The organism is Roseateles sp. GW821-FHT09G03, assembly GCF_059416045.1.
The window spans coordinates 1-113,871 of sequence record NZ_JBWKOK010000008.1 but is presented as its reverse complement, the minus strand read 5'-3'; the positions used below and the strand labels follow the sequence as shown (position 1 = coordinate 113,871).

Sequence of the window (113,871 nt, the reverse complement as noted above, 5' to 3'; positions counted from 1 at the left end):
CGGATCACGGCCTCGTAGCTGCGACCGAGGTCCTTCGGGTCGATCGGCAGGTATGGAATCTCCCAGACGTCACCTTCCTTGCGGGCGGCGAAGGCCTTCTTGATCGCGTCCTGGTGCGAGCCGGAGAACGAGGTGTAGACCAGTTCGCCGACGTACGGATGGCGCGGGTGCACCGGCAACTGGTTGCAGTGCTCGACACAGCGGCGGATCTCGTCGATGTCGGAGAAGTCCAGCTCCGGATGCACACCCTGCGTGTACAGGTTGAGCGCGACGTTCACCAGATCGAGGTTGCCGGTGCGCTCGCCGTTGCCGAAGAGGCAGCCTTCGAGGCGGTCGGCACCGGCCATGATCGACAGTTCTGCCGCCGCCGTCCCGGTACCGCGGTCGTTGTGCGGGTGGACCGACAGCACGATGCAGTCGCGGCGCTCGACGTTGCGCCCCATCCACTCGATCATGTCGGCGAACAGGTTCGGCGTGGAATGCTCCACCGTCGACGGCAGGTTGATGATGATCTTGCGTTCCGGGGTCGCCCCCCAGGCTTCAGTCACCGCATCGACGACGCGCTTGGAAAAGCTCAATTCAGCGCTGGAGAACATCTCCGGCGAGTACTCGAAGCGGAAGTCCGTCTCCGGCTGCTTCGCCGCGAACTCGCGGATCATCCGCGTGTGGGTGACGGCCAGATCGACGATCTCGTCCTCGCTCATGCCCAGCACGACGCGTCGCATCACCGGCGCAACGGCGTTGTAAAGGTGCACGACCGCCCGCTTGGCGCCAACCAGCGATTCGAACGTGCGCTCGATCAGTGGCTGACGCGCCTGCGTCAAGACCTGGATCGTCACGTCGTCGGGGATGTGGCCCTGCTCGATCAGCAGCCGCACGAAGTCGAAGTCGGTCTGCGACGCGGACGGGAACCCGACCTCGATCTCCTTGAATCCGATCTTCACGAGCATCTGGAACATGCGCAGCTTGCGTTCCGGATCCATCGGCTCGATCAGCGCCTGGTTGCCGTCGCGCAGGTCGGTGCTCAGCCACAGCGGCGCCTTCGTGATCTGCACGTCGGGCCAGCGGCGGTCCGGAAGGGCGATGGGGGCGAAGGCGCGGTACTTGGTCTGCGGTTGCTTGAGCATGAGAGCGTTCCTGTGGGTTCAGGGGCGCAACTCGCAGACTCTCCAGAAACAGGAACGGCCCGTTGCGAGTTGCATTCGGGCCGTTGATCTGGGAAGAGCGTCTGGATGGACGGACGTGCGCGATCTAGCGAACCCGAAGGTCACCTAGTAGTAGCAGCGCAATTCGGGCCGGGGACGTCATAGCTGTTGAATATAGGGGCGCGGCGCGTGCAGCGTCAATGTCAGTGGGCGAATGGCCGCGCCGCGAGCGTTCGCTATCGGTGAAGGCCCGCTTCATCGGGCTCGTCGGTCGACATCGCGATCACGCTCGCCGGCTTGCCCTTGGCACGCCGGACCGCGTAGACGATGTAGCCCGAAATGCCATACGCGCAGAAGACACCGAACAGCACCCGCGGCGGATCGATATTGATTGCCGCGATCGCCAGCATGATCACCACCAGCACGATGAACGGCACCGAGCGCTTGAAGGTGATGTCCTTGAAGCTGTAGAACGGCGCGTTGGTCACCATCGTCAGGCCGGCGTAGAGCGTGAAGCCGAAGGCCAGCCACGCCAGCGCCGGATCGCGGTGGATGTCCTTGTAGCCCGCACTGTCGAGCGCCCAGATCAGGCTCATCACCAGCGCCGCGGCGGCCGGGCTGGGCACTCCCTGGAAGAAGCGACGGTCCACGACCGCGATGTTGGTGTTGAAGCGCGCCAGGCGCAACGCAGCGCCCGCGATATAGACAAACGCTGCGAACCAGCCCCACTTGCCCAAGCCCTGCAGCGCCCAGGAATACATGATCAGTGCCGGCGCGGCGCCGAAGGACACCATGTCGGACAGCGAATCCATCTGCTCACCGAAGGTGCTCTGCGTGTTGGTCATGCGCGCGACGCGACCGTCCAGGCTGTCGAGCACCATCGCCGCGAAGATGCCGTAGACGGACTGCTCGAAACGGCCGCCGATGCCCATCACGATCGCATAGAAGCCGCTGAACAGCGCCGCCAGCGTGAAGAGGTTGGGCAGCAGGTAGATGCCCTTGTGGCGCGGGCGCTGCGGGGCGTCGAGGGCATCGGCCTCGTCCTCGTCCAGCAGGTCCACGCTCTTGTTTTCAGTCGGATTCATGGGGGCGGAGGATAACCCAGCGCATCAACGGAAAAGGCCGCGCGGTGCGACCCGCGCGGCCTTCTGGACTGATCTGACGCGATCTGCGTGGATCAGTTCTTCGACTTGTCGACCAGCTTGTTGGCCTTGATCCACGGCATCATCGCGCGCAGCTGCTCGCCGACCTGCTCGATCGGGTGCTCGGCGGTCAGGCGGCGGCGGCTGATCAGCGTCGGGGCGCCGGCCTTGTTTTCCAGGATGAAGGACTTGGCGTACTCGCCGGTCTGGATGTCCTTCAGGCACTGGCGCATCGCGTCCTTGGTCGCGGCGGTCACCACACGCGGGCCGGTCACGTACTCGCCGTACTCCGCGTTGTTGGAGATCGAGTAGTTCATGTTGGCGATGCCGCCTTCATAGATCAGGTCGACGATCAGCTTCAGCTCGTGCAGGCACTCGAAGTAGGCCATCTCGGGCGCGTAACCGGCTTCGGTCAGCGTCTCGAAGCCCGCCTTGATCAGCTCGACGGCGCCGCCGCACAGCACGGCCTGTTCGCCGAACAGGTCGGTCTCGGTCTCTTCGCGGAAGGAGGTCTGGATGATGCCGGCCTTGCCGCCACCGTTCGCGGCCGCATAGCTCAGCGCCAGGTCACGCGCCTTGCCGGTCTTGTCGGCGTAGACAGCGATCAGGTGCGGCACGCCGCCGCCCTGCTTGTAGGTGTTGCGCACCGTGTGGCCCGGGGCCTTCGGGGCGACCATCCAGACGTCCAGATCCTCGCGCGGCTGCACTTGGCCGTAGTGGACGTTGAAGCCGTGGGCGAAAGCCAACGACGCGCCCTGCTTGATGTTGGGCTCGACTTCCTTCTTGTAGACGTCGGCGATCTGCTCGTCGGGCAGCAGGATCATGACCACGTCGGCGACCTTCACCGCGTCGGCGATCTCGGCGACCTTCAGGCCGGCACCTTCGGCCTTGGCCCAGGACGCGCCGCCGCGGCGCAGGCCCACGGTGACCTTCACGCCGCTCTCGTTCAGGTTCTGGGCATGGGCGTGGCCTTGTGAGCCGTAGCCGATGATGGTGACGTTCTTGCCCTTGATCAGGCTGAGGTCGGCGTCCTTGTCGTAATACACGTTCATGGTGGTCTCTCCGGGGAAAACAGGTCGGGGGTTGTTCAGTGAAGGATGTTCAGGGGTCGCGGCGTTCAGACGCGCAGGATGCGTTCGCCGCGGCCGATGCCGCTGGTGCCGGTGCGCACCGTCTCGAGGATCGCGCTGCGGTCGATCGCGTCGATGAAGGCGTCGAGCTTGCCGGCGTCGCCGGTCAGCTCGATCGTGTAGGTCTTCTCGGTAACGTCGATGACGTGGCCGCGGAAGATGTCGGAGGTGCGCTTGAGCTCCTCGCGCTCCTTGCCGACGGCGCGCACCTTGATCAGCATGAGCTCGCGCTCGATGTAGCGCCCCTCGGTCAGGTCGACGACCTTGACGACCTCGATCAGCCGGTTCAGGTGCTTGGTGATCTGCTCGATCACGTCGTCGCTGCCGCTGGTGACGATGGTCATCCGGGACAGCGACGGATCTTCCGTCGGCGCCACGGTCAGGCTCTCGATGTTGTAGCCCCGGGCGGAGAACAGCGCGACGACGCGCGACAGCGCCCCCGGCTCGTTCTCGATGAGCAAAGCAATGATGTGTTTCATGGAATCTCGTCCTTCGCGCTCTTCAGACCGCCGGCGGTAACCGGTCGGCCCTTGGCCACGCTCTTCGATCTAGGAATCAGGCCGGATCGCCCTGAGCGCTTCGGGCCGTCCGCCGCCGGTCGCGAGGCGCGCGGTAACGCGCGTCACGCCGGACGGCTTCAGGCCGTCAACGGTCTCAAAGGTCCTCGGACCCCAGCAGCATCTCGGAGATGCCCTTGCCCGCCTGCACCATCGGCCAGACGTTCTCGGTCGGATCGGTGCGCACATCGATGAAGACGGTGCGGTCCTTCAAGCGCATCGCCTCCCGCAGCGCGGGCTCGACGTCCGAGGGCTTCTCCACCAGCAGGCCGACGTGCCCGTAGGCCTCGGCCAGCTTGACGAAGTCCGGCAGCGCATCCATGTAGCTGTGCGAGTAGCGCTTGCCGTAGTCCAGTTCCTGCCACTGCCGCACCATGCCCAGGTAGCGGTTGTTCAGCGAGACCACCTTCACAGGGGTCTTGTACTGCTGGCAGGTGGACAGCTCCTGGATGTTCATCTGGATGCTGCCTTCGCCGGTGATGCAGAACACATCCGACTCGGGCTTCGCCAGCTTGATGCCCATCGCGTACGGCAGGCCCACGCCCATCGTGCCCAGGCCGCCGGAGTTGATCCAGCGACGCGGCTCGTTGAAGCGCAGGAACTGGGCCGCCCACATCTGGTGCTGGCCGACGTCCGACGTGAAGTAGGCGTCGCGGTCGCGGGTCAGGTTCCACAGCGTCTCGAGGACGTACTGCGGCTTGATGACCTCGTTGGACTGCTTGTAGGCCAGGCAGTCACGCTTGCGCCAGTCGTTGATCTGGCTCCACCAGGCGTTGATCGCGTCGGCGTCAGGTCTTGCCTGCGCTTCCTTGATCTGCGCGATCAGTTCCTGCAGCACGTCCTTGACGTCGCCGACGATCGGGATGTCCACGCGCACGCGCTTGGAGATTGACGACGGGTCGATGTCGACGTGGATGATCTTGCGATCGACCGACGAGAAGTGCTTCGGGTTGCCGATCACGCGGTCGTCGAAGCGCGCACCGACGGCCAGCAGCACATCGCAGTGCTGCATCGTCATGTTGGCTTCGTAGGTCCCGTGCATGCCCAGCATGCCCAGGAAACGCGGATCGCTGCCAGGCATCGCGCCCAGACCCATCAGCGTGTTCGTGCAGGGATAGCCCAGCAGCTCGACCAACTGGCGCAGTTCCGCCGTGGCTTCGCCCAGGATCACGCCGCCACCGGTGTAGATGTAGGGCCGCTTGGCGCCCATCAACAGCTGGACCGCCTTGCGGATCTGGCCGCTGTGGCCCTTCTTCACAGGGTTGTAGGAGCGCATCTCGACGCGCTCCGGGTAGTGGAACGCGGTGCGATTGAGCGAGACGTCCTTCGGGATGTCCACCACGACCGGGCCGGGGCGGCCGGTGCGCGCGATGTGGAACGCCTTCTTCAGCGTCGTCGCGAGGTCGCGCACGTCCTTGACCAGGAAGTTGTGCTTGACGATCGGGCGTGTGATGCCGACGGTGTCGCATTCCTGGAAGGCATCGAGGCCGATGGCGGGCGTCGGGACCTGACCGGTGATGATCACCATCGGGATCGAGTCCATGTACGCCGTCGCGATGCCGGTGACCGCGTTCGTGACGCCGGGACCCGAGGTCACCAGCGCGACGCCGACCTCGCCGGTCGCCCGGGCGTAGCCGTCGGCGGCATGGACGGCGGCCTGCTCATGACGTACCAGCACGTGCTGGATGGCGTCCTGCTTGTAGAGCGCGTCGTAGATGTAGAGGACGGCACCGCCTGGATAGCCCCAGAGGAACTTCACGCCTTCGGCCTGAAGACTCTGAACCAGGATTTCGGAGCCATTCAGTTCCTGACCGGAACTGACGGAATGGGGGTGCGGTTGTGAGCGAGCTTCCGTGATCGCTGCACGTTTGATGTCCGCGGCAGACATGTCCATATGTCGAACCTCTGAGTTTTTTCTCTGACGAAAAACCATCGGTGCTTCTCCTCGCGCTCTTGTGAAGCGGACTTGAAACGTCGCGTCAAAAACAGGGGCGCCCCGGTTGGGCGGCCTACTTGAGACAGAAAATGCGGTGTGCGAGTCATCGATTATGCACGCAAACCCGCAGGCGTCCGGAATCGATAGCGGTTTGTAGCGCTGATGAGATAATCCGCGCCGTTTTGCCCGCTAGACCTGCCTTCGACCCTCCCTCGACCCGACCTCGACGATTCGCCCACTGACGGCGCCAGCCCTTGGCCACAGACAAAGAACTCAACGACTTTCTCAAGACCGCCGATCGCCGCGCCTTCAAGCGCACGGTCTACATGGTTCGAGACGAGGACGCCGCACTGGACATCGTCCAGGACGCCATGATCCGGTTGGCCGAGAAATACTTCGACCGGCCGGCGGCGGAGCTGCCGCTGCTGTTCCAGCGCATCCTGTCCAACGCGACGATGGACTGGTTCCGACGCCAGAAGGTGCGCAACGCGCTGTTCAGCAACCTGTCGGATTTCGAGGGCGCCGATCCCGGCGACGACTTCGACCTGCTGGAATCGCTGGAGACGCGGGAAGGATCGATGGGCGCGCTGTCCGCCGCGGACGAGGTGTCGCGCGTTCAGGTGCTGGCCGCGATCGAACAGGAAGTTGCAGCTTTGCCGGCACGTCAACGGGAAGCCTTCCTGCTGCGTTACTGGGAGGAACTCGACGTCGCCGAAACGGCAGCAGTCATGGGTTGCTCGGAGGGCAGCGTGAAGACACACTGCTCCCGCGCCGTGCATGCACTGGCCAAAACGCTGAAAGCCAAGGGAATCTCGCTATGAAGAAGAACACGCCAGGAACGCCGCTGCCGCTCGAGGCGGACGCGCGCGTGGCCCGTTTCGGCCTTCGGGTGGCCGCCGGTCTGACCGAGCAGAGCGAGACCCTGTCCGGCGACATCCAGGAACGGCTGCGCTTCGCGCGTGAGCAGGCGCTCGCCAAGGCGATGGCCGCTCGCGCCGCGGCGCCCGCGCAGACCGCCTCCGACGCCCGCCATGTGGGCGGCGGCACGCTCGCGCTGGGTGGCGGCGACAAGACCCCGCGCTGGAGAAAGGCCGCGACCCTGCTGCCGCTGGCGCTGCTGCTGGGCGGCCTGCTGCTGATCCAGCACAGCCAGTGGTATGAGCAGATCCGCAGCGCGGCCGAACTCGACACGGAGATGCTCTCCAGGCCGCTGCCCCCGGCGGCGTACAGCGACCCTGGCTTCCGCGAGTACCTGAACGAGGATCAGACGGATCCCAACAACCCGAACGGCGCCGCCGACGGCGAGAAGTCGGACGAAGCCAAATCGTCGCAGTGAGGCGGTGCGTGGTCAGTTCCTTCCGTCTTCTTCCGTTCGCAAGGGGTGATCTGAGCGTTTTCCCTGATCCTTCCGCACCGCGCCGCTGGACGCGCCGCCTGAGCTCGGCGATCGCCTGCGGCGTGCTGGCGTTCGGCGCCTCAGCAGCCTCAGCCCAGGACAGCGCTGCTTCCGCACCGGGCGACGGCAACCCCGCGATCGCCTCGCCCGCTGCCCGCGCCTCGTCGCCCGCAAGACCCATCTCGCCGACAGTCACGCCCGGCGCGCTGACCAGCAGCCAGAACTGGGCCTCGCTGAGCACCTCGCAGAAGGAGGCACTGGCCCCGCTGTCCAAGGAGTGGGATCAGCTCGACGGCGCCCGCAAGGGCAAGTGGCTGGAAATCGCCGCCCGTTATCCGACCCTGCCTGTCGAGCACCAGCAACGACTGCGCGAGCGCATGGTCGAGTGGACACGGATGTCGCCAGTGGAACGCCAGCGCGCCCGCATCGGCTACCAGCACGCGAACGAACTCCGCGCGCCGGAACAGGAAACCAGACTGCGCGAGAAATGGGACGCCTATCAGGCATTGCCGCCGGAGAAGCGCCAGCGTCTGGTGGAACGCGCCGCGGAGAAAGCCTCGGCCGCCGGCCGCGACGCCCCTCCAGCCCCCACGAGAGCGAAGGCTCCCATCCAGCGCACGCCGCTGACCGCCGCGACGGGCCCGACCATCGTCCAGGCCCTGCCCGGCGCCACCACGGTGCTGATGACGCAGCGCGCCGAACCGCCGCTGCCGGGTGCCAGCGCCGCGCCCGGCCGGCCGATCCGCTCGCCCCGCGAGGCGAAGCTCGACCCGGACACGCTGCTCCCCCGACGCGACGCGCCCAGCCGCTAAACTGGCCGGATGACCTCCGCACCCATTGCCGGCGACGTCCAACCGCCAGGCTTGATGCGCCGCCTCGCCGCCTTCATTTATGAAGGCGTCGTCTTGTTCGGCGTCGTGTTCATCGCCGGCTGGCTGTATTCGACACTCACCCAGCAGCGCAACGCCCTGGTCGGACAGCATGGCCTGCAGGCGTTCCTCTTCCTGGTACTGGGCATCTACTTCATCTGGTTCTGGTCGCGCGGCGGCCAGACCGTGGCCATGCGGGCCTGGCACCTGCGCGTCGTCGACGCGAAAGGCCGTCCGATCACGCAGGCCCGCGCGACCGCGCGCTACCTCGCCGCCTGGCTCTGGTTCCTGCCCGCGCTGGCCAGCGTGCATCTGCTGGGTCTGGACCGGAGCACAGGGGCCATCTTCGGCGCCATGTTCGCCGGCATCGCCGGTTATCTGCTGCTGGCCCGCCTGCATCCGCAACGGCAGTTCCTGCACGACGTGATCTGCGGCACCCGCCTGATCACGCAATTGCCACCGCCCCGCCCGAAGAAGTCTGCCGCGCTGCCGGCCGACTCCTGACCCTCTCGATCTACCCCTCCCCGACGATGAGCAACCCCCACAAGGGCCGTACCGGCCTGGATCGCATCCTGCACGCCGCCGGTTATTCCTGGGCCGGCCTGCGCGCCGCTTACCGCGGCGAGAGCGCCTTCCGCCAGGAGACCTGGTTGACGATCATCGGCGTGCCGCTCGCGTTCTGGGTCGGGCGGGACTGGGTACAGGTGGCGCTGCTCGCCGGTTCGCTGATCCTCGTGCTGATCGTCGAGCTGCTGAACTCGGCGGTGGAAGCAGTCGTCGACCGCGTGTCGTTCGAGCTGCACGACCTCAGCAAGCGCGCCAAGGACATCGCCAGCGCCGCCGTGCTGCTGTCGCTGGTCCTGGCCGGCGGTATCTGGGCCGCGGCCATCTGGCAGCACCTTCGCTGAGACCGCCGACAGCCAGAAGGCCTCGGAGCGCGCTGAGCGCATGAAAGACAAAGGGCGGACGCCAACCGGCGTCCGCCCTTTCCTGTTTCTGACGGACCCATCGGGCCCCAGCGGTCAGACCGCGGCTTCGTCCTGTTCGCCGGTGCGGATGCGGATGACCTGCTCCACGGCAGTGACGAAGATCTTGCCGTCGCCGATCTTGCCGGTCTTGGCGGCCTTCAGGATGGCGTCGATCGAGCGCTCGACCTCGTCGTCCTTCACGACGACCTCGACCTTGACCTTGGGCAGGAAGTCGACGACGTACTCGGCGCCGCGATACAGCTCGGTGTGTCCCTTCTGGCGGCCGAAGCCCTTCACTTCCGTGACCGTCAGGCCGGATGCGCCGACCTCGGCAAGCGCTTCGCGCACTTCGTCGAGCTTGAACGGTTTGATGATGGCGGTGATCTGTTTCATCACGGGGCTCCGAAAGGGGGATTGGCGGGCAAGACTGACACTGATTTAAGCACGGATCGTTTCGGGCGGACGCCTTCCATTGGAGAAGGGAGTCATCGCGGTCGCCCGTCCTGTCAATCCGGAATGCGGTCGAGTTCGGCGAGCCACGCCGTGGGCTCGGAATCGCTCGGTGCGCGCCAGTCGCCGCGCGGCGAGAGCGACCCGCCGCTGCCCACCTTGGGCCCGTTCGGCACGCAGCTGCGCTTGAACTGGCTGCCCCGGAAGAAGCGGCTCACGAAGATCCGCAGCACGCGCTTGATCTCGGCGAGCGGGTACTCGTTGCGCTGGACGTGCTCGCCGTCGGGCCAGTCGCCGCGCGCCTTGTCGCCCCAGGCGTGGCGCGCCAGGAACGCGATCTTGGCCGGCGAGTAGCCATGGCGGATCGTGTAGAACAGGTTGAAGTCCTGCAGCTCGTAGCGGCCGATCTTGTCCTCGGTGCTCTGGAGCCCGGAGCCTTCCACGCGCGCATCCTGCGGCACCAGCTCGGGACTGATCTCCGTGTTCAGGATGTCGAGCAGCACCTCCTGTCCCGAAGACCCGAGCTGCTTCGTTTCCGCGACCCAGCGCACCAGGTACTGGATCAGCGTCTTGGGCACCGACGCGTTCACGTTGTAGTGCGACATGTGGTCGCCGACGCCGTAGGTGCACCAGCCCAGCGCGAGTTCGCTCAGATCGCCCGTACCGAGCACCAGCGCCCCGGTGTGATTGGCCAGTCGGAACAGGTGACTGGTGCGTTCGCCGGCCTGGACGTTCTCGAAGGTCACGTCATAGACCGGCTCGCCCGCCGCGTACGGATGTCCGAGATCCTTGAGCATCTGCTCGCAGCTCGGTCGGATGTCGATCTCACGCGCCTCGCAGCCGATCTCGCGCATCAGGCGCAAGGCCTGGTCGCGGGTGCGCGTGCCCGTGGCGAAGCCCGGCATCGTCACGCCCAGGATGTTCGTCCGCGGCCACCCCATCTGGTCCATCGCCCGCGCGGCCACCAGCAACGCATGGGTCGAGTCCAGCCCGCCCGAGATGCCCAGCACCAGCTTGTGGATGCCACTGGACACCAGCCGCTGCACGAGCGCCTGGACCTGGATCTGGAAGACCTCGTTGCAGCGCTCGTCGCGGCGCTGGCGGTCTGACGGCACGTAGGGGAAGCGCTCGATGCGGCGTCGCAGCGGCATCGGCTGCGCGCGATCGACGCCCAGCTCGAACTCCACCGTACGGAAGGTCTTCAGCAGCGGCGCGTGATGCCGCACCGAGTCACCGAAGCTCGTCTGCCGCATCCGCTCGCGCGACAGCCGCTCGAGATCGACATCGGCCGACACGAGCTGCGAGCGGCGCTGGAAGCGCTCGCTCTCGACAAGGAACCTGCCGTTCTCATAGACCAGCGCCTGCCCGTCCCAGGCGAGGTCGGTGCTGGACTCGCCGGCACCGGCCGAGGTGTAGACATAGGCGGCCAGGCATCGCGCCGACTGCTGGCCGACCAGCTGATGACGGTAGCCCGACTTGCCGACCGTGATGTTGGAGGCCGACAGGTTCACGAGCACCGTCGCGCCAGCGAGCGCGGCATACGACGACGGGGGAATGGGCGTCCAGACGTCCTCGCAGATCTCGACGTGGATGCGCAGCAGCGGCTGGTCGGTCGCCGCGACGACGAGCCTTGTCCCGAAGGCCACACGCTGGCCGAGCAGCGTGATCTCCTCGGAGATCGCCTCGTCGGCGGCATTGAACTGGCGGGCCTCGTAGAACTCGCCGTAGTTCGGCAGGTACGTCTTGGGAAGGACGGCGAGCAACCGGCCGCGCTGGAACACGACGGCGCAGTTGAACAGCCGATGCTCGATGCGCAGCGGCAGGCCGACGATCGCGACTGTGGGCAGGTCGCGGGACACCGCCAGCAGATGCGCCAGCGCCGCCTCGCAGCCGTCGAGCAGCGGACGCTGATGGAAGAGGTCGTCGCTCGTGTACGCGGCCAGGCCGAGCTCGGGGAAGGCCGCGACCGCGGCGCCGTCCGCAGCGGCCTCGCGCAGCAGTTGCGCCGTCTGCTCGCCGTTGAAGACCGGATCGGCGACACGGCACAACGGGATGCCGACACCGATGCGGGCGAAGTCGTGGGCGTAGAGGTTGTCGAAGGACTGCGCGGCGGGAGCGGATGTCGTCGCGCCGGTCTGGGAGGAAGTCGTCGTCGCTTGCATGGGAAGCATCCTGCCATCAAAGCGAAGGGTTTGAGCTTGCGCCTAAGATTTGCCGCGCATGACTGCCCCGCCCTCGCCTGCCCCCACCGCCGACGCGCCTGAACGCGACGTCGCCCAACCACTGATCCGCGTCGACGACGACCCCGCTTCGCTGCCCCGTGATCAATGGAACGCGCTGCTGGCCGCATCGCCGCTGCCGTCGCCGTTCATGAAGCTCGAGTACCTGATCGCGATGCACGCGTCCGGCTCCGCGGTGCCGAAGAAGGGCTGGCAGGCGCAGTTCCTCAGCGTGTGGGAGGGTGACGAACTGATCGCCGCCTGCCCGGCGTATCTGAAGGGCCACTCCTACGGCGAGTACGTGTTCGACTGGGCCTGGGCCGATGCCTATGAGCGGCACGGGCTCGCCTACTACCCCAAGCTGCTGGTCGCGGTGCCGTTCACGCCGGTGCCGGGCAGCCGGTTGCTCGCCAAAGACGACGCCGCGCGCGAATGGCTCGTGAAAGCGCTGCGCGCGCTGACGGCGCGTTCGGAACTCTCTTCGGTGCACGTGCTGTTCGGCGACGACCAGGACCAGCGTGCGCTCACCGGTGACGATTGGCTCGCGCGGCAGCAGGTCCAGTTCCACTGGACTGGCGACGGCGTGCCGCGACCGTTCGTCGAGTACCTCGCGACGCTGCAACGCGAGAAGCGCAAGAAGATCCAGCAGGAGCAGCGCAAGGTCGCGGACGCGGGCATCCGTTTCGAAGCCTTGCGCGGGGCGGCGATCACGGCCGAGGACTGGGACTTCTTCTACGAGTGCTACACGCTGACCTACCTCGCGCATCGCAACAAGCCTTACCTGACGCGCGACTTCTTCGCGCGGATGGCGACTGAGATGCCCGGGCACTGGCTGATGTTCGTTGCGAGGGACGCCGAAGGCGAGCGCGTCGCCGCGTCGCTGGTGGCCATCGACGAATCGCAGCGCGCGGCCTATGGGCGTTACTGGGGCTCGACGCGTTACATCCCCAACCTGCACTTCGACGCGTGCTACTACCAGCCGCTGGCGTGGTGCCTGGAGAACGGCTGGCGCCGCTTTGAAGGCGGCGCTCAGGGGGAACACAAGATGGCGCGAGGCCTGATGCCGGTGGCGACCTACTCGGCGCATTGGCTGGCGCATCCCCAATTCCGCGAGGCGGTCGCGGATTTCCTGACCCAGGAAGGTCAGGCGATGAACGAATACATCGACGAACTGGAACGGCATCAACCGTTCAAGGCCGCGGCGCCGGACGACGCTGCCTGACACACCGCCCGAGGCCGGCAGCAATGGCCGAACGCGGCCGGCAGCGATCAGGAAAGGCCGGGAACGGCCAGGCCGATCAGCCCGTCGTCGTCGACGTCACCAGGCGCGGCTGCGTACGCACGGTTTCGCCCGCATGTTCGCGGAAGAGCTTGGCCAGCTTCGTCGCCGCGTCGTCGATGTCGTGTCGCGCGAGCACGCGCACGCGCGCCGCTTCGCCCATGCGCTGGAGTTCGGCATCGTCGAGCTGCAGGCAATCGATCATGGCCTGCGCCAGCGGCTGCGGGTCACCGGCCGGCACCAGCCAGCCGTTCTCCGGCCGGACCAGTTCCGGGATCGCCGCGATCGCGGTGCTGATCACCGGGCGGCTCAGCGCCATCGACTCCATCACGACAACCGGCAGACCTTCCGCGAAGCTCGACACGACAAGCGCCCGCGACGCGAGCATCTCCTCGCGCACCTGGTCGCTGCTGATCCAGCCGGTGATGCGCACGCGGTCGCGCAGACGCAGCGCGTCGATGCGCGCCTCGACCGGCTCGCGCAGTTCGCCGTCGCCAGCCAGCACCAGTTCGAAATCGATGCCCTTCGCGGCCACCAGCGCGGCTGCCTCCAGCATCAACAGGTGACCCTTCTGCTCGCACAGCCGGCCGACGGCCAGCAGGCGGCGACCGCTCGCGGGCGCGGCCGGCGCCTCATGGAACGCGGGCTCGACACCGCAAGGCACGATCGGCACCTTCGACCAGTGCGAGTGATCCACCCAGCGGTAGATCTGGCTGCGGCAGAACGACGAAATCGCCACGACGAATCGCGAGCGGCGGATCTTCTCGCCGAGATGCAGCATCTCGGGCCGGTCGAACTCCTCGGAGCCGTGGCAAGTGAAGCTGTACCCGGGACCGCCCAGCGCCTCGATCAGCGCGGCGACTTCGGTGGCGTTCGTCCCGAAGTGCGCGTGCACATGGTTCACACCCTCGGCGCGCAGCAGCGGCACGGCCAGGCAGGCTTCCGCCAGATAGATGAAGTGCACCGGCAGCGGCCGATCGGCGCGCCGGCCCAGCTTGAACGTCAAGGCCAGCGCGGAGAGGAACTTCGCCGGCGAGGTCAGCGCCTGGCGCGCCATCGCCTTCAGCAGCGGTGCGACGCCGTCGCGCAGCAGGTAGTGGGTGCGGGACTTCTCGTCCTGATCGGTCGGATCGGGGGCCGCGTCGTCCCAGCCACGGACCGCCAGCCGCATCACGGGGACGCCTTGCGCCTCCAGCGCCAGGATCTCCCGGCGGATGAAGGTGTGGCTGACCTTGGGATAGTGATTGAGCAGGTAGGCGACTTTCACGTGACGAGACTTCCGTGTGGTGAGGTCGCCCATTTTGGTGCCGCACGCACCACCACACAACGTCAATCCCCAAAGCGGGGACATCTCAGTTGTAACGCACCGTCATGGCATCGTGTTTGCCACTCGGACATTCTTGCGGTCAGAAAAGAAAAAGCGCCCACATGGGGCGCTTGTCGTACCGCGAAGAGCCTGACAACAGGCCTTTGCCAGGCCGATGTGTCGGCCCGTGCCGGGGGCCGGAGATCAGGCCTGCTGGGCCTTCGCGTAGTTGGCCATGCCGTCGGTGATTTCCTTCTTGGCGGCTTCCGGGCCCTCCCAGCCCTTGACCTTCACCCACTTGCCGGCTTCGAGGTCCTTGTAGTGCTCGAAGAAATGCTGGATCGCCTTCAGGCGCATCTGGTTGATGTCCTCGGGCTTGGTCCAGTGCTCGTAGATCGGCAGGATCTTGGTGGTCGGCACGGCCAGCAGCTTGGCGTCGCCGCCGGCTTCGTCGTCCATCTGCAGCACGCCGATGGCGCGGCAGGTCACCACCACGCCCGGGGTCAGCGGGAAGGGCGTGATCACCAGCACGTCGACCGGATCGCCGTCGTCGGCCAGCGTCTGCGGCACGTAGCCGTAGTTGCACGGGTAATGCATCGCCGTCGTCATGAAGCGGTCGACGAACAGCGCGCCGCTTTCCTTGTCGACCTCGTACTTGATCGGGTCGGCGTTCATCGGGATCTCGATGACGACGTTGAACTGCTCGGGCGCCTTCGCGCCGGGGGTGACTTTGTGCAGGCTCATGGTGGTGGACAGCGGTGAAAGCGGGGGAATCCGGAGGCATCCGGAAAAGCCGCAATTCTAGAGGGTCGCCTGAACCGGCCCTGACGCCCTCCCCCGTCGCGGGGATTCGTCATCCCGCCGCCATCCTTCATCCCACCAGTCTCTCGCCGCCACCCGTCGTCGGGGTCAGGTCGTGAGGCTGTGCGCGGGCCGTTCGCCGGCCAGCGCCTGGGCCAGGCTCTCCAGCACCATGCGCCCCATCGCGGCGCGCGTTTCCTCGGTCGCGCTGGCGCGATGCGCCTGCAGCACGACGTTGTCCAGGTCCAGCAGGGCCGGGGGCACGTTGGGTTCGTCGGCGAAGACGTCCAGGCCCGCGCCGGCGATGCGCTTCTCCTGCAGCGCCTTCACGAGATCGAACTCCTTCACCAGCCGGCCGCGGGCGACGTTGATCAGGAACCCGCGCGGCCCGATCGCGTCGAGCACCGTCGCGTCGATCAGGTCGCGGGCCTTGTCCGCCGCAGCGCACACGATCAGCGCGTCGCTGTCGCGGGCAAGCTGCACCAGGTCCGCCTCGAACGCCCATGGCGCGCCCGCGATCTCCTTCAGGTCGGTGTAACGCACCGGACAGCCGAAGGCGCCGACGCGCTCCGCCACCGCGCGGCCGACACGCCCCAGACCCACGATGCCCACGCGCATCCCGCTCACGCGGCGTGCCAGCGGGATCGCATTCGGTTGAGGGAACTTCGGCCACAGGCCGCCGCGCACGAAGCGGTCCACAGACGCCACGTTGCGGGCGGTCGCCAGCAGCAGCGCCAGCGCCATGTCGGCGACGTCCTCGGTCAACGCGCCGAAGGTGCCGGTCACCGGCAGCTGGCGCGAGCGGGCGTACTCGATGTCCACGGCGTCCGTGCCGACGCCGTTCACCGCCACGACCTCCAGCGCCGGCAGCCGCTCCATCATCGATCGCGAGATGCCGGTGTGCCCGCCGGTGATGACGCCGCGCATCGCCGCGCCGTGCGTGGCGAGATAGGCCTCCGGATCCGCCTGCTCGAACAGCCGGTGCATCGTGTACAGCGCGTCCAGCTCCGCATTGATCGCGGGCACGAGGATGGGATTGAGTTGCAGGATGTTCGGCTTCATGGCGTTCTCTACGTCGGGAGGATCGGAAGGAATCATTCAGGCTGGATGCCGGCCGTCTTGATGACGGCGCCCCAGCGCTTGTATTCGGCGGCCTGGAAGGCGGCCAGTTCTGCCGGCGTCGATGTGAACGGCTCCATGCCGTTCTGCTCGACGAAGCGCTTCACCGGCTCCGCGGTCATGGCCTTCTGCATCAGCGCGTTGATGCGCTCCACGACCGGCGTGGGCGTGCCCGCGGGCGCATAGACGGCGTTCCAGTAGCTGATCTCGTAGCCAGGCAGGCCGGCTTCGGCGATCGTCGGCAGGTCCGGCACCAGCGGTGAGCGCCTGGGACTGCTGACGCCCAGCGCCTTGAGCTTGCCGGCCTTCACCTGCGGCAGACTGGTGGTCAGGTCCACGATCATCAGATCGACCTGACCACCGACCAGATCGACCATCGCCTGCGGATTGGCCTTGTAGGGGACATAGGTCAGCTGCGTCTGCGTCATCTGCTGGAACAGCTCCGCCGCCACGCGCGCCGACGAACTGCCCGCGCCGAAGGTGAGCTGCTGCTTCTTCGCGATCGCGCTGAGCTCGGTGACGTTGCGCGCCGGGATGCGCGGATTCGTCACCAGCAGCAGGTAGCCCTTGACCAGCGCGCCAACCGGGGCGAAGTCCTTCACCGGGTCGTACGCGAGCTTGCGGAACAGGTGCGGATTGGCGGCCTGCGTCGTGTTGGTCGTGATGAACAGCGTGTAGCCGTCTGCGGCCGAGCGGGCCACCGCCTGCGCGGCGATGCCGCCGCTGGCGCCGGCCTTGTTCTCGACGATCACCGGCACCTTGGTGGCGGCGGTGATTTCCGCGCCGAGGGCGCGGGCGAGGCCATCGGTCGTGCTGCCGGGGCTGGAGCCGACCACGATCGTGATCGCCCGGGACGGGAAGGCCTCACCCTGCGCGACAGCGCTGAAGGAGGCGAGACAGGCGGCCCCGGCGAGGATGAGCGCCGCCCGGCGTCGGGCAGGCTGGAGGGGATGGATGCGGTTCATGCGGTTGTCTCCAATGAAGGGCATGAGGGTCGGCATCGCGGAGGCTTCTGGTGGGCCCCCGTCGATGTCGCGTGAACTCATGCTGGCAGCGACGTTTTGTCGGGTCAATATTGATCATCAAGATCAATCTGAAGCACTCTTGCCGATGCCATCGGAGGTGGAGCCCAGGCTTTTGAGCTCTGGACGCGCATCATGTTGACGAATACATTGATCCACTCTTCGACCCGAGATGACGACCCCGATGGCCGCCTGGATGACCCTGGACGAAGCACGCGACGCGCTCGGCGTCCGTGCGCAGACGATCTATGCCTACGTGAGCCGCGGGCGCATCGGCGTCGAGCCCGACCCACAGGACTCGCGGCGCAGCCTCTATCGCACCGACGACGTGAAGGCGCTGGTGCGGCGCAAGGAAACGGGACGCACGCGCGAAACGCTGGCGGCGACCACGCTGTTCGGCGCTGAACCCAGCATCCCGACGGCGATCTCGACGTTCTCGGGCGGACGCCCCTTCTACCGCGGCGTCGACGTCGTCGATCTGGCCGCGACAGCGACGCTCGAAGAAGCGGCGCGATTGCTGTGGAACGTCGACACGCCGCCGGTGTTCCCGCGCCCCGCAGTCCAGCCCGGCTCACCGTCGCGCGCGGCACTCGAGGTCGTCGCCGCGTTGCCGACCGGTCGTGCCCGCGCGTTCGCCGAACTGGCGGCGCTCACCGCCACCGGCCACTCGACGCGCGGTCGCGTCGCCCGCGTGCTGATCGAGGAAGCGGCCGCGCTGGTCGGCCGGCTGGCCGTCGCCTTCGGCGCGTCGGACGACGAGTCGCTGCCGCTGCATGAGCGCCTCGCGCGGGGCTGGGGCCAACCGCGCGCGGTGGCGGCGCTGTTGCGCAAGACGCTGGTGCTCGCGGCCGATCACGAGATCACCAGCTCCGCGTTCTCCGCGCGCATCACCGCGTCCACCGGCGCGTCGCTGCCGGCCTGTCTGCTGGCAGGGCTGACGACCTTCTCCGGTCCCTTGCACGGTGACGCCTCGGGACGCGTGCGCACGCTGTTCGACGAGGTCGAACGCGACGGCGCCGATGCCGTGGTCGACCGCTATCTGGCCTCGGCGATGCCGCTGCCCGGCTTCGGCCATCACATCTATCCCGACGGCGATCCGCGTGCGGCATCGCTGATGGCGGACTTCAAGCCGCCCGCCGCGATCGCCCGCCTCATCGAGCGCGTCGTCGCGCTGACCGGCCTGCCGCCGTCGATGGACGTGGCGCTGGCCACGCTCGTCGCGCGTTACAAGCTGCCGCCTGACGCCGGGTTCGCGATCTTCGCGATCGCGCGCAGCGTCGGACTCCTGGCCCACAGCATGGAACAGCTCGCCATCGATTCGGTGATCCGTCCTCGCGGCCGCTACATCGGCCCGAGCGCCGCCCGGACACCTGATCCGCGAAAGGCCCATCGCAAGCGCGTGTAAAGGCTACGTGACGAGGCACATGACATGCCCGGGGCCAGTTGTTGCCCCGCGCCTGTCGCTCGCCCCTGCAAAGCCTGACACCCGCCTTGCAAAGCCCGTGAATCCGCTGGTAAACGCTCATGCCATGCACTATTCACGGCCTTAGCATCGATCGACGGACTGTTGCTGTTGCGTGCGCGCAGGCCCGGCGCCCGCTGGATGGAACCGTCTCACGGATCAAAGAATCAGCGAGAGGAGACAACCTTATGTCGACGAGTTTGGCGCTGTACTTCGCGCTGGCCTGCGGGCTGGCGGCGGTGCTTTACGGCTTTATCCAACGCAGCTGGATCCTGAGCCAGGACCCCGGCAACCCCCGCATGCAGGAGATCGCGGGCGCGATCCAGCAAGGCGCCGCGGCCTACCTGGCCCGGCAGTACCGCACCATCGCGATCGTCGGCGTCGTGCTCGGCATCCTGATCGGCGTCGCGCTCGACTGGAAGACGGCCATCGGCTTCTTCATCGGCGCGTTGCTGTCCGGCGCCTGCGGCTTCATCGGCATGAACGTCTCGGTGCGCGCCAACGTGCGCACCGCGCAGGCGGCGACGCACGGCATCGGACCGGCGCTCAACGTCGCGTTCAAGGGCGGCGCGATCACCGGCATGCTGGTGGTGGGTCTGGGCCTGCTCGGCGTGGGCCTGTTCTTCATGTGGGTCAGCGACAGCGGCACCCGCGCGGACAGCCAGACGCTCAAGCCGCTGCTGGGACTGGCCTTCGGCTCGTCGCTGATCTCGATCTTCGCGCGGCTGGGCGGCGGCATCTTCACCAAGGGCGCCGACGTCGGCGCCGACCTCGTCGGCAAGGTCGAGGCCGGCATCCCCGAGGATGACCCGCGCAACCCGGCGGTGATCGCGGACAACGTCGGCGACAACGTCGGCGACTGCGCCGGCATGGCGGCGGACCTCTTCGAGACCTACGCCGTCACGCTGATCGCCACGATGGCGCTGGCGGCGCTGACCTTCGGCGGCATGTCGATCGCGGCGATCGTGTACCCGCTGGTGCTGGGCGGGGCGTCGATCATCGCGTCCATCATCGGCTGCAGCTTCGTGAAGGCCAGCCCGGGCATGAAGAACGTGATGCCGGCGCTCTACAAGGGCCTGATCGTCGCGGGCGTGCTGTCGGCGATCGCCTTCTGGTTCATCACCCGCGCGCTGTTCCCGCAAGACCTGACGCTGCCCGGCGGACAGACGATAGGCGCCAACGCCCTCTTCCTCTCCTGCCTGGTCGGCCTGCTGCTGACTGCGGCGATGGTGTGGATCACCGAGTACTACACCGGCACCAACTACAAGCCGGTGCAGCACGTGGCGCAGGCGTCGACCACCGGCCACGGCACCAACATCATCGCGGGGCTGGGCGTCTCGATGCGATCGACGGCCTGGCCGGTGCTGTTCGTTTGCATCGCGATCCTGGTGGCGTTCAAGCTTGCGGGGCTCTACGGCATCGCGATCGCGGCGACGGCGATGCTCAGCATGGCGGGCATCGTCGTGGCGCTCGACGCCTACGGACCGATCACCGACAACGCCGGCGGCATCGCCGAGATGGCCGACCTGCCCGCCAGCGTGCGCGACGTCACCGATCCGCTGGATGCCGTCGGCAACACCACCAAGGCCGTGACCAAGGGTTACGCGATCGGTTCCGCGGGCCTGGCGGCGCTGGTGCTCTTCGCCGACTACACCCACGCGCTCGAGCAGCAGGGGCTGACGGTCAGCTTCGATCTGAGCAACCACATGGTCATCGTCGGCCTGTTCATCGGCGGGCTGATCCCCTACCTCTTCGGCGCGATGGCCATGGAGGCGGTGGGACGCGCGGCGGGCTCGGTCGTCGAGGAAGTCCGGCGCCAGTTCCGCGAGATCAAGGGGATCATGGAAGGCACCGCGAAGCCCGAGTACGGCCGTGCCGTGGACATGCTCACCGCCGCGGCGATCAAGGAAATGATCGTGCCGTCGCTGCTGCCGGTGATCGTGCCGATCGTCGTGGGCCTCGTGCTCGGACCGGCCGCGCTGGGCGGGCTTCTGATGGGCACCATCGTCACCGGCCTGTTCGTCGCCATCTCGATGTGCACGGGCGGCGGCGCCTGGGACAACGCCAAGAAGTACATCGAGGACGGCCACCACGGCGGCAAGGGCTCCGAGGCGCACAAAGCCGCGGTCACCGGCGACACCGTCGGCGATCCCTACAAGGACACGGCAGGTCCGGCGGTCAATCCGCTGATCAAGATCATCAACATCGTCGCGCTGCTGATCGTGCCGCTGCTGCCTGCTGTCGGGGTCAGCGGCCCTGCGGCGGGCGCGCATACGCCCCCCGCCTTGACTGCGCCAGCCCCCGAAGCCTCCGCGCCAGCGGGCGTGCCGGATGCGGTGGCCAGCGGGCCGATGGAGGCGGCCAGCGCGGCCTCCACGCCCTGACCCTCCCCCAGCGGATCGTCCGACTGGGCGAGGCTCGCCCGGGCCTCGGTGAAAACGCTGAGAAAAACAGCCCCGCCAGGGGCTGTTTGCGCTTTGAAGGGTCATGCGCTCACGGCAGAATCGACAGCACTATCAAAACGTCCAGGGACTCCGCTCAACATGCTCAGCCAGGCCATCACGCCGCGCGAATTCGAACGCCGCCGCGAGCAGTTGGCCGAGCTCCAGCGCTACCTGGCGTCGCAGGAAACCGAGTACGCGGAATGCCGTCAGCGCATGCAGCGTTTCGTCGACCGCTACGTCGCCGCGCTGGGTCCGCTGTACATGGAGCTGGACGCGCTCGAATCGCAGCTCTACTGCGCGATGCGCTACCTGCACGAGGCGCTGGCCCGCAACGGGCTCGATGCCCGCGCGCTCGATTCGCCCCGCGCCACGGCGATGCCTCAACTGCCGGTGCTGCCGGCCGGCGCGCCGCTCCCCGCCGAGCCGGAAGGCGGCCTGGTGCAGGTCGGCCCGCCGCCGTTGAAGACCCTCTACCGCCGCGCCGCGAAGCGCCTGCATCCGGACCTCGCGCCGGATGATGCCGAGCGCGTGCACCGCGAACGCAAGATGGCCGAGGTCAACGAAGCCTACGAGGCCTGCGACCGGGACCGCCTGGAAGCGCTGCTGCTGGCCGCGGGCGAGAGCCTCGTGAAGGTCCGCGGCGGCGATGCGGACGCCGTCATGGAATGGCTGCGCAGTGCCGAGCGTTCGGTGCAGGGGCGATTGCGCGTCGTCCAGGCTCACCTGGCGCTGCTGAAGAGCCACACGATGCATGAGCTTGGCGAGTCGATCGAGCGCGCCGAGAAGCGCGGCCTGGATCCGCTCGGAATCATGGCCAACCGTCTGCGCGCCCAGATCACGGAGCGCCGTCAGGAGCTCTACATCGGGCAGCGCCTACAGCCCGCCTCGAGCATGGCCGAGGCCTTCCTGCGCCAGCGCCAGCAGCGCATGGGTGGCGGGATCGCGGCGTCGCACTGAGCGCGCCGGACTGAGGCATGCCTCAGCCTTCCACCTTCAAAGTCCTCGGTAGCAAAACCGCAGAAGTACGGTGACGGTCGGGGACGGCTGTGCTTGGGGTTTCGGAGCTCGACTCCGGGGCCCCAAGCACAGGCGGCCAACGCGCCGCCGGATGAAGGTGGGCAGACCGCCGATCAGCGCCGGACGCGCGCCTGAGGCACTCGGGGCGACAAGGTCGCCGCCCAGGCCGCGATCTCCGGCCCGAGCGCATCGACCGCCGCTGCCGTCGCCTTGACGGCGCCTTCGGCGCTCGCGCCCGACGGCTCGGTGCGATCGAACGCGCGCTGCGTACCGTCCTCGGCGGTCGCCATCACCCGCACCTGTACCTCGCTGCGCGAGGCGCTGGAAAAGTTCTGCAGGCTCTCCTCGAGCTCCAGCGTCACGCTGATGATCACCTGGGGATCGGCGCCCGCGGCAACGGGTGCCCGGGCGATCTGCTGTCGCATCCGCGAAGCGACGAGCACCGGCAACGGCGCGGCCCAGCGCGAGTCGCGGTACACGCGCCGCGCATACGGGTCAGAGTCGGCGAGCCGGTAGGTGATCCCCGTGCCCTGCAGCGTCTCCGGCGCGGTGACCGCCTGGAGTTCGACGCGCTTGGGCAGCGCGGCCTGTTGGGGCCACGCAGGCGCGGGACCGAGGTCCATCTGCGTCGGCGCGGGCGGCCGGCTGCCGCAGGCACTCAGCGTCGCTGCAAACGCCAGCCCGCCGAGCAGCAGCGCGCGGCGCACGCCGCCGATCCGTGGAAGTTCGATGGGGTCGTTCATTTCTTCGCTCCCGCCTCGAAGCCCGTTTCACCGGGTCCGGGCGCGCCGGGCGTCGGGCCGAGGATCAGGCTCTGCGGTTGATCGCCGATGCTCTGCGCGGCGCGTTCCAGCGCACGCGCGGCCTGGGACAGGTCTTCCAGCACCGCGCGCTGGCGCGGCTTGTCCGCCGACCCCACCAGCGCCAGCTCCACCCGACGCAGCGTGCGCTGCAGCTGCGCCGCCGCATCGCCCAGTTGGTCGATCGCCGCGGCCTTGCCCTTGTATTCGTCGGCGAGTTCGCCGCCCTGCTTCGCGAGCGTGTCGACGTTGCCCAGCGTGTGCTTCCCCGCGACCACGAGTCCGTCGGTGTTCTTCACCAGGCCCGGCAGCGCCTGCGCCGTCGGCCGCAGCTCCTTGACCAGTTGATTGAGCCCCGCCGAAGCCTCGTTCAATTGCGCCAGCGTCTGGCTCACTTGCTGCTGGTTGCTGTCGCTGAGCACCTTCTGGATGCGGTCCATCGTCGCGAGCGCGCTGGCCGCGAGCTTGGGACCTGCATCCTGCAACTGGTCGAGGAAACCCGGCGCCAGCGGAATCCGCCGCGTCTCCAGCACGCTCTGCTTCGGGTCCGCCGGTTCCTGTCCGTCGTACAGGTCGATGAACGACAGCCCGGTGATGCCTTGGTATCCGAGCTTGGCCTGCGTGCCCGCCGCGATCGGCGCGTCGGAGTCGACCTCGATGTCGACGAGGATCTGCCGCGGCTGCGCCGGATCGAAGCGGATGGTGTCGACCTTGCCGACCTGCACGCCGCGCAGCTTCACCGGCGCCTTCACGTTCAGCCCCGGCACGCCGGAGGCGGTCACCACGGTGAAGGTCTGCGTGTCGCCGCGGTCATCGCGGAACCACAGGATGACCGCCACCAGCGCCGCCCCGAGCAGCAGCACGAAGAGGCCCGTGGCCAATGCATGTGCCTTGTTTTCCATGTGCTCGTCCGAGTCCTTGTGGTTGGTCGTTGTTCGTTGTTGCCGGAACGGTGCGCCGATCCTTCGCCGCGCTCAGGCGGGCATCTCGTCACGGTGCTGCAGCGCGTCCCGGTAGGTGCGCAGGTTGTCCCCGGCGCAGCGCTCCGCATGGCCGAGGAAGAAGTTGCGGATGAACGGATGCTTCTGCTTGACCACCAGCTCCAAGGGCCCGTGCGCGATCAGGTGCTGGTCCGCGAGCACCGCCACGCGATCGGCGATCGCGAACAGCGTGTCGACGTCGTGCGTGACCATCACCACTGTCAGCGCCATTTCGCGCCGGAGGCTTTCGATGAGCTGCACGAAATTCTTCGAGCTCGCCGGATCCAGGCCCGCCGTCGGCTCATCGAGGAACAGCAGTTGCGGATCCATGATCAGCGAACGCGCCAGCGACACCCGCTTGATCATGCCGCCCGAGAGTTCCGCCGGCATCTTGATGCCGTCTTCCGGCTTGAGGCCGACCTGCTGCAGCTTGGTCATGACCAGCTCGGCGATCAGGTCCTTGGGCAGGCTCTTGAGTTCACGCAGCGGCAGTGCGACGTTGTCGAACACGGACAGCGCGGAGAACAGCGCGCCCTGCTGGAACAGCACGCCCCAGCGATGCCGCACCTGCGCAAGATCCGTCGCCTCGCACTTGCCGAGCTTGTGGCCGAAGACCAGCACCTCGCCCTCGCTGGGGCGCTCCAGGCCCAGCATCAGCCGCAGCAGCGTCGTCTTGCCGCTGCCCGAGCCGCCGATGAGGCCCAGCACCTCGCCGGCCGTGACCTCCAGGCTCAGGTCCTTGTGGATGCGCACGCCGCCGAGCACGGTGCCGACGTGACGCACCTCGATCACCGGATCGCCCGGCTGGACGTTCAGTTCCTCGACGGCTTCGGCCGAGGTCGGTTCGATACATCCGTTCATGCTTTCAACCCCACGTCGGAGAACATCACCGCGAAGATCGCATCCACGATGATGACCACGGTGATCGCGCTCACCACCGAGTCGGTGGTGCCGGTCCCGAGGCTTTCGCTGTTCGGCTTGATCCGCAGCCCGAAATGGCAGGCCACGAACGCGATCATGAGCCCGAACACCGCCGATTTGGCCAGTCCCAGCCACAGGTTGGCCACCGGCACCGCCGCCGGCAGGCCTTGCAGGAACTGCACGTAGTCCAGGCCCAGCGTCGCCCGCGCGGCGATCATGCCGCCGAGCAGCACCATGCTGCTGGTCCAGGTCATGACCAGGGGCAACGACAGTGCCAGGGCCACCATCTTGGGCACCACCAGCCGGATCGTGTGCGAGATGCCCATCACCGACAGCGCGTCCAGCTCCTGCGTCACCCGCATCACGCCCAGCTGTGCCGTCATCGCCGAGCCGCTGCGTCCCGCCACCAGGATCGCGGCGAGCAGCGGTCCGAGCTCGCGCCAGACGCTGATGCCGAGAATGTTGATGACGTAGATGTCGGCGCCGTAACTCTGCAGTTGCTTGGCGGTCAGGTAGGACAGCGTGATGCCGACCAGCACGCCCACCAGCGCCGTGATGCCCAGCGCCTGCGCACCGCTGCGGTAGATGTGCGCGGAGATGTCCTTCCACGCGATCAGGTTGGGATGACGGGCCAGCGTTCCGAGGTCGCGCGTGACCTGGCCCAGCAGCGCGGTCGCGTCGAGCAGATGGCTGGCGAGGTTGAGCAGCCCCTGGCCGAACTGGCGCACGTTCTGCGCGCGTGGCGGCCTCGTCGGCTTGCCCTGCTTGCTGCCCAGACGGGCGAACAAGGCCTTGAACATGTCCGCCATCGGGTCCGGCGGCCAGCGCAGATCCTCCGGTTGGCGGCGGCTCCAGGCCTGCCACAGCAGCAGCGCGCCCGTCGGGTCGAGCCGGCGCACCGCGCTCAGGTCCCAGGACACGTTGGCGGTGGGCACCTCGCCGAGTTCGCCGCGCAGCGCCTCGACGCGCTCGCGCAGCGCCAGCAGCGTCCAGTCGCCCTCCAGGCGCGCCCGAAGGCGCCCGCCCTCGCCGGACTCGCGCAGCAGGCGCGGTGACGGATCGGCGACGTCGTGGGTTTCCAGAGGGGCGTCCATTGGGGTCAGAGCATAGCCGCGTGAAGGCCCTCCGGTGAACCCGGCGGACAGGAGTTCGCCCAGTCAGACAAGACGCTGCCGCAGGCGCTCCAGATAGGTGCGGCTGCAAGGCACGCGGCTGCCGTCGCGCAGGCGCAGATGGGCATCGCCGGCCTCGGTCGGCTCGATGGCCTCGATCAGGCTCAGTCGCACCAGGTAGCCGCGGTGCACGCGCACGAACGCGGTCGGGTCCAGGCGTTGCTCGAAGGCCCCCAGGCTGCTGCGCAACGGATAGTCGTGCTGCTGGCGGCGCAGGTTGACGTAGTTGCCGCAGGCCTGCACCCACTCGATCTCGTCCATCGGCAACAGGAACTCCTTGCCGAGCTTCTTCACCAGCAGTCGCTCGGGCAACACCGGCGCCACGGGCACTGACGCCGGCGGGGCCTCGGGTGGCGGTTCGGACGAGGGCTCGGAAGGAGTCTGCACCGCCGGAGGGGGCACGGGAACCGGCGCCGGCGGTTCGGCCAGCAGACTCGCCTCGCCCTGCCAGCGCCACACGAACAGCCGGTACGCCCCGACGACGACCAGGACGAAGGCGTAGCTGCGGACGTCCTTCAACGCTTCATAGAACAGCTCGAGCGGCCAGTTGCCGAAGTCGTAGACGACGTCCTGCGTCCTGTACGCCAGCTTGCGCAGCGCCACCATGCCCAGCACATGCGCGAGGCTGGTCGCCAGCGCAAAGAGGACGTGCCACGGCAGATGCCGCCGCAGTTGACCCCAGCGCAAGGGCTTGGTGTCGGCCGCGCGGACGATCCACGGGATCAGCACCATCCAGACGAGGGCGCTGGAGAACTCCCAGACCGCAGGCTCCCAGGACTCGAACGGAAGACCCGCGCGACGGATGTCGAGGTTGGTGGTGATCGCGTTCGCGACTGCCGAGCCGAGCAGCAGCGCGCTCCAGGTCGCGCGTTCGACCCAGCGACGCCGCTTCAGATAGATCCCCAGCCACTTGTCCTCGGTCATGGCGGCGCAGTGTAGGGGCGACCGGCGCCACGGAGTCATTCGGGCCGCCCCTGGGACGGGGCGGGTCGTCACCGCGCGGGGGCGGCTCGTCACATTCCGTCCGTGAACGCGCCCGCCGCGACGAAGCTGCGCTTCCATGAACACCACCATCGCTTCCACGCACGGCACGGCCTCGGCGTCCCGATTGACGGAGCTCGACTGGCTCCGCGTCATCGCCTTCGGCCTGCTGATCCTCTACCACTCGGGCATGTTCTACGTGAGCTGGGACTGGCACGTAAAGTCGCCACGGCTCATCCCCGCGCTCGAGTCCTGGATGCTGTGGCTGAACCCCTGGCGCATGTCGCTGCTGTTCCTGATCTCCGGCGCGGCGACGGCGTTGATGACGGGACGGGCCGAGGGCGGCGCGGGTCTGATCGCCACCCGCAGCAAGCGGTTGCTGCTGCCGCTGCTGTTCGGCATGACGGTGATCGTGCCGCCGCAGGCCTATCTGGAGGTCGTCGAGAAGCTCCATTACGCCGGCAGCTACGGCGACTTCCTGACGCTCTACTTCCAGGCCTATCACGGCTTCTGCCGCGGCGACGACTGCCTGAAGCTGCCGACGTGGAATCACCTGTGGTTCCTGCCCTATCTCTGGGCCTACACCGTGATCGTCCTGCTGGCGTTGCGCCTGCGTGCCGTGCGCGCCTTCCTTGCGCATCCGGGCTGGCGGCAGATCGTTGCCGGAGGCCGCTTGCTGTGGGTGCCGTGGCTGGCGTTCGCGCTGCTGCGTCAGCACCTGCTGGAACGCTTCCCCAGCACGCACGACCTCGTCCATGACTGGTACCAGCACGGGGTCTACTTCGCGGTGTTCCTGCTGGGCTTCGCGCTCTACGGCAGCCGCGACGACAGCCATGGCGCCTGGGAAGCCGCCCGGCGGCTGCGCTGGGTCGCGCTGATCGGCTTCGTCGCGGCGCAGTTGCTCTCGCAGACGCTCACGGATGGATGGCGCCTCGACCATGGCGATGACTTCCCGGAGTGGCTGCTGATGGCGCTGCGCGCGCTGAACGCCGGCAAGCAATGGCTGCCGATCGTGGCGGTGCTCGGATTCGGCAGACAGTGGCTGGCCGATCGCGATTCGCCGCGACTGCGTTGGCTGACACTGGCCGTGTTCCCGTTCTATCTCGTTCACCAGACGGTGACGGTGATCGCGGGGCATCTGCTGGCGCCGCTGCAGTGGCCCCTCGCGATGGAGGCCGTCGCCCTTGTCGCGATCACCGCGGTGGGTTGCCTGCTCGCCGCCTCGCTGGCGATGCGCGTCAACGCGCTGCGCCGTTGGATGGGGCTGACTCCGGAAAGCAAAAAGCCCGGCATCTTGCGATACCGGGCTTCCTGATTCTTCTTATAAATGGTCGGGGCGGCGGGATTCGAACTCGCGACCCCTTGCACCCCATGCAAGTGCGCTACCAGGCTGCGCTACGCCCCGACTAAGCCTTAGATTCTATACGTATTCGAGAGGCTCATGCAAGCAAACTCTCTCGAATCGCCAGCAACTCGTCCCTGACCTGCTCCAGCGTGAGTTTCTCGAGCGACACGGTCGTGTGCGCCGCACTGTCCGCGACGTCCGCCGCCAGCGCGCGCGAGGCTTCGCGATGGTCGCCGTGATGGCCGTGCTGACGATAAGCATCGAGCTGCGCGGCCGCCAAGGCTTCGGCACGGAACTCCTGCGCACTGACCCCGTTGTGGCTGACGTCGATCAACTGATTGCGTGCGCCGCTGATCGTGAAGCCCTGGTCATAGAGCAGATCGCGGATGCGGCGGATCAGCAGCACTTCATGGTGCTGGTAATAGCGCCGGTTGCCCCGCCGCTTCATCGGCTTGAGCTGCGTGAACTCCTGTTCCCAATAGCGGAGCACGTAGGGCTTCACGCCGCACAGCTCGCTCACCTCACCGATGGTGAAGTAGCGCTTGGCAGGAATGGCGGGAAGCTGGACGTCCATGGGAATCAGCGGCTCCGGCAGCGGCGGGAAGGGTCAGACTCTACTCGAAGTCACCACCCGAAGGCGTGTTGCCTTGGACAGCTTCTTTCAATTTGTGACTCGCATGAAACGTCACGACGTTGCGGGCCTTGATCGGGATCGCTTCGCCGGTGCGCGGGTTGCGGCCGGGTCTCGGCGCCTTGCGCCGGATGTTGAAGTTGCCGAAGCCCGAGAGCTTCACTTCGCGGCCGCTGGAGAGGCTCTGATGAATGATGTCGAAGAAGGCCTCGACCATGTCCTTGGACTCGCGCTTGTTCAGGCCGAGCTTGTCGAACAGCAGTTCCGCCAGCTCGGCCTTGGTCAGCGTGGGCGTCTCCAGGCTGCCGAGCAGCACGCGCGCCTGATCCTTCAGATCGTCATCACTCATGGGTGTCCTCCCCTCCCTCAGCCTCGCAGGCGCGCACCGAGGCGTTCGCCCAGTTGCGCCACCACCTTCGCCACCGCCTGCTCGATGCGCTCGTCGGTCAGCGTGTTCTCGTCATCGAGCAGCTCCAGGCGCACGGCCAGGCTGCGTTCGTTCGCCTTCAGCTCCGCCGTCGGTTGGGCGGGCTTGAAGACGTCGAACAAACGCGCAGAGCGTACCAGGGCTTCGCCGCTGGCTTCGATCGCCCGGATGAGGGAGGCATAGGTCACTTGCTCATTGACGATCAGCGCCAGATCGCGTTGCACCGCCTGCAGACGGGGCACGCCCTGACCCTGCGGCAGCGTGCGCGCCAGCACCGCGTCCAGCGACAGCTCGAACAGGACCGGCGCGCTCGGCAGCTCGTAGCCCTGGCGCCACTTCGGGTGCAGTTCGCCGACGACGCCGATCTCCTGGCCCTCCAGCAGCACGCGGGCGCTGCGGCCCGGATGCAGCGCCGGATGCTCGGCGGCTTCGAAGCTCAGCACGCGCGGCGCGAACAGGGCCTCGAGGTCACCCTTGACGTCGAAGAAGTCGACGGCACGGTCCTTCTGCGCCCACTGCTGCTGGTCCGCGGGACCCCACGCCAGGCCGGACAGCCGCATCGGCTGCGCGACGCCGGCGATGGTCGTGTCGCTTTCCTGCACCGACGCGTCGCGCAGGAACACGCGCCCGATCTCGAAGACGCGCACGCGCGGCGACTTGCGCGCCAGGTTGTTGCGCAGCGCCTGGACCAGCGAGCCCATCAGCGAGGTGCGCATCACCGCCAGCGGCGCGGCGATCGGGTTCAGCAACTGGATCGGATTCGCGTTGCCGGCGAGTTCCTGCTCCCAGCGCGCTTCGACAAAGCTGAAGTTGATCGTCTCGAAGTAGCCCAGGCCCGCCATCGCGTGACGCAGCGCGTGCGTCGCGCGGCGCGATTCCGAGCGCACCTTGCCGACCACCGGCGCCAGCGGCGGCGTCGACGGCAGCCGGGCGTAGCCCAGCACGCGGATGACTTCCTCGATGAGGTCTTCCTCGATCTGGAGGTCGAAGCGGAACGACGGCGGCGTCACCGTGATCACGCCGGGCGCCGCGCTGAACTCAAGGCCCAGGCGCTTGAACACGCCTTCGCACTCCGCCTGTGTCACCGGCATGCCGATGACCTTGGCGGCGCGATCGACGCGCAGCGCCACCGGCTTGCGCTCGGGCAATTGCGTCGTCTGGTCGTCCATCGGGCCGGCCACGCCGCCGCAGATCGACTGGATCAGCTGCGTGATGCGCTCGATGTGCTCGACGGTGCCGGCCGGATCGACACCACGCTCGAAGCGGTGGCCGGCATCGGTCGAGAAGTTGAAGCGCCGCGAGCGTCCCATGACCGCCTTGGGCCACCAGAACGCGGCCTCGACGTAGATGTTCTTCGTATCGTCGGACACGGCGGTGGCGTCGCCACCCATGATGCCGGCGAGGGACTCGACCTGCTCGCGATCGGCGATCACGCCGACGGTCGCGTCGACCTCGATCGTGTTGCCGTTCAGGAGCTTGAGCTGTTCACCCGGCTTGCCCCAGCGGACGATGAGTTCGCCGTGGATCTTGTCGAGGTCGAAGATGTGCGACGGACGGCCCAGTTCGAACATCACGTAATTCGAGATGTCCACGAGCGGCGACACGGAACGCTGGCCGCAACGGGCCAGGCGGTCGACCATCCATTGCGGCGTCTTTGCGGTCGTGTCCACGTTGCGGATCACGCGGCCGGAGAAACGACCGCACAGGTCGGCGGCCTCGACGCGCACCGGCAGCGTCGCATCGGTGGCGACGGTGGCGGGCTTGATCTCGGGCGCGAGCAGCGGCGCGCCGGTCAGCGCGGCGACTTCGCGCGCGACGCCATAGACGCTCAGCGCGTGCGCCAGGTTCGGGGTCAGCTTCAGCGTGAACAGCGTGTCGTCGAGGTTCAGGTGCTTGCGGATGTCCTCGCCGATAGGCGCGTCCGCGGCCAGCTCCAGCAGACCGCCGTGGTCTTCCGCCAGCTTCAGCTCACGGGCCGAGCACAGCATGCCGAAGCTCTCGACGCCGCGCAGCTTGCCCTTGCCGATCTTGAACGGCTTGCCGTCCTCGCCCGGCGGCAGTTCGGCCCCGATGGTCGCCAGCGGCACACGGATGCCGACGCGCGCGTTCGGCGCGCCGCAGACGATCTGCAGCAGCTCCGGACCTCCGGCATTGACCTTGCAGACACGCAGACGGTCGGCGTCCGGATGTTGGACGGCCTCGACGATCTCGGCCACGACGATGCCGTGGAACGGCGGCGCCACCGGGCGCAGCTCTTCCACTTCGAGGCCGGACATCGTCAGCAGCTCGGCCAGTTCTTTCGTGTTCAGCGCGGGGTTGCAGAAGGCCCGCAGCCAGGACTCAGGGAATTGCATGAAGTTCTCTCTTGCTCTCTAGGCGACCGGGGGCACGAATTACTTGAACTGCGACAGGAAGCGCAGGTCGCCGTCGAAGAACAGGCGCAGGTCGCCGACGCCGTAGCGCAGCATGGCCAGGCGGTCGATGCCCGAGCCGAAGGCGAAGCCGATGTAGCGCTCGGGATCGAGGCCCATGTTGCGGATCACCTGCGGATGCACCTGGCCCGAGCCGGAGACCTCCAGCCACCGGCCCTTCAGCGGACCGGAGCCGAACATCATGTCGATCTCGGCGCTGGGCTCGGTGAACGGGAAGTAGCTCGGACGGAAACGGATGTCCATGTCCGTCGTCTCGAAGAACTGCTGCATGAAGTTCACGTAGACGGACTTCAGGTCCTTGAAGCTGATGTTCTCGCCCACCCACAGGCCTTCGACCTGGTGGAACATCGGCGAATGCGTCGCATCGCTGTCCACGCGGTAGGTGCGGCCCGGCGCGATCACGCGGATCTCGGGCATCGGCTGGCCGGCATCGATCAGCGCGCGGTGCTTCTTGACGTGCTGCACCGCGTAGCGGATCTGCATCGGGCTGGTGTGCGTGCGCAAGACATGACCCCCTTCGATGTAGAAGGTGTCCTGCATCGAGCGCGCCGGATGGTCCTTCGGCGTGTTCAGCGCGGAGAAGTTGAACCAGTCGTTCTCGATCTCCGGACCGTCGGCGACGTCGAAGCCCATCGAGCCGAAGATCGCCTCGATGCGCTCCATCGCGCGCGTGATCGGGTGCAGACCGCCGGTGCCGCGCTGGCGGCCGGGCAGCGTCACATCGAGCGCCTCAGCCTTGAGCTGCTTGTCGAGCTCCGCGTCCGCCAGCGCCTGGCGGCGCGCGGTCAGCGCCGCCTCGATGCCCTGCTTGAGCTGGTTGATCTGCGCGCCGCGGGTCTTCTTCTCCTCGACGGGCAGGCTGGCCATGCCCTTCATCAGCTCGGTGACCTGGCCGGTCTTGCCCAGGAAACGCGCCTTGGCGTTCTCCAGGTCGGCGGGAGTCGTGGCGGCGGCGAATTCGCCGGTCGCCTGGTGCAGCAATTGATCGAGGTCGTTCATCGCGGGGCGTCGACGGGGCGTCGGCGGCGTTGGCGGAAGTCGGATGGCACGGTGGTGGAATGGCGAACATCGCACCATCACGCACCATCGGGCCGGAATGAAAAAAGGCCGAACACCACGGTGTCGGCCTTTGAAAAAGGCAGCCCCGGCGGGACCGGAGCGGCCAGTCCGCCCGCCGGCGAGCACCGGCGGGTGGACCATGGCTATCAAGCCAGAGCGGCCTTCACCTTGGCGAAGATGCTGGCGAAACCAGCAGGGTCGTTGACGGCGAGGTCGGCCAGGACCTTGCGGTCGATGTCGATCTCAGCCTTCTTCAGACCGGCCACGAACTTGCTGTAGCTCAGACCCAGGCCACGGCTCGCCGCGTTGATACGGGCAATCCACAGCTGGCGGAACACGCGCTTCTTGGCACGGCGGTCACGGTAGGCGTACTGGCCCGCCTTCATCACCGCCTGCTTGGCGATGCGGAAGACGTTCTTGCGACGACCACGGAAGCCCTTGGCCAGAGCCAGGACCTTCTTGTGACGAGCACGTGCGGTTACACCACGTTTGACGCGAGGCATGTTGTATCTCCTTGTCTACTGCTGGATTACAGACCAGCGAAGGGCAGCATCGAAGCGATGTGGCCCATGTTGGTCTCATGCACGGTCGTCACGCCACGCAGGTGGCGCTTGTTCTTCGTGGTCTTCTTGGTCAGGATGTGGCGCTTGAACGCTTGACCGCGCTTGACGGTGCCACCCGGACGAACGCGAAAACGCTTTTTCGCGCTGCTCTTGGTCTTCATCTTGGGCATGACTGCTCCTTCTATGTGCGTCCCTCCAGGCGACCGCGGGTGACCGCGGTACTTGACCGGCCTGCAGGAGACTAATAAGCCCGCCGACGACCAGATCGGCGGGCTGAAACTGAGACGGGGCCTCATCGGCCCCGCCGGGATTCTCTCAGATGCTCAGCGCTTCTTCGGCGCCAGCACCATGATCATCTGGCGGCCTTCGAGCTTGGGCATGTGCTCGACCACGGCCACGTCGGACAGCTCGTCGCGGATGCGTTCCAGCATGCGCATGCCGATGTCCTGGTGGGTGATCTCGCGGCCGCGGTAGCGCAGCGTGACCTTGCCCTTGTCGCCGTCCTCCGCGATGAAGCGGCGCAGGTTGCGCATCTTGATCTGGTAGTCGCCTTCGTCCGTGCCCGGACGGAACTTGACTTCCTTGACCTCGATGACCTTCTGCTTGGACTTGGCTTCCGCAGCGCGCTTCTGCTCCTGGTACTTGAACTTGCCGTAGTCCATCAACCGGCAGACCGGCGGGACTGCAGTGGCGGCAATTTCGACCAGATCGACGTCCAGGTCACCGGCCATCCGGAGCGCTTCCTGGATCGAGACGATGCCGATCGGCTCGTTCTCGGGGCCATTGAGACGGACTTCAGAAGCGATGATTTCGCGATTCAGGCGGTGCTTGCGCTCCGGAATCGCACGACGGTCAGCAAAAGTAGCGATGGTGGTTACCTTTAGGCGGGCCTTGGCAAGGGTCCGTTAATGATCAGTACAACGCAAAAAGCGCCCGACTCAGGCCTTGTCCGCGATGGCGGTCGAGAGCTTCGAAACGAAGTCCTCCAGCGACATCACGCCCAGATCCTGGTTGCCTCGGGCGCGCACTGCGACTGCGCCGTTCGCCTTTTCCTTGTCGCCGACGACGAGGATGAACGGCACCTTTTGCAGTGAATGCTCGCGGATTTTATACGTGATTTTCTCGTTGCGCAAATCTGCCTGAACCCTAACCCCTTGTTTTTGCAGCGTTTTCACAATGCTGGAAACGTAGTCCGATTGGGCGTCGGTGATATTGGCGACAACCACCTGCTTCGGGGCCAGCCAGACCGGCAGCGCGCCGGCGTGCTGCTCGATCAGGATGCCGATGAAACGCTCCAGGCTGCCGACGATCGCGCGGTGCAGCATCACGGGCGTGTGGCGCTCGCCGTCCTCGCCGACATACTCGGCGCCCAGGCGCGCGGGCATCGAGAAGTCGACCTGCATCGTGCCGCACTGCCACTGGCGGCCGATCGCGTCCTTGAGGGTGTATTCGATCTTCGGACCGTAGAAGGCGCCGTCGCCCGGGGCGATGATGAATTCGACGCCCGAGGCGCGCAACGACTCCATCAGCGCGAACTCGGCCTTGTCCCACACCTCGTCGGAGCCGATCCGCGCTTCAGGGCGCGTCGCGACCTTGTAGATGATGTTGTCGAAGCCGAAGTCCTTGTAGACCTTCTGCAACAGGGCCGTGTAGGCCACGCACTCGGCCAGGATCTGGTCTTCCGTGCAGAAGATGTGGCCGTCGTCCTGCGTGAAGCCGCGCACGCGCATGATCCCGTGCAGACCGCCGGTCGGCTCGTTGCGATGGCACTGGCCGAACTCGCCGAAACGCAGCGGCAGGTCGCGGTAGCTCTTGATGCCGTGCTTGAAGATCAGGATGTGGCCGGGACAGTTCATCGGCTTGAGCGCGTAGTCGCGCTTCTCCGATTCCGTCGTGAACATGTTGTCGCGGTACTTGTCCCAGTGGCCGGTCGCCTCCCACAGCGTCTTGTCCAGCAGCTGCGGGCCCTTCACTTCCTGGTAGCCGTTGTCGCGGTACACGCGGCGCATGTACTGCTCGACCTCCTGCCAGATCGTCCAGCCCTTGGGATGCCAGAACACGACGCCGGGCGCGTGCTCGTCGATGTGGAACAGCTCCAGGTCCTTGCCCAGCTTGCGGTGGTCGCGCTTCTCCGCTTCCTCCAGCATGCGCAGGTAGTTCGCCAGGTCGTCCTTGGTCGCCCAGGCCGTGCCGTAGATGCGCTGCAGCTGCTCGTTGCGGTGGTCGCCGCGCCAGTAGGCGCCAGCCACCTTCATCAGCTTGAAGAACTTCAGCTTGCCCGTCGACGGCACGTGCGGGCCGCGGCACAGGTCGGTGAAGCCGCCCTCGGCGTACAGCGAGACGTCCTGGTCGGCCGGGATGCTGGCGATGATCTCGGCCTTGTAGGCCTCGCCGATGCCCTTGAAGTACTCGACGGCCTCATCGCGCGGCAGCACCGAGCGCGTGACCTTCTCGTCCTTCTTCGCGAGCTCGCCCATCTTGGCCTCGATCGCCGCCAGGTCCTCCGGCGTGAACGGGCGCTTGTACGAGAAGTCGTAATAGAAGCCGTTCTCGATGACCGGGCCGATCGTGACCTGCGCGTCGGGGAACAGCTCCTTGACGGCGTAGGCCAGCAAGTGGGCCGTCGAATGCCGGATCACGTCCAGCCCGTCCGGATCCTTGTCCGTGACGATGGCCAGCTGCGTGTCCTTGTCGATGAGGAAGCTGGTGTCGACGACCTTGGCGGCGTCGCCCGAGCCGACGCGGCCGGCGAGCGCCGCCTTCGCCAGGCCCGTGCCGATGGAGGCCGCGACTTCGGCAACCGTCACCGGCTGCGAGAACTCGCGCTTGGAGCCGTCGGGCAGTTGGATGGAGATGTTGGACATGAGGGGGAACTCCAGAAAACAAAAAAGCGCGACCACGTGCCGCGCTTTTTCTGGGGTGCTGACTTTTTCCGGACAGCTGATGAAAGACGTGACGAGCCGCGGTCGCTCAAACCTTCGCAGTGGAGGTGGTAGTCCGCGGTGTCATAACCATGTCGCCTTTCCCGGTCCTTGTTGGAAAAAGAAAAAAGGAGGCGCCCAGTGTAGCTCAGAGCGCCCGGATGTCGAGGGTCGGACGGGCGCAGGCCTCGCGGAACTCGTCCCGGAGCCGCTCGCCTTCGCGCACGGCCCGCAGCCAGTCGCGGGCGCGGCCGGGGACGTCGTTCAGGTAGCGCTGGAAATCGTTGCGATCGGGCAGCTTGCCGTTGGGCAGCGTCTTCACCCACTCGGGGTTGGGCGTCAGCAGCACGACGTTGTCCAGGAAGGCGCTGGTCCGGTGCCGGTGCTTCAGCGCCTTGTCGAGCCAGCCCGGCACGACGCTGGCCTGGAAGTGCGGATACAGCGCGATGCCGTCGCCCACCATCGCCGCGTAATTCAGGTGCAGGTGGTAGTCGGTGATGCCGCCGTCCCAGTAGGCGCCGGCGGGGGCGCCTTCGATATCGTGGACGGCCTGCAGCCAGAACGGGATGGAGCAGCTCGCCAGGATGCTGGGCTTGAGGTTGCCCGCGTCGAGCGCCACCTGCCGGCTGCGGTAGTCGGCCAGTGGCATCGGCAGCGGCGAGCGCTTGTCCGAGAACACCACCCGCTCGAGCCAGGCGCCCATCGCGCGCCGCGACATCGCATTGGCCGCGAACGCGCCCAGGTACCCGAGCGGCGTGCGCAGCCGCCCTTCCCGCCCGAGCACATGCCGACCGCGCGAGGTGAAGACATGCAGCCGGAACTGCGGATGCGACAGCACCTCGGCCTCGCGGCCGCCGAAGATCTCGCCGAGCTTCTCCGAGAACGCCCGCGACACCGTCGCGGCGGTCGGCCGCTTGCCGGGCGCGGACTCGTAGTCCTGATGGGCATAGTCGTGGGCGAGCCGCTCGAACTCCGCATTCGCCTGCGCGGCGTCGCGGGTCAGACAGGCGGTGGCCATGCGCCAGGCGCCGATGGAGGCACCGAGCAGATGGACCTCCTGGCCGCCCGACGGCAGGAACTCGCCGAAGAGATGCGCATCGAGCGCGCTGAGCACCAGCCCCTTCGGGCCGCCGGCGGCGCCGGGCACGACGCGCACGTCGGCAGCGCGCAGTCCATGATCGCGCAGCCGTTGGCGCGCACGGGGTCCGGCGAGGATCTGCAAGGCCTGCATCGGGCGGATCGTCCTTTCAAAAACGGAGACGCCCGACGCGGCCGATCAGTCGATTCCCTCTGGAGGGATCAGAGCTTCATTTCCAGATTCAGCTGGAACCACGGCTTCAGGCCGCGACCCGTAGCGTAGAACTGATCGCCGGGCAGTTGGGTCTCGGCCCGGGCGTCGAGCGGGAACAGATTATTGGCCGAGAAGCGGACCGAGGTCTTCGGACTGATCATCCACTGGGCGAAAACGTCCAGCCCGCGATTGCGCGAGTACTCGACGCTCTGGCGATCGGTCTGACGCACCGTGTAGACCGGCGTGTAGTTCAAGTTGGCGCCGGTGGTGACCGGCACGCTGCTGAAGCGGTAATCGAAGCCGAGGTTGGCGGTCCAGGGCTGCTGCTGATCGAGCCGGTTGTCCGGCCCGTCCACGGCCTTGACCCGCGAGCGGTACACGCTCACCGAGCTGCGCAGGTTCAACGGCAGCTTCGGATCGAACAGCGACGGGAACAGCTCGCCGGCGCGGCCCTTCAGCTCCATCTCGATGCCGCTGGTGGTGGCGCTGGAGAAGTTCATCGGCCGGATCACGTAGCGCGGGAACGGCACCAGCGCGGTCGGCGCGTCCAGCGTGACGACGTTGCGGATCAACTGGCTGATGTTGCGGTGGAACACGCCGAGGCTGAAGAGGCTGCCGCCGGTGAGGTACTTCTCGTAGGAGACATCCAGCCCCGTGGCCAGCTCCGGCTTCAGCGACGGATTGCCGACGCGGTCCGGGTTGAACTCATCGTTGGTGCCATCCGGCCGCTGGAACTTGCTGTTGAGCGTGTAGCGACCCAGCATCTGGGTCAGCTCCGGCGCCTTGTAGCTGCGGGTGATGCTGGCGCGGATCATGTCGCGCCCCTTCGGATCCAGCTTGTAGGTCAGGTGCCACAGCGGCGACAGCACGCTGGAGCTGTTGCGCGCGTCGGTGCCGACACCGCGGCTCGTCGTCACGATCTGCTCATGGCGCAGGCCGAAGTAGGTCGACCACTGCGGGTTGATCTCCCATTCGTCCTGGATGAAGAAGGCCTGACGGCGGATGCGCGCACCGAAGTTCTCGCCGTTCAATCCGGGGAGCTGCTCCTCGCCGCCGACCAGGGTGTTGCGGACCTCGTCGCGCTTGCGGAACTCGAAATCCCAGCCGACCGTCACCGTGTGCTCCTCGCCGAGGATGTGGCTGTACTTGCCGGCCTGCGTCAGGCTCCGGTCGCGGCTGTCGAGCAACGCATCCACCGGATCCTCGACCGGACGCGTGCGGTTCTCGATGTGGTTTTTCGCGTCCTGCACGCCGGCCTTCAGCTCCCACTTCTGGGTCTCGCTGAACCGGTTGTTCCACGTCAGATTGGCGCGCAACATCTGCCAGGTGCCCTGGTTGTCGGCGTTGTCGTCCAGGCGCGTGCTCTCGCTGTAGGCCGCGTCCGGTGTCAGCCGCACCGAGTTGTTCCAGAAGCCCTTCTGCGCGAAGCCGATCAGCGAGACGCTCTCGTCGTCGCTGATCTTCCAGGTGGCGCGCGGCGCCGAATTGAAGCCGTGGCCCCAGTTGCGCATCTTCCCGTGCTGCGACGCGATCACCGGCTGGCCGTCGAGGTCGGTGCCGTTGCGCTCGGTCGTGGACTTCAACTCCTGCAACCACTGGAACGCCGACAGCGGCACCGACACGGACACCGGCCCGAAGCGCTCGCCGTAGGTGAAGGTGGCCGACGGCACCGGGTGGTTGATGTTGTAGCCGGCCCCGACGCGCAGGTCTCGCTGCGACAGCTTCGGCGCTTCCTTGAGGATGATGTTGATCGCGCCGGCGACGGCCTGCGCGCTCTGGTCAGCGCTGGGGCCCTTGGTGAGTTCGATGCGCTCGACCTGGGCGGGATCCAGTTGGTCCAGCTTGAAGCCCGGAGGCGCCGGATCGCCGTTGATCAGGATCAGCGTGTAGCCCGAACCCAAGCCGCGCATGCGCGGCGCGCCGTCGGACACGTTGACGCCCGGCAGACGTTTGAGCACGTCGGCGACGCTCGTGTCGCCGTACTTGTCGAGCTCATCCCGGCCATAGATCTGCTTGGCCACCGGCGCACGGCGGCGCAGCTCCGAATCGGTGTTCCGGCCGGTGATCTCCACCCGGTCCAGGCGCTTGCCCGACGTCGGCTCGTTGCCCAGTCCCGGAGGCGCGTCCTGCGCAAGGACGGCAGTCGCCGGCGCAAGCGCGGACAGGCAGACAAGGGCACAGGCCCTGGCGATGGCGTGGGTCTTCAAGGGGACTCCCGAGGATTTGGTGTCGACACGGTGTGTGCCGTGTCGACTTTTGTCTTTGACGGTGAACGGCGCGCAGCGTAGCCGTACAGCGCGCGCTTCGACACCTCAGGTGCGACCGACCGCGAAAAATGTGGGACCAAACGCGATCGGGCGTCGTGGACGGCGGCTACTGCTTCGACCGAGCACGATCGGGACGACCGCAGCCCCTTTTCTCCATGTCCCCCTTCGTTACCCTTCCGGGTAACGAATTCCTCCTAATACTTCCGAAAAGGGGCAGCGGTCGCCCCGATCCGAAGTACCGAGGCGCTCGCCGATTCAGCGCTTGAGCTTGGCGAAAGCCGCGGCCATCGCGTTGCCGCCGGTCGGCTGGGCGTCACGCGCGCCAGACGGGCGAGCACCGCCCGAACGCTCATTGCGACCGGCAGGACGGAAGCTGTTGTCCGGCTTCGAGCCACCGCGCGGCGCCTGCGCATCGAGCTTCATCGTCAACGAAATGCGCTTGCGGGCCAGGTCGACCTCCAGCACCTTCACCTTGACGATGTCGCCGGTCTTGACCACCTCACGCGCATCGTTGACAAACTTGTTGGCCAGTTGGCTGACGTGGATCAGGCCGTCCTGATGCACGCCCAGGTCGACGAAGGCGCCGAACTGCGCGACGTTGGACACCGTGCCTTCCAGCACCATGCCTTCCTTCAAGTCCTTGAGGTCCTCGACACCCTCGTTGAAGCGCGCGACCTTGAAGTCCGGACGTGGATCGCGGCCCGGCTTCTCCAGCTCGACCAGGATGTCCTTGACCGTGATCGCGCCGAAGCGCTCATCGGCGAACGCCTCGGGCTTCAGCGTGCGGATCACGTCGGACTTGCCCATCACATCGGCGATCGGACGATCGACCTTCGCCAGGATGCGCTCGATGACCGGATAGGTTTCCGGGTGCACGCCGCTCACGTCGAGTGGGTTGTCGCCGTCGCGGATGCGCAGGAAACCGGCCGCCTGCTCGAAGGTCTTCGGACCGAGGCCGGTGACGTCCAGCAACTGCTGGCGATTGCGGAAGGCGCCATTGGCGTCGCGCCAGCGCACGATCGAATTGGCGACGCTGGCCGACAGGCCCGACACGCGCGACAGCAGCGGCGCGGACGCGGTGTTCAGGTCGACACCGACCGAGTTCACGCAGTCCTCGACGACCGTGTCCAGCGTGCGCGCGAGTTCGCTCTGATTGACGTCGTGCTGGTACTGGCCGACGCCGATCGACTTGGGATCGATCTTCACCAGCTCCGCCAACGGATCCTGCAGGCGACGCGCGATGGACACGGCGCCGCGCAGCGACACGTCCAGATCGGGCAGTTCCTTCGAGGCGAATTCCGAGGCCGAGTACACCGACGCGCCGGCTTCGCTGACGACGACCTTCTCGATGACGGTCTCAGGCGCCATCGATTGAATGCGCTTGATGAGGTCGGCGGCGAGCTTGTCGGTCTCGCGCGAGGCGGTGCCGTTGCCGATCGCGATGAGGTTGACGCCGTGCGTCGCGCACAAGCGGCCCAAGGTGTGGATCGAGCCTTCCCAGTCGCGCTTGGGCTCATGCGGGTAGACGGTCGACGTGTCCAGCACGCGCCCGGTGTCGCTGACGACCGCGACCTTCACGCCGGTGCGGATGCCCGGGTCCAGGCCCATGACGACGCGCTTGCCGGCCGGTGCGGCCAGCAGCAGGTCGCGCAGGTTCTCGGCGAAGACCTTGGTGGCGACCTTCTCGGCCTCTTCGCGCAGCCGTGCGAAGAGGTCGCGCTCCAGGCTCAGCGAGAGCTTGACCTTCCAGGTCCACGCGACGGTCTTGCGGATCAGTTCGTCGCCGGCGCGCTTGCCATGGCTCCAGCCGAGGTGCCGGGCGATGCGGCCTTCGGCGAGCGAGGGCTGACCGAGGACCACTTCCTCGTCGAGCGCCAGCTTGGCGTCGAGGAACTCCTGCGTGCGACCGCGGAAGACGGCCAGCGCGCGGTGCGACGGCACGGTGCGGATCGGTTCGGCGTAGTCGAAGTAGTCGCGGAACTTCGAGATGTCGGGGTGGTTCTCGTCCTTGCCGTCCATCAGCTTGGACTTGAAGAGGCCCTCCTCCCACAGCCACTCGCGCAGCTTGCCGATCAGCAGGGCGTCCTCGGCCCAGCGCTCGGACAGCAGGTCGCGCACGCCGTCCAGCACCGCGAAGGCATCGGCGAAGCCGGCGTCGGGGTTGAGGAAGGCGCCGGCCTCCGTCATCGGATCGAGCGACGGATCGGCGAACAGCTTGTCGGCGAGCGGCTCCAGGCCGGCCTCGCGGGCGATCAGGCCCTTGGTGCGGCGCTTCTGCTTGTACGGCAGGTAGAGGTCTTCCAGCTCCTGCTTGGTCGGCGCGGCGGCGATGGCGGCGGCGAGTTCGGGCGTGAGCTTGCCCTGCTCCTCGATGCTCTTGAGCACGGCCTCGCGGCGGTCCTCGAGCTCGCGCAGGTAGCCCAGGCGGGCCTCGAGTTCGCGCAGCTGGATGTCATCGAGGCCGTCGGTGGCCTCCTTGCGGTAGCGGGCGATGAACGGGACGGTGGCCCCGCCGTCGAGCAGTTCCACGGCCGCGTTGACTTGCGCCGGCCGGACTTTCAGTTCGGCGGCAATCTGAAGCAGGATCTTGTCCAAAACAGCGACGGGCCAGCGGCCCAGAGAGCAACGAAAGCGGACGAGTTTAGGTCACGCCGGGAAGGCTCTCCGCAACAACGCGTCGACGTCAACGGTACGCGTATCGAGCACCCCGGCGACCGCGCCCCATTGCGGATCGAGACGGCTGGCGATGAACGCGTCGGCGACGAAGCCGGGGGAGTGCCGGCGCAGCAGCGCCGCCTGTGCCAGCAGCACCAGCCGCGTGGCGAAGCGGCGGCCCAGTGCTTCCAGTTGCTCCGGCGGCGTCGCCAGCAAGCTGCGCAGCGCATCGAGTTCGGCGCGCAGCGCGCGGTCGTCGCCAAGGTCTTCCTCGAAGTCCTCCAGCAGCGCCAGGAAGGCCTGCGGATCGCGCGCGACGGCGCGCATCACGTCCAGGCACATCACGTTGCCGGAGCCTTCCCAGATCGAGTTGACGGGCGCCTCGCGGTAGAGCCGGCCCATGATGCCGTCGTCGATGTAGCCGTTGCCGCCGAGCACTTCCATCGCCTCGCCGGTGAGTTCGACCGCGCGCTTGCAGACCCAGAACTTCGCCGCCGGCGTGACCAGGCGCATCCAGGTGCGTTCGCGCGGATCGTCCTGGTGCTCGAAGGCATGCGCCAGACGCAGGCTCAGCTGCATCGCGGCCTCGCTCTCGAGCGCGAGGTCCGCGAGCACCGCGCGCATCAGCGGCTGCTCCGCGAGCCGCTTGCCGAAGGCGCTGCGGTGCCGCGTGTAGTGCAGCGCCTGCACCAGCGCCTGCCGCAGCATCGCCGCACTGCCGACGACGCAGTTCAGCCGTGTGTAGGTGGCCATCTCGATGATGGTCGGGATGCCGCGGCCCTCCTCGCCCATCAGCACGCCGTAGGCGTCCTGGAACTCGACTTCCGAGCTGCTGTTGCTGCGGTTGCCGACCTTGTCCTTCAGACGTTGCAGGTTGACCGCGTTCTTCGTCCCGTCGGGCCGCCAGCGCGGCACGAAGAAGCAGCCCGGCGCGCCGTCCGGCGTCTTGGCGACGACCAGGTGCGCGTCGCACATCGGCGCGGAGAAGAACCACTTGTGCCCCGTGAGGCGGTACTCGCCGCCGCGGCCACCCGGCCCCACAGGCTCGGCGCGCGTCGTGTTGGCGCGCACGTCGGACCCACCCTGCTTCTCCGTCATGCCCATGCCCAGCCAGATCGAGCGCTTCTGAGTGAGGGGCAGGTCTTGCCCGTCGTATTCGGTACTGAAGAGCTGGTCGCGCAGCGCGTCCCACAACGGCGGCTCGCGGCGCAGCACCGGGATGCTGGCCTGCGTCATCGTCGCGGGACAGAGCGTGCCGGCCTCGACCTGCCCGTGCAGGTAGAAGCCCGCGGCCCACGCGGCCCAGCGGCCGGGGCGCTCGTCGCGGAATGGCATCGCGACCAGATCCGCCCGGCGGTACATCGCCAGCAGTTCGTGCCAGCCGGCGTCGAACTCGACACGGTCGATGCGGCGGCCGCGCTTGTCGAAGTTGTCGAGCGTCGGCGTGACGCGGTTGATGCGCTCGGCGATCGCAAAGGTCCCGGCGCGGCCCAGCTCGGTCGCGTACGCACTCAAGCCTGGCACGAAGGCCTCGGCGCCGGCGCGCGTGAGCGCCTCCTTCAGCGCCGGATCGGTGGCGAGCAGCGAGTAGTCGTTGAGCTCGTCGACCTGGTTGGTGATCTCGTGGGTGCGCCATCCGGAGGCCGAATGGGCGTCGTCGACATCGGCATTCATGGGGTTTCCTCCATGGTCGTCATGGTGTGCGGCTCCTGATGCGTCCCTCGTTTCCAGCATGTCCTCTGGATCGGGGTCGCGGCAATCCGGATCCTCGCCTATCGCGCGCACGCCAGCCACGGACGTGCCCGAAAACTTCGTTGCAAGGGTTACACCGGCTGTAAGGCCTGACAGTCCGACGCGGCCTGCGAAGCCCCTACATTCGCCCAGTCGTCCGGACCACACAAGACCTGACCTCGGGACCTCCGGGGCACCCGGCGACACCTCGGGACGCGGCGCCAGCCGTACCTCCAAGAACATCTGACACGGCCCCACCACGGGTCGCGAACAGAGGGGGCCGTCCCGTTCCTACCTGAGCGCGCACGGCCATTTCTTCGGGAGATCTGATCGATCCATCACGAAAGAAAGAGGCTTATGTCTAACGTTTCCACACAGGCATTCATCCGGCGCGCCATTCGCGCCAGCATCCTCGCCGCCGCGGCCACCGCCGCCTGCCAGGCGATCGCCGCGGACCGCGTCCTGCTCGACGACTCCTCCCCCGTGAACACGCAGATGCGCGCCTCGAGCGCCGCGCCGCAGTCCGCCGCCACGGCGCTGGGACTCGGCGCCAGCGACCTGCAGGCCGTGCGCAGCCAGACCTACGCCGGCGGCAAGGTCGTCACGCGTCACCAGCAGTACTACCAGGGCGTCCCGGTGTGGGGCGAAGGGGTGGTCGAGAGCAGCGAGGCCGGCGCCTCGCGCTTCTCCGGCAGCATGCTGTCCAACATCCAGCAGGATCTGCCCTCCACGCAGGCCAGCCTGACCGCGCAAGGCGCGCTGGCGCAGGCCAAGGGATCCATCAACGCCGCGATCACCGAGAACGAGCAGGTCAAGCTGTACGTCCGGCTGAACCAGAACAACAAGGCGCAGCTGTTCTACCTGGTGTCCTTCGTGCGCCACGACGCGAAGCAGCCGAGCCGCCCGCACTTCATGATCGACGCCACCACCGGCGCGGTGCTGGAGCGCTGGGAAGGCCTGGCCCACAAGGACGCGACCGGGCCCGGCGGCAACGCCAAGACCGGCCGCTATGAATACGGTACCGACTACCCGCCGCTGAAGGTGACCGACACCTGCCAGATGAACTCCGGCAACGTCGTCACCGTCAACCTCAACGGCAGCACCGGCGCCAGCAACACGCCCTTCCAGTTCACCTGCTCGCGCAACGAGTACAAGCAGATCAACGGCGCCTACTCGCCGCTGAACGACGCGCACTACTTCGGCGAAATCATCTTCAAGATGTACGGGGACTGGTTCAACATCCGTCCGCTGACCGGCACGCTGTACATGCGCGTCCACTACGGCAGCAACTACGAGAACGCCTTCTGGGACGGCACGGCGATGAGCTTCGGCGACGGCCGCACCACCTTCTATCCGCTGGTGTCGCTGGACGTCTCCGCGCACGAGGTGAGCCACGGCTTCACCGAGCAGAACTCGGGCCTGACCTACTCCGGCCAGTCGGGCGGCATGAACGAAGCCTTCTCCGACATGGCCGGCGAAGCCGCCGAGTACTACCGCAACAACGGCAGCAACGACTGGCTGGTCGGCGCGCAGATCTTCAAGGGCTCGGGCGCGCTGCGCTACTTCGACGATCCGACCCGCGACGGCAGCTCCATCGGCAATGCGGCCGACTACCGCAGCGGCATGGACGTGCACTACTCGAGCGGCGTCTACAACAAGGCCTTCTACCTGCTCGCGACCAAGCCGGGCTGGAACACGCGCAAGGCCTTCGAAGTGATGGTCGACGCCAACCGCCTCTACTGGACCGCCAACAGCACCTTCAACCAGGGCGCCTGCGGCGTGGAGACGGCGGCGACCAACCGCGGCTACGCCAAGGCCGATGTGACCGCCGCCTTCGCCAGCGTCGGTGTGAGCTGCTCGGGCACCACGCCGCCGCCGACCGCGACCCCGCTGACCTCGGGCGTGCCGGTGAGCGGCATCTCACTGGCCACGGGTGCGACCAAGCTGTACAGCATCACCGTCCCGGCGGGCCGCTCCACGCTGACGATCAAGCTGTCCGGCGGCACGGGCGACGGCGACGTCTACGTCAAGCGCGGCTCCGCGGCGACGACCACGAGCTACGACAAGCGCTCGATCGGCTCGACAAACGCCGAGACGATCACCTTCTCCGCGCCGACGGCCGGCGTGTACTACGTGCTGGTCAGCGCGTACGCGAAGGTGACCAGCGCGACCCTGGTCGGGACGTACTGATCCGCGGCTGACCCCCGCCTGATCGAGCGATCGATCCCGACGCGTCGCCTTGCGCGACGCCTCGGACTCCGGCGCGCCGCCCCGCGCGGCGCGCCGGCTTCGCCATTCCTGGAACGACTCCGGAGAGAACACCCATGCGTTCATTCCTCACCATCACCGCGGTGTGCGTCGGCCTGGCCGCGCTCACGCCCGCGTATGCGGGCGACAAGGTCTGGATCAGCCTCGGCGACGCCGCGCTGGCCCAGTTGCAGAAGCACCGTCCGGCCGCGCGCGCCGTGGCCAGCGTCAAGGCCGATGCCGCGCAGGATGCGTCGGCGCTGTCCTTCGCCGCCAAGCCCGAGAGCATCCATCTGGTCGAGGTGGACGAGGACGCGCTCGCGTCGCTCAGCCACTCGATCCACGAAGAGCTGCGCCGCTGCGGCGGCTACATGTACCACGCCACCCAGGAGGCCGGCCTGGCCTCGCTGAAGCGCCACAGCACGCCCGCCGCCTCGCAACAGCTGGCGGCCGCGCTGCTCGCGACGCGGCCGAGCTACACGATCGACCAGCAGGCCGTCGTGACGCCCATCCTGTCGCAGATGCAGGCCAGCAACATCGGCCAGACCATCGTCGACCTGTCGGCCAACATCAACCGCTACTACACGAGCAGCAGCGGCGTGGCGGCGTCCAACTGGCTCAAGCAGAAGTGGACGACGCTGGGCGCCGGCCGCGGCGACATCACGGTCGAGCAGTTCACCCATTCAGGCTGGGCGCAGAAGTCGGTGATCGCCACGATCCAGGGCAGCGACAACGGCAGCGAAGTGATCGTGATGGGCGCGCACCTGGACTCGATCAACCAGTCCGGCGGCTCGGGCGAGACGATGCGCGCGCCGGGCGCCGATGACGACGCCTCCGGCGTCGCCAGCCTGACCGAGGTGCTGCGCGCGCTGGTGCAGGCGAACTACAAGCCGCGCCGCACCATCAAGCTGATGGCCTACGCGGCGGAGGAAGTCGGCCTGCGCGGCTCGCAGGAGATCGCCAACAGCTTCGCCGCGGCCAACACGAACGTGGTCGGGGTGCTGCAGCTCGACATGACCAACTACAAGGGCGCGGCCAACGACATCTACATCTTCACCGACTACACGGACAGCGCGCAGAACACCTTCCTCACGAACGTGATCGCGACCTACCTGCCGACGCTGCGCGTGGGCACGGACCGCTGCGGCTACGCGTGCTCGGACCATGCGTCGTGGAACGCCAAGGGCTTCTTCGCGAGCATGCCCTTCGAGTCGAGCTTCAGCGCGGACAACCCGTACATCCACACGGCCAACGACACCTACGCCAACATGGGCAGTCAGGCCGACCACGCGCTCAAGTTCGCGCGCATGGCCGCGGCGTATGCGGTGGAACTGGGCAGCGACGGCCCCGGCACGCCGCCACCGACGGACAAGACCGAGAACTTCAGCGGCAGCCTGGCGCGCGGCGCCAGCAAGAGCTTCGGTCCGTTCAAGGTCGCCAACGGCGGCAGCCTCGCGGCGAGCACGACGGGCACCGGCGACATGGACCTCTACGTGCGCAAGAGCGCGGTGCCGACGACGAGCACCTACACCTGCAAGTCGGACGGTTCCACGGCGACCGAAGGCTGCAGCGTCAACATGACGGCCAACGGCGACGTGTACGTGCTGGTCTACGGGTACTCGGCGGGGAACTACCAGCTGAAGGTCACGTACCGGCCGCAGTGAAGCGGTCCCTCAGCCACTTCCCGGCCGCGTCGTTCTGCGCTCGCGGATGCCACGCCATCGCGAGCCGGAACGGCGCCAGCTCGAACGGGAGTTCGAGCAGGTCGACGAAGGACTCGTAGCGCTGCAGCAGCTGTCGCGGCAGCGTCGTGACGAGGTCCGTCTGCGAGAGCACCAGCGCGACCTGGTTGTAGCTCGGCACCGCCGCCGTCACGCGGCGGTGCCGGCCCAGCTTGGCCAGGGCGTCGTCGACCGACGACGAGAACTCGCCCTTCGATGACACGATGACGTGGCCGAGATCGCAGTATTCATCGAGCTTCGGCGGCTTGGTTCCGCGCGGATGGCTGCGGCGCTGCGCCAGCGCGAAGTCGGCGCTCAACAGGAAGCGCGCCTTCAGTGCTTCCGGCACCTTGTCGATGTCGCCGAGGAACAGGTCGACCTCGCCGCGCGCCATGCGCTCGACCAGCCCGGTGTCGTAGGCCGGCACGACGGCCATCCGCAGCGCGGGATTGCCGTGGCTCATCACCTCGGCCAACACGTCCAGCGCCAGGATGGTGAACACGCTGTCGTTGGCCGCGACGGTGAAGGTCCGCGCCGACGTCGCCGGATCGAAGTCGTGCGGCTGCGCGACCGCCTCGCGCAACTGAGAGAGCGCCTGCGCCAGCGCCGGCCGCAGCGCCAGCGCGCGCTCCGTGGCCACCATGCCGCGCCCCGTCTCCGACGGCACCAGCAACGGGTCCTGGAACAGCTCGCGGAGCTTGGCCAGATGTCCCGACAGCGTGGGCTGGCTGATGTGCATCCGCTGCGCGGCGCGCGTGACGTTGAGTTCGTCGAGCAGCGTGTCCAGCGAGATCAGCAGGTGCAGATCCGAACGTCTCATATCCACGATTCCGATACCTCCCATCGAATCTGACGACTCACGCTCCCGGCCGGGTCCGGCCTACGCTTCGCACCGTCCCTCTGGAATGGGCCTCAAGCCCGCGAAAACCGTCGAGATGGTATCGCCTCAATCGATGACCACACTGACCCATCACCCGGCTCGCTTCGAGCCTCCGACTTCAACAGGACCATGATGAATCGCTCCTTCCTCACCCTGACCCTCGCACTCGCCGCGGCCTTCGCGACCGTGGCGCCCGCCGTCCATGCGGAGGACGCCGCAGCACCCAAGCTCAGCCACATCCAGGCCGGCTACCAGCACTTCAAGATCGGCGCGTTCGAGGTGATCGCGCTGTCGGACGGGACCCTGCCCATTCCCGCGCAGCAGGTGCTGAAGGGCATCAGCGCCGAGGAGGTCGCGACGCGCCTCGCGCGGACCTACCAAGGCATCGACGTGGAGGCCTCGATCAACGCCTTCCTGATCAAGGCCGGCGACCGCCTGGTGATGATCGACGCCGGCACCGGCGAGCTCTACGGCCCCAAGCTCAACAAGATCGGCGCGAGCCTCAAGGCCGCCGGCTACGCGCCGGAGCAGATCACCGACATCCTCATCACCCACATCCACACGGACCACACCGGCGGCCTGATGGATGGCACGCGCCTGGTCTTCCCGAACGCGACCTTGCACCTCGAACGCAAGGAGCTCGACTACTGGCTGAATGCGGCGCAGCGTGCCCGCGCCCCGGAGGCGCTGAAGGTCTACTTCGACCAGGCCTCGGCCAAGGTCCAGCCTTACGTCGACGCGGGCCGCGTGAAGCCCTTCAGCGGCGAGACCGCGCTCTTCCCCGGCATCCGCTCGCTGCCCGCGCCGGGGCACACGCCGGGCCACAGCTTCTACGTGCTGGAGAGCCAGGGCGAGAAGCTGGTGTTCTGGGGCGACCTGCTCCACGTGGCCGACGTGCAGTTGCCCAGGCCCGACGTGACCGTCGCCTTCGACGTCGACCCCAAGGCCGCGGCGGCAACGCGCAAGGCCGCCTTCGCCGACGCGCTCAAGGGCCGCTACTGGGTCGCCGGCGACCACGTCAGCTTCCCCGGCGTCGGTCACCTGCAGGCGGACGGCAAGGGCTATCGCTGGATCCCGATGCCCTACATCAACGACCACTTCGACCATCGCGAGATGAAGTGAATGCAAGGGACCACCGGTGGCCCATCCGTGCTACATTAGCTGGATAGATTCGCACAAGACCTTTCTAACGAGGTCTTCTTCTGCAGCCGCCGCCGGCCCTCCCCGGGCCCTTCGTGTGAGTGGACTGCTTCAGCAACACCCCCCCGCTGCAAGTTCTTGAGTGTTTCTGTCCCGGCCCGCATGGCGCGCCGGGTATCTCTGTTCATTCATTCCAAAAGGAAACACCATGACGACCAAGAAGACCGGCACTGTGAAGTGGTTCAGCGACGACAAGGGCTTCGGCTTCATCACCCCGGACGACGGCTCCAAGGACCTGTTCGCTCACCACAGCGAAATCCAGAGCACCGGCGGCTTCCGCACGCTGGCCGAAGGCGCCAAGGTCGAGTTCGAGACCAAGGACGGCCCGAAGGGTCCGCAAGCTTCCGGCATCCGTACCATCTAAGTACGAGCCGAGCGGGCGTCAGGCCCAGCCTCTACCGAGGCGCGCCTGCCCCGCTCACAGCTTCCACCCGTCGCTTTGCAGCGACGGGTCGAGCTCTCTCCTGATCGCCTGCGCAGCCGCCTCGCGATCATCGGCGACGCCCTCCACGTGGAGCACCCTCCGCGTCGGCAGCCCCGGCCGCTGATAGATCACCGCCCCGACGTCCGTCGCGGGTGCCGTGACAAACACCAGATCAAACGAATCGATCCGCAGGCCGATGATGTTGGCCAGCCGTGTCCGGATCAGCACGACCGCCCCCTCGCGGCGCTCACACGAGCTCCTGCCAGTAGATGCTCTCGCCGTCCGCGGTGAGACACAGGGCCCCGCCCCGCCATTCGAGCCATCGCTGGCTCACGAGCCGGTCGATCAGCAGTTCGGGGATCTCGCTCGCGCGACGTCGATGAAGCGCGTCCACGCACGTGCGCAACGAGGCCCGGAGGGTCTCCAGGTCTTGCGGTGAAGCCATTGCCCTACTCCTCGCGTTTCGCGCCGCGACATGCGGCCCGAACAGAAGCGCCAAGCGATCAAGGCGAGGACTTGCGGTGCGTTCGAGACCTTCGAACGAAGCAAGGACTTCGGGATGACAACCTCACGGTCTATGGGCCGATAGTAGCTCAGCGGCCTTCCGACCCTGCCGGCGCATCCGGGGGGCCGGCGGGGAGCTCGAACCGGAACTCGGTGCCCGCTTCGCCGGTCTCGACGCTGATGCGTCCACCGTGCGCCTCCACGATCGTGCGGCACACGAAGAGCCCCAGGCCCATGTTGCTGGCCGCCGGCGCGTCCGCGGCCCGATGGACCATTGGCTCGAAGAGCCTGCCCCGCACCTCGTCCGGGATCGGCCTGCCTTCATTGCGCACCGACAACTGCCGGAGGCCCGCGTCGCCGCCGGTCCGCACGACGATCGGCCGGCCCACGGCCCCGTGCTCCACGGCGTTGCGCAGGAGGTTGGCGATGACCCGCGACAGCCGGTCGCCGTCCCACACGCCGTCGTCCGGCGACTCCTGCACCAGGTCGATGACGAGACCGGGGTTGGCCCCGCGGACCTCGTCGATCGCCGCGGACGCCAGCGCGCCCAGCCGCTGCGGCGCGCGCCGCAGGATCAGGTCGGCGCCGAGCCGGCTGCGGGCGTAGTCCTGGATGTCGTCGAGCATGTGCGTCATGCGCCGCGACGCCGCCGTGATGCGGGACGCCATCTTCTGCGTCAGGTCGGCCGAGGGCGGCGCCTTCGCCAGCAACTGGCTGCTCATCGAGATCGTGTCCAGCGGATTGCGCAGATCGTGTCCGAGGATCGCCAGGAACAGGTCGCGCGCACGCTCCTCGTCGAGGCGCTTCTGGTCGAGTTCGTCGGAGAGCGACCGCAGCACGTCGCGTCGCCGCAGCAGCGCATGCAGGTTGGCGATCAGCACGTCCTCGTCGACCGGCCGCGTGAGATAGGCGTCAGCCCCGCTTTCGAGGCCATGGACCAGGTCCCGGTCCGCGACGTGGATGCCGGAGACATGGATGATCGGGACCGACGAGGCCGACTTCGACGCGCGCAACTGGCGGCAGACTTCGAAGCCGCTGATGTCGGGCAGCATGACGTCGAGGATGATCGCATCGACGCCGACACCGGCCACGGCCTGCCGCAGCGCCTCCGCGCCGTCCTGGGCCTCGATGACCGCGAAGCCGGCGAGTTCAAGCCGGCGCCGGAGCGCGTAACGATGCACCGCCTCGTCGTCGACGAGCAGGATCGTGCGCCTCCCGCGCGCCTGATGTGCTGCATCCATCCCTGTTTTCCTTGACCGATTCCATGACACCGCCACCGGAGGCGGATGCCCGATTCCGAGCGCAGAGGGTAGCGCAACCTCGTGAACCGCGCGGCCCGGATTTACTCGTGCCCGCTGATCACGTGCGGCACGTAGGGCGCCTCCAGCGCGGCGATCTCGCCGGCATCGAGCGCGAGCTCCAGCGCGCCCACGGCGTCCTCCAACTGCGCGATCTTCGACGCGCCGATGATCGGCGCCGTCACCTGCGGCTTCGCGAGCACCCACGCCAGAGCGATCTGCGCCATCTTCGCGCCGCGTTTGGCCGCGAGGTCCTGCACCGCCTGGATGACGGGACGGTCCTGATCCCCCGTCTTGTCGTAGAGCCGCTTGCCGACGTCGTCGGTCTGCAGGCGCGGGGTGGCCTCGTCGGCGGGCCGGGTCAGGCGGCCGCGTGCCATCGGGCTCCACGGGATCAGGCCGACGCCTTGATCGGCGCACAGCGGGATCATCTCCCGCTCCTCTTCGCGATACAGCAGGTTGACGTGGTTCTGCATGCTCACGAACGGCGTCCAGCCGTTGCGGCGGGCCGCCTCCTGCGCCTTCGCGAACTGCCACGCGTACATCGAGGACGCGCCGAGGTAACGCGCCCGGCCCGAGCGCACCACGTCATGCAGCGCGCACATCGTCTCCTCGATCGGCGTGTCGTGGTCCCAGCGGTGGATCTGCAGCAGGTCGACGTAGTCGGTGCCCAGGCGCGCCAGGCTCGCGTCGATCTCGGCGAGCACCTGCTTGCGCGACAGCCCGCGGCGATGCTTGACGCCCTCGGGCGTCTCGTACGGGAAATACATCTTGGTCGCGAGCACGACTTCCTCGCGGCGCGTCATCTCCTTGAGCAGCACACCGACCATCTGCTCGGACGTCCCGCCGGAGTAGCTGTTGGCGGTGTCGAAGAAGGTGATGCCGCTGTCGACCGCCTTGCGGAAGATCGGGCGGGAGGCGTCGAGGTCCAGCGTCCAGCTGTGATTGCCGACGTCGGCGGCCCCGAAGGTCATGCATCCCAGGCACAGCCGCGAGACGTCCAGTCCCGTGTTGCCCAGCTTCGTGTACTTCATGCTTGCAGCTCCTGGTTGAAATCAGGTCAATGCCGCGTGGAGAAAGCGTAGATGCGATCCCTCGCGGCCGGAAATGCCGGCGCAGGATAGTCGAGCATCGTGAATGGGAGACACTCGCCGTCTTGATGTCCCTCCCTGGATTCGGAGCATTCATGAGCACAGCGCGCTTCTATCCCATCGGCACTCCCGGCGTCCCGTGGGGCGACGCGGAACGCACCGCCTGGCGCGAGCGCCAGGTCGTGTCCCGGCGCCATCAGGACGACGTGGTCACGCGCGTCGAGGCCTTGGCCGACCGCTTCGAGATCGTGCGCTACGGGCAGCTGACCTACGGCGCCGACACCTACCCGCTGCTGGCGTTGAAGAGCCGCACGTGGGACCCGGCGCGTCCCGTGGCGCTGGTCACCGGCGGTGTGCACGGCTACGAGACCAGCGGTGTGCTGGGCGCGCTGCGTTTCGCGGAGGAACACGCGCAGGCGTTCAGCGATCGCGTGAATGTCCTCGTCGTGCCGTGCGTCAGCCCGTGGGCCTACGAGCGGGTGTGCCGCTGGAACTACCACGCGGTCGATCCCAACCGGAACTTCGGCGCGCGCCGCGAGGCCGCGGAGTCCTCCGCGCTGATCGAACTGCTGGCGCCTTACGCCGGCCAATTCCTGCTGCACATCGACCTGCACGAGACGACAGACACCGACATCACCGAGTTCCGTCTGGCCCTGGCGGCCCGCGACGGCAAGCCGCTCGAAGCCGAGGAAGTGCCCGACGGCTTCTACCTCGTCGGCGACAGCGAGACGACCCGCCTCGACTTCCAGCAGGCGATCATCGAGGCGGTGGAGCAGGTCACCCACATCGCGCCACCCGATGCGGACGGCCACATCATCGGCGCCCCGTTGAGCGCGCGAGGCGTCATCGAGTTCCCCGTCCGCAACTCGGGGCTGTGCGCGTGCGTGACGCGGGCCCCGTTCACGACGACCACCGAGGTGTATCCGGACAGTCCGCGGACCAACCCCGAGGAATGCGTCGAGGCCCAGGTGGCGGCGGTGCGTTCCGCGCTTGATTTCGCCATCGCGCACCGACCCTGAAAGCGGCGCCCCCCGCGTCGCGAGGTGGCGCGGGGACTGCTGCCAGAACTGGGCGGCCTCGCGCGGACACTGGCCCGGTCGACCACCCGACCCGAGGCCCCCATGCACACGCCCTCCTCCCCAGTCGCCGATGACTTCGACTTCGAATTCGGCGCCTGGACCGTCCAGCACCGCCGGTTGAATCGACGCCTGAGCGGCTGCGACGACTGGACCTCCTTCGAGGGCCGCTGCACGACGCGGCCCATCCTGGGCGGCCTCGGCAACCTCGAGGACAACGAGCTGGATCTTCCCGAGGGCCGCTATCGCGCGGTGGCGCTCCGGTCCTTCGATGCGGCGAGCGGCCAGTGGGCGATCTGGTGGCTGGACGGCCGCGCGCCGCATGCGCTGGACGTGCCGGTCAAGGGCCGCTTCGACGGCCCGATCGGCTTGTTCTACGCCGACGACGTGCTCGACGGCCGCGACATCAAGGTCCGTTTCACCTGGGACAAGCGCGACCTCGACGAGCCCCGGTGGGAACAGGCGTTCTCCGCCGATGGCGGGACCACCTGGGAAACCAACTGGGTGATGCGGTTCACGCGGGTGGGCTAACCCCACACCGTCACCGGGCAGTCCACCTTCCCATCGCCGTAGCGCACGCCGGGCACGACGTCCTGCACCAGGATCGTCGGCCCGTCGAGGTCGACGATGTCACACAGCTGGCCGACCAGCATCGCCGGCGCCATCGCCAGGCTGGTGCCGCCCATGTTGCCGACCATCACGCCGAGCTTGAGCACCCGCGCGCGATGCGCCATCAGCAGCCCTTCGGTCAGCCCGCCGCATTTATCGAGCTTGATGTTGAGCACGTCGAAGCGCCCGGGCAGCGACTCGAGTTCGTCGAGATTCAGGCAACTCTCGTCCGCCGCCGTCGGCATCGGGAAATCGACGAGCGCCATGTCGGCCTCTCGGCCGCGCGCGAACGGCTGCTCGACCAGGCTGACATCGCACGCGACCAGCACCGGCAGCAGCGCCTCGATCGTCGTGGGCGTGAAGCCCTGGTTGGCGTCGACGCTGAGCCACACGTCCGGCCGCGCGCCACGCACCGCGCGCACCCGCGCGATGTCGGCGTCCGTGTCACCGGTGAGCTTGAGCTTCAGCGCCCGCATGTCGCGCAGCGCCAGCGCCCTCGTCGCCATCGCGCCGGGTTCATCGGCGCCCAGCGTGATCGTCGTCGTCAGCGGCCGCGGCTCGGTGAGTCCCGCCAGCTGCCAGACGGACCGGTCCGACCGGCGGGCCTCGAGCTCCCACAGCGCGCAGTCGACCGCGTTGCGCGCGCCGCCCGGCGGCAGCAGGCGCCGCAGCGCCTGGCGGCCGATGCCGCCCTCGATGGCCTCGCGCACCGCCTCCAGTTGCGCCGGCATGTCCGCCGGACGGTCGTTCAGGTAGTAGACGCCGGCCGCTTCGCCCCGCCCCTCGTACGGGCCGTCCCGCAAGGTGACGCGCATCGCGGGCATCTCGGTGAAGCGATAGCCGGAGATGACGAAGGGCTCGCGCAGCACGAGCTGCTCGACGTGGCTGGACAGATGAAGGCGGGTCATGACATCAGGACTGGACGTGGAGGGCCGGCGTCGACACCAGGCCAGAGATCCTGGACGTCGATGCTTGAAGCGAACATGGACGTGAACGGAGGCGTCAGGTGGCGATGGCGATGGCGATGGCGATGGCGATGGCGATGGCGATGAAGGGTCAGGCGTTGCGGAAGCGCTGAGGAGAGAGCTCTCGGGCGTGGACGCCCGCGGCGGCGATGTCCGCGGGCAGGTCATGACCGAGCGCGAGCGCCGCGGCCGCGCGGCTCAATGCCGGCGCGGTCTGGATGCCGTAGCCGCCCTGCCCCGCGCACCAGAAGAAGCCGGGTGCCGTCGGATCGAAACCCACCACCGGCGTGCGGTCGGGACTGAACACGCGCAGGCCCGCCCAGCGATGGCGCACGCGCGCCACGCGCTGCCCGCTCAAGGTCTCGAAGCGATCCACCGCGATCGCCACGTCCAGTTCCTCGGGCTGCGCATCGCAGGGCGGGCTGGGCGTTTCGTCCGCCGGGGAGATCAGCAGCAGGCCGGCGTCGGGCTTGAAGTAGTGGCTCTCGTCGATGGCGATGACCGCCGGCCAGTCGGCCGCCTCGGCGGCGGCGACGCCCGCCGGCACGTCGATCAACGCGGCCGTCCGCCGCAGCGGCTGCAGCGACAAGGGCGCGACGCCGGCCAACTGGGCCACCGCATCCGCCCACGCGCCTGCGGCGTTGATCACCAGCGGCGCGCGCACGCTGAAGCTGTCGGTGCGGGCGAGCCAACCCTTCTTCTCGCGCACCAGCTCGCGCAGCGGTGCCCCCAGATGCAGGCGGACGCCACCGGCGCGCGCCTGGCGCAAGAAGCCTTGGTGCAGCGCGTCGACATCGATGTCCGCCGACGTGTCGTCGAGCAGGGCACCCTCGATGCGGTCGCGCTGGAGGATCGCGAGGCGCCGGATCACCTCCTCCGCATCCAGGCGGCGCGTCTGCGTGCGCACGTCCTCGTCGGCGGCAAAGCGATCCGCGATCGCCTGCTGCCCGGTGCCGATCAGGTAGAGGGTGTCCCGCACCCGCAACAGCGGGACCTCGGCGAAGCCCGCCGTCGGTCGATCGAAGAACGGCCGGCTGGCCCGCGTCAGCGCCCGGACCGGCGCGTTGCCGTAGAGCGCCGAGTAGAGCGCCGCGGAGCGCCCGGTCGTGTGGTACCCGGCGTGCGCTTCCGCTTCGAGCACGGCCACCGTCATGTGCGGCGCGAGGTGCGCCGCGACCGACGCCCCGGCGATGCCGGCCCCGATCACCAGGCAATCCACGCTGCGGGCGGTCGTCTCACTCATGGTTTTTAGCTACTTTCCAAATTGGAAAATAACTCTACCATCCGGACAACTCGATGCACAACCTTGTTTGTCACGGGAAGACCCGCAGAGATTTCCCCGGAGGCCCCGCGACGATGAGCGCCACCATGACCCCTCCCAGCACTGTTCCCGACGCCGTGACCACGAGCTCGCGCGCCACCTGGTTCGGCCAGCCGCGCGGGCTCACCGTGCTGTTCCTGACCGAGATGTGGGAGCGCTTCTCCTTCTACGGGATGAGCGCGCTGCTGGTCTATTACATGACCAAGCAGCTGCACTTCACGCAGGCCGACGCCTCGCTGATCTACGGGCTGTACACCGGCGGCGTGTTCCTGACGCCGATCGCCGGCGGCTACCTCGCCGACCGCTGGCTGGGCCGGCGCTTCGCGATCGTGATGGGCGGCAGCCTGATGGCGGTCGGACACTTCGCGCTCAGTTGGGAGGCGATGTTCTATCCGAGCCTCGTGCTGATCGCGCTAGGCAACGGCCTGTTCCTGCCCAACCTGCCGAGCCAGGTCGGGGACCTGTACGCGGAGGACGACCCGCGCCGCGGCGGCGCCTACAACGTCTACTACGTCGGCGTGAACCTCGGCGGCCTGCTCGCGCCGCTGGCCTGCGGCACGCTGGGCGAGGTGTACGGCTGGCATTGGGGTTTCGGCGCCGCGGGCGTCGGCATGTGCGTGGGCCTCGCGATCTACCTGCTCGGCGGACGGCATCTGCCGCAGGATCGGCCGCGCGACACGTCGGCCCGGGCGGCCAACGCCACGAGCCCCGATGCGGCCGGGTCCGCTGGATCGTCGGGATCCGCGGACGCCGCGGGTTCCGGGGACGGGACTGTGAGGCGCAAGCCCGGCGCCGCCGCGATCGTCGTGCCGCTGCTGCTGGTGGCCCTGTCGGTGATGGTCTTCCGCAGCGCCTATGCGCACAGCGGCAACACGCTGGCGTTGTGGGCGGACACCAGCGTCGACCTGCATGCATTCGGCATCGCGATCCCGGTGACCTGGGTGCAGTCGCTCAATCCGTTGTTCGTCTTCCTGTTCACGCCGCTGCTGATCCGCGCCTGGCGGCGTGCCGCCGTGAAGGGGCGCGAACCGGCGCCGGTCAGGAAAATGGCGATCGGCGCGGCCGGTGTCGCCGCGGCCTACCTGCTGCTGGCGGCGATGGCCGCGATGTCCGATGGCAAGCCGGTGAGCGGGCTATGGCTGCTGGTGTTCTTCGCGGTCTACACGATCGGGGAGCTGTACATCCTGCCCGTCGGATTGGGGCTGTTCGCGCGGCTCGCGCCCTCAGGCATGGGCGCGACGGTCATCGCCGCGTGGTTCCTCGCGGCCTTCGCGGGCAACCTGCTGTCGGGCGTCGTCGGACGCGCGTGGGAATGGCTCGGGCCGGCCGGATTCTTCGTGCTGCTCGCAGCGCTCGCCGCCACGGCCTCGCTGGCGCTGCTCGCGCTGGGACCCATGTTGAGGCGGTTGGAGGGGCCGCTGGCCCTCGCCCCTCCCCTCTCCCGCAAGCGGGAGAGGGAGTAAGAAAGCTTCAGCGCTTCGAACCGCGCGACTTTGCAGCCGTGGCTTTCGCGCCCTTGCCCGAGGGTGCTAGCGCGGGCGCCGGCTCCTGCAGACGTTTCGAGACATCGATGAAATGCTGGCTGAAGCCGTCCGGCGTGCCGCTGCGCGGCGCGCAGGTCGCCAGCACGCGGCAGCGTTCGTCGGACGCCTTCAGGTAGGCGTGCCCCATCTCGCTGTCGAAGTAGATCGAGTCGCCCGCCTTCAGCACCACCGGCGCATACAGCTCGCAGTGGAAGGCGATCTCGCCCTCGAGCACGTACGCGAACTCTTCTCCGGGATGCCGGATGAGGTCGCCGAACTCCGCCTTGAACTCGTCCAGCGTGCGCGCGTTGACCTCGGCGATCAGCGGCGTGACGCGCTTGTTGAGCAGCTCCGTCGCCAGGTAGAGCTGCTGGTAGCTCTCGGTCACGACCTGCTGCCCTTCCCCCGCGCGCTCCACGATGCGACGACCGCCGCCACCCGGCGCGGCACGCGCGCCCGGCGCGTCGGCGAGCAGTTCCGCCATGTCCACCCCCAGCCCCTTGCTCAGCAGCATCAGCTTGTCGTAGGACAGGGACATGTTGCCCTTTTCCAGTTTGGAAAGCGTCGACACCGCCAGGCCGGTCCGCCCGCTCACGTCGCTGAGCGTGAGGCCGAGCCGTCGGCGCACGCTGCGGATGTGGTCACCAGGAAGGTTCGAATCGATGGCCATGGTCGGGAGAAGCAAACAGTGCGGCGATCTTAGCAAGGCCGCCTCCACGGACTACCGCGAACACCCTGGGTTGAAGCTTCGTTCAATAGCAGCTAAGGTTTCCACCAATGTGAAAGCTTTTTCCAAATTGGAAACTTGCGGCTCAACTTCGCCCGCCTCGCCAGGAGTCCACCGAATGAACGCCTCCCCCCGTTCCCGCCGACCAGCGCCTTCCGCAGGGACCACGCGGCCCACGCGGCCCACGCGGCATTTCGCCTTCGCTCCCCTGCTGCTGCCCTGCCTCGCCGCGATGCAGGCCCTGCCCGCCTGGAGCCAGGCCGCCGCGCCGGCCTCGTCCGCCGCGTCCGCTCCCGCAGAGAAGGACGGCGACCGCGCCGCGGTCAAGGCGGAGAAGCTGGAGGTCGTGACCGTCACCGCGACGCGCCGCCGCGAGCCCCTGCGCGACGTGCCGCTGCGCGTCGAGACGATCAGCACCGAAGGCCTGGAGCGCTCCGGCGCCGGCTCGCTGGTCGACTACGTCGGCAACCTGCCCGGCGTGGACGTGAGCAGCGACGGCGGTCCCGGCCGCGGCCAGGTCAGCATCCGCGGCATCAACGTGGGCAGCGCGGGCACGGCGACGGTCGGCACCTATGTCGACGAGGTGGCCTACGGCTCCAGCACCGCCTTCGGCGGCGCGGCGGTGGCCGCGCTCGACATGTCGCTGCTGGACCTGCATCACATCGAGCTGCTGCGCGGCCCGCAGGGCACGCTCTACGGCGCGGGCGCGATGGGCGGCCTGCTCAAGTACGTCACCAACGAACCCGACACCGGGGAGTTCTCCGGCAAGGTCGGCTTCGGCCTGCGCGGCATCAAGGGCGGTGCGCTCGGCCACACGGAGAACGCGGTGGTGAACGTGCCGCTGAGCGCTGGCGTCGCCGCCCTGCGCGTGGCCGCCTTCAACGACCATGACGGCGGCTACATCAAGGCCTCCGGCCTGGCCCCGGGCAAGCATGTCAACGACGGCGACACGCGCGGCGGACGGGTCGCGCTGCTGCTGGAGCCGATGTCGAAGATGAAGGTCCGTCTCTCCGCGGTCGACCAGAAGATCGAACGCGACGGCACCGGCGTGGTTCAGTACGACGTCGCGACCGGCAAGCCGCTGCACGGCGACCTGACGCACGACCTGTCGATCTCCGAGCCCTACAGCATCCGCACGCGCCTGCTCTCGGCGGACGTCGACTACGACTTCGGCTGGGCGCGCCTGAACGCCATCGTGTCGAGCCAGCGCTTCAACGGCGACACGCTGCTGGACGCCACCGAGATCCTCGGCGGCGGCGCCTTCGACTTCGTGCAGCTGGACAACCGCACGAAGCTGCGCAAGGAAACGCAGGAGCTGCGCCTGACGTCGGCGCGGGGCACCGTCGAATGGCTGATCGGCCTGTATCACAACAAGGAACGCAACAACTACAACCAGCGCCTGTGGGGCCGGCCCACCGGCGCCGACGCGGACATGGAGCTCGTGCGCGTGGGCCAGCCCGCGAGCTACGAGGAGAACGCCGTCTACGGCGACGTGACCTGGAATCCGAGCTCGGCGCTGTCCTTCACGCTGGGGGCCCGCGTGGCGCGCAACAAGCAGGCGTACGAGACGCTCACCAACGACGTCCCGGACTTCCCGGAGCCGGCCACGTCCAAGGACCGGTCGAACACCTACCTCGCGACGGCGCGTTACTCGCTCGACAAGCAGAGCAGCGTGTACGTCCGCGCCGCCAGCGGCTACCGCCCGGGCGGTCCCAACCCGCAGGCCATCGACGAGAACGGCCAGGTCATCCCCGGCGCGCCGACCTCGTTCGAGGCCGACACGCTCTGGAGCTACGAGGCCGGCTACAAGGCCGACCTGCTGGACCGGCGCCTGTCGCTGGAAGTCGCGCTCTTCGACATCCGCTGGAGCAAGCTGCAGCAGCCGCTCGCCTTCGGCGCGACGACGGTGATGGGCAACGCCGGCAAGGCCGAGGTCAAGGGCCTGGAACTGGCGTCGCGGTATGCGATCAACGACGACTGGCGCCTGGAAGGCAGCCTGGCCTGGACCGACGGCAAGCTGAAGGAAGACGCGCCGGCCCTCGGCCCCTCGGGCGCGAGGCTGCCGAACTCGGCGAAGCTGTCCGTGTCGCTGGGCGCGCGCTACAACTTCGCGCTGGCCGGCAAGCCGTCCTACGCCAGCCTGCAGGTGCGCCACGTCGGCAAGCGCAACGCGGGCTACGACAGCGACACCACCTCCATCCCCAACTTCGTGATGCCGGCCTACACGCTGGTCGACGCGCAGTGGGGCATGGACTTCGGCGCGTGGCAGCTGTCGGCCTTCGTCCGCAACCTGACCGACAAGCGCGCCATCCTCGGCGCCGACACGGCGCTCACCGCCTTCGGCGGCCCGCTGCGCGCGACGCCGGCGCAGCCGCGCACGATCGGCGCCTCGGTCACCTACAACTTCTGAACGACGCCTCATGAAGCCACTGACCTTGCGCCTCTGCGCCCTGATGCTGGCCGCCTGCGCGACGCTGCCGACGGCATCGGCACAGACGCCGACGACCACGCCCAAGTCGGCGCCGATCGCGCCGATCACCGCGGCCGCGCCGGCTTCGGCAGCGTCCTCCGCAACATCGGCCGCGACATCGGCCGCCCCCGCGAAGGCCGCCGCCCAGCCGATGACGCTGGCCGACACGCAGGCCTGGCTCGACGGCCTGATGCCCGCCGCGCTGAAGATGGCGCAGGTGCCGGGCGCCGTCGTCGTCGTCGTGAAGGACGGCCAGCCGCTGGTCCAGAAGGGCTACGGCTACGCCGACTGGGACCGGCGCGTGCCCGTCGACGCGGAGCGCACGCTGTTCCGTCCCGGCTCCGTGTCCAAGCTGTTCACGTGGACGGCGGTGATGCAGCAGGTCGAGCAGGGCAAGCTCGACCTCGACGCCGACCTCAACCAGTACCTCGACTTCAAGATCCCGGCCTTCAACGGCAAGCCGATGACGCTGCGCCACGTGCTCACGCACACGACCGGGTTCGAGGAGACGGCGCGCGACCTGATCACCTACTCGGGCAAGTCGCCCGACCTGGCGAAGGTGCTGAAGGACTACATCCCGCCCGCCCTCTATGAGCCGGGCGCGCGGCCGGGTTACTCGAACTACGCGACGGCGCTGGCCGGCTACATCGTGCAGCGCGTCAGCGGCCTGCCCTTCGACGACTACGTCGAGCAGAAGATCTTCACGCCGCTGGGCATGCGGCATGCGAGCTTCCGCCAGCCGCTGCCGCCGGCGCTGGCACCGCTGATGTCGCAGGGCTACGAGAAACAGGGCGAACCCGGCAAGGGCTTCGAGATCGTCAGCCTGGCGCCCGCCGGCAGCCTCTCGGCGACGGGCGCGGACATGGGGCGCTTCATGCAGGCCTTCCTGCAGCAGGGGCAGCTCGGCGAGTCGCGCCTCCTCAAGCCCGAGACGGTGAAGCAGATGCACGGCCAGCTGACGAAGCCGATGCCGGACCTGCTCGGCATCGGGCTGGGCTTCTACCAGCACGACATCAACGGTCACCGCGTTGTCGGCCACGGCGGCGACACCATCCTCTTCCACACCGACCTGCTGCTGTTCGTCGACGACGGCATCGGGCTGTACATCTCGGTCAACTCGCCGGGCAAGGACGGCCAGGGCAAGTGGCTGCGGGACACGGTGCTGGAGTCCTTCGCGGATCGCTACCTGCCGGACGCGCGCGCCGCGACGCCCCGTCAGGTCGACGACGCCACCGCGAAGCAGCATGCGCAGCAGCTCGCCGGTTCGTACCAGAGCACGCGTCGCGAAGACTCGACCTTCTTCTCGCTGCTGCCGCTGCTCAGCCCGCTGAAGGTGCAGGCGCTGGATGACGGCCGCGTCGCGCTGGAGCTGGCCGGCTCGCGCAGCGTGTTCCGCGAAGTGAAGCCCTACCTGTGGGAAGAGGAGCACGGCAAGCGCCGACTGCAAGCCATCGTCGAGAACGGCCGCGTCGTTCGATGGGGCCTGGAGCCCTACGTCTTCGCCTTCGTGTTCGAGCCGGTGCCGGCCTTGTCGGGCGGACTGGCCCTGCTGCTGGTCGGCCTGTCGCTGGTGACGATGCTGCTCACGGCACTGCTGTGGCCGGTGGCTGCGGTGCTGCGTCGCAAGCATGGTGTCGCGGCGCCGGGCCGGCCGCTGCTGGCGGTGCGGGTCGCCAGCGTCCTGGTGCTGCTCACGGTCGCGATGTGGACGCTGGTGTTCACGCGGCTGGAAGGCGACGGCGACCTGAGCGTCGTCCTGCCCCTCGCGCAAGGACTGACCCTGCTGGCCTTCATCGGCGGGCTGCTCGTGTCCCTGTGGCACGCGCGGCTGGCGCTCAAGAGCAGCAGCAAGGCGGCGAAGGCGCTCGCCGTGGTCTGGGTGCTGGCCTTCGCGGTCCTGATCGTGATCGGTGGCGCCCACCACCTGATGAGCTTCAACCAGAACTTCTGAACCCGAGGCTCCCGGGATGGAGTCGGGGCGCGCCCACAAGGCGCGCCTGTTTCGCTTGAAGGATGCTCGATGAATCCGATGAAGATCACCGCGATGCGGGCCGCCATGCGGGCCTCGACACGGGTCGCCAGGCAGATCGGTCTGGCCGGCGCCCTGGCGCTGGCGTTCGCCACCACGACGACCTCCGCGCAGCCGACCGGGCAGCCGGCCGCCGTGCCGCCCGAGAAGCCGCTCGCACCCAAGGTCGCCGCCACGCCGGAGCCGCCAGCACCATCCGCATCAGCGGCTCGCTCCGCCGTCGCGCTGACCGCGACCGACCTCGAAGCCTGGCTGGACGGCCGCGTCGCCTATTCGCTCGAGGCCGGGGACATCGCCGGCGCCGTGGTGTCCGTGGTGAAGGACGGCAAGGTCCTGTTCCAGAAGGGCTACGGCTACGCCGACGTCAAGGCCAAGGTGCCGATGAGCGCCGAGACCTCGATGGTGCGGCCCGGCTCGACGTCCAAGCTGTTCACGTGGACGGCGGTGATGCAGCAGGTCCAGGCGGGCAAACTCAATCTCGATCAGGACGTCAACGACTACCTCGATTTCAAGATCCCGCAGACCTTCGGCAAGCCGGTCACGCTGCGGCATCTGATGAACCACACGGCCGGTTTCGAGGAGGGGCTGAAGGACCTGCTCGCCTACGACCCGAAGCTCGCGCCGTCCAACGAGGACTACCTGAAGCAGCATCCGCGGCCGATGCTGTTCGCTCCGGGTCAGGCGCCGGGTTACTCCAACTACGGCGTCGCGCTGGCGGGCTACATCGTGCAGCGCGTGTCGGGCGAGCCCTTCGACACCTACGTCGACCGCCACATCTTCCAGCCGCTGGGCATGCTGCACTCGACGACGGCGCAGCCGCTGCCCGCGAAGTTCGAGCCCTTCATCGCGAAGGGCTACCGGCAGGCCAGCGACCCGGCCCCCTCCCCGTTCGAGCTCGTCGTCACGGCGCCCGCGGGCAGCGGCAGCGCGACGGCGGCGGACATGGCGCGTTTCATGCTCGCGCATCTGCAGCAAGGCAAGCTCGACGGCGCCGAGATCCTGAGCCCCGCCACCACCGCGCTGATGCACAGCCCGTCCGCGCCGGCGCGGCCCGGCTTCAACGTGATGGCGCATGGCTTCTTCCGCGAGTTCCGCAACGGCCGCACGCTGCTCGGCCACGGCGGCGACACCATCGTGTTCCATTCCGACCTGAGCCTGCTGCCGGACGAAGGCGTCGGGATCTTCGTGTCCTTCAACAGCCGCGGAAAGGACTCGGCGGTCTACCTCGCGCGCAAGGCGCTGATGGAGGGATTCCTCGACCGCTACTTCCCGGGCAAGCCGGTCGTCGATGCGCCGGCGCTGGCGTCCGCGCCCAAGGACGCGCAGCTGATCGCGGGCCGTTACCAGACCTCGCGCCGTGTCGAGCACGGTTTCCTCAGCGCGCTCTACCTGATGAACCAGACGGTGATCGCGGCGAATCCGGACGGAACGATCCTGGCCCCCTCCGGTCCGACCGGCGAGATGGCCACCTTCCGCGAGATCGCGCCGCAGTTGTGGCGCAAGCAGGGAGGCATGGAGGAACTCGTGCTCGTCGACGTCGACGGCGTGAAGACCGTGATCGACAGCGAGAACCCCGTCTCCGTGCTGCAGGAAGCGCCCTTCCTGCGCTCCGCGCCGTTGACGCTGAGCATCCTCGGGCTGTCGCTGCTGGTGCTGGTCAGCGCGCTCGTGGCGTGGCCGCTGGGCGCGCTGCTGCGCCGCGCGGACCGCGGCACCAGCGGCGCCTCGCCCGCGCTGCATCGGCTGCGCCGCTGGCAGCGCATCGCGGTCGTCGTGGACCTCGTCTACCTGGGCGCCTGGATCGTCCTGATCATGCCGGTGCTCAGCACCGACCTGGCGATCTACAACGGCGGCAACGACTGGCTCTTCGGCCTGATGCAGCTGAGCGGCGTGTTCGCGCTCGCGGCGGCGATCGTCGGCGTGTGGGTCGCGTGGCGGTTGTTCCGCGTCGAGTCGACTCGCCTGACGCGCGTGTGGGGCGTGCTGGTCGCGCTCGCGCTGGCGGGCATCGTCTGGATCGGTGTGGTCGGCCAGCTGATGAGCCTCAACCTCAACTACTGAGCCCCATGAAGTTCTTCATCGCGCACCTCGCCACCGAGACCAACACCTTCGCGCCCGCGCCGACGGGCCTCGGCGGCTTCGAGGAATACGGGATCTTCCATGGCGACGCGAGCCGGCGGGACCCCGAGGGCACTGGCGCTTTCCTGCGTTTCCTGCGCGACCTGATCGAGGCGGACGGCCATGAGGTCGTCGAAAGCCTGAATGCGATCGCCCAACCGTCGGGCCGCACGGTGCGGCATGTCTACGAGGCGCTGCGCGACGAGATCCTCGCCGACCTGCGCGCGGCGATGCCGGTCGACGCGGTGCAGTTGCTGCTGCACGGCGCGATGGCGGCCGAGGGCTACGACGACTGCGAGGGCGACCTCGCGGCGCACATCCGCAAGGTGGTCGGTCCGGACGTCCCGGTCGGACTGGAGCTCGACCTCCATTGCCATCTCACGGCGTTGATGCAACGTTCGGCGACGGCGATCGTCGCGTTCAAGGAGTACCCGCACGTCGACGCGGAACCACGCGGGCGCGAGCTCTACCGGATCCTCGTCGACACGGCCTCGGGCCGCGTTCGACCGGTCACGGCGACCTTCGACTGCAAGATGGTCGGGCTCTGGCACACGACGCGGGAGCCGATGCAATCCTTCGTCGCGCGCATGCAGGCGCTGGAACGCGAGCCCGGCGTCCTGTCGATCTCGCTCGGACACGGCTTCCCATGGGGCGACGTGCCCGAAGCGGGCGCGAAGCTCTGGGTCGTGACCGACAACGAGCCGGCGCTCGCCCGCTCGCTCGCGGAGCAACTGGGCCGCGAGTTCTGGGATCTGCGCGACGAGATCGGCCCCGAGCTGATCGACATCGACGGCGCGCTCGATCGCGCGCTGGCGCTGGGCGAAGGTCCGGTCGTGCTGGCCGACATCGCCGACAACCCCGGCGGCGGCGCGCCCTGCGACAGCACCTTCATCCTGCGCCGCATCGTCCAGCGCGGCATCGGCAACGCGATCGTCGGCGCGCTGTGGGACCTGGGCGCCGTACACATCTGCCGCGACGCGGGCGTGGGCGCGGAGCTCGACCTGCGGATCGGCGGCAAGTGCGGACCGGCCTCGGGCGACCCGCTGGACCTGCGGGTGGTGGTGCGCGCGGTGGTCGAGGACCACACGCAGACCGCGCTCGGCACGCGCGAGCGGCTCGGCACCTGCGTGCGGGTCGAGGCGGCGAACGGCGTGCACATCGTGCTCTGCTCGATCCGCACGCAGACCTACGGCACGGACGCCTTCACCGGCCTGGGCCTGACGCTCGAGAACACGGCGCTGATCGTGGTGAAGTCGACGCAGCACTTCCACGCGGAATTCGCGCCGATCGCCAAGGCGGTGCTCTACGTCACCTCGCCCGGGGCGATGAACTGCGACTTCGCGAGCACGCCGTACCGGCTGAGGTCGCTGGACTACTGGCCGAGGGTGGCGGATCCGCACGGTTTCGGTTGACGCATCAGCACGTCCTCGAAGAACGCGCCCACGGGCCGGATCCGGTCGCGGACCTGGATCTCCAGCACCCAGAGTCCCTCCCCCGGCGCGAAGCCGGCCTGCGCCAGCTTGTGCCGGCCGTAGAGCGCATGGGGGAAGTCGGACACGCGATGCCCCGCCATTTCGCGGACCAGCGCACATCCCCGGCGCTGCGCCGCCGCCTCGGCCAGGTCATAGAGCGCCACGCCGCTCGCGCCTTCCAGCCACGCCGCGCGGGCCTCCGCGAACACCGCGCGGGCCGCTTCCGCGCAACGCCTGTGCGTCTCGTCGGCGCCGAAGACGAAGGTGTCGCCGTAGTCGCCCTCGTAGCCGTCCCAGACCGGTCCGATGTCGATGAAGACGATGTCGTCCGGACGCAGGCGTCGCGAGGGATCTCCCGGCTCGCGCGAGGTACAGGTCGTGTCTTCGCCGAAGCGGACGATCGTCGGATGCCAGTTGCGCTGAGATCCCATCGCGCGCAGGCGCTCATCGGCCAGGGCACGAGCCTCGGCGCCTGACATCCCTGGGCGCAGCAGCGTCGCGATGTCCTTGACGGCGGCGATCGAACGCTCCCGCGCCGCCACGATGCCGGCCAGGTCGAAGTGCGGCCCGCTGCGTTCCCAGTCGTGCGCCGCGTCTTCGCGCCCGCTGGCGACGAACGCATCGGCATGCCAATGCGTGGCGGGCAGGCCGGCGGCCTGCAGCGCCAGGCGTGCGTCGCGCAGCATCGCCGGATGGCCGCAGGCGTGCACGCGGACCGCCGACCAATCGTGTCCGTCCGCCAGCGCATGGTCCTGCACATGGCCTTGCAGGGCGCCGTCCTGTCCGGCATGTCCCTTGGTCGCCTGCGGCGACACCGCATGCCAGCGCAGGCGGCCGTCGGCTGCCGCCCACGCATCCAGCTCCGCGCGGGCGTAGTGGTCGGTCTCATGGCGTCCGGCCCAGTACAGGGTGACGCCGGGCAAGGCCGGATCGGCCAGCATGGCCTGGAGCAAGGCCCGCACGCCGGCGTAGCCCGTGCCGGTGGCCAGCAGGACCAGCGGCATGTCCGATGCAGGCGTGGCGGGGGCACCGAACGGCGCCTCGACATCCAGCGCGTCGCCGGGCCTCAGCTCACCCAGCAGCGCATCGGAGAAGCGGCCGCCCGGCACGCGCCGGATCTGCAACTCGATGGGATCGCGATCGTCCTCGCGGCGGTTGGCGATGGAGAAGCAGCGGTGGTCGCCATCGGGCAGCTGCACACGGACGTGCTGGCCGGCCCGTGTCGCCAGGCCGCGACCAGGATCGAGGACGAGTCCGACAACATCCGGACCCAGCGGACGGCGCGCCAGCACGCGCATGGTGAACTGCTGCGGCGGTGCCTGAGGCACCCAGTCCGGCACCCGCAGGACGAGTTCGCCACGAGCGCGCACCTGGCACATGAGCACACGCCCCGGACCCGGGTCGATCGGGTTCGCCACGGCTGCCGCGGCGGCTTCGACCTCACCTGCGGCACAGTCCGCGGCGCAGGAACCGCAGGCGCCGCGCTGGCAGGAGAACGGCACCGAGAGGCCGGCGGCCAACGCGGCATCGAGCACGCTCGAATGTCCGGCCATGGGCACGCGCACACCATGAGGCATGAGGGTGAACGCATTGCCGGATGAGTCGTCGGGCTGAACGCCTGGAGGCGCGTCGGCGGAGGTGTGGTGGACTTGCATGGGCAGTGATCCTGCCTACACTGTGGCCTCCTCGGAACAGCCACTTTTATCCTTTTGAGCAAGCCACTTTCGACTCGCGGACCGGCGGCCGACGCTGGTGCCGGCGGCGCGCCCTTCGACCTTCCCGCGTTGCCCCTCGTTGACGGCGAGACGCGTCAGGCGTGGGTCTATCGGTTGTTGCGCGAGGCCATCCTGCAGGGGACGCTCAAGGCGGGCATGCGCGTGCCGTCGTCGCGCGCGCTGGCGCAACGGCTGTCCGTGGCGCGATCGACGGTCGAAGTCGCCTTCGACCAGTTGCGTGCGGAAGGGTATGTGGCCGGCGTGGTCGGCTCGGGGACCTACGTGAGCGCCGCGCTGCCCGACCGTTTCCTGAGACCGGAGCGCCCGGCGCGAACGACGAAGGCGATGCGGGCTCCGGTGTCGACGCCGCCGCCAGCGCCGCCTGTCTTACCCCGCACCGCCACCGCCCGCCCCTCCCGCCACGATGCGACCTTCGTCGCGCGGGTGGCCGATGCCGCGCTGTTCCCGCTCGCCGAATGGCGCGGTCATCTTCAGGCCGCGGCGCGCGGAACGCGGCTGCAGGCCTCTGTCGAGGACGACGCCTTCGGCGCCTGGGAATTGCGGACGGAGGTGGCCCGGTACCTGGGCGCGGCGCGAGGGATCTCCTGCGATCCGGCGCAGGTCATCGTCGTCGCGGGCATCCGTCAAGGCCTGAACCTGGCGGCGCGCGTGCTGCTGCGCGCGACGGACAAGGTGCTGATCGAGGACCCAGGTTATGCGCTGGCCGCGGATATCTTCGCGCCCTTCGCGCGCCGCCTGGCGCCCGTGGCCATCGACGAGGCGGGCTTCTCCGTCGCCCGCGCACGCCGCCACGCGGGCGTGCGGCTGGTCCATGTGACGCCGGCGCACCAGTCGCCCACCGGCGTGACGATGCCGGTCGCCCGTCGCCTCGAATTGCTGGCGTGGGCGCGGGAGCAGTCGGTGTGGCTGCTGGAGGACGACTACGACAGCGAGTTCAACTACCGCAGCGCCCCGCTGCCCGCGCTCAAGAGCCTGGACCAGGACGACCGCGTCATCCACTGCGGGAGCTTCAACAAGACGATGTTCGCCGACCTGCGCGTCGGCTACGCCGTGGTGCCGCAGGCGCTCACCTCGGCGTTCGCCGCGGCCTGCCGCGCGATGGGGCCTTCGGTCGGATTGATCGAGCAACGTGCGCTCGCGGCGTTCATCGCCGACGGCGGGCTGGCGCGTCACATCCGGCGCACGCGCGCCGTGTACGCGCGGCGGCGGGAACGCGTGCTCGAGACCTTGCGTCGGGCGGTCGCGCCGGCGCGGCTGCGGACCGGCGGCGAGCACGGCGGGTTCCACTTCACCTGGTGGCTGCCCGACGATCTGCCGGCGGATGCCCTGGTGAAGCAGGCGGCCGAGCGTGGATTGCGCCTCGAGCTCGTGGCCGACTTCTGCCAGCGCGTGCAGGTCGCGCCGGGCGTGCTGCTGGGTGACAGCGCACTGGGTGAGCAGTCCCTCGACGACGCCCTGCCGCAGCTCGAGGCCGCCATCGCGGCGGCGCGGCAGTCGAGTCGCCGGACAAGGCCGAAGCGGCCTTGAACCCGGCGCCGTCCCGCATCAGGGCCGGTCGAACGTGAAGGTGACTTCCAGCGATCGCAGCTCCATGGCGCATCGCCAATCGGACATGGCGGCCATGACGTTGTTCTTCACGGCGCGCTGCACCTGCCTCGACAGGTCGGCGGGTTGTTCAAGCAGGCGGTGTCCAGCTCATTCACCCGACCGCCCTGCACACCGGCCTTCACGCCGACGACCAGACGCCCGTGCCAATCGGGCGCGTCAGGCGCTTCGGGCGCGGGCAGCCTGGCGCAGTCGGGCATGGTCTTGAAGTCGACACGCGCCGGCACGCCCGGAGCGGCGAACGCAGGCGAAGGGAGCTGGACGGCGAGCAGCGTCACCGCGACGGCTGACAGGAGACGGAGGTTCATGGGCGCCACTCTACAGGCTCCTCGCGGGCCGCCGGCACGCCTCGCCTCCTGCGGCGAGAATGCCGTCCCATGGCACAAGGCAAACGCATCTCCGTGGACATCGACGACGGCGCACTCGAGGCGATCAAGGCGCTGGGCGCCGCGGCGAAGGCCGCGCGCATGGCGGCCGGCGAGAGTCAGGGCGCGGCAGGCGCCCGGCTGGGCGTCCACGTCCAGACCATCGCACGCATCGAGTCCGGCGAACCCGGCGTCGCGATCGGGCATGTGTTCGGGATGCTGGCGTTGTATGGGATCAGGCCGGGGTTGCCCGGAGGGCCATCGCCATCCTGATGCTGCTCGGATTCCCCATCGGCACCCTCATCGGCGCCTACCTGCTGTTCAACAGTCGCGACTGGCCGAAGCCGGATGAGCCGCTGTCGCGGGAAGCGAAACTGGACTTCTGATCCCACGCTTGCGCTACTGTTGTTCGTCAGCCGCGGCGAGCGCCCGCTTGAGAAGGGGAAGCACCGCGTGGAAGTTCAGGGTCAGGTCTTGCTCGGACTTCACCGGATGTGGAAAGCGAACCTGGTACACGCCCCGACGTCCTGGAGATGCCCCAAGGATTCTTACGATGTCGGGGCCCCCGCTTTCCCAAGCGATGCCCACCTGCCCGCCACTGGGATCCTGGATGAACAGGTCCCCATTCCGTTTGGGCCACGGGCCCGGCCAGGGCGCGCCGACGTATCCGAGACGCCACCCATCGATCTCGGCCCCTGCAATCAGCCCGCCTTCGTCGTAAACCGCCTCGTGTGTCATGCCAATGAGCGTAGCCGACTCCTGGTCTCGGCTTGTCACAGGGCTCTTTGCACCCGACTCGCCAAGCGCCGCGGCGATGAGTGCCATCCCTGCCAGCACTCACCGGATCACGATCTCATCCCCCCGCTCCTCGACCTTGAGCCCGAACCCGGCCCGCAGAAGGCGCGCGAAGCCGTCCACGTTGTTCACGTCGAAGGTGCCGTCGATGCGGGTCTGCGCCGCGCGCTCGTTCTCGATGCGCAGTGAGCGCCTGTTGTAGCGGTTGAATTCCGCCGCGGCCTGCGCGAGCGTCATGCCATCCAGCTGCAGCTGGCCCTGCATCCACGCCAGCCCGCCCGCGATCGCCTGCGGCGATTCATGCGCGAGCTTGAGCGAGGCGCGTGTCGCCTCGCCGGTGTCGGCCGCTGCCAGGACCGCCGACGCACCGGACTGTCCGTCCACCTGCACGCGCCCCTCGACCACACGCACGCGGAGCCGGTCACCGTCCCGACGCAGCGAGAACTTCGTGCCGATCACCGTCACGCGCTGCGTGCCCGCATGGATCACGAACGGCCGCTTCGCATCGTGGGCGATGTCGAAGTAGGCCTCGCCGCTGTCCAGCCAGACGCGGCGCTCGCGTGCATCGACTTCCGTGCGCAGGCTCGTGGCCGTGTTCAGCGTCAACGACGAGCCGTCGGTCAGCGCCACCACCGCGCGCTCTCCGACGGCAGTGACGTGCGATTCGCCGGCCCGCCACGGCCACACGCCGCCGGGCTCGCTCAGGCCGATGCTCAGCGCGAGGCCCAGCGCCGCCGCGGCACCCGCGCCCCAACGTGTCACACGGTGCGTCCAGAATGCCGGTCGCGCGAACCTGCGGGACGGTGCCGGGACGTCGGGTTCATGTGGCACGCCGTGCGAGCTTTGCGAACCCTGCAAGGCCTGCAGTCGATCTGCACGCGTCCACGCGGCCTCCAGGCGCAGGAAAGCGACCAGGTGCGTCGTCGACTGGGCCAGCCAGTCGTCGAGCGCGCGTTGGCGGTCCGGGCTCCATCCCTCGCCGTCGCGCGCCGCAAGCCAGTCCGCCGCCATCGCGTCCACTGCCCTGGCTCCGGTGGCGGCGTTCGTTTCGCCCTCCGCAGGGGTCCTGTGATTGCTGTTCATCGTCAATGCTTCCGCGTCGGCAGGTCCTGGCCCTGCGCCGCCTCGTGATCGTCCTGCGCGCGCCGGTCGCGCGTCTGCGTCCTTGCACCGCGGTCGTCGCGCCCCAGCGCCTGCGCCAGCGCCCGGATGCCCTTGGACACCTGCCGCTCCACCGTGTCCTCGGTGATGCCGAGCCGCTCGGCCACCTCCCGCTGCGAGAGGCCTTCCACCTTGCGCAGGCGCACGACCTCGCCGCAGCGCGCGGGCAGCGCCGCCAGCGCCGCTTCGAGCTGCCGCAGCTCGCTCCTGCCGGCGAGATGCCGCTCCGGGCTGAGTTCGTCCGCCGTCGGCATCACGGCCTCCATATCCGCGTAGGCCTCGATGGACACCACCTGCGTCCGGCGCGCCCGGTCGATCAGCAGGTGCCGCGCCACCGACAGCACGAAGGCCGGCGCGGAATCGGGCCGGCGCTGCGCCGCGGCATCGAACACGCGTGCATAGACCTCCTGCCGGAGATCATCGATCTCATCGACGTCGCGCCAGTTCCTGCGCAGGAAGCGCATCAGCTGCGGCTCGTGGGGAAGCACTTCCTCCACGAACCACCGTTTCAGCTCATCGAGCGACACGCCGGCTCCCCGCGTTCGACATCGCCGCACAGCGCAGCGTTCATCGTGCTTGTCATCATTCCGTCATTCATCCATCCCCGTCATCTACTAGGACGAACGGGCAACGCAAATCCGGTACGCCGGCAGCAGAAAAATAGTCCGGAAAATGAATGCCGGATCCCTGGCGCTGGCGCGTCTAAGGAAGGGAGAGCCCTCCCTCCCCTTCCGTCAAGGATTTCCGTCATGTTCAGCCCCATCCCCTTCCGCCCTGCCGTGCTGGCCGTCGCGGTGCTGTGCGCCGGCGGCGCGCAGGCCCAGACTCGCGCGTTCGACTTCGACATCCCGGCCGGCGATCTCAAGCCCGCCATCGATCGATTCGCCCGCGAGACCGGTGCGCAGATCTTCTACAAGGCAGATGACGTGACGGGGGTCGCGACGAAAGGGGTGCGCGGTCGCCGGGCGGAAGACGAGGCGCTGCGCGAGCTGCTCGACGGATCGCCGCTGACCTTCAAGCGCGATGGCACGCGGGCCCTGGTCATCTTTCGCCCCGCGTCCGACACCGGCACCGCCGCGGCCGTCACCGGCATCGGCACCGGCGCCACCGACGACACGGTCAGCGCCCTCGACACCGTGACCGTCACCGCGCAGCGCCGGCCCGAGGCCGCGCAGAGCGTGCCCATCGCGTTGACCAGCTTCTCCGGCGCGACCCTGGACACCTACCGCGTCTCCAGCCTGCAGGACGTGTCGCGTTTGACGCCCGGGCTGCTCGTGTCCGCGTTCAGCGTGTCCAACCCGACGATCGCGATCCGCGGCGCCAACAACACCTTCTCGCAGATGGGCGTGAGCAAGCCGGTGGCGGTCGTCGTCGACGACGTCTTCGTCCCCCGCAACGGCGCCGCCAGTTTCGAGCTCTTCGATCTGGACAGCCTCACCGTGCTCAAGGGCCCGCAGGGCACGCTGTTCGGCCGCAACGTCACCGGCGGCGCGATCGTGATGAACACGCGCAAGCCGGTGTTCAACGAACGCAGCGCGGAGACGCAGCTGACGCTCGGCAACTTCGGCGCGGTCAACGTGGACGCGCTGGCCAACCTGCCGGTGGGCGAGGACCAGGCGATCAAGCTGTCCGTCGCCACGCGCGACCGCGACGGCACCGGACGCGACCGGCTCACCAGGCGGGACCAGGATGACCTGCAGAGCCGCAACGTCCGCGGGCAATGGCGCGCTGCCCTCGGTGCCGACGTCGACGCGCTCGTCAGCGTGGACTACGGCGAGGACAGCAGCGGCGGCCGGACGCTCTCGTCCGTGACGCTCGGCGACGACGGCGATCGCCGGACGTCCGAGGTCGGTGTCCCGCAGGGCTTCGACCGCACGCTGTGGGGCGCGTCCGCCAAGTTCGAATGGATGCGACCCTGGGGCGAGATCACCTCCATCACCGCCTTCCGTCATTCGAGGTCGCGCGAGGACTACTCGGGCGTTGGCGCCAACTACGCGCTGCTGACCACGGGCGCGCAAGCCTTGACGAACGATTCGGAACGCGTGGGCACCTGGTCGCAGGAGTTGCGCTACGCCAGCCCGCGCTGGACCTCCGGCCATCTGCAGGCCGGCGTGTTCTTCCTCGACGAGGACGGCTCGCGCCGGCTCGGTCTGCAGTCGCTGGCCGCGAAGACCGGCGCGCTCACCGCGTCGACCTTGGCCGACCAGCAGGTGCGCACGCGCAGCGCCTCGGTCTTCGCCGACGGCACCTGGCACTGGACGTCGACCGTGGATCTCACGGCCGGCGCGCGCTACACCTACGACCGCAAGACGGCCTCGCTGGACCGCGCGGACCTCGTGCGTCCGGCGGCCAGCTTCTCCGCGCAGGGCCTGCGCGCCTCGTGGAGCGAATGGACGCCGCGCATCGCGCTGAACTGGCAGCCGTCGCAGCAGATGCTGCTCTACGCCAGCGTCACCCGCGGCTTCACCGCTGGCGGCTTCAACACGGACGCGAGCTCGCTGGCCGCGTTGTCGACGCCCTTCAATCCGGAGACGGTCACCAACCGCGAGGTCGGGCTCAAGTCCCAATGGCTGGACAACCGGCTCCGCGTGAACGTCTCCGTGTTCGACATGGCGTATCGCGACAAGCAGGAGTTCGTGAACAACACGGTGACCGGCATCCTGAGCATCATCAACGCGAGCCGGGCCACCGTGCGCGGCGCAGAGGTGGAGGTGGCGTGGAAGCCCGCGAAGTGGCTGGGCCTGACAGCGACCTACGGCTACCTCGACGGCAGCTACGACCGCTTCGAGATCGGGAACATCAACTACACGGGCAACCCGCTGGCCTCGTCGCCGAAGAACAAGGCCTCGCTGGCGGCGGACTGGCGCATCCCCGCACGCGGCGGCTTCGCCGTCGGCGCGGTCAACTACGGCTGGCAGTCCGACTACAACACCGGCGCCGCCAACGATCCGAACCTTCAGATCCCCGGATACGGCCTGCTGAACCTGAACGCCGGCTTCGAGGCCTCGGATCGGCGCTGGCGCGTCGTGGCCTGGGTCAAGAACGCGACCAACCGGGCCTACATCCTGACGCGCTCCACGCAGGTGGTGCGGGCGGAGTACCTCGGTGACCCGCGCACCGTCGGCGTCACGGCGGCGCTCCGCTTCTGAGACGGAGTCCGTCATGAACTTCAGCGACAAGCGCCGGCGCCTGGTGGGCGCCATGGGACTGCTCGGGCTCTCCGGATCGACCCTGTCGGGTTGCGCCACCGGCGGCACGCCGCGGTCATCCGCTTCGGCAGGCCCCGACACCTCCGCTACCTCCACAGCGAGCGCGGCGGACGGCCGCCCACTCGATCCCTGGCAACCGGGCCAGCTCGACATCCATCACCTCGCGATCGGACGCGGCAGCGCCACGCTGGTGATCCTGCCCGACGGCACCAGCCTGCTGATCGACGCGGGTGCCTCGGCCAACGCCACCGACGTCAGCGTAGCGACGCGCCCCGGCCCGCAACGCCGCGCCGGCGAATGGATCGCGCGCTACGCGCAGCGGCACCTGGCGCCGACCGGCGGACGCGGGTTGGACTATCTGCTCGTCAGCCATCTGCATCCCGATCACCTCGGCGATGTCGCTCCGGGGCTGCCCCAGTCGCGGCGCGGCGACTACCGTCTGACCGGCGTGATGGACGTCGCCGAGCAGCTCGAGATCGGCACGCTCGTCGATCGCGGTTTTCCGGACTACCGGTATCCGGGCGCCGGCATCGAGCAGGCGCCGTTCGCGGCGAACTACCGCGCGTACGTGGCCGCGCGGCAGGCCGGCGGCAGCGCGGTGCAACGCTTCGAGGCGGGCTCCGATCGGCAGTTCCTGCCGCGAGCGCATCGCTCCTCGGAGGGGCGCTTCGCCGTGCGCAACATCGCGGTCAACGGCGAGGTCTGGACCGGACGCGGCGACGAACGACGTTCGACCTTCCCCGATCCCGCCACGCTGCCCGATCGCGACCGTCCCAGCGAGAACATGTGCTGCGCCGCGATCCGCATCGAATCGGGGCCGTTCCGCTACTTCACCGGCGCGGACCTGACCAGCGACACCTTCAACGGCGACCTGCCCTGGCGGGACATCCTCGGCGCCGCCGCGCGGGCGGCGGGACCGGTGGACGTCGCCACGGCGGACCATCACGGCTTGTACGACGGTGTCAGCGCCGACGTGGCGCGCACCCTGCGTCCGCGTGCCTGGGTCATCCCGACCTGGCACATCTCGCACCCGAGCCTGCAGCAGCTCGAGCACATGTTCAACGATCGCCTCTACGCGGGGCCGCGCGAAGTCTTCGCCACCGAGGTGATGCACGAGAACGCGTTGATGCACCGTCGCCTGATGCAGAAGCTGCGCAGCACGCGCGGCCACGTGATCGTGCGCGTCGAGGCCGGCGGCGAGCGATTCAGGATGCTGGTGACGGACAACGCCGACGAAGCGGATCGGGTGATCTACGAGTCGGCGCCGATGCGCAGCGGAGCAATCAGGCCAGCTTGAAGGTCGCCACGACCTTGACGAGCTGCTCGGCCTGGGACTTCAGGCCGCTGGCGGCGGCGGCCATCTGCTCGACCAGCGCGGCGTTCTGCTGCGTCGCCTGGTCGATGTGGGTGACGGCCTCGCCGACCTGGGCGACACCGCTGGACTGCTCGCTGCTGGCCGAGCTGATCTCGCCGATGATGTCGTTGACGCGGCGGATGCTGCCGACGACTTCGGTCATCGTCTCGCCGGCGCGGTCCACCATCTTCGTGCCCTGCTCCACCCGCTCGACGCTGGCGGTGATCAGGCGCTTGATCTCCTTGGCCGCCTCGGCGGAACGGCCCGCCAGCGAGCGCACTTCAGAGGCCACGACCGCGAAGCCGCGGCCCTGCTCGCCCGCGCGGGCCGCTTCCACGGCGGCGTTCAGCGCCAGGATGTTGGTCTGGAAGGCGATGCCGTCGATGACGCCGATGATGTCGCCGATCTGACGCGACGAGTCGTTGATGCCCTTCATGGTCTCGACCACGCGGCCGACCACCTCGCCGCCCTGCACCGCCACGTCCGACGCGTTCTGCGCCAGCTGGTTGGCCTGGTGGGCGCTGTCGGCGTTGTGCCGCACGGCGGCGCTCAGCTGTTCCATCGAGGACGCCGTTTCCTCCAGCGAGCTGGCCTGCTGCTCGGTGCGCGCGCTCAGGTCCATGTTCCCCACGGCCATCTCGTCGCTGGCGGTCTGGATGCCCTCCGACGCCTGGCGCACCTGGCGCACGAGGTCGGTGAGGCCGCTGCTCATCTTGCCGAGCGAGCCGACCAGGTAGGCGATCTCGTCACGGCCTTCGACTTGCAGGCGCCGCGACAGGTCGCCCTGGGCGACCGCGTCGACGAGTTCGATGGCCTTCGCCATCGGCCGCGTGATCGAGCGGGTCAAGGTGATCGCCAGCACGATGCCGAGCGTGATCGCGATCACGCCCAGCACCTCCAGCTGGAACTGGGCGCGCGCGGTGTCGGCGGCGATCGTCTGGTTCAGGTCGTCGATGACCTGGCGCTGGTAGTCCAACACGGCCGTCAGGGCGGCCACGTAGGCGGGCGCGACGACGCTGAACTCGCTGTCGTAGATGCGGTTGGCCTCGTCGGCCTTGTCGGCGCGCTTGGCCGCCATCATGCGGTCCCGCGCGTCGAGGTAGGCCTTGCGGGCGCCGTTGAACTTCTCCAGCAACGGCTTCTCGCGCTCGTCCGTCGGCAGGTCCGCGAGGGCCTTGACGATCTCGTTGCCGCGCGCGGTCGAGGCCTTGGCCTCGTCGCGGAAGAGCGCCTCCAGGCCGCCGTCCGCGTTCTTCGCGATCGCCTTGCCGCGGGTCACGCCAGCCACGACGTTGCGCAGCTGCTCCTCCAGCAGACGCTCCTTGGCCAGCGGCGAGGCCATCATGGCCTGGACGGCGACCGACGCGCTGTTCAGGCGCAGCACGCTGACGACCAGCATCAGCGCGAGCAGCAGCAGGATGAGGGCAAAGCCGGCACCAAGCCGGGTACCGACACGCATGTTGTTCAGAGTCATGAGGACCTCATCCAGGACAGTGGGGGTTGCAGCGGCCGGCGGGTGCAGGGGAGCGCTCCCGCCGGGTTGGGCGCGAGCCTATGCGTTTGTTTCATCGACGAACAGACCCGCCCCGGGCGCGCGCCCGGCAGCGCCGTGAACAGCTTGACGAAAGCCGCGTCGTTACGCGGGGATCGACCGGACGCGGCATGACGGATCGATGACGGATCGATCCGCGGACGACGCTCGTCGGCCCGGATGGCAGTTCGTCACGGCTCGTCGGCAGCGCGTCATCTCGCGGTCGCCTAGCCCGGGGCGGACATCGAGACTCCGGGCTCCGATGATGGACCTGCGAGGACAAGAATGAAATCACTTGCCGTGCTGCCGCTCTGCGCGCTACTGGCTGCGACACCCGCTCCTGCAACAGCGCTGACAGCCCCGGCGGAAGGAACGGCCGCGCCCGCCCCGGTCACGACGAGTTGCCTGGTCGGCGCCTATCGCATGGAAAACGGCCAGACGCTGGACATCGCGCCAGCCAGGGGCAACACCCTGCGCTGGATCGCCTTCAGCGGCGAGACGGGCCTGCTGCGGCCGCAGCCCGACGGCGCATGGACCAGCACCGCCGGATGGACCGGCAGGCCGACGGCGGACACGCTGTCATCGGCCGATTGCAACCAGGGGGAGATCACGTTCGGCGGACAACGCGGCCAGCGCATCGACTTCGATGTGACGGAGACCACCTTCGATGCGGGCGGTGTCCCGCTGGCCGGACGTCTCGTCATGCCCAGGGGCGAGGGCCCCGTGCCGGTGGTGGTGCTTCTCCATGGATCCGAATCAGACTCCGCACGCGAAGGCGATGCACTTCAACGCCTGCTCCCCGCGGAGGGCATCGGCGCGTTCGTCTACGACAAACGGGGCACCGGCGCCTCCGCGGGCGCCTACACGCAGGACCTCAGCCTGCTGGCCGACGATGCGGTGCGGGCCATGAAGGAGGCCCGCCGTCTCGCGGGACCGCGTGCCGGCCGCATCGGCTACCAGGGCGGCAGCCAGGGAGGATGGGTCGCGCCGCTGGCGGCGGAGCGCGCGCCGGTGGACTTCGCCATCGTGAGCTTCGGCTTGACGGTGTCCATGCTGGAGCAGGATCTGCAGAGCGTCGCGCTCGAGATGCGCGCCCACCGGCATTCCGCGCGGGACACCGAAGACGCGCTGGCGCTGACGCGCGCCGCGCAGAAGGTCATCGAGACGCGCGGCAAGGAGGGCTACGAGGCGTTCGACGCCTTGCGCGAGCAATTCAGGTCGCGGGCCTGGTTCAAGGACGTGCGCGGCAACTTCCTGCATCTGGTGCTGCCGCTCGACAAGAGGCAGATCGTCGAGGGACTGAACACGACCTACAAGTTCGACGTGTCCTTCCGCTACGACCCGATGCCGACGCTGCGGGCCTCGCGCACGCCGCAGCTGTGGGTCCTCGGCGCCGACGACCGCGTCGCGCCGAGCGCCGGTACCGAGGCGGACCTCCGTTCCCTGATCGCGGCGGGCAAGCGCTACACGCTGGCCGTGTACCCGGGTGCCGACCACGGCATGACCGAATTCGAGCTCACGCCGGACGGCAAGCGGATCTCCACGCGCTACGCCGAGGGCTACTTCGCGCTGATGCGGGATTTCATCCGGGACGGCCGGATCGGCGCGGTCGACGACCGGTACGGGAAGGCCCTCATCACCCGCCCCTTGCCGGTGAAGTGACCCCGGCTCGCGGCAGTAGTAGAGTGCCGCCATCCCGACCCTGAACCACCAGAAGGAAATCGAGCCATGCCAAAAGGCGAGCAACGCAACGACAAGGCCAACAAGAAGCCCAAGAAGGACACCAGCACGCCCAAGGAGTCGTCCTCCGTCTCCACGCGGCCGGTCGCGCCGATGACGGCCGTGATGCCCAAGGGCAAGCTGAAGAACAAGCCGGGCTGAGCGCCGGCCCGCCCGGATCGCTCGATCCGGGCCGTGCAAGGAGGAACGCCGGCGGGACTCGCGTCCCGCCGGCGTTTTTCATTGGCGCAGGGGCCTCAGCGCATCACGGCATCAGTGCTTGCCGGCGTCCTTTGCCGCTTCCTTCACGTCGCCGTAGGCCTTCTGGGCCTTGCCGTCGACCTGCTTGGCCAGGCCCTTGGCCTGTTGTTCGGTGCTGCCGACCACTTCACCGGTCTTCTGCTGCACCTTGCCAGCGATGTCCTTGGCGGCGCCCTTCACTTGGTCCTTGTTCATCATCAACTCCGGAAGTTACTGCGAATCCCGCAGGGTGCGATGGCACTGGAGTCATCCTAGGCGGCCCCGCTCGCGCCGCGTGACGGCGGGCAACGCTTCCTCCCGTCGGAGCGGTCCTACAGGTTTGCGAACAAGCGCTACAGCCCGTCGCACACCCGGGAGAACGGGTTGCGCCGGGGCATGTTGGCGATCTCCTGCAGCGTCCACAGTTCGGCGGGTGTCATGTGGACGAGTTGCCCCAGCGCAGGCAGCCGGTCCGTGGGGATCGTGCGGCCGCCGGTGCGGGCCTCGCTGACGTGCTGCCGAGGGACTTTCAGATGACGCGCGAGCGCGGCCTGGCTGCCGCACAGGCCCACGGCGCGGTCGACGGCGCCCTGCCAGGTCGATGTCGAAGCCGGCATCGACACGCCGACATCGCGGGCGCCCGCGAAGGCGCCCGGAAAGAGGGATCCAAGAGTTTCCATGACGAGAGATCCTGCTGCCGCGAGGGCGGACAGCCGAGGGCGCCGCATTCGCCCGGAGGCTTGGCGGCGTGACCGCATCGGACGAGCGCTTTGACCGCGCCTTGGGCGATGCGAAACGGCGGAGCGCGCGACGTCCGCGCCCGGGGGGCGTGGCCGTGTCCGCGCGCCATCATGGCCGTTCAGCGGCGGGGCGGTCGCTCCAGGGGCGTGTTGCCGATGCTCCGCCAGGTCGGCGGTTCGGCACGCGGCCAATGGCCATTGGCGCTTGCGGGCGCGGGCACGCGCGGCACGACGACATTCGCCATGGGCAGGACATAGCCGCCCAGCGCCGCCGCGTCGCTCAAGGACGGCCCGTCATGGTCGTCCAGCACGACGGTGGGATCGTCGGCGAGGTGATGGTGGCGCTCGAACAGCCCATGGGCATGGACATGCGCGGGCTTCCCGCCACGCTGGAGTTCGATCTGCTGCTGCCGCGCCCTCGCGGTGTCGAGGACCTGCGAGGCCTCCTTGCCCGCCAGCGCCTGCAGGCCCCGATGAACCAGGTCGCGCCATGTCTGCGCGAACGATGGCGAGTCGTGATCGTGATCGACGACCGGGGCGGCGCGATGGTGATGCGCCGGGCCGAGCGTGGTCAGCCTCGCGCCCGCGGCGCCATACAGCGGGACCGCGGCGCACAGCAGCAACAGCAGCACGGCCCGCGTCTGGCGGAGCCAGCCGGCGAGCGTGCGGGCGAAGGATCCGGTCGCTGGGCGCATCGCGACGCAGCGTCGCCGAGCTTCATGTCAGGCGCATGACCGGAGGTCCGGGGCACCCGGGGCGTCCCGGATTCCCGGGTCGCCCCCCCGGGACCGGAGGCCGGGCCCGCATTGTTGGCGCCCGTTGGCATGTCATGGCGGCCAGGGCCCCTTTTTCGACAGGCGCCGATTCCGAAGAATCAAGCCCGTCATCACTTCATTTCAACGAGGCCACCATGCCCTTCGCCAACATCAAACTCCCCGAAGGCGTCGCCGACGCCGCCCGCAAGGAGGAAATCATCCACCGCGTCACGGCGATGTTCGTCGAGTACTTCGGCGAGCGCGCACGCCCCTACACGATGGTCCTGGTCGACGAGGTCGCCGACGGCGGCTGGGGCCGCGCGGACGAGACGCTGACGCTCGAGAAGATGGGGATCAAACCGAAGCAGCCGTAGGCTCGCCCTGCCCTCCTGTTCCCGCCAACCGCGGGCGCTACGCGATGCCGTGCGTCCAGCCGGGCATGTCGACGTAGTAGCGCACCGCCTTGCCCACGCCGTGCGCGCGCAGTTGACCGGCCGCGGTCATGTCCGACAGGTCACGGGTCGCCGTCGCCTTCGACACGCCGGTCATCTTCATGTACTTCTCGGCGTTGAGCCCGCCGAGGAACCCGCCGTCGCCGTCGTCCAGCAGGCGCTGCAGCACCTTGCGCTGGCGCTCCGCAAGATCGCCGGCGGCGTGCGTGTCCCAGAAGCGGCGCTTCTGGACGGCGGTGTCCATGACGTGGTTGGCGGCATCGCAGGCGCCGGTGTACTGGCGCACGAACCACTGGACCCACGTGGTCAGGTCCGCGCCGCCCCGTTGCGTCAGACTGAGTGCGTCGTAGTACTCGGCACGCGCGGCCAGCATCTGCTTGGACATGCTGTGCAAGCGCATGGGCGGCCTGAGATGCTGGGCAATCGCCATGTCGATGATGGCCCGGCCGACACGGCCGTTGCCGTCCTCGAACGGGTGGATGCTCTCGAACCAGAAATGCGCGATCGCCGCGCGCGCAAGACCGTCCAGCCTCGGGCCGTCCAGCGCCTGCGGTACGCCCTTGCGCGGCGTGGTGGCGGCGAACCAGGCAATGAAACGCGCCATCTCCGCCGGCACGTCGCGCGACGCGGGAGCCTGGTAGTGCACGACCTCCCGACCCGGACGTCCGCTGACGATCTGCATCGGGTCCGCGTGGTCGCGATAGCGACCCACGGCGATGCGCTGAAGTCCGGAGAGTCCGTTCGGGAACAGCGCCGCCTGCCAACGGCAGAGACGGTCCTCGTCCAACGGCTGATCGATGTGGCTCGTCGCATCCGCGATCATCGCGACGAGTCCGTCGACGTGACGGTCGACCGGTCCCTCCTCGCTCAGGCCCATCCGCCGGAGCACCGACGAGCGCACGGCATCGGCCGACAGCCGTTCCCCTTCGATCGCCGCCGTCGCGATGACCTCGTCAGCGAAAACGTCCAGCACGACGGGACTCGTGACGCCGAGCCCGATGGCCATCGCCTTGCCCTCGACATTGCCGTGCATGACGTAGGCCTCGAACAGATCGGGCGCCACCGCCTGGGCGTCGTAGTGGAAGGCCGGCCAGTCGGCGCGCTGCCAGATCCAGGTGGGCGGAGCGGTCTTGCGGGTCATGAGCCGCATTCTGGCATTTTCGGCTCATATTTTGAGCCGTATTTCGTCAAATGCGGCTCACGCTCCGGTTTCAGCCCAAGTACGCGGCGGCACCTTCCCCGGCGACCAGGCCGCTGGCCATCGAGGCCGTCAGCAGATAACCGCCCGTCGGCGCCTCCCAGTCCAGCATCTCACCGGCGACGAACACGCCGGGGCGGGTCTTCAGCATCAGCCGCTCGTCGAGCGACTCGATCGTCACGCCGCCCGCGGTGCTGATGGCTTCCGCGACGGGGCGCGCGGCGCGCAGGCGCAGCGGCAGCGCCTTCAGCGTGCGGGCCAGCGTCGCCGTGTCGGCGTACTCGTCCTTCGTGAGCACCTCGTGCAGCAGGCCGGCCTTCAGGCCCTCGATGTTCAGGCGGCTCTTCAGGTGCGAGGACACGGAGCGCGAGCCGCGCGGATGCGCGACCTGCTCCAGCACCCACGCTGCATCACGACCGGGCAGCAGGTCCAGGTGCACGAGCGCCTCGCCGTCGCGCTCGAGCTTCTCGCGCAGCAGCGCGGAAGCGGCGTAGACCAATGAGCCTTCGATGCCGGTCGCGGTCACGACGAACTCGCCCTGGCGGGAGAAGCTCCGTCCATCAATGCCTTCGGCGGTCAACGCCACAGGCTTGAGCGGCTGGCCCGCGAATTTTTCGGCGAAGAACGGCGACCAGCCCGGCGCCACGCCATCGCGCAACACACCGAGATCGAAACCGCAGTTGGCGGCGCGCAGCGGCGACACGGTCGCGCCGACCTCGGCGAGCAGCGGCACCCACGCCCCGTCCGAGCCCAGTTGCGGCCACGAGGCGCCGCCCAGCGCGAGCACGACGGCATCCGCGGTCACGGCCGTTTCGCCTTCAGGCGTGCTGAACCGCAGCGCGCCGTCCGCGTCCCAGCCGAGCCAGCGATGCCGCATGTGGAAGCGCACGCCCTGCGCGCGCAGGCGCGACAGCCACGCGCGCAGCATCGGCGCGGCCTTGAGGTCCTTGGGAAAGACACGCCCGGAGGTGCCGACGAAGGTCTCGACGCCCAGCCCTTGCGCCCAGGCGCGCAGTGCGCCGCCATCGAAGCGGTCGAGCCAAGGGGTGACCTGGGCTTGGCGCTCGAAGAAGCGCGAGTCGAAGTCGGGACGGGGCTCCGAGTGCGTCAGGTTCAGACCGCCCTTGCCCGCCAGCAGGAACTTGCGGCCGACCGAGGCCATGGCGTCGTGGAGGTCGACGGAGAGACCGGCTTGAGCCAGGCGCTCGGCGGCCATGAGGCCGGCGGGGCCGCCGCCGATGACGACGGCGCGGCGGGGGGATTCGGAGGTAGGCATGGGATGGAGGGTACTGCGCAAGGCCGCGCAGTGTGCCAGACGGTCGCGATCTCTCGGATCCGGAGGACCGGGCATCCCGGCGCGCAGGCCGTTTCGTGGCCGGACCACCCGGAAGAGGTAGGGCGAACCGCCGCGTTTACCGTTGATTGCAGCTCTTGCGCCTACCCGTTGGAACCGCTTTCAGCTCGCGGAAAAAATGAATCGATTCGCGTCGCACCGCTGTCGGTCGCGCCGGTTCCCTCATCACGCAAAGAGAGCAGCGCATGCAGCAGCCCCACCGTCCGAGCTTCGGCAAGCTCCCGGCCGCGTCGACCACGATCGCCCTGGCCTTCAGCGTGCTGCTGAGCGCCTGCGGCGGCGGGGACGCGGCAGGCCCGTCGAAGGATCCCACCGATACGCAGGGGGCCGCGCCCGCACCGGCTCCCGCGCCGGGACCCGCGCCTGCCCCCAGCCCGGCGCCGGAACCCGCGCCATCGCCAGCCCCCTCTCCGGCGCCCTCGCCCGCACCAGCGCCATCTCCGGCGCCTTCACCGGCCCCTTCACCGGCCCCTTCCCCTGCGCCGAGCCCGGCGCCCGCTTCGGGCCCTGCGCCTGCACCGTCGCCGGCACCGCCTCCGACGCTCACCCTCCCGATCGAAGTACTGGGCGCCGGGGCCCCCGACGCGCCGACGGTCGTCGGCGCGGAGCTGTCGCTCGATGCCGCCTCCCTCGCCACCGCCACGCAGCTGGTCGTGCGCTGCCATCGCTGCGGCTTCTACAACTCACCGGAGTTCGAAGCGCTCAGCAAGCCCCTGACGGCCATCGCCGGCAGCCTGCGCGTGGTCGGCGCCGCCACCGCCAACAACACCAGCGCGGCGGCGTGGATCCCGATCAGCGACACCGGCGTCCAGCTCGACGACATCGAACGCGCGCACGGCGGCGTGAACGGCGGGCTGCTGACCATCCGCTTCCGCGTGCCGCTGGACAGCACCGCGCGGGCGCGTCTGGTCGCGAGTCCCGCGACCAACCGCATCGAGTTCCGCTTCAACGGCACCGACGGCAACTCCAACGGCTTCCGCATCCTCGACCTGCAGCTGCAGGACGCGAGCGGACGCAACCTCGCGACCAACCCGCGCCGCTGGGCCGACATCGCCGTCGAGAAGCAGGCCGGCCGCACCTGGACCGCCGATGCGGACGCCGGCAAGGCGCTGTGGAACGCCTCCGGCCTGCTGCTCAAGTCCTCGGTGGTCAACACCAAGATGCGCGCCGCCTGCGCGTCCTGCCATGCCGCGACGGGCCGTGACCTGCAGTACTTCAACTACTCCGACAACTCGATCGTCCAGCGCGCCCGCTTCCATGGCCTGAGCGAGACGCAGGGCCGGCAGATCTCCGCCTACCTGCGCGCGGCGCTGACCCAGGTCCCGCACGTGCCGCAGGCCACGCCGTGGAATCCGCCGTACCAGCCCGGCCCCGGACTGGACAGCCGGCCCGCCGTCGAATGGGCGGCCGGCGCCGGCATCGACGCGGTGCTGCCGGACGCGAAGTCCTTCGTCAACGTCTTCGCCGGCAAGGCGGCCAACAGCACGGCCGCGGTGACGCAGGCCGAGCTCGACGCCGCGATGGACCCGAGCCCGGGCAAGGTGTTGAACACGCGCGAGATGCCCATCCCGCTGCAACTGCCCGACTGGAACGCCTGGCTGCCGATCACGCATCCGCTGGACATCTGGACGCCGGACGCGGGCCAGGGTCAGGGCTTGTTCGAGACCCAGGGCGACACCGGCTCCAACCCGGTCAAGGTGGTCAAGCGCATCGCCGACTGGCTGGCGGCCAACAAGAATCCGAACGGCGTGTATGGCGACTGGAGCCACCTGACGGCTGATCAGCGCGAGCGCGCGATGTACTGGCTCGGCGATCCAGGCGCAAAGACGCTGGACTTCGTGGGCGGTGGTCGAGGCAGCCGTGTGTCTCCTAATCCCTCGCAGCCTTACGGCGCGGAGATCGGCGGCCGCAAGCTGCAGGCCCTGCTGTCGCCGTCGACGCAGTCGTCGGCGATCGCGCTCTATCCGAACGCGAAGGCCGGCTACAGCAAGGAAGCCTTCATCGAGCGCGCCATGTTCGGCATGCTCCACTGGATGGGCGTCAAGCAATGGGAGCTGGCGCACGAGTACGGGCTGGAGAGCTCGACCTCCTCCTTCCGCGGCAGGAAGGACGCGAGCGGCAAGTGGGTCGGCGAAGGCGAGAAGCGCGGCTGGCCGTTCAGCTGGCCCAGCGTGTTCTACATGGCCCCGCACATGCTCTACGCCGACGAGCAGACGCCGCAGGGCAAGCGCGAGTTCTACTTCTCGTGGGAGCCGCGGCTGACCTCCTACTACCGCACCAACCAGTGGTACCAGCTGCAGATGACGGTGAACCCGGGCTGGACCGGCGCGTCGGAAGGGCCGATGGACTGGCCGTACCACATGGGCTTCACGACCGCGGTGGTGGACGACCTGATGACGGCGAAGGCACCGTCGCAAGTCTCCGCTTCTCACCTGGCGCGCTACTTCCAGGTGCGGACCAAGCTCGCGCAACTGGCCAACACCAACCTCTCCTTCAACAAGCCGGATCCCGCCGCGCCGACGGACCTGTTCCGCAACGAGGGGCACCGCAGCCGGGCCTCGCTGGCGATCCACAAGCTGGGCGTGGGCGAGGTGGTCGACCGCGGTCCTGAGAGTTGGGAGAAGTCGCGATTCCGGCTGCTGGACGACGTGACGCCGGGGCTGCACGTGATGTTCATCAACAGCTCGATCTCGCTCTACAACGCGATGTACGCGACCACGACCTACGAGCAGTGGCGGCGCTGCGACCCGAACGCGCTGTTCGGCAGCGAGCCGGAGATCAAGTCCGGCTTCCGCTTCTGCCTCGACGCGAAGCGCACGCCGCTCCCGCTGAACAGCAAGGGCCAGCCGCACCTCGTGGGCGGATGGGTCGACTGGACGAGCGAGCAGTACATCACCTGGAGCGTGATCTCCGCGCGCAACCATGGCGCCGAGGCGCAGCGCCTGAAGACCTTCTCCGACTGGAGCGGGCGGATGTGGCGCGAGTGAGGCGCGAGTGAGGCGAGCGGGACGGATGCGGCGGGACTGACGACGCCTACGCCGCCGCCGGCACGGCCGGCAACTCGAGCGTGAAGCGCGAGCCCTGCCCGCTTTCGCTGTCGACGAGGATGCGGCCGCCCATGCGCTCCATGAGCTGCTTGCAGATCACCAGGCCGATGCCGTGCCCGGGCTGCTCCACGCGCCCGAGCCGGTTGAACGGCTGGAACAGCTGGGAACGCTGCTCGGGGCTCAGGCCGATGCCGTTGTCGGCCACCTCGATGCGGAAGCCGCGCGGCTCCGCGCAGGCCCGCACCTTCACCCAGCCGCCGCGCCGGTTGTACTTGATGGCGTTGGAGATGAGGTTGTGCAGCACCTGCTCCAGCCGGATGGGATCGGCCTGGACAAGCGGGAGCGTGCTGTCCTCCTCGGGCGTCATGCCGACCTGCAGGTCGACGCCGGCCTCCGCCGCCGCCGGCTGCGCGAGCTCCACCACGCGGCGCAGCAGCGGCCCCGCCTGCAGCGGCAGCGACTGCACGGTCAGCGTGTTCGCCTCGACGCGCGAGAGCGTCATCATGTCCTCGATCAGCACCAGCAGGTGCTTGGCCGCCTCGTCGATGTGACGGAGCCGCGAGTGCTGCACATCGTCCAGCGGACGCTTCGGATCGTGGGCCAGCAGCTGGCTGAAGCCCAGCACCGCGTTCAGCGGCGTGCGCAGTTCGTGACTGGCCTGTGACAGGAACTCGCTCTTGGTCTTGCTCGTGACCTCGGCCAGCTCGCGCGCCCGGTCCACGTCCTGCAGGCGCATGCGCTCGCCGAGCTCGCGCTGCAGCAGCTCGCCGCGCAGCCGCACCTGGCGCTGCAAGGCGCGGTTCCAGAGCAGCGTCACGCCGAGCCCGGCGACGACCAGCGCCAGCGCGATGCCCACGCCCCACAACGCGCGGCGCTGCCAGCGCATCGCCGCCGTGTCCTGCGTGATCCAGCGGTCGGCGATGGCCTGGCGCTCGCTCTCGCCGATGCGCGTGAGCGCCTTGTCCAGGATGCGGCCCAGCATCGGCCAGTCGCGCCGGTAGCCGATGCCCAGGCCGTAGGCGTAGCCGAGGTCGTCCACCACCCGCAGGTTGCCGATGCCGTCGCGCCGCATCAGGTAGGTCGCGCCGGCCAGGTCCATCACCGCCGCGCCGACCTCGCCGCCGGCCAGCCGGCGCAGCACGGTGCGGTCGTCGACCTCCACCTGCAGCGGGTTCGTGGCATAGCGGTCGCGCAGGAACTCCGCCACCGCGTAGCCGCGCGCCACCGCCACCGCCTCGCCCGGCCGCAGCGGGTCGTCGCCCGCGCCGGCGCGGCGCAGCAGCACCGCGGGCACCGTGATGTAGGGCCGGGTGAAGCCGAAGCGCTGCGCGCGCTCGGGCGTCTCGCGCATCGACATCTGCACGTCGAGCGCACCGACGGCCAGCGCGTCCAGGTTGTCAGCGAAGGGTCGGGGCGGCTGGAACTCGAAGCGCAGTCCGGTGAGTTCCATCAAGCGCCGCGCATAGTCCACCGACAGGCCGGTGAGCCGGCCTTCCTCGTCGATGTAGGTGAACGGGCCGTAGCTGGCCGAGCCGCCGACGCGCAGCACGGGATGCTGCGCCACCCAGGCGCGCTCCTCGGCCGTCAGCCAGTCGCGCGGATCGGCGTGCCCCTGCCCCGCCAATGCCAGCCACGCCAGCACGGCGGCCGCCAGGATCGGCAGCAGACGCGGCAGCACGCGCAGAAGTCGGGGGAGTGCGAACAGGACCACGTGACGATTGTGAGCCCGCCTATCCCCGGCAAGAGCAAGGGCTCTCCCGCATCCAGGGGAGGTCCCTGTCAGAAGTGTCAGGTGTCTCCGACACCTGCCGTGCGCCGTCCGCCCGGCGTCAGCCGCGCAGCGACGCCTTCAACTTCTGGCCGATCTCCGGCTTGTCCTCGAACGGATCGGTCGGGTTGCGCAGCTGCATCACGTCCTCCAGCCGCGTCTGCACGCCCTTGAGCGCCTGCGGGTGGCTGAAGATGTAGAAGCGCTCCTCGTCCATCGCCTCGAACACCATGCGGGCGACGTCCGCCGCCGTCAGCTTGCCGGAGCTGACCGCCTTGTCGGTCATCGCCTGCGAGATGAGCTGGCTCTTCGTCGGCTTGTCCGCGCCCAGTTCGCCCGGCCGGTTGCGATGGCTCTGCGTGATGCCGGTCGGCACGAAGAACGGGCACAGCACCGACGCGCGCACCTGGTCCGTCACCAGCGCGAGGTCCTGGTACAGCGTCTCGCTGAGCGACACCACCGCGTGCTTGGACACGTTGTAGACGCCCATGTTGGGCGGGTTCAGCATGCCGGCCATCGAGGCGGTGTTGACGATGTGGCCCTGCCACGCGGGGTCCTTGCCGGCGGCCTCCAGCATCATCGGCGTGAACAGCCGGACGCCGTGCACCACGCCCATCAGGTTGACGCCCAGGACCCAGTCCCAGTCGGAGAGCGCGTTCTCCCAGATCAGTCCGCCGGAGCCGACCCCGGCGTTGTTGAACACGAAGTTGGGCGCGCCGAAACGCTCCTTCACCGCGGCGGCCAGCGCTTCCATCTGGTCGGCCTTGGACACGTCCACGCGGCGCGCCAGCACCGGGTGCGCCGCGAATTCCGACGCGGCCTTGTCGAGCGCGTCCTGCTGCACGTCGCACAGCACGAGGTTCATGCCGCGCGAGGTGGCGATGCGCGCCACCTCGAGTCCGAAGCCCGAGCCCGCGCCGGTGATCACCGCGGTCTTGCCTTGATAGTCCTTCATGCGCTTGTCTCCTTGATGCGGTGCTTATGCCTGCTTCAGCGTGTAGCGGATGCGCGGGAAGTGCACGTGCACGCGGCCGGCGCGGTCGTCCTCGCGCGCCAGCGTCACCGTGCGGCAGCTCAGGCCCACGAGCGTGCCGGCGACGGCGTCGCGGGCGTAGTCGTACGGCGTGACCGTGACGGCGTCGCCGGCGGCGAAGCCGAGGCCGTCCTCGACGAGCGCCGGACGCGGCGTCGACGCCTTCGCCAGCGCGATCGCCGCGGCACCGTCGAGCTTGCCGGCACGCTCGCCATGACCGATCGCGGCGACCCGGCCCATCCAGGCCCGCAGCGCCTCATGCGGCTGGAAGATCTCGGCCAGCGGCCCGGTCCGGGTCACGAACCACAGCGGGTGATAGACGCTGAGGTCGGCGATGCTGGTCTCCCCGCCGAGCAGCCACGGCCGGCCATCGGCCAGCATGGCCGAGAGCCACTCGAGGTACTGCGTCAGCGCCGCGCCGGCGTCGACGCCGCGCACCTGCGGCATGCCCTCGCTCATCGCCTTGCGGTCGGCGACGAAGATCTTCAGCATGTCCGGCGGCGCTCCGGCGAACAGCGCGGTCGCGCCCGCCGGTTGCATCGCGTAGGGCAGCGCGGTCCAGAACAGGTCCGTGTCGGCCCATTGCGCCAGCGTGCGCGCGTGACCGGCGACGGCCGCGGGGAACAGGCTGGGCGTCGGCCGGCGTGCTTCCAGCACCTCGGCGATCAGCGCGGTGTCGCAGTAAATGTCGGCGCCGAGTTGCAGGAAGGGCGTGCGGCGGTAGCCGCCGGTCAGCGCGACGACGTCGGGCTTGGGCAGCACCATCGGCACCGTCACCGAGTGCCAGGCCAGGCCCTTGAGGCCCAGCATCAGCCGCGCCTTCTCCGCGAACGGCGAGCTGCTGTAGTGATGCAGGACGAGGTCGTCGGCGGAAGGCAGGCCGGAGGAATGGGGGGACTCGCTCATGGCGTCGCCTCCTTGCGCATGTCGATGTGGGGGATGCCGTCCTCGTCGTAGACCTCCGAGATCGGCGTGAAGCCGAAGCTGCCGTAGAACTCGCGCAGGTGGGCCTGCGCGCCGAGTTCGATCGGCTGGCCCGGCCAGAGCTTCTGGCATTCGCGCAGCGCCTGGCTCATCAGCGCGCGGCCGAGTCCGCCGCCGCGGGCCGTCGACGCCGTGATCACGCGGCCGATGCGGGCCGCGCCGTCGCCGATCGAGGGCGGCAGCAGACGCGCGTAGGCGAAGAGTTCCTCGCGGCCATCGACGCCCTGCCCCATCCCCTGCAGATGCCACGCGTGCTCGTCGAGCCCGTCCGGATCGAGGTAGATGCAGCGCTGCTCGATGACGAAGACCTCGGCGCGCAGGCGCAGCGCGCGGTACAGGCCGCGCACGCCGAGCTCGTCGAAGGGCTGGCTGATCCAGCGCGGGCCGGCCATCAGACCAGCTTCACCAGCTGCTTGCCGAAGTTGCGGCCCTTGAGCAGCCCGAGGAAAGCCTCCGGCGCGTTCTCCAGGCCCTGCGCGACGCTCTCGCGGAACTTCAGCTTGCCGGTCGCGACCAGCGTGCCCAGTTCCTTCAGCGCCTCGGGCCAGACCTCCATGTGCTCGGAGACGATGAAGCCCTCGACCTTCATGCGGTTCGTGAGGATCAGCTGCGGGAAGCTCAGCGGGATCGGCTCGCCGTTGTAGCCGGCGATCATGCCGCACATGGCCACGCGGCTGAACGCGTTCGCGCGCAGCAGCACGGCGTCGAGGATCATGCCGCCGACGTTCTCGAAGTGGCCGTCGATGCCGTCCGGGCATTCGGCCTTCAGCGCGGCGGACAGCGACTTCAGGTCGGTGTGCTGCTTGTAGTCGATGCAGGCGTCGAAGCCGAGTTCCTCGACCACGTAGCGGCACTTGTCCGCGCCGCCGGCGATGCCCACCGCGCGCGCGCCGCGCACCTTGGCCAGTTGGCCGACCGCGCCGCCCACCGCGCCGCTGGCGGCGCTGACGACCACCGTCTGGCCCGGCTTCGGGTCGATGATCTTCACCAGGCCGTACCACGCCGTCACGCCGGGCATGCCCACCGCGCCGAGGTAGGCGGACAGCGGCACGTGCGTCGTGTCGACCTTCTGCAGCACGCCGCGCTGGTTCGCGTCGACGAGCTGGTACTCCTGCCAGCCGCCCATGCCGACGACCTTGTCGCCGACGGCGAAGTGCGGGTTCTTCGACGCGACCACCTCGCCCACGGTGCCGCCGATCATGACCGCGTTCAGCGGCTGCGGCGCGGCGTAGCTCTTGCTCTCGTTCATGCGGCCGCGCATGTAGGGATCGAGGCTCAGGTAATGGTTGCGGACCAGGACCTGGCCGTCCGCGAGTTCGGGAATCGCTTGTTCGACCAGCTTGAAGTTGTCAGTGCCGGGCTCACCGGTCGGGCGGGAGGCCAGATGGATCTGGCGGTTCACTTGGCTCATCGGAGACTCCTCGGTCGTTGTCTATCCATGCCAGCGCATGGCTCATGGGAGGGATTCGCGAGCGGCCACCCGCTCGCGATCCGTGACGGAATGCCGACGATTGAACCACGGCCTCCTCCCCCTTCACGTCCCTCGGGTGACAGAAAAGAACGAGCGTGCTTTTCCAGGAAGGCGCTGCAGATTCGTGTCAAGAACCGCGGCCGGCGGGTGTCGACTGACTTCATCACCACAGCCCTCCGCCACTTCACCATGTCGCAGATCTTCCGTCGTTCGAATCTCCCCACCTGGCTCGGCGGCAATGCCGGTCCGGCACAAGCGCCGCACGATCCGGAAGTGCGGAAGTGGATGAGCCAGGGGACGTCCGCGAAGGAAGCCCTTCCTGCCGCCCGCCAGATCGAGAAGGCGCTGGCCCGCAAGCCGGAGGTCCTGGACCTGTCGTCGACGCCGCCTCACCTCCTGAGGCAATTGCCGGTCAACCTGCTGCGGCGTTTGAGCGCGGCGACGCAGACGCTGGTGCTGCCGCCGGATTGCCCCGTGGACGTCGCGATGCGACTGATGCACGAGATCGACGTGCGTCGACTCGAGCCCAAGTCGGTGATGGCGGCGGTCGAGAACGCGCTGTCGCCGCGGCCCATGAGGCCGGTCCGGCGACGGCCGCAGACGCCGCCGCAGACGCCGCCGACGCCGCCGACGGCCACCATGCCGGCGAAGGGCAACGCCGACGAGCCGGTCTACGACGCGCCTCCCCAGCGGGCCGGCGGCGACTACGACATTCCTCCGCGCCGGGCGGGCGGCGACTACGACGTTCCTCCCCGTCGCGGCATCGAAGGCTACGAGCGTCCGGAGTCCCTTTTCGTCTCGTCGGACGCGGGATCCCCGCAACGCCGCGATGACAGCGGTCCTGTCGCGGACACGGACTACGTCGAGGGATCGGACTACGTGTTCATCGAGGTTCGCCGCGCCCCTGTCGACCCGGCCGATCCGATCTATGTCAACCGGACGGCGGTCAATCAGGCGAGGGCCATTCAGGCGACGAACTTGAAGGCCCTCCGTCGTCAGGGCGTGCTGCTCGACAAGGTGACACTGCCACCGCCGCAATCGCGGCTCGGCGTGACGGTGCAGGACATCCGTGAGGCTGAGATGGCCATGCGCGCACCCAGGGCCTGGCATCAGACGCATGCTCTCGACGAGGGCCGGTATCCGCGCTGCGCCTTGCCTTCACGGGATGCGGGCGCCATCGCCCGCGCACTGCTCGGTGTGCCGATGCACCATCTCCCGTCGCGGGAGCGCGCATCGATGGTCGAGGCGAGGAAGGTGCTCGCCTCGCAACAGCCCTACACGATGCTGCAGCTCGACCCCGATGCCGTCGGTCATCTGGGTGACGCGCTGGACGCTGTGACGCGCCTGGTCATGCACACGGAACACGCGCCGCCGGAACTCCCGGGACGCCAGCCCTCGTCCGCGCGCCTGCTGTCGGCCCCGCGCGCGACGGAGGGATGAGCGCAGGCGGCGGGTTCAGTCTCCGGTGCGCTGCAGCGCCTTGAGGCTGCGGCCCTTCCCGGGCAGCGCCTTCAGGTACTTGAAGGTGCCGGTCGAATGGGCGCAGAGCTTGCCGTCCTCGCCGTAGACCGCGCCGTCGCAGAAGGCCATCGTCGTCGAGCGGTGCAACAGCCGGCCGACCGCGCGCAGCGCGCCCTCGCCGGGGCGCATGAAGCTGGTCTTCATCTCCACCGTCACCACGCCGGGGCCGAAGCCCGGCTGGTCGCGGTGCACGCTGCGCGCCGCGTGCGCCATCGCCACGTCCAGCAGCGTCATCAGCACGCCGCCGTGCGCCACTTCCCAGGAGTTCAGGTGCAGCTCGCGGATGTCGACCCGCAGCTCGGCCTCGCCTTCGTCGATGCGGACCAGCTCGAAGCCCAGTTGCTGGACGAAGGGGATGTGGACGGGGAACTTCAACGGCTCGGACATGGGACGGGGAGTTGGTGCGGCGGGATCAGCTGCCGTGAACTGCGGACACGCCGCCGTCGACCGCGAGGATCTGTCCGGTGATGTGTTTCCCGGCGCGGCTCGCGAACAGCAGGGCGGCGCCCTTGAGGTCCTCATCATCGCCGATGCGCTTGAGCGGGGCGTGCTCGGCGAGCTTCTCCTCGCCGATCGCCGCCATCAGGCCCTTGGTCATCTTGCTGGGGAAGAAGCCCGGCGCCAGCGCGTTGACGGTGATGCCGTGGACGCCCCATTCGCCCGCCAGCGCGCGGGTGAAGTTCACCGCCGCGCCCTTGCTGGTGTTGTAGGCGATGGTCTTCATCATGCCGCTGTTGCCGCCCAGGCCGGCGATCGACGCCACGTTGATGATGCGGCCCGACTTGCGCGGGATCATGCTGCGCTTCGCGACTTCCTGGCTCATCACGAACAGGCTGCGGATGTTGAGGTCCATCACCTTGTCCCAGGCCTCGACCGGATGGTCCTCGGCGGGCGCGCCCCAGGTCGCGCCGGCGTTGTTGACGAGGATGTCGATCTGGCCGAGCTTCGCGATCGTCTGCTCGACGATGCCGCGCGCCTGCGCCTCGTCGGACGCGTCCGCGGCGATGAACTGCGCCGCGATGCCGCGCGCCTTCAGGTGCGCGACAGCCTCCTCCAGGTCAGCCGCCTTGCGCGAGCTCAGCATCAGCGTCGCGCCGGCCTCGCCGAGCGCCTCCGCGATCTGCAGCCCCAGGCCGCGCGATCCGCCGGTCACCAGCGCCACCTGGCCGGTCAGGTCGAAGAGGTCTTGTACCTTGCTGCTCATCGTCGTCTCCTTCAGTGTCTTGTCTCGGTGACTTCGCCTTCATCAAGCGGAGCCCATGGAACCGGCTCTGCCGGGCCATCGGGGTCGCCCCCTTGAGGGGGCCGGCGAAGCCGGTAGGGGGTGGGTCGATTCAGAACCACTCGTCCCGCATCTCGCGGGTGAGCGCCTCGCGCCGCGCGACCACGCCCAGCCAGGCGTGGATCTTGGGCAGCTCGTAGGCGAAGAAGTAGCGCTGCGCGGCGCGCTTGCCGCGAGCGAAGTCGTCGTCCCGGCCGTCGAGCGCGAGCGCCACGTCCAGCCAGATCCACGCCAGCACCGTGTGCCCGAAGGCCTGCAGATACGGTGTCGCATTGGCGAGCGCCGCTTCCGGCTCGCCGGTGGACCAGGCCTTCTTCGTGGCGCCACCGACCGCGACCAGCGCAGCGCCGAGTTCGTTCGCCGCCTCGGCAAGACCTGGCACCTGGCCGGCGCGCTGGGCGGTGTCGCTGATGCGCGCGGCCAGCGCCATCAGCGCCTGTCCGCCGTCCATCACGACCTTGCGCCCCAGCAGGTCCAGCGCCTGGATGCCGTGCGTGCCCTCGTGGATCATGTTCAGGCGGTTGTCGCGCCAGTACTGCTCGACCGGGAAATCGCGCGTGTAGCCGTAGCCGCCCAGCACCTGGATCGCGAGCGAGTTCGCCTCCAGGCACCACTCGCTGGGCCAGCTCTTGGCGATCGGGATCAGGACTTCCAGCAGCCGCTTCGCCGCGGCCACCTCGTCCTCCGAGCCCGTGTGCTGCTCGTCGACCAGCCGCGCGCAGAACAGCTCGAGCGCGAGCCCGCCCTCCACGAAACTCTTCTGCGCCAGCAGCATGCGCTTCACGTCGGCGTGCTCGATGATGAGGGCCTGCGGCCGCGCCGCGTCCTTGACGCCGGAGGTCGTGACCGGCCGGCCTTGCGGACGTTGCCGCGCATACTCGAGGCTCGCTTCGTAGCCCGCGTATCCGAGCATCACCGCGCCGAGGCCGACGCCGATGCGGGCCTCGTTCATCATGTGGAACATCTGCCGCAGCCCCTCACCGGGCTTGCCGACGAGGTAGCCGATCGCGCCCTTCTTCCCGCGCGGCGTCTGGCGCCCTTCGCCGAAGTTGAGCAGGCAGTTGGTCGTGCCGCGATAACCGAGCTTGTGGTTCAGACCCGCGAGCGCCACGTCGTTGCGCTCGCCGGTGAGCTGCCCGTCCGTGTCGACCAGGTGCTTGGGCACGATGAACAGCGAGATGCCCTTCGTGCCCGGCAGCGGCTTGCCATCCGGGCCGGGGATCTTCGCCAGCACGAGGTGGACGATGTTCTCGGTGATCTCGTGCTCGCCGCCCGAGATCCACATCTTGTTCCCGGTGAGCCGGTAGCGCGGGCCGAGCGGATCGGCCTCGAAGTCGGCGCCGTCGGCCTCGGCGCGCGTGGCCACATCGGACAGCGACGAACCCGCCTGCGGCTCCGACAGGCACATCGTCCCGAACCAGCGCCCGGACAGCTCGTTCATCGCGAAGACCTCGCGCTGCGTGTCCGTGCCGTGCGCCATCAGCAGGTTGGCGTTGCCATTGGTCAGCATCGCGTAGCCGCCCAGGGACACGCTGGCCTTGCTGAAGAAGCAGTTGGCGGCCATCTCGACCACGCAGGGCAGCTGCATGCCGCCGTGTTCGTAGTCCTGCGCTGCGGCCAGCATGCCGGAGCCGACATAGGCGGCGAGCGCCTCGTGCGTCGCCTTGGGCAGGTGCACGCGCTCGCCGTCGAAGCGCGGCTCCTCGGTGTCGGCCAGGCGGTTGAACGGCGCGAACTTCTCGCGGGCGATCTTCTCGCAGGTGTCGAGCACCGCGTCGAAGGTCTCCCGCGAGTGCTCCGAGAAGCGCTCGCGCCGGCCGAGGTCCTGCACCTTCAGCCAGTCGTAGAGCAGGAAGTCGAGGGTCTGGCGCATCGCGCCCTCCTGGTTGGCGTCAGGCCGGGCGCGCGGCGCGCTCAGCCGTGGATGTTGAACGCGAACTCGCGCTGGAAGCGCCACGTCGCCGGCACGCTCGCCGGCTTCGTGAACCGACGAAGCGCGCGGTGGCTGGTCTCCTGGAGCGCGCTGCGCAGCGTCTGCTGGACGCGGCCGCTGTCCCGGTCGCGCACGTCGTCGCCGCTCATCGCGCCCGTCATGGTGCCCAGGCGCAGGTCCAGTTCCTCCCACTCGACGGTGGCCGTCGCGGGATTGAAGTCCATCCGGTAGCGGCCGTAGACCGCGTAGGCGGCGCCGACGCTGGGGTACTCGATCTCGCCGGAGATCGCGTTCGCGACCCCCACCACGTACACGCAGGCATCGAGGCGTCCCGCGGGCCAGCGGCGCAGTTGCGCCACGTAGGCCTCGGGTTCGTGGCGCAGGTCGCGGCCGGCCAAGCACTCCTCGGGCAAGCCCGACGGATCCTCGAGCGCCCAGTACATCGCCGCCGCGCGGTCCCGGCCGCCTTCGGCCAGACCCGCGATCATGCGATGCCGGCCTTGCGGCTCGCCCGCGTCGTTGGCCTGCTCGAACAGGCGCGCGGCGCGGTCCCAGTCCTGCTTCAGGCAGAGGCCCTGCTCGTACAGGGTCCCGGCCAGCAGGTAGACCGAGGGGTACTTGCGCTTGAGCCCGTCATTGAGCCGGCTGGCCACCAGCGCGCAGTCGCTGGCGCGGAGCGCGTCGTGGATGCCGGCGACGGCCTGCTCCTCGACCTTGCCTGGTGGCTCCTTGCGCCCCGCGGCACCGGCGGGCGCCGCCAGCAGCGCCAGCAGCACGCCCATCGCGGCAGCCGCCGCGGACGCCCTGGATGCCGCAGGCGCCGTCCATGCATCAGTCGCCGCACACGAGGCGGCGACCTTCGACAAGCGCTGGCTCACAGGACCTCGAACACGCCGGCGGCGCCCATGCCGCCGCCGATGCACATCGTCACGCAGACGCGCTTGGCGCCGCGGCGCTTGCCTTCGATCAGCGCGTGGCCGGTCAGGCGCTGGCCCGACACGCCGTACGGGTGACCGATCGCGATCGCGCCGCCGTTGACGTTCAACCTGTCCATCGGGATGCCCAGCGTGTCCGCGCAGTACAGCACCTGCACCGCGAAGGCCTCGTTCAGTTCCCACAGGTCGATGTCCGACACCTTCAGGCCCAGGCGCTTGAGCACCTTGGGCACGGCGAAGACCGGGCCGATGCCCATCTCGTCGGGCTCGCAGCCGGCCACGGCGAAGCCGAGGAAGCGGCCCAGCGGCTTCAGGCCCTTCTTCTCGGCATAGGCCTCGCTCACGATCGCGCAGGCGCCGGCGCCGTCGCTGAACTGGCTGGCATTGCCGGCGGTGACCACGCCGCCGGGGACGGCCGTGCGGATGTCCTTGATGCTCTCGTAGGTGGTGCCCACGCGCAGGCCTTCGTCGACGCTGACGGTGACCTCCTTCGTCATCATGCCGCGCACCTTGTCGGCGATGCCGGCCATCACGGTGATGGGCACGATCTCGGCGTTGAACAGGCCTTCGGCCTGCGCGGCGCAGGCGCGCTGCTGGCTGGCCGCGCCGTAGCGGTCCATGCGCTCTTTCGGGATCTTGTAGCGCTGGGCCACGTTCTCGGCCGTCTGCAGCATGGACCAGTAGATCTCGGGCTTGTGCGCGGACAGCCAGCTCTCGTGGCCCATGTGGCGGTTGGCCTCGTTCTGGACGCAGGAGATGCTCTCCACGCCGCCCGCGACGAAGACGTCCGCCTCGCCCGCGATGATGCGCTGCGCCGCGGTCGCGATGGTCTGCAGGCCGCTGGAGCAGAACCGGTTGACGGTCTGTCCGGAGACGCTCACCGGCAGGCCGGCGCGCAGCGCGATCTGGCGCGCGATGTTGCCGCCGGTGGCGCCCTCGGGCGTGGCGCAGCCCATGAGGACGTCCTCGACCTCGCCGCCCTCGATGCCGGCGCGCTCCAGCGCCGCGCGCACCACGTGGCCGCCCAGCGTCGCGCCGTGGGTCATGTTGAACGAACCCTTCCAGCTCTTCGCGAGCGGGGTGCGGGCCGTGGAAACGATCAATGCCTTGCTCATTCTTTTCTCCTGATGCGGTCCGCGGGGGTCAGTCGTTGAAGCCCTTGCCCTGGTCGGCCAGGCGCTGCAGCAGCGGCGCGGGCTCCCAGAACTTCCCGTCGTCCAGCGGGTTCTTGGCGAAGCGCTTCATCGCCTGCACCACGTTGTAGAGGCCGACCGTGTCGGCGTAGCACATCGGGCCGCCGCGGTGCAGCGGGAAGCCGTAGCCGGTCAGGTAGACCATGTCGATGTCGGAGGCGCGCAGGGCGATGCCCTCCTCCAGGATCTTGGCGCCCTCGTTGACCAGGGCGAAGACCAGGCGCTGCACGATCTCCTCGTCGCTGATCTTGCGCGGCGTGATGCCCAGCGCCGAGCGGTGCATGTCGATCATCTCCAGCACCGTCTTCGACGGGATCGCGTCGCGCTTGCCGGGCAGGTAGTCGTACCAGCCGGCGCCGGTCTTCTGGCCGAAGCGGCCCATCTCGCACAGCAGGTCGGCGGTCTTGGAGTAGCGCAGGTCCGGCTTCTCCAGGTAGCGGCGCTTGCGGATGTACCAGCCCACGTCGTTGCCGGCCAGGTCGCCCATGCGGAACGGGCCCATCGCGAAGCCGAAGCGCTCGACCGCCTTGTCCACCTGCTGCGGCGTGCAGCCCTCTTCCAGCAGGAAGCCGGCCTGGCGGCTGTACTGCTCGATCATGCGGTTGCCGATGAAGCCGTCGCACACACCGGAGACGACGCAGGTCTTGCGGATCTTCTTGCCCAGCGCCATCACCGTGGCGAGCACGTCCTTGGCGGTGGCCGCGCCGCGCACCACCTCCAGCAGCTTCATCACGTTGGCCGGGCTGAAGAAGTGGGTGCCGATGACGTCCTGCGGGCGCTTGGTGAAGGCGGCGATCTTGTCGACATCCAGCGTCGAGGTGTTGCTGGCCAGGATCGCGCCGGGCTTCATCACCGCGTCGAGCTGCTTGAAGACCTGCTCCTTGACGCCGATGTCCTCGAACACGGCCTCGATGACCAGGTCCGCGTTGCCGATCTCGGCGTAGCTCAGCGTGGTGCCCAGCAGGCTCATGCGCTGGGCGTAGCGGTCTTCCTTGAGCTTGCCCTTCTTGACCTGCGCCTCGTAGTTCTTACGGATGGTGGCGACGCCGCGGTCCAGCGCCTCCTGCTTCATCTCGAGGAGGGTCACCGGGATGCCGGCGTTCAGGAAGTTCATCGCGATGCCGCCGCCCATCGTGCCGGCGCCGATGATGGCGACCTGCTCGACCTTGCGCAGCGGCGTGTCCTCGGGCACGTCGGGGATCTTGGAGGCGGCGCGCTCGGCGAAGAACGCATGGCGCAGCGCCTTCGACTCGGGCGTGAACATCAGCTGCTGGAAGGCGTCGCGCTCGGCGCGCATGCCGTCCTCGAACTTCAGGGCCACCGAGTTGGCGACCGTCTCCACGCACTGCAGCGGCGCGGGGAAGTTCTTGGCCATCGCGCCGACGGTGTTGCGCGCGAACTGGAAGTAGGCCTGCGCCTCGGGATGCTGGGCCTTGATGTCGCGCACGCGCGGCAGCGGGCGCTTGTCGGCGATGCTCATCGCGAACTGGACGGCGCTGTCGATCAGGTCGCCGTCGACGACCTTCTGGAACAGCACCTGGCCGGGGACCTGCGCGAGCTGCTCGCTGAGGACCGGCTCGCCGCTGACGATCATGTTGAGCGCGGGCTCGACGCCCAGCGCGCGCGGCAGGCGCTGCGTGCCGCCGGCGCCGGGCAGCAGACCCAGCTTCACTTCCGGCAGCGCGATCTTGGCGCCGGGCGCGGTGACGCGGTAGTGGCAGCCCAGCGCCAGTTCCAGGCCGCCGCCCATGGCGACGCTGTGGATCGCGGCGACGACCGGCTTGGTGCAGGACTCGACGCGGTTGATCAGCGAGCCCAGGTTGGGCTCGGCCAGCGCCTTGGGCGAGCCGAACTCGCGGATGTCGGCGCCGCCGGAAAACGCCTTGCCGGCGCCGGTGATCACGATGGCCTTGATGGCGGGATCGTTCTCCGCCTTCTCGACGCCCTCGGCGACGGCCAGCCGCGTGGCGTGGCCCAGGCCGTTGACCGGCGGATTGTTGAGCGTGATCACCGCGACCTGACCGCGGACTTCGTAGCTGGCACCCATGCTTGTTCCTTCCGATGCTGAAGAGTCGACTCGCCGCGGCCGAGTGTCCCCCGAAGGCCGCCGGCGAAAAGAACGATCGTTCGATTCTAGGCAGCGCCGAGGCGTGGCGCTTGTCTCTGCTGTGACAGGGCGCTACGGGGGGAAGTGCGGAGGCTGCGTCGCGCGGGCGACGCGCGGGTCGGAAGGTCAGCGATGGAGGTCGTCGATGGGGTCATCGACGGCGGTGGCGTCGGCCCTCCCGGGCCGTGCCGTCAGGGCGATCGACTCAGAACGGCTTGTCCAGCTGCGTCGGCATGAAGCCGCGCGAGTTGGGGCCGTCCTCGTCCTGGATCTCGGTGCGGGCGAAGCCGCCCTCGGCGGTGCGCTCACGGGCGCGGTCATGGCGCTCCAGCGCGGCGTCGACGCTGGCGACCGTGGGCGCCGGCGCGCGAGGCTTCTCGATCGGACGGAAGGCCGGCAGCGGCGTGGGCGCGCTGATCGGCGACACGGAGTCCAGCGGCAGGATGGACTCGGGCCCGTCGACCGCTTCATGCGGCGCGGCGGCGATCGCCGCCTTGCGGCGCAGCCGCTCGACGATGAGACGGAGCTCGCCGAGCTCCATCTGCTGGCGTTCGATCTGACGGCGCGCCTGCGTGGTCTGCTCGTTGAGCAGCAGCCGCGACGACTCGATCCGGTCGATCAGCCGGCGCGCGCGCTTGAGCTTGGGCCACCACCAGCCGCTCACGGCGGCGGCGCCGACTGCCAGTCCGGCCAACGTCCCGACGGCCACCATCCATGGCTGCACCGAATTCATGGGGGGCTCCCTGTTCTTGTTGCCTGCCGGCCAATGTAGTCCGGCGTCCGCCTCAAGTGGCGCCGCGAGCCACCCCGATCAGGGGACGGCACAACGGGGTCGGGGGACCATGAACGTGGGGGGTGGGGATGTCGGGAGGCGCACGGAAGGTGCCACGGGGCGCGCGCTTCCGGGTCGGTCAATGAACCGGGATCGCATCCAACCAACTCAAGGACCCTCGATCCAGTCAGAAGCCCCATGCCTTTGTCTCCCCTCTTTTCGATGTGCTGTCCTTTTTCGGCCAGCGAGCTGCGTCGCTCAACCTGTTCCGAGACGGCGCTTGTCTCCCCTGCGACCGGGGATCCAGACCTCCCCTTCGATGCATCGACGGCCGATGCCACGGCCTGGGCCAGCAGCCGTGAATGGCTCCAGGCGATCCGACACGCGATGACGCGTCACCATGGCATCTTCACGAGCCCGCGGAACGGACTGGACACGGAACTGGCGCGGGATATGGCCCGGGCACTGGCCCGGCTGCCGACGGACCTGCTGCTTCCCGACGAGATCGCGACGCGCGATCTCGCACTGTTGCTGCTGCGGACCGCACCGGGCTGGCAGTGGCGCTGGCGGCTCACGGACGGGCAGGACCGGGTGCTGAAGGACGCTGTCCGTCTCGGCGAAGCCTGCATGTCCGTCGGCCCGGCAACGCAACGGCGACCGCGCTCCAGCGCTGAACTGGCAGCGTTGCGCGGCCTGGTCCGTTGGGCCCGGGGCGGCGGTGACTCCAGACAGCGAGCGGCCTTCGTCACGGCATGTCGTGCCCCCGAGTGGCGCGACGGCCTTCCCATCGTGCGTTGGCACGAACCGGTGGTCGACGAGGCGCAGCTTGGCCCGCTGGAGTTGCCACCGCGTCACCTGTTGGCGGCGCTGACCAGGCAGGATCCGGCCAGCCTCCGTTGGCGGACACATTCCTTCCGGATCGACGATCCGCAGGGCTTCGCGGAGTCGATCGCCGCCTTCGATGACATCACCCTGGAGCCCATGCGGATCCCCTCCCCAGAGTCTTCCATGCGTCTGCCTCGCGGCATCACGGAGCTCGACATCAGGCAACTGCCGCACCCGATCTACCGGTCGGCGCTCCTGCCGCTGATCCGCGACCTGCCTGATCTGCAATACGCCACACACATGGCGGGACAGTTTCGAGAGACTGCGCCTGCCACGATCGAGGCCCTCAAGACACTGCTGCTTGACCAGATCGACGGCGCGAGCCGCGACAACAGGGATCGGTTGCAACGGGAACACGCCCAGCGCCTGGAACGTGTCATCGTCGCCGCGCGCGAACGCCCCGAGCTGTCCGATGGCATCCGGGCCGTCCTGCAACGCGAGACCGGCCACTGCTTCGATGCGAACGTGATGCGGCTCGACGAGATCGAAGCCCTCGTGGACGCTGGCGCCGTCACGCCCCAACCTGCGGACCGTGCCTTGTTCTACTTCCGCCAAGCCCTCGGGTTCCGCGCGCGCCAGAGTGCCGCCCATCGCGAACAGGAGGACGACGAGAACCTCGAGATCGCCCACGGGCTGGCCTGGGCGGTGGATCAGCGGCTGGCCCACCTGCTCGGCCTGCGCCCCGCCGCGAGCGAACCTCTCTACCGCCAGCATGCGCGGCTGCCCGGCGCGGTCGACGAGGGAGCGCCGGTCAACGACGTGCACGCCGCCGACGCCGTGATTGCCGCGGAGATAGCCGAAGGATTCCCGACGCTCGCCTTCTTCGCGTCCGGCGCCCATGCGTTCAGCGAAGGGCTGGCCGATGCACTGAAAGAAGACGAGGTCTTCCAGGCGATGAGTTCGACGATCGAGAAGGATTTCGGGCGTGCTCACGAAGCGGCGGCTGCGCTCGCTCCTGAGGACGACGAGGCGGGTTTCGAGGCCTACCTCACGAAGGAAGCCGACCTGATCCGCGCACGGGTCGATCGCCTCGCGCATCACCTGCGGCCGGCGCTGGCGAAGCTGCGCGCCGCCGGCATCGGCGACAGGGTGGGAGCAAGGCGATGATCCCGTCCCTTTTCGCCACCGCGGCTTCCGGCACTGCCGACCGCGACACGGACATCGACTTCGAGGACCGCGCGCGGGCAACCCCCCCTTCACCGTCGTTCGCCTGGTCGCTGCCGGCGGACGAGTTGGCGAAGATGGAAAGACTCGAACGCGGAGAGCCGCTGCGCCTCTCCCCGACGGTCGAACGCTACCTGAACCGCGTCGCGGGACCCGACGGTGGCGGAGACTGCCGCAGCTTCCGCCTGGTTTTCCGTAAGGACAGCCCACTCGAGCCCAGTGATGAAGAACAGGCGGCGCTGATCGCCGAGGCGCCCTTGTGCCTGCTGAACGGTCGCGAGCGGTCGCAGGCCCTGGCGTCGCGCCGACACGGACAGGGTGCATCGGATGCGCCCGCCCCGGACTTCAGTGGTCAGGCCTTTCGGATGGACCTGGTTGTCGCCAGCATGCAAGCCTTGAATGCCGCCCGGCGCCCGTCGAAGGTTCCCTGGACCCAGGCGCTGGCGCGGCTGGGGCGATGGGAGACGGAGGCGCCCTCGGAGCGGGAGGCGCAGGCCAGGGCGAGTGGCGGGCGCGCGCTGCGCCAGGTCGTCAAGGACAGCGGCAATACCACCCTTCGTTTCGAGGGCGATGGCCTCAGCACCATCGCGCGGGAGTTCTCGTTGCCACCCCGCGCACTGCTCCAGGCGCTCGATCTGGGATCACGTCGATTCCTGGCAGACCTGGGCCCGTCGAGGCCCTTGGATCTCGACACCTATCGCGACTTCCTGGCCGACATCGGGCCGGAGTACTGGGACCTGCGGCTGGATGGAGATCCGGGTGTGGACCCCGCCTTGATCCCGGATTGCGCCTTGTGCATCGGACTGCGGGGCGACGTCGATCGCTGTGGCCGCCTGGCCGTGGCACTCGCGAGCCAGCCGAGACCCCATCTCGACCGAGTGCACATCCATCTTCCCGACACCGCTTCGAAGGAAGACCTTCCTCAAGCGCCCCTCGGGTGGCGCTTCCATCCGTCGGGATCCACATGGACCCTGCGCAGGGCGAGCCCCTGACAGGCTGCGACCGCGACGGCTACGGCCGCAGCGCCTCAGACCTCCAGCCACTCCTTGCGCACGTAGGCGTTCGCGCGCAGGTCCGCGGGCGTGCCTTCGAAGACGATGCGCCCGTGGCCCATCACGTAGCAGCGCTCGGAGATCTCCAGCGCGATCGCCAGCTTCTGCTCGACCAGCAGCACCGACACGCCGCGCCGCTTGAGCTCCTTGAGGTACTCCGCGACCAGCTCGACGATCTTGGGCGCCAGGCCCTCGGTGGGCTCGTCGATCATGATCAGGTCGGGGTCGCCCATCAGCGTGCGGCACAGCGTCAGCATCTGCTGCTCGCCGCCGGACAGCACGCCGGCCTCGGTGTGCTGGCGCTCCTTCAGGCGCGGGAACATTGCGTACATGTCGTCGAAGCTCCATCGCGGCTTGGCAGCGCCCCGGCGACCGCCCTTCTCGCCCAGCAGCAGGTTCTGGTGCACCGTGAGCTTGGGGAAGATGTCGCGGTTCTCCGGCACGTAGCCGATGCCGCGGTGCGCGATCTCGTAGGCCTTGCGTCCCAGCAGTTCCTGGCCGCCCCACGCGATCGATCCCGTGCCGTCGACCTGGCCCATGATCGTCTTCACCGTCGTCGAGCGGCCCGAACCGTTGCGGCCCAGCAGGCTGACGATCTCGCCGGGCCGGACTTCCATCGACACGCCGTGCAGCACGTGGCTCTTGCCGTAGAAGGCGTGCACGTTGTCGAGCTGCAGCGCGCGGGAGCCCGCGACGGCCGCGGATCCCGTCGACGCGGCGCGCATCGCGCCGATGTTGCTGTCGTTCATCGCGACGCTCATGCATGCGCTCCCGCGGACTGCGATTCGGCCAGCACCGAGCCCAGATACGCCTCCTGCACGCGCGGGTTCGCGCGCACCGCATCCGGTGTGTCGAAGGCGATCACCTCGCCGTAGACCAGCACCGCGATCTTGTCGGCCAGGCCGAAGACCACGCCCATGTCGTGCTCCACCGTCAGCAGCGTGCGGCCCTCGGTGACCTGGCGGATCAGCTGGATGAAGCGTTTCGTCTCGCTCTTGCTCATGCCCGCCGTCGGCTCGTCGAGCAGGATCACCTGCGCGCCGCCGGCGATGGTGATGCCGATCTCCAGCACGCGCGCCTCGGCGTAGGTCAGGTTCACCGCCGGCACATCGCGCTTCTTGTCGAGGTGCAGCATCTCCAGCAGTTCCTCGACTCGGTCGTTGACGTCGTCCATGCCGGCGAGGAACTTCCAGAACGCGTACTTGTGGCCCATGGACCAGAGCAGCGCGCAGCGGATGTTCTCGAACACCGAGAGCCGCGTGAACAGGTTGGAGACCTGGAAGCTGCGCGACAGGCCGCGGCGGTTGATCTGGTAGGGCGCGAGCTGGTCGACGCGCTCGCCGAAGAGCCGGATCTCGCCGCTGGTGGGCGCGAAGCGGCCGCTGATGAGGTTGAACAGCGTGGACTTGCCGGCGCCGTTCGGGCCGATGATCGCGACGCGCTCGCCCGGCTTCACCGCCAGTTCCGCGCCGCGGATGATCTCGCTCTTGCCGAAGCTCTTGCGGACGGATCTCAGTTCCAACGCATAAGGGGCGTGGTGCGCGCTCACAGGCTCTCCCTCCGCTTGATCTCTTTCTCGATCTCCTCCTGCGCCCGGTCCCACTCAGCGCGGAACTCCCGGCGCACGAGCTCGAACAGACCCAGGCCGGTCACCAGCACGAAGCCGGCGCCGAACCAGGACTCGACGCTCTTGGCGTCGAGCGCCACGCCGAGGTAGCTCATCTTCGGTCCGAGCGCCTCGTTGAGCTGCAGGTGGTAGAGCATCTCCACCATCGCCGAGCCGCCGACCAGCATCGTCAGCGCCGCGCCGGCCAGACCGAGATACGACGGCCACAGCGAGCGCAGCTTGCCGAAGGCCGCCAGCCGCAGGTTCATCATGATCAGCGACGCGATGCCGCCCGGCGCGTACATCACCATGAACAGGAACACCAGGCCGAGGTAGAGCAGCCAGGCCTTGGTCAGCTCCGACAGCAGCACGGTCGCCACCACCATCAGCACGGCGCCGATGATGGGCCCGAAGAAGAAGGTCGCGCCGCCGAGGAAGGTGAACAGCAGGTAGGCGCCGGAGCGGGCGGCGCCGACGACCTCGGCGTTGACGATCTCGAAGTTCAGCGCCGACAGCCCGCCCGACACGCCGGCGAAGAAGCCCGCGATCAGGAACGCGAGGAAGCGCACCCACTGCGTGTCGTAGCCGATGAACTCGACGCGCTCGGGGTTGTCGCGCACCGCGTTGAGCATGCGGCCCAGCGGCGTGCGCGTGAACGCGAACAGCAGCGCCGTGCAGACGAAGGCGTAGATCGCGATCAGGTAGTACACCTGGATCTGCGGCCCGAAGGTGATGCCCCAGACCGCCTTGCCGACGACGCGGTTGGAGGAGACGCCGCCCTCGCCGCCGAAGAACTCCGGCAGCATCAGCGACATCGACCAGATCAGCTCGCCCAGGCCCAGCGTGATCATCGCGAAGGGCGTGCCGGACTTCTTCGTCGACACGTAGCCGAACAGCGCCGCGAAGAACAGGCCCGCGAAGCCGCCGACGATGGGCACCAGCCCGACCGGCAGCGCGAGCTGGCCCGCGCCGACGACGTTGAGCGTATGGATCGCGAGATAGGCGCCCAGCCCGGTGTAGACGGCGTGGCCGAAGCTCAGCATGCCGCCCTGCCCCAGCAGCAGGTTGTAGGACAGGCACGCGATGATCGCGATGCCCATCTGCGACAGCATGGTCTGCGCCAGGCTGCTGGTCCACATCAGCGGCGCCACGAACAGCGCCAGTGCATAGACACCCCAGATCAGCCAGCGGCCGACGTTGTGCGGCTTGAAGTGATAGGTCTCGCCGCGTTTGGCGCGGGCGTGGACGCGTTGCGTCCCGCCGTTGGCGGACGCGGCGGACAGCGAGCCCGGCGCTGAGCCCGCAGAAGCGGCGGGCGCGGACGAAGAAGGCATGACGACGGCCATCGGTCAGCCCTCCCGCGTGCCGAGCAGGCCCTTGGGCCGGAAGATCAGGATGAGCACCATCAGCAGGTAGGGCAGGATGGGCGCGACCTGCGCCAGCGAGAGCTTGAGCAGCGGGTAGCCGAAGGTGTCGGGGCCGAGCTTGAAGACCTGGGCCAGGGACGCGTCGATGGTCAGCGGCAGGGTCTGCAGCAGGCCGATGACGATGGAAGCGACGAAGGCCCCGGCCAGCGAGCCGATGCCGCCGACGACGACCACCACGAAGATGATGGAGCCGACGAGCACCGCCATCGAGGGCTCGGTGACGAAGGTGACACCGCCGATCACGCCGGCCAGCGCCGCCAGCGCGCAGCCGCTGCCGAACACCAGCATGAACACGCGCGGCACGTTGTGGCCGAGGGACTCGACCATCTCCGGATGCGTCAGCGCGGCCTGGATGACCAGGCCGATGCGGGTGCGCGTCAGCAGCAGCCACAGCGACAGCAGCATGAACAGCGCGACCAGCATCATGAAGGCGCGCGTCAACGGGAACTTGGAGCAGCTGGCTGCGGCGCAGACGGCGGCGGGCGCGTCGCCCCAGGCCATCTGCAGCGCCTGGCCCGGCGCGTGGATCAGCGTGAAGGCCGCGCCCTGCAGCGAGGGCGGCGGCGGGAACGGCACCGCCGTGCGGCCCCACACCAGTTGGACCAGCTCCAGCACGACATACGACAGGCCGAAGGTGATCAGCAGCTCCGGGACGTGGCCGAACTTGTGGACGCGCCGCAGCGCACCCCGTTCGAACACGGCCCCGAGCCCGCCCACCACCAGCGGCGCGAGGAACAACGCGGGCCAGAACCCGATCCACCCGGCGATGGAATACGCGACGTACGCGCCCAGCATGTAGAAGCTCGCATGCGCGAAGTTCAGCACACCCATCATGCTGAAGATCAGCGTGAGGCCGGAGCTCAGCATGAACAGCAGCAGTCCGGAGGACAGGCCGTTCAGCAGGTTGATCAGGATCTGTTCCAAGAGTTCATCCTCTCAACATCCTCTCAATGGCGCCGCATCGCGCGGCACCACCGCGAGCGGTCCGACGGACCGGCTCGCAGTACGCGGATGCGCGTCAGCTGGGACGCTTCATCTGGCAGCTCGTGGGCGTGGAGCTCACATACGCGTCGTAGGTCTTCACCGGCGCGAAGTTGAAGCCGGTGTTCTCCACGTTGTACGGATGCTTGGCGTCGACCTTCTCCCAGCGCGAGATGAAGATCGGCTGCTGCAGCTGGTGGTCGCCCTTGCGGATCTCGACGTCGCCGTTGAAGCTCTTGAACTTCAGGCCTTCGAGCGCCGCCGCCACCTTCACCGGATCGGTGCTCTTGGCCTTGGCCATCGCCGCGCCCAGCGCCGAGTAAATGTGGATGATGCTGCCGGTGTAGAAGTCGTCGTTGAACTTGGCCTTGAACTCATTGGCCCAGGTGTCCATCTGGCCGCCCATGTTGTTGTAGTTGTAGGCCGCCTGGTAGACGCGCCCCGCGCCCGCGGCGCCGATGGCCGTCGGCGTGCCGGTGACGCCGGCGTAGTAGGTGTAGAACTTGCCGTTGTAGCCGGCCTCCGAGGCCGCCTTCACCAGCAGCGCCAGGTCCGAGCCCCAGTTGCCGGTGATCACCGTGTCCGCGCCGCTGGCCTTGATCTTGGCGACGTAGGGCGCGAAGTCGCGCACCTGGGCCAGCGGGTGCAGGTCCTCGCCGACGATCTGCACGTCGGGCCGCTTGCGGGCCAGCCCTTCCTTGGCGTACTTCGCGACCTGATGGCCGTGCGCGTAGTTCTGGTTGAGCAGGTAGACCTTCTTGACGTCGGTCTGGTCCTTCAGGAAGGTGGTGATCGCTTCCATCTTCATCGACGTGTCGGCGTCGAAGCGGAAGTGCCAGTAGCTGCACTTGCTGTTGGTCAGGTCCGGGTCCACGGCCGAGTGGTTGAGGTACACGACCTCCTTGCCGGGATTGCGCTCGTTGTGCTTGTTGACGGCGTCGATGATCGCCAGCGCGGCGCCCGAGCCGTTGCCCTGCGTCACGTAGCGCACGCCCTGGTCGATCGCGGACTTCAGCGCGTTGAGCGACTCGGCGGGGCTGAGCTTGTTGTCGATCGGGATGATCTCGAACTTCACGCCGGCCGGGTTGGTGGCGTTGAACTTCTCGGCGAAGAACTGGAAGGACTTCACCTGGTTCTGACCCACCGGCGCCATCAGGCCCGACAGCGGATCGATCCAGGCGATCTTCACCGTCTCGCCCTTCTGCGCATGGGCGCCCGAGGCGGCCGTCACGGCAAAGGCGGCCACGGCGATGGCGCGCGCCACGGGCCGGACCAGCGAGGGAATCGAACGCGTGCTGTGCTTGCTCATGCTTGTCTCCTGATGTGCTTTGTGTGTTTGCAAGGCGTGTGAAGCGGCGGGTACGACGGACCGCAGGGGACTGCGGTGAACTGCGGAGAAGAAAACGGTGGCGTTGCTCCTGCGGACGGGACCGGCGGGCTCAGCAGCCCGGCAGCTTGTGGCCCTTGAACTGCTCGCGCAACTTGAGCTTGAGCATCTTGCCGGTGGCGGTGTGCGGGATCTCGTCGACGAAGACGACGTCGTCGGGCACCTGCCACTTGGCGATCTTGCCCTCGTAGAACCCGAGCACCGCCTCGCGCGTCAGCGCCGCGCCCGCGTCGGTGGGCTTGCGCACGACGACGAGCAGCGGGCGCTCGTCCCACTTCGGATGCGCGACCGCGATGACGGCGGCCTCGTGCACCGCGGGATGCGCCATCGCGATGTTCTCGACGTCGATCGAGCTGATCCATTCGCCGCCGGACTTGATCACGTCCTTGCTGCGGTCGGTGATCTGCATGAAGCCGTCGGCATCGATCGCGGCGACGTCGCCGGTGGGGAACCACAGGCCGGCGTCGCGGCCGTCCTCGCCGGTGACGCGGATCAGCGGCGAGCCGTCATGCCCGAAGTAGCTGTCGATCACCCAGGGACCGCGCACGACCAGGTTGCCCGAGCTCTTGCCGTCCCACGGCAGCGCCTGGCCGCCGTCGTCGACGACGGCCATGTCCACGCCGTAGATCGCCTTGCCCTGCTTCTCGAGCAGATGGCGCTGCTGTTCCTTGGGCAGTTCCAGCTGGCGGCTGCTGAGCCGCGACAGCGTGCCCAGCGGCGACATCTCGGTCATGCCCCAGGCGTGGATCACGTCGACGCCGTAGTCGTCCATCAGCGTGCGCAGCATCGCCGGCGGGCAGGCCGAGCCGCCGATCACCGTGCGCTTGAAGGTCGAGAACTTCAGGCCGTTGGCGCCGACGTAGTTCAGCAGCCCCAGCCACACGGTGGGCACGCCGGCGCTGAAGGTGACCTTCTCCGTCTTGTATGGTTGAAGCGCCGGCCCAACGGGGCTTCAATGGTGGGGTTGCTGGGGCGGAGAGACTCGCTCCGAGTACG

General features: G+C 68.6%; 95 protein-coding genes, 1 tRNA gene and 1 pseudogene (1 of these 97 only partly in view). 32 read left to right on the top strand and 65 right to left on the bottom strand.

The window, feature by feature from the left end:
• The 5 genes from leuA to AC07OZ_RS24880 form a co-directional block, all read right to left on the bottom strand.
• Positions 1-1,127, bottom strand: partial view of a 2-isopropylmalate synthase gene (leuA, locus tag AC07OZ_RS24900; protein ID WP_495469753.1) — the 5' portion only. It extends 559 nt beyond the left edge of the window; only the first 1,127 of its 1,686 coding nucleotides appear in the window; the start codon lies at positions 1,125-1,127; its stop codon lies beyond the left edge, outside the window.
• A 254-nt stretch (positions 1,128-1,381) separates the two neighbouring features.
• Entirely contained in the window at positions 1,382-2,230 is an 849-nt protein-coding gene (gene pssA / locus AC07OZ_RS24895; protein WP_495469752.1) for a CDP-diacylglycerol--serine O-phosphatidyltransferase, read from the bottom strand.
• A 92-nt stretch (positions 2,231-2,322) separates the two neighbouring features.
• Positions 2,323-3,339 (bottom strand): ketol-acid reductoisomerase, encoded by a 1,017-nt coding sequence (ilvC, locus tag AC07OZ_RS24890; protein WP_495469751.1) that lies wholly within the window; start codon positions 3,337-3,339, stop codon positions 2,323-2,325.
• A gap of 65 nt (positions 3,340-3,404) precedes the next feature.
• The gene (ilvN, locus tag AC07OZ_RS24885) at positions 3,405-3,896 is read right to left on the bottom strand and encodes an acetolactate synthase small subunit (protein WP_067275674.1); all 492 of its coding nucleotides are present in this window, start codon (positions 3,894-3,896) and stop codon (positions 3,405-3,407) included.
• A gap of 175 nt (positions 3,897-4,071) precedes the next feature.
• Positions 4,072-5,868, bottom strand: coding sequence for an acetolactate synthase 3 catalytic subunit (locus tag AC07OZ_RS24880; RefSeq protein ID WP_495469750.1), 1,797 nt, complete (start codon positions 5,866-5,868; stop codon positions 4,072-4,074).
• A 296-nt stretch (positions 5,869-6,164) separates the two neighbouring features.
• Between AC07OZ_RS24880 and AC07OZ_RS24875 the strand changes: the two genes are divergently transcribed.
• The 5 genes from AC07OZ_RS24875 (at position 6,165) to AC07OZ_RS24855 (ending at position 9,083) form a co-directional block, all read left to right on the top strand.
• Positions 6,165-6,731, top strand: a complete 567-nt coding sequence (locus AC07OZ_RS24875; protein ID WP_067275679.1) for an RNA polymerase sigma factor — start codon at positions 6,165-6,167, stop codon at positions 6,729-6,731.
• Positions 6,728-7,246 (top strand): DUF3619 family protein, encoded by a 519-nt coding sequence (locus AC07OZ_RS24870; RefSeq protein WP_495469749.1) that lies wholly within the window; start codon positions 6,728-6,730, stop codon positions 7,244-7,246. Before AC07OZ_RS24875 ends, AC07OZ_RS24870 begins: the two co-directional genes overlap by 4 nt.
• A gap of 122 nt (positions 7,247-7,368) precedes the next feature.
• Entirely contained in the window at positions 7,369-8,118 is a 750-nt protein-coding gene (locus AC07OZ_RS24865) for a DUF3106 domain-containing protein (RefSeq protein ID WP_495469748.1), read from the top strand.
• A gap of 9 nt (positions 8,119-8,127) precedes the next feature.
• Positions 8,128-8,679: an RDD family protein gene (locus AC07OZ_RS24860; RefSeq protein ID WP_495469747.1), complete on the top strand. Its 552-nt coding sequence runs from the start codon at positions 8,128-8,130 to the stop codon at positions 8,677-8,679.
• Between the two features lie 26 nt (positions 8,680-8,705).
• Positions 8,706-9,083 carry a diacylglycerol kinase gene (locus AC07OZ_RS24855; protein ID WP_495469746.1) on the top strand — a complete coding sequence of 126 codons (378 nt, stop codon included), beginning with the start codon at positions 8,706-8,708 and terminating at the stop codon, positions 9,081-9,083.
• A 114-nt stretch (positions 9,084-9,197) separates the two neighbouring features.
• Here the strand turns inward: AC07OZ_RS24855 and AC07OZ_RS24850 are convergent, their stop codons facing one another.
• Complete coding sequence (locus AC07OZ_RS24850) at positions 9,198-9,536, bottom strand: P-II family nitrogen regulator (RefSeq protein ID WP_067275693.1); 339 nt, start codon at positions 9,534-9,536, stop codon at positions 9,198-9,200.
• A gap of 113 nt (positions 9,537-9,649) precedes the next feature.
• Positions 9,650-11,755: an NAD(+) synthase gene (locus tag AC07OZ_RS24845; protein WP_495469745.1), complete on the bottom strand. Its 2,106-nt coding sequence runs from the start codon at positions 11,753-11,755 to the stop codon at positions 9,650-9,652.
• A 58-nt stretch (positions 11,756-11,813) separates the two neighbouring features.
• Here AC07OZ_RS24845 and AC07OZ_RS24840 point away from each other — a divergent pair, with 58 nt between their 5' ends.
• Positions 11,814-13,034 (top strand): GNAT family N-acetyltransferase, encoded by a 1,221-nt coding sequence (locus AC07OZ_RS24840; protein ID WP_495469744.1) that lies wholly within the window; start codon positions 11,814-11,816, stop codon positions 13,032-13,034.
• 76 nt (positions 13,035-13,110) lie between these two features.
• On the opposite strand, the gene AC07OZ_RS24835 is transcribed toward AC07OZ_RS24840, so the two are convergent.
• From AC07OZ_RS24835 to AC07OZ_RS24820, 4 genes are all read right to left on the bottom strand, one after another.
• Complete coding sequence (locus AC07OZ_RS24835) at positions 13,111-14,358, bottom strand: glycosyltransferase (protein ID WP_495469743.1); 1,248 nt, start codon at positions 14,356-14,358, stop codon at positions 13,111-13,113.
• Between the two features lie 243 nt (positions 14,359-14,601).
• A complete protein-coding gene (gene ppa / locus AC07OZ_RS24830) occupies positions 14,602-15,141 on the bottom strand; it encodes an inorganic diphosphatase (RefSeq protein WP_331614326.1) in 540 nt (179 codons plus the stop codon).
• A 165-nt stretch (positions 15,142-15,306) separates the two neighbouring features.
• On the bottom strand, positions 15,307-16,260 hold the full coding sequence (locus tag AC07OZ_RS24825) for a 2-hydroxyacid dehydrogenase (protein ID WP_495469742.1): 954 nt from the start codon (positions 16,258-16,260) through the stop codon (positions 15,307-15,309).
• Positions 16,261-16,292: 32 nt separating this feature from the next.
• Positions 16,293-17,282 carry a Bug family tripartite tricarboxylate transporter substrate binding protein gene (locus tag AC07OZ_RS24820; protein ID WP_495469741.1) on the bottom strand — a complete coding sequence of 330 codons (990 nt, stop codon included), beginning with the start codon at positions 17,280-17,282 and terminating at the stop codon, positions 16,293-16,295.
• 241 nt (positions 17,283-17,523) lie between these two features.
• Here AC07OZ_RS24820 and AC07OZ_RS24815 point away from each other — a divergent pair, with 241 nt between their 5' ends.
• The 3 genes from AC07OZ_RS24815 (at position 17,524) to AC07OZ_RS24805 (ending at position 22,202) form a co-directional block, all read left to right on the top strand.
• Positions 17,524-18,744 carry a citrate synthase family protein gene (locus AC07OZ_RS24815; RefSeq protein ID WP_495469884.1) on the top strand — a complete coding sequence of 407 codons (1,221 nt, stop codon included), beginning with the start codon at positions 17,524-17,526 and terminating at the stop codon, positions 18,742-18,744.
• A gap of 245 nt (positions 18,745-18,989) precedes the next feature.
• On the top strand, positions 18,990-21,185 hold the full coding sequence (locus AC07OZ_RS24810; RefSeq protein ID WP_495469740.1) for a sodium-translocating pyrophosphatase: 2,196 nt from the start codon (positions 18,990-18,992) through the stop codon (positions 21,183-21,185).
• A 159-nt stretch (positions 21,186-21,344) separates the two neighbouring features.
• Complete coding sequence (locus AC07OZ_RS24805; RefSeq protein WP_495469739.1) at positions 21,345-22,202, top strand: J domain-containing protein; 858 nt, start codon at positions 21,345-21,347, stop codon at positions 22,200-22,202.
• Positions 22,203-22,375: 173 nt separating this feature from the next.
• On the opposite strand, the gene AC07OZ_RS24800 is transcribed toward AC07OZ_RS24805, so the two are convergent.
• The 5 genes from AC07OZ_RS24800 to AC07OZ_RS24780 all read right to left on the bottom strand — a co-directional run bounded on the left by AC07OZ_RS24800 (position 22,376) and on the right by AC07OZ_RS24780 (position 27,059).
• Entirely contained in the window at positions 22,376-23,005 is a 630-nt protein-coding gene (locus tag AC07OZ_RS24800; protein ID WP_495469738.1) for an ABC-type transport auxiliary lipoprotein family protein, read from the bottom strand.
• Positions 23,002-23,964 carry an MlaD family protein gene (locus AC07OZ_RS24795; protein ID WP_495469737.1) on the bottom strand — a complete coding sequence of 321 codons (963 nt, stop codon included), beginning with the start codon at positions 23,962-23,964 and terminating at the stop codon, positions 23,002-23,004. Before AC07OZ_RS24795 ends, AC07OZ_RS24800 begins: the two co-directional genes overlap by 4 nt.
• 72 nt (positions 23,965-24,036) lie before the next feature.
• Positions 24,037-24,903, bottom strand: coding sequence for an ABC transporter ATP-binding protein (locus tag AC07OZ_RS24790; protein ID WP_495469736.1), 867 nt, complete (start codon positions 24,901-24,903; stop codon positions 24,037-24,039).
• Positions 24,900-26,057: an ABC transporter permease gene (locus AC07OZ_RS24785; protein ID WP_495469735.1), complete on the bottom strand. Its 1,158-nt coding sequence runs from the start codon at positions 26,055-26,057 to the stop codon at positions 24,900-24,902. The genes AC07OZ_RS24790 and AC07OZ_RS24785 overlap by 4 nt, the downstream gene beginning before the upstream one ends.
• A gap of 63 nt (positions 26,058-26,120) precedes the next feature.
• Positions 26,121-27,059, bottom strand: a complete 939-nt coding sequence (locus tag AC07OZ_RS24780) for a LytTR family DNA-binding domain-containing protein (protein WP_495469734.1) — start codon at positions 27,057-27,059, stop codon at positions 26,121-26,123.
• Between the two features lie 136 nt (positions 27,060-27,195).
• Here AC07OZ_RS24780 and AC07OZ_RS24775 point away from each other — a divergent pair, with 136 nt between their 5' ends.
• Positions 27,196-28,431, top strand: coding sequence for an acyltransferase family protein (locus AC07OZ_RS24775; RefSeq protein ID WP_495469733.1), 1,236 nt, complete (start codon positions 27,196-27,198; stop codon positions 28,429-28,431).
• Between the two features lie 13 nt (positions 28,432-28,444).
• Here the strand turns inward: AC07OZ_RS24775 and AC07OZ_RS24770 are convergent.
• The 13 genes from AC07OZ_RS24770 to AC07OZ_RS24710 form a co-directional block, all read right to left on the bottom strand.
• Positions 28,445-28,521, bottom strand: a tRNA-Pro gene (locus AC07OZ_RS24770).
• Between the two features lie 34 nt (positions 28,522-28,555).
• Entirely contained in the window at positions 28,556-29,035 is a 480-nt protein-coding gene (locus AC07OZ_RS24765; RefSeq protein ID WP_495469732.1) for a MerR family transcriptional regulator, read from the bottom strand.
• 40 nt (positions 29,036-29,075) lie between these two features.
• Positions 29,076-29,441, bottom strand: a complete 366-nt coding sequence (locus AC07OZ_RS24760; protein ID WP_431104778.1) for an integration host factor subunit alpha — start codon at positions 29,439-29,441, stop codon at positions 29,076-29,078.
• Positions 29,442-29,458: 17 nt separating this feature from the next.
• Complete coding sequence (gene pheT / locus AC07OZ_RS24755) at positions 29,459-31,873, bottom strand: phenylalanine--tRNA ligase subunit beta (RefSeq protein WP_495469731.1); 2,415 nt, start codon at positions 31,871-31,873, stop codon at positions 29,459-29,461.
• Positions 31,874-31,912: 39 nt separating this feature from the next.
• The gene (gene pheS / locus AC07OZ_RS24750; RefSeq protein ID WP_495469730.1) at positions 31,913-32,950 is read right to left on the bottom strand and encodes a phenylalanine--tRNA ligase subunit alpha; all 1,038 of its coding nucleotides are present in this window, start codon (positions 32,948-32,950) and stop codon (positions 31,913-31,915) included.
• A gap of 206 nt (positions 32,951-33,156) precedes the next feature.
• Positions 33,157-33,513, bottom strand: a complete 357-nt coding sequence (gene rplT / locus AC07OZ_RS24745; protein ID WP_067275752.1) for a 50S ribosomal protein L20 — start codon at positions 33,511-33,513, stop codon at positions 33,157-33,159.
• A 26-nt stretch (positions 33,514-33,539) separates the two neighbouring features.
• The gene (gene rpmI / locus AC07OZ_RS24740) at positions 33,540-33,743 is read right to left on the bottom strand and encodes a 50S ribosomal protein L35 (protein ID WP_495469729.1); all 204 of its coding nucleotides are present in this window, start codon (positions 33,741-33,743) and stop codon (positions 33,540-33,542) included.
• Between the two features lie 153 nt (positions 33,744-33,896).
• Complete coding sequence (gene infC, locus AC07OZ_RS24735) at positions 33,897-34,442, bottom strand: translation initiation factor IF-3 (protein WP_082938615.1); 546 nt, start codon at positions 34,440-34,442, stop codon at positions 33,897-33,899.
• A 69-nt stretch (positions 34,443-34,511) separates the two neighbouring features.
• Entirely contained in the window at positions 34,512-36,437 is a 1,926-nt protein-coding gene (thrS, locus tag AC07OZ_RS24730; protein WP_495469728.1) for a threonine--tRNA ligase, read from the bottom strand.
• A gap of 205 nt (positions 36,438-36,642) precedes the next feature.
• Entirely contained in the window at positions 36,643-37,725 is a 1,083-nt protein-coding gene (locus AC07OZ_RS24725; protein ID WP_495469727.1) for a phospholipase, read from the bottom strand.
• A 68-nt stretch (positions 37,726-37,793) separates the two neighbouring features.
• Positions 37,794-39,992, bottom strand: coding sequence for a TonB-dependent receptor plug domain-containing protein (locus tag AC07OZ_RS24720; RefSeq protein ID WP_495469726.1), 2,199 nt, complete (start codon positions 39,990-39,992; stop codon positions 37,794-37,796).
• 315 nt (positions 39,993-40,307) lie between these two features.
• The gene (locus tag AC07OZ_RS24715; RefSeq protein ID WP_495469725.1) at positions 40,308-42,647 is read right to left on the bottom strand and encodes a Tex family protein; all 2,340 of its coding nucleotides are present in this window, start codon (positions 42,645-42,647) and stop codon (positions 40,308-40,310) included.
• Between the two features lie 51 nt (positions 42,648-42,698).
• Positions 42,699-44,381 carry an acyl-CoA dehydrogenase family protein gene (locus AC07OZ_RS24710; protein WP_495469724.1) on the bottom strand — a complete coding sequence of 561 codons (1,683 nt, stop codon included), beginning with the start codon at positions 44,379-44,381 and terminating at the stop codon, positions 42,699-42,701.
• 414 nt (positions 44,382-44,795) lie between these two features.
• Here AC07OZ_RS24710 and AC07OZ_RS24705 point away from each other — a divergent pair, with 414 nt between their 5' ends.
• Both AC07OZ_RS24705 and AC07OZ_RS24700 read left to right on the top strand, forming a co-directional pair.
• Positions 44,796-46,628, top strand: coding sequence for a M4 family metallopeptidase (locus AC07OZ_RS24705; RefSeq protein ID WP_495469723.1), 1,833 nt, complete (start codon positions 44,796-44,798; stop codon positions 46,626-46,628).
• A 134-nt stretch (positions 46,629-46,762) separates the two neighbouring features.
• Positions 46,763-48,349, top strand: a complete 1,587-nt coding sequence (locus tag AC07OZ_RS24700) for a M20/M25/M40 family metallo-hydrolase (protein WP_495469722.1) — start codon at positions 46,763-46,765, stop codon at positions 48,347-48,349.
• Here AC07OZ_RS24700 and AC07OZ_RS24695 read toward each other — a convergent pair.
• Positions 48,330-49,226 (bottom strand): LysR family transcriptional regulator, encoded by an 897-nt coding sequence (locus AC07OZ_RS24695; protein ID WP_495469721.1) that lies wholly within the window; start codon positions 49,224-49,226, stop codon positions 48,330-48,332. The two genes, AC07OZ_RS24700 and AC07OZ_RS24695, sit on opposite strands and share 20 nt — an antisense overlap.
• Positions 49,227-49,415: 189 nt before the next feature.
• Here AC07OZ_RS24695 and AC07OZ_RS24690 point away from each other — a divergent pair, with 189 nt between their 5' ends.
• A complete protein-coding gene (locus AC07OZ_RS24690; RefSeq protein ID WP_495469720.1) occupies positions 49,416-50,408 on the top strand; it encodes an MBL fold metallo-hydrolase in 993 nt (330 codons plus the stop codon).
• Between the two features lie 226 nt (positions 50,409-50,634).
• Positions 50,635-50,850 carry a cold-shock protein gene (locus AC07OZ_RS24685; protein WP_495469719.1) on the top strand — a complete coding sequence of 72 codons (216 nt, stop codon included), beginning with the start codon at positions 50,635-50,637 and terminating at the stop codon, positions 50,848-50,850.
• 54 nt (positions 50,851-50,904) lie between these two features.
• On the opposite strand, the gene AC07OZ_RS24680 is transcribed toward AC07OZ_RS24685, so the two are convergent.
• The 4 genes from AC07OZ_RS24680 to AC07OZ_RS24665 form a co-directional block, all read right to left on the bottom strand.
• Entirely contained in the window at positions 50,905-51,138 is a 234-nt protein-coding gene (locus AC07OZ_RS24680; RefSeq protein WP_495469718.1) for a hypothetical protein, read from the bottom strand.
• A 19-nt stretch (positions 51,139-51,157) separates the two neighbouring features.
• Positions 51,158-51,355 carry a hypothetical protein gene (locus AC07OZ_RS24675; RefSeq protein ID WP_495469717.1) on the bottom strand — a complete coding sequence of 66 codons (198 nt, stop codon included), beginning with the start codon at positions 51,353-51,355 and terminating at the stop codon, positions 51,158-51,160.
• Between the two features lie 148 nt (positions 51,356-51,503).
• Positions 51,504-52,655, bottom strand: a complete 1,152-nt coding sequence (locus AC07OZ_RS24670) for a hybrid sensor histidine kinase/response regulator (protein WP_495469716.1) — start codon at positions 52,653-52,655, stop codon at positions 51,504-51,506.
• A gap of 101 nt (positions 52,656-52,756) precedes the next feature.
• Positions 52,757-53,746, bottom strand: a complete 990-nt coding sequence (locus AC07OZ_RS24665; RefSeq protein WP_495469715.1) for an aldo/keto reductase — start codon at positions 53,744-53,746, stop codon at positions 52,757-52,759.
• Positions 53,747-53,898: 152 nt separating this feature from the next.
• Here AC07OZ_RS24665 and AC07OZ_RS24660 point away from each other — a divergent pair, with 152 nt between their 5' ends.
• Both AC07OZ_RS24660 and AC07OZ_RS24655 read left to right on the top strand, forming a co-directional pair.
• Positions 53,899-54,822 carry a M14 family metallopeptidase gene (locus AC07OZ_RS24660; protein ID WP_495469714.1) on the top strand — a complete coding sequence of 308 codons (924 nt, stop codon included), beginning with the start codon at positions 53,899-53,901 and terminating at the stop codon, positions 54,820-54,822.
• A gap of 102 nt (positions 54,823-54,924) precedes the next feature.
• Positions 54,925-55,410 carry a DUF1579 domain-containing protein gene (locus tag AC07OZ_RS24655; protein WP_495469713.1) on the top strand — a complete coding sequence of 162 codons (486 nt, stop codon included), beginning with the start codon at positions 54,925-54,927 and terminating at the stop codon, positions 55,408-55,410.
• Here the strand turns inward: AC07OZ_RS24655 and AC07OZ_RS24650 are convergent.
• Positions 55,407-56,396: a dipeptide epimerase gene (locus AC07OZ_RS24650; RefSeq protein ID WP_495469712.1), complete on the bottom strand. Its 990-nt coding sequence runs from the start codon at positions 56,394-56,396 to the stop codon at positions 55,407-55,409. The genes AC07OZ_RS24655 and AC07OZ_RS24650 overlap by 4 nt on opposite strands.
• A 148-nt stretch (positions 56,397-56,544) precedes the next feature.
• Positions 56,545-57,696, bottom strand: coding sequence for an NAD(P)/FAD-dependent oxidoreductase (locus AC07OZ_RS24645; RefSeq protein WP_495469711.1), 1,152 nt, complete (start codon positions 57,694-57,696; stop codon positions 56,545-56,547).
• 125 nt (positions 57,697-57,821) lie between these two features.
• Here AC07OZ_RS24645 and AC07OZ_RS24640 point away from each other — a divergent pair, with 125 nt between their 5' ends.
• Complete coding sequence (locus AC07OZ_RS24640; protein WP_495469710.1) at positions 57,822-59,237, top strand: peptide MFS transporter; 1,416 nt, start codon at positions 57,822-57,824, stop codon at positions 59,235-59,237.
• A 7-nt stretch (positions 59,238-59,244) separates the two neighbouring features.
• On the opposite strand, the gene AC07OZ_RS24635 is transcribed toward AC07OZ_RS24640, so the two are convergent.
• On the bottom strand, positions 59,245-59,967 hold the full coding sequence (locus AC07OZ_RS24635) for a helix-turn-helix domain-containing protein (protein ID WP_495469709.1): 723 nt from the start codon (positions 59,965-59,967) through the stop codon (positions 59,245-59,247).
• A 175-nt stretch (positions 59,968-60,142) separates the two neighbouring features.
• Here AC07OZ_RS24635 and AC07OZ_RS24630 point away from each other — a divergent pair, with 175 nt between their 5' ends.
• The 4 genes from AC07OZ_RS24630 (at position 60,143) to AC07OZ_RS24615 (ending at position 68,053) form a co-directional block, all read left to right on the top strand.
• A complete protein-coding gene (locus AC07OZ_RS24630; protein WP_495469708.1) occupies positions 60,143-62,434 on the top strand; it encodes a TonB-dependent receptor in 2,292 nt (763 codons plus the stop codon).
• A gap of 10 nt (positions 62,435-62,444) precedes the next feature.
• A complete protein-coding gene (locus AC07OZ_RS24625; protein ID WP_495469707.1) occupies positions 62,445-64,445 on the top strand; it encodes a serine hydrolase domain-containing protein in 2,001 nt (666 codons plus the stop codon).
• Positions 64,446-64,514: 69 nt separating this feature from the next.
• Positions 64,515-66,584: a serine hydrolase gene (locus AC07OZ_RS24620; protein ID WP_495469706.1), complete on the top strand. Its 2,070-nt coding sequence runs from the start codon at positions 64,515-64,517 to the stop codon at positions 66,582-66,584.
• A gap of 5 nt (positions 66,585-66,589) precedes the next feature.
• Positions 66,590-68,053: a M81 family metallopeptidase gene (locus tag AC07OZ_RS24615; protein ID WP_495469705.1), complete on the top strand. Its 1,464-nt coding sequence runs from the start codon at positions 66,590-66,592 to the stop codon at positions 68,051-68,053.
• On the opposite strand, the gene AC07OZ_RS24610 is transcribed toward AC07OZ_RS24615, so the two are convergent.
• Positions 68,014-69,768, bottom strand: a complete 1,755-nt coding sequence (locus tag AC07OZ_RS24610) for a M24 family metallopeptidase (RefSeq protein WP_495469704.1) — start codon at positions 69,766-69,768, stop codon at positions 68,014-68,016. The genes AC07OZ_RS24615 and AC07OZ_RS24610 overlap by 40 nt on opposite strands.
• 129 nt (positions 69,769-69,897) lie before the next feature.
• On the opposite strand from AC07OZ_RS24610, the gene pdxR reads away from it, so the two are divergent.
• Positions 69,898-71,376, top strand: coding sequence for a MocR-like pyridoxine biosynthesis transcription factor PdxR (pdxR, locus tag AC07OZ_RS24605; protein ID WP_495469703.1), 1,479 nt, complete (start codon positions 69,898-69,900; stop codon positions 71,374-71,376).
• 107 nt (positions 71,377-71,483) lie between these two features.
• Here pdxR and AC07OZ_RS24600 read toward each other — a convergent pair whose 3' ends face one another.
• Entirely contained in the window at positions 71,484-71,762 is a 279-nt protein-coding gene (locus tag AC07OZ_RS24600; protein ID WP_495469702.1) for a hypothetical protein, read from the bottom strand.
• A gap of 69 nt (positions 71,763-71,831) precedes the next feature.
• On the opposite strand from AC07OZ_RS24600, the gene AC07OZ_RS24595 reads away from it, so the two are divergent.
• Positions 71,832-72,092, top strand: coding sequence for a helix-turn-helix domain-containing protein (locus AC07OZ_RS24595; RefSeq protein WP_495469701.1), 261 nt, complete (start codon positions 71,832-71,834; stop codon positions 72,090-72,092).
• A gap of 564 nt (positions 72,093-72,656) precedes the next feature.
• On the opposite strand, the gene AC07OZ_RS24590 is transcribed toward AC07OZ_RS24595, so the two are convergent.
• Positions 72,657-73,697, bottom strand: coding sequence for a FecR family protein (locus tag AC07OZ_RS24590; protein WP_495469700.1), 1,041 nt, complete (start codon positions 73,695-73,697; stop codon positions 72,657-72,659).
• Between the two features lie 2 nt (positions 73,698-73,699).
• Entirely contained in the window at positions 73,700-74,302 is a 603-nt protein-coding gene (locus AC07OZ_RS24585; protein ID WP_495469699.1) for an RNA polymerase sigma factor, read from the bottom strand.
• A gap of 222 nt (positions 74,303-74,524) precedes the next feature.
• On the opposite strand from AC07OZ_RS24585, the gene AC07OZ_RS24580 reads away from it, so the two are divergent.
• Both AC07OZ_RS24580 and AC07OZ_RS24575 read left to right on the top strand, forming a co-directional pair.
• Positions 74,525-76,924, top strand: coding sequence for a TonB-dependent receptor (locus AC07OZ_RS24580; RefSeq protein ID WP_495469883.1), 2,400 nt, complete (start codon positions 74,525-74,527; stop codon positions 76,922-76,924).
• A 13-nt stretch (positions 76,925-76,937) separates the two neighbouring features.
• The gene (locus AC07OZ_RS24575; RefSeq protein WP_495469698.1) at positions 76,938-78,281 is read left to right on the top strand and encodes an MBL fold metallo-hydrolase; all 1,344 of its coding nucleotides are present in this window, start codon (positions 76,938-76,940) and stop codon (positions 78,279-78,281) included.
• On the opposite strand, the gene AC07OZ_RS24570 is transcribed toward AC07OZ_RS24575, so the two are convergent.
• Positions 78,268-79,812: a methyl-accepting chemotaxis protein gene (locus tag AC07OZ_RS24570; protein WP_495469697.1), complete on the bottom strand. Its 1,545-nt coding sequence runs from the start codon at positions 79,810-79,812 to the stop codon at positions 78,268-78,270. The two genes, AC07OZ_RS24575 and AC07OZ_RS24570, sit on opposite strands and share 14 nt — an antisense overlap.
• Positions 79,813-80,154: 342 nt before the next feature.
• Here AC07OZ_RS24570 and AC07OZ_RS24565 point away from each other — a divergent pair, with 342 nt between their 5' ends.
• Both AC07OZ_RS24565 and AC07OZ_RS24560 read left to right on the top strand, forming a co-directional pair.
• Positions 80,155-81,531, top strand: a complete 1,377-nt coding sequence (locus tag AC07OZ_RS24565) for an alpha/beta hydrolase family protein (protein ID WP_495469696.1) — start codon at positions 80,155-80,157, stop codon at positions 81,529-81,531.
• A gap of 66 nt (positions 81,532-81,597) precedes the next feature.
• The gene (locus AC07OZ_RS24560) at positions 81,598-81,750 is read left to right on the top strand and encodes a hypothetical protein (RefSeq protein ID WP_297531206.1); all 153 of its coding nucleotides are present in this window, start codon (positions 81,598-81,600) and stop codon (positions 81,748-81,750) included.
• A gap of 111 nt (positions 81,751-81,861) precedes the next feature.
• Here AC07OZ_RS24560 and AC07OZ_RS24555 read toward each other — a convergent pair whose 3' ends face one another.
• The 3 genes from AC07OZ_RS24555 to AC07OZ_RS24545 all read right to left on the bottom strand — a co-directional run bounded on the left by AC07OZ_RS24555 (position 81,862) and on the right by AC07OZ_RS24545 (position 83,263).
• The gene (locus AC07OZ_RS24555; protein ID WP_431104799.1) at positions 81,862-82,044 is read right to left on the bottom strand and encodes a CsbD family protein; all 183 of its coding nucleotides are present in this window, start codon (positions 82,042-82,044) and stop codon (positions 81,862-81,864) included.
• Positions 82,045-82,181: 137 nt separating this feature from the next.
• A complete protein-coding gene (locus AC07OZ_RS24550) occupies positions 82,182-82,508 on the bottom strand; it encodes a YdaS family helix-turn-helix protein (RefSeq protein ID WP_495469695.1) in 327 nt (108 codons plus the stop codon).
• A gap of 179 nt (positions 82,509-82,687) precedes the next feature.
• Positions 82,688-83,263 carry a hypothetical protein gene (locus tag AC07OZ_RS24545; protein ID WP_495469694.1) on the bottom strand — a complete coding sequence of 192 codons (576 nt, stop codon included), beginning with the start codon at positions 83,261-83,263 and terminating at the stop codon, positions 82,688-82,690.
• Between the two features lie 215 nt (positions 83,264-83,478).
• Here AC07OZ_RS24545 and AC07OZ_RS24540 point away from each other — a divergent pair, with 215 nt between their 5' ends.
• Entirely contained in the window at positions 83,479-83,697 is a 219-nt protein-coding gene (locus tag AC07OZ_RS24540) for a tautomerase family protein (protein WP_495469693.1), read from the top strand.
• A 37-nt stretch (positions 83,698-83,734) separates the two neighbouring features.
• Here AC07OZ_RS24540 and AC07OZ_RS24535 read toward each other — a convergent pair whose 3' ends face one another.
• Both AC07OZ_RS24535 and AC07OZ_RS24530 read right to left on the bottom strand, forming a co-directional pair.
• Positions 83,735-84,916, bottom strand: coding sequence for a Fic family protein (locus AC07OZ_RS24535; RefSeq protein ID WP_495469692.1), 1,182 nt, complete (start codon positions 84,914-84,916; stop codon positions 83,735-83,737).
• Between the two features lie 70 nt (positions 84,917-84,986).
• Positions 84,987-86,249 carry a BaiN/RdsA family NAD(P)/FAD-dependent oxidoreductase gene (locus AC07OZ_RS24530; protein ID WP_495469691.1) on the bottom strand — a complete coding sequence of 421 codons (1,263 nt, stop codon included), beginning with the start codon at positions 86,247-86,249 and terminating at the stop codon, positions 84,987-84,989.
• A 263-nt stretch (positions 86,250-86,512) separates the two neighbouring features.
• On the opposite strand from AC07OZ_RS24530, the gene AC07OZ_RS24525 reads away from it, so the two are divergent.
• Complete coding sequence (locus AC07OZ_RS24525) at positions 86,513-89,314, top strand: hypothetical protein (RefSeq protein WP_495469690.1); 2,802 nt, start codon at positions 86,513-86,515, stop codon at positions 89,312-89,314.
• A 46-nt stretch (positions 89,315-89,360) separates the two neighbouring features.
• On the opposite strand, the gene AC07OZ_RS24520 is transcribed toward AC07OZ_RS24525, so the two are convergent.
• The 5 genes from AC07OZ_RS24520 to AC07OZ_RS24500 form a co-directional block, all read right to left on the bottom strand.
• Entirely contained in the window at positions 89,361-91,085 is a 1,725-nt protein-coding gene (locus AC07OZ_RS24520) for a sensor histidine kinase (RefSeq protein WP_495469689.1), read from the bottom strand.
• A gap of 118 nt (positions 91,086-91,203) precedes the next feature.
• Positions 91,204-92,097 carry an SDR family oxidoreductase gene (locus tag AC07OZ_RS24515; RefSeq protein ID WP_495469688.1) on the bottom strand — a complete coding sequence of 298 codons (894 nt, stop codon included), beginning with the start codon at positions 92,095-92,097 and terminating at the stop codon, positions 91,204-91,206.
• A 24-nt stretch (positions 92,098-92,121) separates the two neighbouring features.
• Positions 92,122-93,081, bottom strand: a complete 960-nt coding sequence (locus AC07OZ_RS24510; protein ID WP_495469687.1) for a glutathione S-transferase family protein — start codon at positions 93,079-93,081, stop codon at positions 92,122-92,124.
• Positions 93,078-93,551, bottom strand: coding sequence for a GNAT family N-acetyltransferase (locus AC07OZ_RS24505; RefSeq protein WP_495469686.1), 474 nt, complete (start codon positions 93,549-93,551; stop codon positions 93,078-93,080). Before AC07OZ_RS24505 ends, AC07OZ_RS24510 begins: the two co-directional genes overlap by 4 nt.
• On the bottom strand, positions 93,551-94,570 hold the full coding sequence (locus AC07OZ_RS24500) for an NADP-dependent oxidoreductase (RefSeq protein WP_495469685.1): 1,020 nt from the start codon (positions 94,568-94,570) through the stop codon (positions 93,551-93,553). The genes AC07OZ_RS24505 and AC07OZ_RS24500 overlap by 1 nt, the downstream gene beginning before the upstream one ends.
• Before the next feature lie 249 nt (positions 94,571-94,819).
• Here AC07OZ_RS24500 and AC07OZ_RS24495 point away from each other — a divergent pair, with 249 nt between their 5' ends.
• Positions 94,820-96,070 carry a hypothetical protein gene (locus AC07OZ_RS24495; RefSeq protein ID WP_495469684.1) on the top strand — a complete coding sequence of 417 codons (1,251 nt, stop codon included), beginning with the start codon at positions 94,820-94,822 and terminating at the stop codon, positions 96,068-96,070.
• A gap of 15 nt (positions 96,071-96,085) precedes the next feature.
• On the opposite strand, the gene AC07OZ_RS24490 is transcribed toward AC07OZ_RS24495, so the two are convergent.
• The 7 genes from AC07OZ_RS24490 to AC07OZ_RS24460 form a co-directional block, all read right to left on the bottom strand.
• A complete protein-coding gene (locus AC07OZ_RS24490) occupies positions 96,086-96,538 on the bottom strand; it encodes a PaaI family thioesterase (RefSeq protein WP_495469683.1) in 453 nt (150 codons plus the stop codon).
• A gap of 25 nt (positions 96,539-96,563) precedes the next feature.
• Positions 96,564-97,355, bottom strand: coding sequence for an SDR family oxidoreductase (locus AC07OZ_RS24485; RefSeq protein WP_495469682.1), 792 nt, complete (start codon positions 97,353-97,355; stop codon positions 96,564-96,566).
• Positions 97,356-97,485: 130 nt separating this feature from the next.
• Positions 97,486-99,306, bottom strand: a complete 1,821-nt coding sequence (locus tag AC07OZ_RS24480) for an acyl-CoA dehydrogenase family protein (protein WP_495469681.1) — start codon at positions 99,304-99,306, stop codon at positions 97,486-97,488.
• Between the two features lie 41 nt (positions 99,307-99,347).
• On the bottom strand, positions 99,348-100,244 hold the full coding sequence (locus AC07OZ_RS24475) for a hypothetical protein (RefSeq protein WP_495469680.1): 897 nt from the start codon (positions 100,242-100,244) through the stop codon (positions 99,348-99,350).
• Positions 100,241-101,416 carry an acetyl-CoA C-acyltransferase gene (locus AC07OZ_RS24470; protein ID WP_495469679.1) on the bottom strand — a complete coding sequence of 392 codons (1,176 nt, stop codon included), beginning with the start codon at positions 101,414-101,416 and terminating at the stop codon, positions 100,241-100,243. The genes AC07OZ_RS24475 and AC07OZ_RS24470 overlap by 4 nt, the downstream gene beginning before the upstream one ends.
• Before the next feature lie 28 nt (positions 101,417-101,444).
• Entirely contained in the window at positions 101,445-103,541 is a 2,097-nt protein-coding gene (locus tag AC07OZ_RS24465) for a 3-hydroxyacyl-CoA dehydrogenase NAD-binding domain-containing protein (protein WP_495469678.1), read from the bottom strand.
• A gap of 265 nt (positions 103,542-103,806) precedes the next feature.
• The gene (locus AC07OZ_RS24460) at positions 103,807-104,334 is read right to left on the bottom strand and encodes a hypothetical protein (protein ID WP_495469677.1); all 528 of its coding nucleotides are present in this window, start codon (positions 104,332-104,334) and stop codon (positions 103,807-103,809) included.
• A 237-nt stretch (positions 104,335-104,571) separates the two neighbouring features.
• On the opposite strand from AC07OZ_RS24460, the gene AC07OZ_RS24455 reads away from it, so the two are divergent.
• Together AC07OZ_RS24455 and AC07OZ_RS24450 are read left to right on the top strand one after the other, a co-directional pair.
• A complete protein-coding gene (locus tag AC07OZ_RS24455) occupies positions 104,572-106,365 on the top strand; it encodes a hypothetical protein (RefSeq protein WP_495469676.1) in 1,794 nt (597 codons plus the stop codon).
• Positions 106,362-107,414: a hypothetical protein gene (locus AC07OZ_RS24450; protein WP_495469675.1), complete on the top strand. Its 1,053-nt coding sequence runs from the start codon at positions 106,362-106,364 to the stop codon at positions 107,412-107,414. The genes AC07OZ_RS24455 and AC07OZ_RS24450 overlap by 4 nt, the downstream gene beginning before the upstream one ends.
• A gap of 35 nt (positions 107,415-107,449) precedes the next feature.
• Here the strand turns inward: AC07OZ_RS24450 and AC07OZ_RS24445 are convergent, their stop codons facing one another.
• The 6 genes and pseudogenes from AC07OZ_RS24445 to AC07OZ_RS24420 form a co-directional block, all read right to left on the bottom strand.
• Complete coding sequence (locus tag AC07OZ_RS24445) at positions 107,450-108,199, bottom strand: ABC transporter ATP-binding protein (protein ID WP_495469882.1); 750 nt, start codon at positions 108,197-108,199, stop codon at positions 107,450-107,452.
• Positions 108,200-108,231: 32 nt separating this feature from the next.
• Positions 108,232-109,023, bottom strand: coding sequence for an ABC transporter ATP-binding protein (locus AC07OZ_RS24440; protein ID WP_495469674.1), 792 nt, complete (start codon positions 109,021-109,023; stop codon positions 108,232-108,234).
• Positions 109,020-110,414 carry a branched-chain amino acid ABC transporter permease gene (locus AC07OZ_RS24435; RefSeq protein ID WP_495469673.1) on the bottom strand — a complete coding sequence of 465 codons (1,395 nt, stop codon included), beginning with the start codon at positions 110,412-110,414 and terminating at the stop codon, positions 109,020-109,022. The genes AC07OZ_RS24440 and AC07OZ_RS24435 overlap by 4 nt, the downstream gene beginning before the upstream one ends.
• A gap of 15 nt (positions 110,415-110,429) precedes the next feature.
• Positions 110,430-111,374, bottom strand: coding sequence for a branched-chain amino acid ABC transporter permease (locus AC07OZ_RS24430; protein WP_495469881.1), 945 nt, complete (start codon positions 111,372-111,374; stop codon positions 110,430-110,432).
• Positions 111,375-111,525: 151 nt separating this feature from the next.
• On the bottom strand, positions 111,526-112,797 hold the full coding sequence (locus AC07OZ_RS24425; RefSeq protein ID WP_495469672.1) for a branched-chain amino acid ABC transporter substrate-binding protein: 1,272 nt from the start codon (positions 112,795-112,797) through the stop codon (positions 111,526-111,528).
• Positions 112,798-112,927: 130 nt separating this feature from the next.
• Positions 112,928-113,797, bottom strand: a pseudogene (locus AC07OZ_RS24420) (AMP-binding protein); the annotation flags it as partial.
• Between the last annotated feature and the right edge of the window lie 74 nt (positions 113,798-113,871).

Excerpts from the sequence above, each read along its gene's own strand:
- AC07OZ_RS24760 (WP_431104778.1), bottom strand. The coding sequence starts at position 29,441 with ATGAGTGATGACGATCTGAAGGATCAGGCGCGCGTGCTGCTCGGCAGC.
- AC07OZ_RS24610 (WP_495469704.1), bottom strand. The coding sequence starts at position 69,768 with ATGCAAGTCCACCACACCTCCGCCGACGCGCCTCCAGGCGTTCAGCCC.
- AC07OZ_RS24430 (WP_495469881.1), bottom strand. The coding sequence starts at position 111,374 with ATGCTGAGCTCCGGCCTCACGCTGATCTTCAGCATGATGGGTGTGCTG.
- AC07OZ_RS24825 (WP_495469742.1), bottom strand. The coding sequence starts at position 16,260 with ATGAAGCCGAACATCCTGCAACTCAATCCCATCCTCGTGCCCGCGATC.
- ilvN (WP_067275674.1), bottom strand. The coding sequence starts at position 3,896 with ATGAAACACATCATTGCTTTGCTCATCGAGAACGAGCCGGGGGCGCTG.
- AC07OZ_RS24690 (WP_495469720.1), top strand. The coding sequence starts at position 49,416 with ATGATGAATCGCTCCTTCCTCACCCTGACCCTCGCACTCGCCGCGGCC.
- AC07OZ_RS24580 (WP_495469883.1), top strand. The coding sequence starts at position 74,525 with ATGTTCAGCCCCATCCCCTTCCGCCCTGCCGTGCTGGCCGTCGCGGTG.
- AC07OZ_RS24725 (WP_495469727.1), bottom strand. The coding sequence starts at position 37,725 with ATGCAGGCCTTGCAGATCCTCGCCGGACCCCGTGCGCGCCAACGGCTG.
- AC07OZ_RS24880 (WP_495469750.1), bottom strand. The coding sequence starts at position 5,868 with ATGGACATGTCTGCCGCGGACATCAAACGTGCAGCGATCACGGAAGCT.
- ppa (WP_331614326.1), bottom strand. The coding sequence starts at position 15,141 with ATGAGCCTGCACAAAGTCACCCCCGGCGCGAAGGCGCCCGAGCAGTTC.
- AC07OZ_RS24500 (WP_495469685.1), bottom strand. The coding sequence starts at position 94,570 with ATGAGCCAAGTGAACCGCCAGATCCATCTGGCCTCCCGCCCGACCGGT.
- thrS (WP_495469728.1), bottom strand. The coding sequence starts at position 36,437 with ATGTCCAACATCTCCATCCAACTGCCCGACGGCTCCAAGCGCGAGTTC.
- AC07OZ_RS24460 (WP_495469677.1), bottom strand. The coding sequence starts at position 104,334 with ATGAATTCGGTGCAGCCATGGATGGTGGCCGTCGGGACGTTGGCCGGA.
- AC07OZ_RS24695 (WP_495469721.1), bottom strand. The coding sequence starts at position 49,226 with ATGAGACGTTCGGATCTGCACCTGCTGATCTCGCTGGACACGCTGCTC.
- AC07OZ_RS24510 (WP_495469687.1), bottom strand. The coding sequence starts at position 93,081 with ATGAGCGAGTCCCCCCATTCCTCCGGCCTGCCTTCCGCCGACGACCTC.
- AC07OZ_RS24525 (WP_495469690.1), top strand. The coding sequence starts at position 86,513 with ATGCAGCAGCCCCACCGTCCGAGCTTCGGCAAGCTCCCGGCCGCGTCG.
- AC07OZ_RS24795 (WP_495469737.1), bottom strand. The coding sequence starts at position 23,964 with ATGGAAAACAAGGCACATGCATTGGCCACGGGCCTCTTCGTGCTGCTG.
- AC07OZ_RS24435 (WP_495469673.1), bottom strand. The coding sequence starts at position 110,414 with ATGCCTTCTTCGTCCGCGCCCGCCGCTTCTGCGGGCTCAGCGCCGGGC.
- AC07OZ_RS24810 (WP_495469740.1), top strand. The coding sequence starts at position 18,990 with ATGTCGACGAGTTTGGCGCTGTACTTCGCGCTGGCCTGCGGGCTGGCG.
- AC07OZ_RS24660 (WP_495469714.1), top strand. The coding sequence starts at position 53,899 with ATGAGCACAGCGCGCTTCTATCCCATCGGCACTCCCGGCGTCCCGTGG.
- AC07OZ_RS24455 (WP_495469676.1), top strand. The coding sequence starts at position 104,572 with ATGCCTTTGTCTCCCCTCTTTTCGATGTGCTGTCCTTTTTCGGCCAGC.
- AC07OZ_RS24550 (WP_495469695.1), bottom strand. The coding sequence starts at position 82,508 with ATGGAAACTCTTGGATCCCTCTTTCCGGGCGCCTTCGCGGGCGCCCGC.
- AC07OZ_RS24845 (WP_495469745.1), bottom strand. The coding sequence starts at position 11,755 with ATGCAAGCGACGACGACTTCCTCCCAGACCGGCGCGACGACATCCGCT.
- AC07OZ_RS24675 (WP_495469717.1), bottom strand. The coding sequence starts at position 51,355 with ATGGCTTCACCGCAAGACCTGGAGACCCTCCGGGCCTCGTTGCGCACG.
- AC07OZ_RS24790 (WP_495469736.1), bottom strand. The coding sequence starts at position 24,903 with ATGAACGGATGTATCGAACCGACCTCGGCCGAAGCCGTCGAGGAACTG.
- AC07OZ_RS24785 (WP_495469735.1), bottom strand. The coding sequence starts at position 26,057 with ATGGACGCCCCTCTGGAAACCCACGACGTCGCCGATCCGTCACCGCGC.
- AC07OZ_RS24635 (WP_495469709.1), bottom strand. The coding sequence starts at position 59,967 with ATGGCCATCGATTCGAACCTTCCTGGTGACCACATCCGCAGCGTGCGC.
- AC07OZ_RS24640 (WP_495469710.1), top strand. The coding sequence starts at position 57,822 with ATGACCCCTCCCAGCACTGTTCCCGACGCCGTGACCACGAGCTCGCGC.
- AC07OZ_RS24685 (WP_495469719.1), top strand. The coding sequence starts at position 50,635 with ATGACGACCAAGAAGACCGGCACTGTGAAGTGGTTCAGCGACGACAAG.
- AC07OZ_RS24705 (WP_495469723.1), top strand. The coding sequence starts at position 44,796 with ATGTCTAACGTTTCCACACAGGCATTCATCCGGCGCGCCATTCGCGCC.
- AC07OZ_RS24645 (WP_495469711.1), bottom strand. The coding sequence starts at position 57,696 with ATGAGTGAGACGACCGCCCGCAGCGTGGATTGCCTGGTGATCGGGGCC.
- AC07OZ_RS24535 (WP_495469692.1), bottom strand. The coding sequence starts at position 84,916 with ATGACCCGCAAGACCGCTCCGCCCACCTGGATCTGGCAGCGCGCCGAC.
- AC07OZ_RS24710 (WP_495469724.1), bottom strand. The coding sequence starts at position 44,381 with ATGAATGCCGATGTCGACGACGCCCATTCGGCCTCCGGATGGCGCACC.
- AC07OZ_RS24540 (WP_495469693.1), top strand. The coding sequence starts at position 83,479 with ATGCCCTTCGCCAACATCAAACTCCCCGAAGGCGTCGCCGACGCCGCC.
- ilvC (WP_495469751.1), bottom strand. The coding sequence starts at position 3,339 with ATGAACGTGTATTACGACAAGGACGCCGACCTCAGCCTGATCAAGGGC.
- AC07OZ_RS24775 (WP_495469733.1), top strand. The coding sequence starts at position 27,196 with ATGAACACCACCATCGCTTCCACGCACGGCACGGCCTCGGCGTCCCGA.
- AC07OZ_RS24870 (WP_495469749.1), top strand. The coding sequence starts at position 6,728 with ATGAAGAAGAACACGCCAGGAACGCCGCTGCCGCTCGAGGCGGACGCG.
- AC07OZ_RS24860 (WP_495469747.1), top strand. The coding sequence starts at position 8,128 with ATGACCTCCGCACCCATTGCCGGCGACGTCCAACCGCCAGGCTTGATG.
- rpmI (WP_495469729.1), bottom strand. The coding sequence starts at position 33,743 with ATGCCCAAGATGAAGACCAAGAGCAGCGCGAAAAAGCGTTTTCGCGTT.
- AC07OZ_RS24480 (WP_495469681.1), bottom strand. The coding sequence starts at position 99,306 with ATGCGCCAGACCCTCGACTTCCTGCTCTACGACTGGCTGAAGGTGCAG.
- AC07OZ_RS24485 (WP_495469682.1), bottom strand. The coding sequence starts at position 97,355 with ATGAGCAGCAAGGTACAAGACCTCTTCGACCTGACCGGCCAGGTGGCG.
- AC07OZ_RS24630 (WP_495469708.1), top strand. The coding sequence starts at position 60,143 with ATGAACGCCTCCCCCCGTTCCCGCCGACCAGCGCCTTCCGCAGGGACC.
- AC07OZ_RS24495 (WP_495469684.1), top strand. The coding sequence starts at position 94,820 with ATGTCGCAGATCTTCCGTCGTTCGAATCTCCCCACCTGGCTCGGCGGC.
- rplT (WP_067275752.1), bottom strand. The coding sequence starts at position 33,513 with ATGCCTCGCGTCAAACGTGGTGTAACCGCACGTGCTCGTCACAAGAAG.
- AC07OZ_RS24670 (WP_495469716.1), bottom strand. The coding sequence starts at position 52,655 with ATGGATGCAGCACATCAGGCGCGCGGGAGGCGCACGATCCTGCTCGTC.
- AC07OZ_RS24590 (WP_495469700.1), bottom strand. The coding sequence starts at position 73,697 with ATGAACAGCAATCACAGGACCCCTGCGGAGGGCGAAACGAACGCCGCC.
- AC07OZ_RS24470 (WP_495469679.1), bottom strand. The coding sequence starts at position 101,416 with ATGAGCAAGGCATTGATCGTTTCCACGGCCCGCACCCCGCTCGCGAAG.
- AC07OZ_RS24560 (WP_297531206.1), top strand. The coding sequence starts at position 81,598 with ATGCCAAAAGGCGAGCAACGCAACGACAAGGCCAACAAGAAGCCCAAG.
- AC07OZ_RS24565 (WP_495469696.1), top strand. The coding sequence starts at position 80,155 with ATGAAATCACTTGCCGTGCTGCCGCTCTGCGCGCTACTGGCTGCGACA.
- pssA (WP_495469752.1), bottom strand. The coding sequence starts at position 2,230 with ATGAATCCGACTGAAAACAAGAGCGTGGACCTGCTGGACGAGGACGAG.
- AC07OZ_RS24425 (WP_495469672.1), bottom strand. The coding sequence starts at position 112,797 with ATGAGCAAGCACAGCACGCGTTCGATTCCCTCGCTGGTCCGGCCCGTG.
- AC07OZ_RS24570 (WP_495469697.1), bottom strand. The coding sequence starts at position 79,812 with ATGACTCTGAACAACATGCGTGTCGGTACCCGGCTTGGTGCCGGCTTT.
- AC07OZ_RS24615 (WP_495469705.1), top strand. The coding sequence starts at position 66,590 with ATGAAGTTCTTCATCGCGCACCTCGCCACCGAGACCAACACCTTCGCG.
- AC07OZ_RS24765 (WP_495469732.1), bottom strand. The coding sequence starts at position 29,035 with ATGGACGTCCAGCTTCCCGCCATTCCTGCCAAGCGCTACTTCACCATC.
- AC07OZ_RS24575 (WP_495469698.1), top strand. The coding sequence starts at position 76,938 with ATGAACTTCAGCGACAAGCGCCGGCGCCTGGTGGGCGCCATGGGACTG.
- AC07OZ_RS24490 (WP_495469683.1), bottom strand. The coding sequence starts at position 96,538 with ATGTCCGAGCCGTTGAAGTTCCCCGTCCACATCCCCTTCGTCCAGCAA.
- pheT (WP_495469731.1), bottom strand. The coding sequence starts at position 31,873 with ATGCAATTCCCTGAGTCCTGGCTGCGGGCCTTCTGCAACCCCGCGCTG.
- AC07OZ_RS24545 (WP_495469694.1), bottom strand. The coding sequence starts at position 83,263 with ATGCGCCCAGCGACCGGATCCTTCGCCCGCACGCTCGCCGGCTGGCTC.
- AC07OZ_RS24805 (WP_495469739.1), top strand. The coding sequence starts at position 21,345 with ATGCTCAGCCAGGCCATCACGCCGCGCGAATTCGAACGCCGCCGCGAG.
- AC07OZ_RS24650 (WP_495469712.1), bottom strand. The coding sequence starts at position 56,396 with ATGACCCGCCTTCATCTGTCCAGCCACGTCGAGCAGCTCGTGCTGCGC.
- AC07OZ_RS24800 (WP_495469738.1), bottom strand. The coding sequence starts at position 23,005 with ATGAACGACCCCATCGAACTTCCACGGATCGGCGGCGTGCGCCGCGCG.
- AC07OZ_RS24620 (WP_495469706.1), top strand. The coding sequence starts at position 64,515 with ATGAATCCGATGAAGATCACCGCGATGCGGGCCGCCATGCGGGCCTCG.
- AC07OZ_RS24515 (WP_495469688.1), bottom strand. The coding sequence starts at position 92,097 with ATGAAGGACTATCAAGGCAAGACCGCGGTGATCACCGGCGCGGGCTCG.
- AC07OZ_RS24780 (WP_495469734.1), bottom strand. The coding sequence starts at position 27,059 with ATGACCGAGGACAAGTGGCTGGGGATCTATCTGAAGCGGCGTCGCTGG.
- AC07OZ_RS24625 (WP_495469707.1), top strand. The coding sequence starts at position 62,445 with ATGAAGCCACTGACCTTGCGCCTCTGCGCCCTGATGCTGGCCGCCTGC.
- AC07OZ_RS24450 (WP_495469675.1), top strand. The coding sequence starts at position 106,362 with ATGATCCCGTCCCTTTTCGCCACCGCGGCTTCCGGCACTGCCGACCGC.
- AC07OZ_RS24665 (WP_495469715.1), bottom strand. The coding sequence starts at position 53,746 with ATGAAGTACACGAAGCTGGGCAACACGGGACTGGACGTCTCGCGGCTG.
- AC07OZ_RS24555 (WP_431104799.1), bottom strand. The coding sequence starts at position 82,044 with ATGAACAAGGACCAAGTGAAGGGCGCCGCCAAGGACATCGCTGGCAAG.
- AC07OZ_RS24815 (WP_495469884.1), top strand. The coding sequence starts at position 17,524 with ATGGCCGCCTGGATGACCCTGGACGAAGCACGCGACGCGCTCGGCGTC.
- AC07OZ_RS24465 (WP_495469678.1), bottom strand. The coding sequence starts at position 103,541 with ATGGGTGCCAGCTACGAAGTCCGCGGTCAGGTCGCGGTGATCACGCTC.
- AC07OZ_RS24850 (WP_067275693.1), bottom strand. The coding sequence starts at position 9,536 with ATGAAACAGATCACCGCCATCATCAAACCGTTCAAGCTCGACGAAGTG.
- pheS (WP_495469730.1), bottom strand. The coding sequence starts at position 32,950 with ATGAACGACCTCGATCAATTGCTGCACCAGGCGACCGGCGAATTCGCC.
- AC07OZ_RS24595 (WP_495469701.1), top strand. The coding sequence starts at position 71,832 with ATGGCACAAGGCAAACGCATCTCCGTGGACATCGACGACGGCGCACTC.
- AC07OZ_RS24855 (WP_495469746.1), top strand. The coding sequence starts at position 8,706 with ATGAGCAACCCCCACAAGGGCCGTACCGGCCTGGATCGCATCCTGCAC.
- AC07OZ_RS24600 (WP_495469702.1), bottom strand. The coding sequence starts at position 71,762 with ATGAACCTCCGTCTCCTGTCAGCCGTCGCGGTGACGCTGCTCGCCGTC.
- AC07OZ_RS24445 (WP_495469882.1), bottom strand. The coding sequence starts at position 108,199 with ATGCGCGCCGCGTCGACGGGATCCGCGGCCGTCGCGGGCTCCCGCGCG.
- AC07OZ_RS24505 (WP_495469686.1), bottom strand. The coding sequence starts at position 93,551 with ATGGCCGGCCCGCGCTGGATCAGCCAGCCCTTCGACGAGCTCGGCGTG.
- AC07OZ_RS24530 (WP_495469691.1), bottom strand. The coding sequence starts at position 86,249 with ATGCCTACCTCCGAATCCCCCCGCCGCGCCGTCGTCATCGGCGGCGGC.
- AC07OZ_RS24655 (WP_495469713.1), top strand. The coding sequence starts at position 54,925 with ATGCACACGCCCTCCTCCCCAGTCGCCGATGACTTCGACTTCGAATTC.
- AC07OZ_RS24820 (WP_495469741.1), bottom strand. The coding sequence starts at position 17,282 with ATGAACCGCATCCATCCCCTCCAGCCTGCCCGACGCCGGGCGGCGCTC.
- AC07OZ_RS24700 (WP_495469722.1), top strand. The coding sequence starts at position 46,763 with ATGCGTTCATTCCTCACCATCACCGCGGTGTGCGTCGGCCTGGCCGCG.
- AC07OZ_RS24840 (WP_495469744.1), top strand. The coding sequence starts at position 11,814 with ATGACTGCCCCGCCCTCGCCTGCCCCCACCGCCGACGCGCCTGAACGC.